General features: G+C 58.9%; 103 protein-coding genes (2 of these 103 running past the window's edge). 41 read left to right on the top strand and 62 right to left on the bottom strand.

Annotated features, from left to right (window positions below):
* The 7 genes from coaBC to argA all read left to right on the top strand — a co-directional run.
* On the top strand, window positions 1-1,130 hold the 3' portion of the coding sequence (gene coaBC, locus AAGD24_RS17980; protein ID WP_379865805.1) for a bifunctional phosphopantothenoylcysteine decarboxylase/phosphopantothenate--cysteine ligase CoaBC. The gene continues 85 nt to the left of window position 1, outside the view; only the last 1,130 of its 1,215 coding nucleotides appear in the window; the start codon falls outside the window, past its left edge; its stop codon occupies window positions 1,128-1,130.
* A gap of 12 nt (window positions 1,131-1,142) precedes the next feature.
* Window positions 1,143-1,604 carry a dUTP diphosphatase gene (dut, locus tag AAGD24_RS17975; protein WP_007153743.1) on the top strand — a complete coding sequence of 154 codons (462 nt, stop codon included), beginning with the start codon at window positions 1,143-1,145 and terminating at the stop codon, window positions 1,602-1,604.
* A gap of 84 nt (window positions 1,605-1,688) precedes the next feature.
* The gene (locus tag AAGD24_RS17970) at window positions 1,689-4,316 is read left to right on the top strand and encodes a phosphomannomutase/phosphoglucomutase (RefSeq protein ID WP_305936488.1); all 2,628 of its coding nucleotides are present in this window, start codon (window positions 1,689-1,691) and stop codon (window positions 4,314-4,316) included.
* Window positions 4,317-4,364: 48 nt separating this feature from the next.
* The gene (argB, locus tag AAGD24_RS17965; protein WP_007153745.1) at window positions 4,365-5,261 is read left to right on the top strand and encodes an acetylglutamate kinase; all 897 of its coding nucleotides are present in this window, start codon (window positions 4,365-4,367) and stop codon (window positions 5,259-5,261) included.
* Between the two features lie 67 nt (window positions 5,262-5,328).
* Window positions 5,329-6,567, top strand: a complete 1,239-nt coding sequence (locus AAGD24_RS17960) for an acetylornithine deacetylase (RefSeq protein WP_228210050.1) — start codon at window positions 5,329-5,331, stop codon at window positions 6,565-6,567.
* Window positions 6,568-6,593: 26 nt separating this feature from the next.
* The gene (gene argE, locus AAGD24_RS17955) at window positions 6,594-7,754 is read left to right on the top strand and encodes an acetylornithine deacetylase (protein ID WP_036210875.1); all 1,161 of its coding nucleotides are present in this window, start codon (window positions 6,594-6,596) and stop codon (window positions 7,752-7,754) included.
* Window positions 7,755-7,934: 180 nt separating this feature from the next.
* Window positions 7,935-9,245 carry an amino-acid N-acetyltransferase gene (argA, locus tag AAGD24_RS17950; RefSeq protein WP_036210878.1) on the top strand — a complete coding sequence of 437 codons (1,311 nt, stop codon included), beginning with the start codon at window positions 7,935-7,937 and terminating at the stop codon, window positions 9,243-9,245.
* On the opposite strand, the gene AAGD24_RS17945 is transcribed toward argA, so the two are convergent.
* Window positions 9,216-10,286, bottom strand: a complete 1,071-nt coding sequence (locus AAGD24_RS17945) for an aminopeptidase (RefSeq protein WP_379865803.1) — start codon at window positions 10,284-10,286, stop codon at window positions 9,216-9,218. The genes argA and AAGD24_RS17945 overlap by 30 nt on opposite strands.
* A 168-nt stretch (window positions 10,287-10,454) precedes the next feature.
* Between AAGD24_RS17945 and AAGD24_RS17940 the strand changes: the two genes are divergently transcribed.
* Complete coding sequence (locus AAGD24_RS17940; RefSeq protein WP_379865801.1) at window positions 10,455-14,204, top strand: DUF1631 family protein; 3,750 nt, start codon at window positions 10,455-10,457, stop codon at window positions 14,202-14,204.
* A 19-nt stretch (window positions 14,205-14,223) separates the two neighbouring features.
* Window positions 14,224-15,090 (top strand): phosphoribulokinase, encoded by an 867-nt coding sequence (locus tag AAGD24_RS17935; RefSeq protein ID WP_075194216.1) that lies wholly within the window; start codon window positions 14,224-14,226, stop codon window positions 15,088-15,090.
* 6 nt (window positions 15,091-15,096) lie between these two features.
* On the opposite strand, the gene AAGD24_RS17930 is transcribed toward AAGD24_RS17935, so the two are convergent.
* The 4 genes from AAGD24_RS17930 to AAGD24_RS17915 all read right to left on the bottom strand — a co-directional run bounded on the left by AAGD24_RS17930 (window position 15,097) and on the right by AAGD24_RS17915 (window position 18,220).
* On the bottom strand, window positions 15,097-15,954 hold the full coding sequence (locus AAGD24_RS17930) for a pirin family protein (RefSeq protein WP_228210052.1): 858 nt from the start codon (window positions 15,952-15,954) through the stop codon (window positions 15,097-15,099).
* A gap of 35 nt (window positions 15,955-15,989) precedes the next feature.
* A complete protein-coding gene (locus AAGD24_RS17925) occupies window positions 15,990-16,592 on the bottom strand; it encodes an FMN-dependent NADH-azoreductase (protein ID WP_036210893.1) in 603 nt (200 codons plus the stop codon).
* Between the two features lie 157 nt (window positions 16,593-16,749).
* The gene (speD, locus tag AAGD24_RS17920; RefSeq protein ID WP_036210896.1) at window positions 16,750-17,541 is read right to left on the bottom strand and encodes an adenosylmethionine decarboxylase; all 792 of its coding nucleotides are present in this window, start codon (window positions 17,539-17,541) and stop codon (window positions 16,750-16,752) included.
* A gap of 256 nt (window positions 17,542-17,797) precedes the next feature.
* On the bottom strand, window positions 17,798-18,220 hold the full coding sequence (locus AAGD24_RS17915; RefSeq protein ID WP_036210899.1) for an OsmC family protein: 423 nt from the start codon (window positions 18,218-18,220) through the stop codon (window positions 17,798-17,800).
* Window positions 18,221-18,456: 236 nt separating this feature from the next.
* Here AAGD24_RS17915 and crp point away from each other — a divergent pair, with 236 nt between their 5' ends.
* The gene (gene crp / locus AAGD24_RS17910) at window positions 18,457-19,098 is read left to right on the top strand and encodes a cAMP-activated global transcriptional regulator CRP (protein WP_007153756.1); all 642 of its coding nucleotides are present in this window, start codon (window positions 18,457-18,459) and stop codon (window positions 19,096-19,098) included.
* A gap of 66 nt (window positions 19,099-19,164) precedes the next feature.
* On the opposite strand, the gene AAGD24_RS17905 is transcribed toward crp, so the two are convergent.
* From AAGD24_RS17905 to AAGD24_RS17875, 7 genes are all read right to left on the bottom strand, one after another.
* Window positions 19,165-20,046 (bottom strand): alpha/beta fold hydrolase, encoded by an 882-nt coding sequence (locus AAGD24_RS17905; RefSeq protein WP_075194218.1) that lies wholly within the window; start codon window positions 20,044-20,046, stop codon window positions 19,165-19,167.
* A 96-nt stretch (window positions 20,047-20,142) separates the two neighbouring features.
* A complete protein-coding gene (modC, locus tag AAGD24_RS17900; RefSeq protein WP_085678748.1) occupies window positions 20,143-21,219 on the bottom strand; it encodes a molybdenum ABC transporter ATP-binding protein in 1,077 nt (358 codons plus the stop codon).
* Window positions 21,216-21,896 carry a molybdate ABC transporter permease subunit gene (gene modB, locus AAGD24_RS17895; protein ID WP_041332518.1) on the bottom strand — a complete coding sequence of 227 codons (681 nt, stop codon included), beginning with the start codon at window positions 21,894-21,896 and terminating at the stop codon, window positions 21,216-21,218. Before modB ends, modC begins: the two co-directional genes overlap by 4 nt.
* The gene (gene modA / locus AAGD24_RS17890; protein WP_051947070.1) at window positions 21,896-22,696 is read right to left on the bottom strand and encodes a molybdate ABC transporter substrate-binding protein; all 801 of its coding nucleotides are present in this window, start codon (window positions 22,694-22,696) and stop codon (window positions 21,896-21,898) included. The genes modB and modA overlap by 1 nt, the downstream gene beginning before the upstream one ends.
* A gap of 23 nt (window positions 22,697-22,719) precedes the next feature.
* Window positions 22,720-23,517 (bottom strand): SDR family oxidoreductase, encoded by a 798-nt coding sequence (locus tag AAGD24_RS17885; RefSeq protein WP_036210911.1) that lies wholly within the window; start codon window positions 23,515-23,517, stop codon window positions 22,720-22,722.
* Window positions 23,518-23,581: 64 nt separating this feature from the next.
* The gene (locus tag AAGD24_RS17880) at window positions 23,582-24,499 is read right to left on the bottom strand and encodes an alpha/beta fold hydrolase (RefSeq protein WP_075194221.1); all 918 of its coding nucleotides are present in this window, start codon (window positions 24,497-24,499) and stop codon (window positions 23,582-23,584) included.
* Window positions 24,500-24,597: 98 nt separating this feature from the next.
* Complete coding sequence (locus tag AAGD24_RS17875; protein WP_075194222.1) at window positions 24,598-25,521, bottom strand: sterol desaturase family protein; 924 nt, start codon at window positions 25,519-25,521, stop codon at window positions 24,598-24,600.
* 134 nt (window positions 25,522-25,655) lie between these two features.
* Here AAGD24_RS17875 and AAGD24_RS17870 point away from each other — a divergent pair, with 134 nt between their 5' ends.
* The gene (locus tag AAGD24_RS17870; RefSeq protein ID WP_228210055.1) at window positions 25,656-26,669 is read left to right on the top strand and encodes an AraC family transcriptional regulator; all 1,014 of its coding nucleotides are present in this window, start codon (window positions 25,656-25,658) and stop codon (window positions 26,667-26,669) included.
* Here the strand turns inward: AAGD24_RS17870 and AAGD24_RS17865 are convergent.
* A complete protein-coding gene (locus tag AAGD24_RS17865; protein WP_036210924.1) occupies window positions 26,659-27,396 on the bottom strand; it encodes a glutathione S-transferase family protein in 738 nt (245 codons plus the stop codon). The genes AAGD24_RS17870 and AAGD24_RS17865 overlap by 11 nt on opposite strands.
* A 139-nt stretch (window positions 27,397-27,535) precedes the next feature.
* On the opposite strand from AAGD24_RS17865, the gene AAGD24_RS17860 reads away from it, so the two are divergent.
* A complete protein-coding gene (locus AAGD24_RS17860) occupies window positions 27,536-28,498 on the top strand; it encodes an META domain-containing protein (protein ID WP_379865797.1) in 963 nt (320 codons plus the stop codon).
* Here AAGD24_RS17860 and AAGD24_RS17855 read toward each other — a convergent pair.
* From AAGD24_RS17855 to AAGD24_RS17840, 4 genes are all read right to left on the bottom strand, one after another.
* Window positions 28,473-29,339: a substrate-binding periplasmic protein gene (locus AAGD24_RS17855; protein WP_379865795.1), complete on the bottom strand. Its 867-nt coding sequence runs from the start codon at window positions 29,337-29,339 to the stop codon at window positions 28,473-28,475. The genes AAGD24_RS17860 and AAGD24_RS17855 overlap by 26 nt on opposite strands.
* A gap of 104 nt (window positions 29,340-29,443) precedes the next feature.
* Window positions 29,444-30,502 carry a betaine/proline/choline family ABC transporter ATP-binding protein gene (locus AAGD24_RS17850; protein WP_036210930.1) on the bottom strand — a complete coding sequence of 353 codons (1,059 nt, stop codon included), beginning with the start codon at window positions 30,500-30,502 and terminating at the stop codon, window positions 29,444-29,446.
* An 11-nt stretch (window positions 30,503-30,513) separates the two neighbouring features.
* Window positions 30,514-31,548 (bottom strand): proline/glycine betaine ABC transporter permease, encoded by a 1,035-nt coding sequence (locus AAGD24_RS17845; RefSeq protein ID WP_091642485.1) that lies wholly within the window; start codon window positions 31,546-31,548, stop codon window positions 30,514-30,516.
* A gap of 104 nt (window positions 31,549-31,652) precedes the next feature.
* Window positions 31,653-32,621, bottom strand: coding sequence for an ABC transporter substrate-binding protein (locus AAGD24_RS17840; protein ID WP_041332523.1), 969 nt, complete (start codon window positions 32,619-32,621; stop codon window positions 31,653-31,655).
* 297 nt (window positions 32,622-32,918) lie between these two features.
* On the opposite strand from AAGD24_RS17840, the gene AAGD24_RS17835 reads away from it, so the two are divergent.
* The 4 genes from AAGD24_RS17835 to AAGD24_RS17820 all read left to right on the top strand — a co-directional run bounded on the left by AAGD24_RS17835 (window position 32,919) and on the right by AAGD24_RS17820 (window position 36,083).
* Window positions 32,919-34,019, top strand: a complete 1,101-nt coding sequence (locus tag AAGD24_RS17835) for a M14 family zinc carboxypeptidase (RefSeq protein WP_085678757.1) — start codon at window positions 32,919-32,921, stop codon at window positions 34,017-34,019.
* Window positions 34,020-34,021: 2 nt separating this feature from the next.
* The gene (locus AAGD24_RS17830; protein WP_379865793.1) at window positions 34,022-34,756 is read left to right on the top strand and encodes an alpha/beta fold hydrolase; all 735 of its coding nucleotides are present in this window, start codon (window positions 34,022-34,024) and stop codon (window positions 34,754-34,756) included.
* 96 nt (window positions 34,757-34,852) lie between these two features.
* Window positions 34,853-35,470, top strand: coding sequence for a glutathione S-transferase family protein (locus AAGD24_RS17825; protein WP_036210943.1), 618 nt, complete (start codon window positions 34,853-34,855; stop codon window positions 35,468-35,470).
* Between the two features lie 4 nt (window positions 35,471-35,474).
* A complete protein-coding gene (locus AAGD24_RS17820; RefSeq protein WP_379865792.1) occupies window positions 35,475-36,083 on the top strand; it encodes a DUF4202 domain-containing protein in 609 nt (202 codons plus the stop codon).
* 51 nt (window positions 36,084-36,134) lie between these two features.
* Here the strand turns inward: AAGD24_RS17820 and trpC are convergent, their stop codons facing one another.
* From trpC to rpe, 6 genes are all read right to left on the bottom strand, one after another.
* On the bottom strand, window positions 36,135-36,947 hold the full coding sequence (trpC, locus tag AAGD24_RS17815) for an indole-3-glycerol phosphate synthase TrpC (RefSeq protein ID WP_379865790.1): 813 nt from the start codon (window positions 36,945-36,947) through the stop codon (window positions 36,135-36,137).
* A 13-nt stretch (window positions 36,948-36,960) separates the two neighbouring features.
* Window positions 36,961-37,989, bottom strand: a complete 1,029-nt coding sequence (gene trpD, locus AAGD24_RS17810) for an anthranilate phosphoribosyltransferase (RefSeq protein WP_379865789.1) — start codon at window positions 37,987-37,989, stop codon at window positions 36,961-36,963.
* Window positions 37,990-38,000: 11 nt separating this feature from the next.
* Window positions 38,001-38,582 (bottom strand): aminodeoxychorismate/anthranilate synthase component II, encoded by a 582-nt coding sequence (locus tag AAGD24_RS17805; protein ID WP_036210957.1) that lies wholly within the window; start codon window positions 38,580-38,582, stop codon window positions 38,001-38,003.
* 16 nt (window positions 38,583-38,598) lie between these two features.
* Window positions 38,599-40,086, bottom strand: a complete 1,488-nt coding sequence (gene trpE / locus AAGD24_RS17800) for an anthranilate synthase component I (RefSeq protein ID WP_041332532.1) — start codon at window positions 40,084-40,086, stop codon at window positions 38,599-38,601.
* A gap of 176 nt (window positions 40,087-40,262) precedes the next feature.
* Window positions 40,263-40,952 (bottom strand): phosphoglycolate phosphatase, encoded by a 690-nt coding sequence (locus tag AAGD24_RS17795; RefSeq protein ID WP_036210963.1) that lies wholly within the window; start codon window positions 40,950-40,952, stop codon window positions 40,263-40,265.
* Window positions 40,949-41,635, bottom strand: coding sequence for a ribulose-phosphate 3-epimerase (rpe, locus tag AAGD24_RS17790; RefSeq protein ID WP_036210966.1), 687 nt, complete (start codon window positions 41,633-41,635; stop codon window positions 40,949-40,951). The genes AAGD24_RS17795 and rpe overlap by 4 nt, the downstream gene beginning before the upstream one ends.
* A gap of 167 nt (window positions 41,636-41,802) precedes the next feature.
* On the opposite strand from rpe, the gene AAGD24_RS17785 reads away from it, so the two are divergent.
* Window positions 41,803-42,822 carry a DUF3530 family protein gene (locus tag AAGD24_RS17785; RefSeq protein ID WP_228210060.1) on the top strand — a complete coding sequence of 340 codons (1,020 nt, stop codon included), beginning with the start codon at window positions 41,803-41,805 and terminating at the stop codon, window positions 42,820-42,822.
* 7 nt (window positions 42,823-42,829) lie between these two features.
* Here the strand turns inward: AAGD24_RS17785 and AAGD24_RS17780 are convergent, their stop codons facing one another.
* From AAGD24_RS17780 to AAGD24_RS17765, 4 genes are all read right to left on the bottom strand, one after another.
* Window positions 42,830-43,117, bottom strand: a complete 288-nt coding sequence (locus AAGD24_RS17780; protein ID WP_007155253.1) for a type VI secretion system PAAR protein — start codon at window positions 43,115-43,117, stop codon at window positions 42,830-42,832.
* Window positions 43,118-43,255: 138 nt separating this feature from the next.
* On the bottom strand, window positions 43,256-44,011 hold the full coding sequence (locus AAGD24_RS17775) for a DnaJ domain-containing protein (RefSeq protein WP_228210061.1): 756 nt from the start codon (window positions 44,009-44,011) through the stop codon (window positions 43,256-43,258).
* 3 nt (window positions 44,012-44,014) lie between these two features.
* The gene (murU, locus tag AAGD24_RS17770; protein WP_228210062.1) at window positions 44,015-44,695 is read right to left on the bottom strand and encodes an N-acetylmuramate alpha-1-phosphate uridylyltransferase MurU; all 681 of its coding nucleotides are present in this window, start codon (window positions 44,693-44,695) and stop codon (window positions 44,015-44,017) included.
* Complete coding sequence (locus AAGD24_RS17765; RefSeq protein ID WP_379865785.1) at window positions 44,692-45,729, bottom strand: aminoglycoside phosphotransferase family protein; 1,038 nt, start codon at window positions 45,727-45,729, stop codon at window positions 44,692-44,694. Before AAGD24_RS17765 ends, murU begins: the two co-directional genes overlap by 4 nt.
* A 321-nt stretch (window positions 45,730-46,050) precedes the next feature.
* Here AAGD24_RS17765 and AAGD24_RS17760 point away from each other — a divergent pair, with 321 nt between their 5' ends.
* The 9 genes from AAGD24_RS17760 to slmA all read left to right on the top strand — a co-directional run bounded on the left by AAGD24_RS17760 (window position 46,051) and on the right by slmA (window position 54,602).
* Entirely contained in the window at window positions 46,051-48,351 is a 2,301-nt protein-coding gene (locus AAGD24_RS17760; RefSeq protein WP_379867368.1) for an LPS-assembly protein LptD, read from the top strand.
* A 64-nt stretch (window positions 48,352-48,415) separates the two neighbouring features.
* Entirely contained in the window at window positions 48,416-49,738 is a 1,323-nt protein-coding gene (locus AAGD24_RS17755) for a peptidylprolyl isomerase (RefSeq protein ID WP_228210063.1), read from the top strand.
* Window positions 49,735-50,736, top strand: a complete 1,002-nt coding sequence (gene pdxA, locus AAGD24_RS17750; protein ID WP_228210064.1) for a 4-hydroxythreonine-4-phosphate dehydrogenase PdxA — start codon at window positions 49,735-49,737, stop codon at window positions 50,734-50,736. The genes AAGD24_RS17755 and pdxA overlap by 4 nt, the downstream gene beginning before the upstream one ends.
* Window positions 50,733-51,563, top strand: coding sequence for a 16S rRNA (adenine(1518)-N(6)/adenine(1519)-N(6))-dimethyltransferase RsmA (gene rsmA / locus AAGD24_RS17745; protein WP_036210985.1), 831 nt, complete (start codon window positions 50,733-50,735; stop codon window positions 51,561-51,563). Before pdxA ends, rsmA begins: the two co-directional genes overlap by 4 nt.
* Entirely contained in the window at window positions 51,556-52,356 is an 801-nt protein-coding gene (locus AAGD24_RS17740) for a symmetrical bis(5'-nucleosyl)-tetraphosphatase (protein WP_036210987.1), read from the top strand. The genes rsmA and AAGD24_RS17740 overlap by 8 nt, the downstream gene beginning before the upstream one ends.
* 61 nt (window positions 52,357-52,417) lie before the next feature.
* Window positions 52,418-52,738 (top strand): DUF423 domain-containing protein, encoded by a 321-nt coding sequence (locus AAGD24_RS17735; protein WP_226910030.1) that lies wholly within the window; start codon window positions 52,418-52,420, stop codon window positions 52,736-52,738.
* 27 nt (window positions 52,739-52,765) lie between these two features.
* Window positions 52,766-52,966 (top strand): sulfur carrier protein ThiS, encoded by a 201-nt coding sequence (thiS, locus tag AAGD24_RS17730; RefSeq protein WP_075194233.1) that lies wholly within the window; start codon window positions 52,766-52,768, stop codon window positions 52,964-52,966.
* Window positions 52,967-53,021: 55 nt separating this feature from the next.
* A complete protein-coding gene (locus AAGD24_RS17725) occupies window positions 53,022-53,831 on the top strand; it encodes a thiazole synthase (RefSeq protein ID WP_036210990.1) in 810 nt (269 codons plus the stop codon).
* Window positions 53,832-54,005: 174 nt separating this feature from the next.
* Window positions 54,006-54,602, top strand: coding sequence for a nucleoid occlusion factor SlmA (gene slmA, locus AAGD24_RS17720; RefSeq protein WP_075194234.1), 597 nt, complete (start codon window positions 54,006-54,008; stop codon window positions 54,600-54,602).
* On the opposite strand, the gene AAGD24_RS17715 is transcribed toward slmA, so the two are convergent.
* The 3 genes from AAGD24_RS17715 to AAGD24_RS17705 form a co-directional block, all read right to left on the bottom strand.
* Window positions 54,593-55,417, bottom strand: coding sequence for an inositol monophosphatase family protein (locus AAGD24_RS17715; protein WP_041336399.1), 825 nt, complete (start codon window positions 55,415-55,417; stop codon window positions 54,593-54,595). The two genes, slmA and AAGD24_RS17715, sit on opposite strands and share 10 nt — an antisense overlap.
* A gap of 49 nt (window positions 55,418-55,466) precedes the next feature.
* The gene (locus tag AAGD24_RS17710; protein WP_036210999.1) at window positions 55,467-56,762 is read right to left on the bottom strand and encodes a pyridoxal phosphate-dependent aminotransferase; all 1,296 of its coding nucleotides are present in this window, start codon (window positions 56,760-56,762) and stop codon (window positions 55,467-55,469) included.
* A gap of 92 nt (window positions 56,763-56,854) precedes the next feature.
* Window positions 56,855-57,595, bottom strand: coding sequence for an ABC transporter substrate-binding protein (locus tag AAGD24_RS17705; RefSeq protein ID WP_036211002.1), 741 nt, complete (start codon window positions 57,593-57,595; stop codon window positions 56,855-56,857).
* A 186-nt stretch (window positions 57,596-57,781) separates the two neighbouring features.
* Here AAGD24_RS17705 and AAGD24_RS17700 point away from each other — a divergent pair, with 186 nt between their 5' ends.
* Entirely contained in the window at window positions 57,782-58,444 is a 663-nt protein-coding gene (locus AAGD24_RS17700) for a response regulator transcription factor (RefSeq protein WP_051947072.1), read from the top strand.
* A gap of 5 nt (window positions 58,445-58,449) precedes the next feature.
* Here AAGD24_RS17700 and AAGD24_RS17695 read toward each other — a convergent pair whose 3' ends face one another.
* The 6 genes from AAGD24_RS17695 to AAGD24_RS17670 all read right to left on the bottom strand — a co-directional run bounded on the left by AAGD24_RS17695 (window position 58,450) and on the right by AAGD24_RS17670 (window position 67,028).
* Complete coding sequence (locus tag AAGD24_RS17695) at window positions 58,450-60,192, bottom strand: hybrid sensor histidine kinase/response regulator (RefSeq protein WP_228210066.1); 1,743 nt, start codon at window positions 60,190-60,192, stop codon at window positions 58,450-58,452.
* Window positions 60,193-60,262: 70 nt separating this feature from the next.
* Complete coding sequence (locus AAGD24_RS17690) at window positions 60,263-61,357, bottom strand: lipase secretion chaperone (protein ID WP_228210067.1); 1,095 nt, start codon at window positions 61,355-61,357, stop codon at window positions 60,263-60,265.
* An 86-nt stretch (window positions 61,358-61,443) separates the two neighbouring features.
* Window positions 61,444-62,370, bottom strand: a complete 927-nt coding sequence (locus AAGD24_RS17685) for a triacylglycerol lipase (RefSeq protein ID WP_036211008.1) — start codon at window positions 62,368-62,370, stop codon at window positions 61,444-61,446.
* Window positions 62,371-62,524: 154 nt separating this feature from the next.
* Window positions 62,525-62,848, bottom strand: a complete 324-nt coding sequence (locus tag AAGD24_RS17680) for a DUF3301 domain-containing protein (protein WP_007155520.1) — start codon at window positions 62,846-62,848, stop codon at window positions 62,525-62,527.
* The gene (locus AAGD24_RS17675) at window positions 62,845-65,928 is read right to left on the bottom strand and encodes an efflux RND transporter permease subunit (RefSeq protein ID WP_075194238.1); all 3,084 of its coding nucleotides are present in this window, start codon (window positions 65,926-65,928) and stop codon (window positions 62,845-62,847) included. Before AAGD24_RS17675 ends, AAGD24_RS17680 begins: the two co-directional genes overlap by 4 nt.
* The gene (locus AAGD24_RS17670; RefSeq protein ID WP_036211014.1) at window positions 65,928-67,028 is read right to left on the bottom strand and encodes an efflux RND transporter periplasmic adaptor subunit; all 1,101 of its coding nucleotides are present in this window, start codon (window positions 67,026-67,028) and stop codon (window positions 65,928-65,930) included. Before AAGD24_RS17670 ends, AAGD24_RS17675 begins: the two co-directional genes overlap by 1 nt.
* 314 nt (window positions 67,029-67,342) lie before the next feature.
* Here AAGD24_RS17670 and AAGD24_RS17665 point away from each other — a divergent pair, with 314 nt between their 5' ends.
* Window positions 67,343-67,855 carry a DnaJ domain-containing protein gene (locus AAGD24_RS17665; protein ID WP_126811419.1) on the top strand — a complete coding sequence of 171 codons (513 nt, stop codon included), beginning with the start codon at window positions 67,343-67,345 and terminating at the stop codon, window positions 67,853-67,855.
* A gap of 6 nt (window positions 67,856-67,861) precedes the next feature.
* Here AAGD24_RS17665 and AAGD24_RS17660 read toward each other — a convergent pair whose 3' ends face one another.
* Entirely contained in the window at window positions 67,862-68,647 is a 786-nt protein-coding gene (locus tag AAGD24_RS17660; RefSeq protein ID WP_228210068.1) for a secretin N-terminal domain-containing protein, read from the bottom strand.
* A gap of 361 nt (window positions 68,648-69,008) precedes the next feature.
* Here AAGD24_RS17660 and AAGD24_RS17655 point away from each other — a divergent pair, with 361 nt between their 5' ends.
* Window positions 69,009-70,067: a 3-deoxy-7-phosphoheptulonate synthase gene (locus tag AAGD24_RS17655; RefSeq protein WP_379865781.1), complete on the top strand. Its 1,059-nt coding sequence runs from the start codon at window positions 69,009-69,011 to the stop codon at window positions 70,065-70,067.
* Window positions 70,068-70,240: 173 nt separating this feature from the next.
* On the opposite strand, the gene AAGD24_RS17650 is transcribed toward AAGD24_RS17655, so the two are convergent.
* Window positions 70,241-70,897, bottom strand: a complete 657-nt coding sequence (locus AAGD24_RS17650; RefSeq protein ID WP_228210069.1) for a LysE family translocator — start codon at window positions 70,895-70,897, stop codon at window positions 70,241-70,243.
* A gap of 174 nt (window positions 70,898-71,071) precedes the next feature.
* Between AAGD24_RS17650 and AAGD24_RS17645 the strand changes: the two genes are divergently transcribed.
* Window positions 71,072-72,514, top strand: coding sequence for a dihydrolipoyl dehydrogenase (locus AAGD24_RS17645; RefSeq protein ID WP_228210070.1), 1,443 nt, complete (start codon window positions 71,072-71,074; stop codon window positions 72,512-72,514).
* A 20-nt stretch (window positions 72,515-72,534) separates the two neighbouring features.
* Here the strand turns inward: AAGD24_RS17645 and AAGD24_RS17640 are convergent, their stop codons facing one another.
* Entirely contained in the window at window positions 72,535-72,810 is a 276-nt protein-coding gene (locus tag AAGD24_RS17640) for a DUF2061 domain-containing protein (protein WP_051947074.1), read from the bottom strand.
* Between the two features lie 227 nt (window positions 72,811-73,037).
* Here AAGD24_RS17640 and AAGD24_RS17635 point away from each other — a divergent pair, with 227 nt between their 5' ends.
* Window positions 73,038-73,511 carry a Dps family protein gene (locus tag AAGD24_RS17635; RefSeq protein WP_036211032.1) on the top strand — a complete coding sequence of 158 codons (474 nt, stop codon included), beginning with the start codon at window positions 73,038-73,040 and terminating at the stop codon, window positions 73,509-73,511.
* A 181-nt stretch (window positions 73,512-73,692) separates the two neighbouring features.
* A complete protein-coding gene (locus AAGD24_RS17630; protein WP_228210071.1) occupies window positions 73,693-75,396 on the top strand; it encodes a choice-of-anchor I family protein in 1,704 nt (567 codons plus the stop codon).
* Between the two features lie 60 nt (window positions 75,397-75,456).
* Here the strand turns inward: AAGD24_RS17630 and AAGD24_RS17625 are convergent, their stop codons facing one another.
* The 6 genes from AAGD24_RS17625 to AAGD24_RS17600 form a co-directional block, all read right to left on the bottom strand.
* Window positions 75,457-76,587, bottom strand: a complete 1,131-nt coding sequence (locus AAGD24_RS17625; protein WP_036211038.1) for an NAD(P)/FAD-dependent oxidoreductase — start codon at window positions 76,585-76,587, stop codon at window positions 75,457-75,459.
* A 2-nt stretch (window positions 76,588-76,589) separates the two neighbouring features.
* Window positions 76,590-77,909, bottom strand: a complete 1,320-nt coding sequence (locus AAGD24_RS17620; protein WP_228210072.1) for a cyclopropane-fatty-acyl-phospholipid synthase family protein — start codon at window positions 77,907-77,909, stop codon at window positions 76,590-76,592.
* 285 nt (window positions 77,910-78,194) lie between these two features.
* Window positions 78,195-79,490: a TRAP transporter large permease subunit gene (locus AAGD24_RS17615; RefSeq protein WP_036211044.1), complete on the bottom strand. Its 1,296-nt coding sequence runs from the start codon at window positions 79,488-79,490 to the stop codon at window positions 78,195-78,197.
* Complete coding sequence (locus tag AAGD24_RS17610) at window positions 79,487-80,032, bottom strand: TRAP transporter small permease subunit (RefSeq protein WP_036211047.1); 546 nt, start codon at window positions 80,030-80,032, stop codon at window positions 79,487-79,489. The genes AAGD24_RS17615 and AAGD24_RS17610 overlap by 4 nt, the downstream gene beginning before the upstream one ends.
* A gap of 100 nt (window positions 80,033-80,132) precedes the next feature.
* Complete coding sequence (locus AAGD24_RS17605) at window positions 80,133-81,209, bottom strand: TRAP transporter substrate-binding protein (RefSeq protein WP_036211050.1); 1,077 nt, start codon at window positions 81,207-81,209, stop codon at window positions 80,133-80,135.
* Between the two features lie 182 nt (window positions 81,210-81,391).
* Entirely contained in the window at window positions 81,392-82,453 is a 1,062-nt protein-coding gene (locus tag AAGD24_RS17600) for a PA0069 family radical SAM protein (RefSeq protein WP_085678834.1), read from the bottom strand.
* Between the two features lie 252 nt (window positions 82,454-82,705).
* On the opposite strand from AAGD24_RS17600, the gene AAGD24_RS17595 reads away from it, so the two are divergent.
* Window positions 82,706-83,239 (top strand): energy transducer TonB, encoded by a 534-nt coding sequence (locus tag AAGD24_RS17595; protein ID WP_228210073.1) that lies wholly within the window; start codon window positions 82,706-82,708, stop codon window positions 83,237-83,239.
* Window positions 83,240-83,349: 110 nt separating this feature from the next.
* Here the strand turns inward: AAGD24_RS17595 and AAGD24_RS17590 are convergent, their stop codons facing one another.
* On the bottom strand, window positions 83,350-83,814 hold the full coding sequence (locus AAGD24_RS17590; RefSeq protein ID WP_036210612.1) for a hypothetical protein: 465 nt from the start codon (window positions 83,812-83,814) through the stop codon (window positions 83,350-83,352).
* 192 nt (window positions 83,815-84,006) lie between these two features.
* Here AAGD24_RS17590 and AAGD24_RS17585 point away from each other — a divergent pair, with 192 nt between their 5' ends.
* Window positions 84,007-85,080, top strand: coding sequence for a beta-N-acetylglucosaminidase domain-containing protein (locus tag AAGD24_RS17585; protein WP_041332542.1), 1,074 nt, complete (start codon window positions 84,007-84,009; stop codon window positions 85,078-85,080).
* A gap of 14 nt (window positions 85,081-85,094) precedes the next feature.
* Here AAGD24_RS17585 and AAGD24_RS17580 read toward each other — a convergent pair whose 3' ends face one another.
* The 4 genes from AAGD24_RS17580 to ptsP all read right to left on the bottom strand — a co-directional run bounded on the left by AAGD24_RS17580 (window position 85,095) and on the right by ptsP (window position 91,423).
* A complete protein-coding gene (locus AAGD24_RS17580) occupies window positions 85,095-85,802 on the bottom strand; it encodes an SIMPL domain-containing protein (RefSeq protein ID WP_036210606.1) in 708 nt (235 codons plus the stop codon).
* Window positions 85,803-85,884: 82 nt separating this feature from the next.
* Window positions 85,885-87,624, bottom strand: coding sequence for a PTS fructose-like transporter subunit IIB (locus AAGD24_RS17575; protein WP_228210074.1), 1,740 nt, complete (start codon window positions 87,622-87,624; stop codon window positions 85,885-85,887).
* A gap of 32 nt (window positions 87,625-87,656) precedes the next feature.
* Window positions 87,657-88,595: a 1-phosphofructokinase gene (pfkB, locus tag AAGD24_RS17570; protein ID WP_228210075.1), complete on the bottom strand. Its 939-nt coding sequence runs from the start codon at window positions 88,593-88,595 to the stop codon at window positions 87,657-87,659.
* Window positions 88,595-91,423, bottom strand: a complete 2,829-nt coding sequence (ptsP, locus tag AAGD24_RS17565) for a phosphoenolpyruvate--protein phosphotransferase (protein WP_228210076.1) — start codon at window positions 91,421-91,423, stop codon at window positions 88,595-88,597. Before ptsP ends, pfkB begins: the two co-directional genes overlap by 1 nt.
* 134 nt (window positions 91,424-91,557) lie before the next feature.
* On the opposite strand from ptsP, the gene cra reads away from it, so the two are divergent.
* Together cra and AAGD24_RS17555 are read left to right on the top strand one after the other, a co-directional pair.
* Window positions 91,558-92,541 carry a catabolite repressor/activator gene (gene cra, locus AAGD24_RS17560; RefSeq protein ID WP_085678849.1) on the top strand — a complete coding sequence of 328 codons (984 nt, stop codon included), beginning with the start codon at window positions 91,558-91,560 and terminating at the stop codon, window positions 92,539-92,541.
* Between the two features lie 21 nt (window positions 92,542-92,562).
* The gene (locus tag AAGD24_RS17555) at window positions 92,563-93,114 is read left to right on the top strand and encodes a macro domain-containing protein (RefSeq protein ID WP_075194252.1); all 552 of its coding nucleotides are present in this window, start codon (window positions 92,563-92,565) and stop codon (window positions 93,112-93,114) included.
* On the opposite strand, the gene AAGD24_RS17550 is transcribed toward AAGD24_RS17555, so the two are convergent.
* Window positions 93,111-94,163 carry a ChaN family lipoprotein gene (locus AAGD24_RS17550; RefSeq protein ID WP_228210077.1) on the bottom strand — a complete coding sequence of 351 codons (1,053 nt, stop codon included), beginning with the start codon at window positions 94,161-94,163 and terminating at the stop codon, window positions 93,111-93,113. The two genes, AAGD24_RS17555 and AAGD24_RS17550, sit on opposite strands and share 4 nt — an antisense overlap.
* Window positions 94,164-94,295: 132 nt before the next feature.
* Between AAGD24_RS17550 and AAGD24_RS17545 the strand changes: the two genes are divergently transcribed.
* Both AAGD24_RS17545 and AAGD24_RS17540 read left to right on the top strand, forming a co-directional pair.
* Entirely contained in the window at window positions 94,296-96,242 is a 1,947-nt protein-coding gene (locus AAGD24_RS17545; RefSeq protein ID WP_036210587.1) for an ion channel DMI1, read from the top strand.
* A 190-nt stretch (window positions 96,243-96,432) separates the two neighbouring features.
* Window positions 96,433-98,022, top strand: a complete 1,590-nt coding sequence (locus AAGD24_RS17540; RefSeq protein WP_007154178.1) for an isocitrate lyase — start codon at window positions 96,433-96,435, stop codon at window positions 98,020-98,022.
* A 125-nt stretch (window positions 98,023-98,147) separates the two neighbouring features.
* Here AAGD24_RS17540 and AAGD24_RS17535 read toward each other — a convergent pair whose 3' ends face one another.
* The 3 genes from AAGD24_RS17535 to AAGD24_RS17525 are packed head-to-tail and all read right to left on the bottom strand — an operon-like array spanning window position 98,148 to window position 101,051.
* Complete coding sequence (locus tag AAGD24_RS17535) at window positions 98,148-98,642, bottom strand: acyl-CoA thioesterase (protein ID WP_036210582.1); 495 nt, start codon at window positions 98,640-98,642, stop codon at window positions 98,148-98,150.
* A gap of 41 nt (window positions 98,643-98,683) precedes the next feature.
* Window positions 98,684-99,754, bottom strand: a complete 1,071-nt coding sequence (locus AAGD24_RS17530) for a M48 family metallopeptidase (RefSeq protein ID WP_228210078.1) — start codon at window positions 99,752-99,754, stop codon at window positions 98,684-98,686.
* Window positions 99,732-101,051 (bottom strand): YjgN family protein, encoded by a 1,320-nt coding sequence (locus AAGD24_RS17525; protein ID WP_228210079.1) that lies wholly within the window; start codon window positions 101,049-101,051, stop codon window positions 99,732-99,734. The genes AAGD24_RS17530 and AAGD24_RS17525 overlap by 23 nt, the downstream gene beginning before the upstream one ends.
* Before the next feature lie 194 nt (window positions 101,052-101,245).
* On the opposite strand from AAGD24_RS17525, the gene AAGD24_RS17520 reads away from it, so the two are divergent.
* The 3 genes from AAGD24_RS17520 (at window position 101,246) to AAGD24_RS17510 (ending at window position 105,307) form a co-directional block, all read left to right on the top strand.
* Entirely contained in the window at window positions 101,246-103,054 is a 1,809-nt protein-coding gene (locus tag AAGD24_RS17520; protein ID WP_036210577.1) for an SLC13 family permease, read from the top strand.
* A 122-nt stretch (window positions 103,055-103,176) separates the two neighbouring features.
* The gene (senA, locus tag AAGD24_RS17515; RefSeq protein WP_126813121.1) at window positions 103,177-104,553 is read left to right on the top strand and encodes a selenoneine synthase SenA; all 1,377 of its coding nucleotides are present in this window, start codon (window positions 103,177-103,179) and stop codon (window positions 104,551-104,553) included.
* Window positions 104,554-104,563: 10 nt separating this feature from the next.
* Window positions 104,564-105,307 carry a putative 4-mercaptohistidine N1-methyltransferase gene (locus AAGD24_RS17510; RefSeq protein WP_036210573.1) on the top strand — a complete coding sequence of 248 codons (744 nt, stop codon included), beginning with the start codon at window positions 104,564-104,566 and terminating at the stop codon, window positions 105,305-105,307.
* Here AAGD24_RS17510 and AAGD24_RS17505 read toward each other — a convergent pair whose 3' ends face one another.
* The 8 genes from AAGD24_RS17505 to AAGD24_RS17470 all read right to left on the bottom strand — a co-directional run.
* A complete protein-coding gene (locus tag AAGD24_RS17505) occupies window positions 105,308-105,949 on the bottom strand; it encodes a methyltransferase domain-containing protein (protein ID WP_126811450.1) in 642 nt (213 codons plus the stop codon).
* Window positions 105,949-107,523: a cation:proton antiporter family protein gene (locus tag AAGD24_RS17500; RefSeq protein ID WP_036210567.1), complete on the bottom strand. Its 1,575-nt coding sequence runs from the start codon at window positions 107,521-107,523 to the stop codon at window positions 105,949-105,951. Before AAGD24_RS17500 ends, AAGD24_RS17505 begins: the two co-directional genes overlap by 1 nt.
* A gap of 105 nt (window positions 107,524-107,628) precedes the next feature.
* On the bottom strand, window positions 107,629-108,576 hold the full coding sequence (locus tag AAGD24_RS17495) for an alpha/beta fold hydrolase (protein WP_136634135.1): 948 nt from the start codon (window positions 108,574-108,576) through the stop codon (window positions 107,629-107,631).
* Between the two features lie 44 nt (window positions 108,577-108,620).
* A complete protein-coding gene (gene purD, locus AAGD24_RS17490; protein ID WP_126811454.1) occupies window positions 108,621-109,907 on the bottom strand; it encodes a phosphoribosylamine--glycine ligase in 1,287 nt (428 codons plus the stop codon).
* A gap of 21 nt (window positions 109,908-109,928) precedes the next feature.
* The gene (gene purH, locus AAGD24_RS17485) at window positions 109,929-111,509 is read right to left on the bottom strand and encodes a bifunctional phosphoribosylaminoimidazolecarboxamide formyltransferase/IMP cyclohydrolase (protein WP_036210557.1); all 1,581 of its coding nucleotides are present in this window, start codon (window positions 111,507-111,509) and stop codon (window positions 109,929-109,931) included.
* A gap of 85 nt (window positions 111,510-111,594) precedes the next feature.
* Window positions 111,595-111,912: a DNA-binding transcriptional regulator Fis gene (fis, locus tag AAGD24_RS17480; RefSeq protein ID WP_007154166.1), complete on the bottom strand. Its 318-nt coding sequence runs from the start codon at window positions 111,910-111,912 to the stop codon at window positions 111,595-111,597.
* A complete protein-coding gene (gene dusB, locus AAGD24_RS17475; RefSeq protein ID WP_174447645.1) occupies window positions 111,909-112,904 on the bottom strand; it encodes a tRNA dihydrouridine synthase DusB in 996 nt (331 codons plus the stop codon). The genes fis and dusB overlap by 4 nt, the downstream gene beginning before the upstream one ends.
* 219 nt (window positions 112,905-113,123) lie before the next feature.
* Window positions 113,124-114,102: the 3' portion of a DUF3426 domain-containing protein gene (locus AAGD24_RS17470; RefSeq protein ID WP_228210081.1), read on the bottom strand. Its footprint extends 278 nt past the window's final position; 979 of the gene's 1,257 nt are visible here — the last part of the coding sequence; the start codon falls outside the window, past its right edge — the gene reads right to left on this strand; the stop codon is at window positions 113,124-113,126.

The raw sequence follows: 114,102 nt of genomic DNA, 5'->3' as shown, positions 1-114,102 counted from the left end.
CCGGTCACGAGGTACGGGTTGTGATGACCCGTGGTGCCGAGGCCTTCGTGACACCACTGACGTTTCAGGCGCTTAGCGGTGAGCCGGTCAGAACCTCTTTGCTGGATCCGGAAGCAGAGTCCGGAATGGGGCATATCGAACTGGCAAAATGGGCCGATCAGGTAGTGATTGCGCCCGCCTCCGCGGATTTCATAGCCCGCCTGGCCCAGGGCATGGCTGACGATCTGCTGACCACGCTTTGTTGTGCCACAGAGGCCCCCATTGCAGTGGCTCCGGCGATGAATCAAGCCATGTGGGGTAATCGCCGAACCCAGAGAAACATTGAGCTGCTGGCGGCGGATGCCCAGGTGACCCTCCTGGGGCCCGACCAGGGCGCGCAGGCCTGCGGTGATGTCGGGCCGGGCCGAATGCTGGAGCCCACTGTGTTGCTTGACCTGATTTCCGGTGCCACCAAAGGCCCGCTGGCGGGCCGGCGTGTGGTTATAACCGCGGGCCCTACGCGGGAGCCGATTGACCCGGTGCGCTATATCAGCAATTACAGCTCTGGCAAAATGGGGTATGCGTTGGCCTCAGCCGCAAAAATGGCCGGTGCGGACGTCGTCCTTGTCAGTGGCCCGGTGTCCATCGAAGCGCCGGCGGGCGTTGAGGTTCGCGGTGTGACAACCGCGCAGGACATGCTGGAGTGTGCCAGTGGCGCTGTGGATGAAGGCTGCGACCTGTTTATTGCGACGGCGGCGGTGGCGGATTATCGCCCCGACAGCTGTGCCGGCGACAAGATCAAGAAAACGGATGAAGGCATGAGTCTGTCGCTGGTGCGTAATCCCGATACCCTTGCTGCCATAGCTGCGCGTGCCGATGCGCCCTTTACCGTGGGTTTTGCGGCAGAAACCCGGGACGTAGAGCATTATGCCCTCGACAAACTGACACGCAAAAAGCTGAATATGATTGTGGCCAACGACGTGTCTACGCCAGGGCTGGGTTTCAACAGTGACAGTAACGCAGTGATTGCTTTCTGGGCCCAGGGCCAGGAGGCGATCGGGCCTGACACCAAGGTGGCCATCGCTCAGCGACTGATGGCACTGATTGGCGAACACCTCAAATCAAAGGCTGGCGCAGCCGGCGCTCTGTAACAAGGAAACTCAATGACCCGCAAAACCTTTCAGGTACGCATTCTGGATGACCGGATCGGTCGTTCAGTCCCTTTTCCCGAGTATGCGACGGATGGCTCTGCAGGGTTGGACCTGCGCGCCTGTCTGGACGCACCGCTCACACTGAAGCCGGGGCAGACCGAACTGATAAAGACCGGGCTCTCGATTCACATCGCGGATACTTCGTTGGCCGCAATGATTCTTCCCCGCAGCGGTCTCGGCCACAAACATGGCATTGTGTTGGGCAATCTGGTGGGCCTGATCGATTCCGACTATCAGGGCGAGTTAATGGTTTCCTGCTGGAATCGGGGGCAAAGCGAGTTCACCATCGATGTGGGTGAGCGTATTGCGCAGCTGGTGCTGGTGCCAGTGGTACAGGCAGACTTCGAAGTGGTGTCTTCCTTTGACGCCAGCGTGCGAGGTGACGGCGGCTTTGGTTCCACGGGAACGCGATGAGGCGTCAGGCGCAGATCGCTGCTCAGGGTCTATACTTCCCTGATAATTGAAGAATTCGGGCGAATAACACCTGCAGGATGGACTATGAAGCTTGGTAAAAAGAAGAACTCTGAGGACGCTGCACCCGATGCCAAACCGGACGGGAAGCAGACAAAAAAACAGAGCAAGGAGAAAAAATCAGCCACCGGCCCACGGCATAAACGGCTGACGTCCGTTGCCGTTTCCCAGGCTGTCGTGGTGGTGCTTGCCGGCGTGGCTTCGGCAGCATTGCTGTATTTTCTGTTGGCGGTTCCGGCAGAGTCCCGTCGTTACGACAGTCAGGCTGCCCTGGAGGCAGACGCCGTGGCCGTGCGCGTCAATCAGCAGCTTGCCTTGCTGCAGTCCACGGTTGAGGGTGTCGCCGATCAGGATTATGTGCGCGCCGCCCTGAGAGGGGAGGCTTCTCTGAGTGCCGCCGCAGCAAATCTTGCCAAGGTGTTGCCGGATATTGAGGCCGTCTACCTTTTCCCCTACGGAGACATCCCCCGTACCTCCTCCGAACCCACACTGGGTTTTTCCGGCCTGGACCTTGCTCGTCGCGCCGAGACGGGGCAAAGGCTTTTCCCGGATGCGTTTCCGCGCAACGGCCAGTGGTATCTGCAGATGTCGACCCCGGTTCGCAACCCCCAGAGTCGAGCCGTCACTGGCAGTGTCCTGGTGGTGTTTGATGCTGCACGGCTGCAACCCCTGATGACCGGTGTTAACTCGGCATTGGGCGGAGAGTTTTCCCTGGTACAGTCGGTAAATGGTTCAACCCGCAACATCGTCAGCCGCGGTAGTGGCAATGGCCCGACGTACGAGCGGGATCTTATCAACCCTGACTGGAAGCTCCGATACAAACCTGCCACTGCCCCCGCGCCGCTTTTCAGTGGCACGATGGCTATTGTGTTTGCGCTGGTTCCGGCCCTGGTCGCCGCAATCATTGTCTGGGTCTTGCTCGGCAATGCCCAGAAAGGGCTGCGACAGGACGTAACGGCCGTTATCCAGTGGGCCCATAAGGTCTTTGGTGGTGAGCGGGTGAAGCCACCGACGTTGAAGTGGGACATGGTGGCGTCGACGGCTGAAGTGCTGCACCGGCTCGCCCAGATGGTGGAAAAACGGGTTGCCAAGGCCGGTGAATCGGCGCGGCCGAAACCGGGCAGTCGGCAGCCATCCCCATCAACCGCTGATGAGCCGTTGTTCCAGGACAAGGATGTACTGGACATTGATATGCTTGATGGCGATGACGATGTGCTGGGCTTCGGCGGGTCCGATGGCCTTGACGATACGCCAGACGTCGAAGAGGTCAGCCTGCCTGAGGCCGAGGTCTCAGACACCATATTCCGGGCCTACGACATTCGTGGCATTGTTGGCGATACCCTGACGGCGGATATTGTCACCGTCATCGGCCGTGCCATCGGCAGTGAGGCTATTGAGCGGGGAGTGGACAGTCTGTGCATCGGGTACGATGGCCGGCATTCCAGCCCCGACCTGGCCGATGCGCTGGCGCGGGGCGTCATGGCCACTGGATGCAACGTCATCCATGTGGGGGCCGTGCCCACCCCGGTACTCTACTTTGCGACCCACGAGCTGGATAACGGTTCCGGTGTTATGGTGACCGGCAGCCACAACCCGGCCAACTATAACGGTCTGAAGATCATGCTGGGTGGCGAAACCCTGTCCGGCGAGGCAATCCAGAAACTGCTGCAGCGAATCCGTACGGGTGACTTTGCCAGTGGCCATGGTGCCCAGTCTTCAGAGGACGTGCGCCGCGCTTATCTGGATCGTATCGTGGGTGACATTGCGGTTGCGGCGCCCTTGAAGGTGGTGCTGGATGCTGGAAATGGCATCGCCGGAGAGCTTGCACCGCTACTGATCGAAGAGTTGGGCTGCGAAGTGATACCGCTCTACTGTGAGGTGGATGGTAATTTCCCCAATCATCACCCCGATCCTGGCAAGCCGGAAAATCTGGCGGACCTTATCGAGCGCGTGAAGGCCGAAGGCGCCGATATCGGCCTGGCTTTCGATGGCGACGGCGATCGCCTGGGCGTTGTGACCAACACCGGGAAGATCATCTGGCCGGACCGCCTGCTGATGCTTTTTGCCCGGGATGTGGTGTCGCGCAACCCCGGTGCCGATGTTCTGTACGACGTAAAGTGCAGCCGTCGCCTTGCGGGTGTGATCTCCGAGGCTGGTGGCCGGCCAATCATGTGGAAAACCGGTCACTCGTTGATGAAGGCCAAGATGAAGGAATCCGGTGCCTTGCTGGCGGGTGAAATGAGCGGGCATATCTTCTTCGGCGAACGCTGGATGGGCTTTGATGACGGCTTGTACTCCGCTGCCAGATTGCTGGAAATCCTTGGCATCGAAGACCGGCACTGCGATGAGGTCTTTGAGGATTTCCCCGAAGATATCAGCACCCCGGAGCTGAACGTGGAGGTCTCCGACGAGACCAAGTTCCCATTGATGGAAAAGCTGGGCCGCGAAGGGGACTTCGGTGACGGAAACATCAGCACCATTGACGGTATCCGCGTTGAATTTACCGATGGCTGGGGCCTGTGCCGTGCTTCCAACACCACACCGGTGTTGGTACTCCGCTTCGAGGCTGAAACCGAAGAGGCGCTCGAGCGTATCAAGGCGGTGTTCCGTGAGCAGCTTCAAAAGGCGGCTCCGGACCTTGTCGCGGATTTCTGACAGCTCTGAAATAATGAACCGACTTTTCTGACTAACAAGGCAAGATGAATGGCTCTGGATCGTGAAACAGCAATGCAGGTGGCGGCCGTACTGAGTAAGGGGCTGCCCTATATCCAGCGGTTTACCGGAAAAACGGTAGTGATCAAATACGGCGGCAACGCCATGGAAAATGAGGAGCTGAAAAGCAGCTTCGCCCGTGATGTCGTTCTGATGAAGCTGGTGGGTATCAACCCCATTGTGGTCCACGGTGGCGGCCCCCAGATCGGTGAATTGCTCGAGCGCCTCAACATCAAATCCAATTTTGTGAACGGTATGCGCGTTACCGATAGCCAGACCATGGACGTGGTGGAAATGGTGCTGGGCGGCCAGGTTAACAAGCAGATTGTCTCGCTGATCAACTCCCATGGCGGTACAGCAGTTGGCCTGACCGGAAAGGACGCCAATCTGATCCGCGCCCGCAAGCTGGAAGTCATGAACCGTTCCGCGGAGCTGCAGCGTCCGGAAATCATTGATATCGGTCACGTGGGCGAAGTTGCCAGCGTGAACGTGGAAGTGATCGACATGCTCACCCGTAGCAATGTTATTCCGGTGATCGCTCCGATTGGTGTTGGTCCCGATGGTGCGTCCTACAACATCAACGCCGATCTGGTAGCGGGCAAGGTGGCGGAAGCCATGAAGGCAGAAAAGCTGATCCTGCTAACCAATGTGTCCGGCCTCAAGAGCAAGGAAGACAAAGTGCTGACCGGATTGACCGCAAAACAGGTCAACGAGCTGATAGACGATGGCACCATCCACGGCGGTATGCTGCCCAAGATCCGCTGCGCCCTGAGCGCTGTGGAGAATGGTGTTCGAACCTCCCACATCATTGATGGCCGCGTAGCCCATGCAACGCTGCTGGAAATCTTCACGGATGAAGGTGTCGGCACCCTGATCTCCCGTAACTGACCAATGCCGCCTGTTGCCTCGCAATGCGAGGTAACATCCTGGCGTCACGCCCCAAGAGGACCACATCATGAAGCGCCTGCTGACCTTTCTGGTTATCCTGGCCCTGATAGGCTACCTGTCGTTCAAAGGGGCGGTCTGGTGGCTGGCTGACCAGCGGCTGGCCGATGCCCAGCAGGCGATTGAGGAACTGGGCGTTATTGATCGGGGTAATATTCGCTCGGACCTCGTCGGCCGACTGGTGCTGGGTGATGGCAGCTACCAGGATTTCCGGCTTACCCGCCCGGTGGTGTTCGACCGGTTGATGTTCAATGCAGGCTCTCCGGTCGCCCTCGTGCGTGCGCTCCTGGACCCTGCGGACCTGCCCCCGCATTGGTCATTGGTGGCGGAGAACCTGAGCCTGGGTCTCGACACCAACATGTTCCGTAACTGGGTGACGGCAGCAGGCGACGCAACCCCGGCGTTGTTCTCACCGGTCTGCGGTCCTGATCATCGCCAGCAGTTGGGTAGCGGTGATCTGATGCGTCTTGGTGTCGATGGTGTGTCCGGGGAGGCTATGGTCATTCAGAGTGGCGATGGTCTCTACGCGGAGCTGACGACCGCCAACGCCGGCAGCGTGGAATTGGACTGGCCCGGCGCTCGCCTGAATCCCCTGTCATTGCCGGCCCTGCCGGAATCCACGCAGTCGCCGGTTACTGTGACATTGCGGGATGGTGGCCTGATGCGTCGTGTTGCGGCCTACTGTGCCAGGGAATCGGGTGTGGAAACCGGGGAATGGGCCGGTATCGTCATGGCAGCGTTTCGCGACTCGCTGGCGGCTCGTGGCTTTGGCGCCAGTGACCAGTTGCTGGCCCTCTACCGACAGTGGCTGACAGAAGGCGGAGAACTGACCCTGGAATTGAATCCTTCGGCACCGGTATGGGGCGTGCCTGTTCGCAGCGATGAATCCGCAGACGCCAGCCTGGCCGTCCACTACAACCGTTCGGTGGTGCCCGATGTCTATCTTGAGCGCGTCGAGCCCGCGGTGCCGGATGTGCCTCAGGAAGTGCTTGAACCGGTAGTGCCGGGAGAGGGTGCCCCGGTCGTCGATGGCTGGAACCTGGCCGACACGGAGAATGCTGAAACCTGGGTCGGGCGCACGGTGAGAGTTACGCTGGACAATGGTAATGTTGTGGAAGGCCGCCTGGTCAGCGTGGGTGACGAACGACTGGAAGTCGCACGGCTGATTGATGGCGGGGAAGTGGCGTATCCGATCGCCATCAGACTGATTGCAACGTTTGAGGTCTGGCGCCAAGGCCAGGCCCGCTAGCCCCACACCGGGGCGGAGAGTGTTCTATGTCCGGATCCATCCAACACCTGCCTGGCATTCGCGAGATGCTCACCAGGCTGATTTCACAGCCGTCGATCAGCAGTGCGTCTGCCGAGTGGGATCACAGCAACGAACCGGTGGTGCGTACCCTGGCCGAATGGCTGGAGCCCATGGGGTTCAAGGTCGAGATACTGGAAGTGCCCGGATTGCCCGGAAAGTACAACCTGATCGCGACACTGGGCAGCGGCCCTGGCGGTCTGGTGCTCTCGGGCCATACCGATACCGTCCCGTTTGACGACAAGCGCTGGCAAAGCGACCCGTTTACCCTGACCGAACGGGACGACCGCTGGTATGGCCTTGGCACCTGCGACATGAAAGGCTTTTTCCCGCTGGCCATTGAAGCGGCCAAAGCCTTTGTGGACCAGGACCTGAAGCAGCCACTGATCATTCTCGCCACCGCCGACGAGGAAAGCTCCATGGATGGTGCCCGGGCGCTGGCCGAGGCCGGTCGTCCCAAGGCCCGCTATGCGGTCATCGGTGAGCCTACCGGCTTGAAGCCTGTGCGCATGCACAAGGGCATCATGATGGAGCGCCTCGTGTTCGAGGGCCAGTCCGGCCATTCCTCTGACCCGTCCCTTGGCCGCAACGCGATGGAAGGCATGCACGAAGCGCTGGGTGAACTGCTCGCGCTGCGGTCGGGGTGGCAGGCGAAATACAGCAACCCCAATTTCAAGGTTCAGTTACCCACCATGAACCTGGGTTGCATCCACGGCGGTGATAATCCTAATCGCATTTGCGCCCGCTGCGAGTTGCATTTTGATCTGCGCCCCTTGCCCGGCATGGACATGAAGGCACTGCGCCAGGAGATACTCGACACCCTGCAGCCGGTCGCCAAAAGCCGTGAGTTGTCGCTGACATTTGAGCCGTTGTTCGATGGTGTGCCGCCATTTGAAACCCCGGCCGAAGCCGAACTGGTCCGCGCCTGTGAGAAACTGACAGGCCATACTGCGGAAGCGGTAGCCTTTGCCACGGAAGCACCGTGGTTGCAGAAATTGGGTATGGAAACCCTGGTTATGGGCCCCGGCTACATCGATCAGGCACACCAACCCGATGAATTCCTGGAGTTGTCGCAGTTGGACCCGGCGGTAAAAATCCTCAAAGGATTGATCACAAGGTTCTGCCTTTGATCGTTTGGAAGGTAGCTCAGAGGTATAACGAGGGTATTGGCGGGAGACTCTCCCAAAACCGTGGAGCGCCAGGGATGGCGCGACCGAGCCCTACAGGGACGTATTCACGGGCGTGTTTTGGGAGAGTCTCCCGCCAATACCCGGAACGCTCCATAAGCTGAAAACTCGCAGGAGAAGAGTTTGAAATCGAACGAATGGTTGCATGGATTCCGCCACTCATCGCCCTATATTAATGCACACCGTGGTCGCACTGTGGTGTTGACGATTGGGGGGGATGCGATTGCCCATGACAACCTGATCAACATCATTCATGACATTGCTTTGCTAAGCAGTTTGGGTATCCGGCTCGTGGTGGCCTTCGGTGCAAGGCCCCAGATTCAGTCGCGTCTGGACGCGGCAAACGAAGAATCCACTTTCCACCGAGGCTTGCGGGTAACGCCGGAACAACAATTGACGCCGGTGCTGGAAGCCATTGGTGGGCTGCGGGCGTATCTGGAAAGCCAGTTGTCCATGGGACTGGTGAACTCACCCATGCATAACGCACGAATCAGGGTAAGCAGCGGCAACTATGTCACCGCGAGGCCGGTAGGCGTTCTGGACGGCATCGATTTTGGCTATACCGGGCAGGTTCGTCGGGTAGACGTGGCCGGAATCGAGAAATTGCTGGAGTTGGGTCATATCGTACTGCTGCCGCCGCTTGGGTATTCGCCGACCGGAGATGCCTTTAACCTGTCTTATGAAGATGTGGGTAGCCAGGTGGCCGCTGCGCTACAGGCTGAGAAGCTCATCATGTTTGCCGAGAATCAGGGGTTGCTGGATGAAAATGCCGGACTGATCCGTGAACTGTCCGCTCGTCAGGCATCTGATCGTCTGGCGGCAGGTATGGTGCAGGGGCATGATGGCGATCTGCTGCGGGCAGCCTGTGACGCCTGCGTGAAAGGTGTGCGTCGGGCTCATATTATCAGTTACGTCGATGATGGCGCGTTGCTGGAAGAGCTGTTTACCCGTGACGGTGCGGGCACGCTGGTCAGTGGTGACAACTACGAGCAGATCCGCCAGGCCCGGGTGGAGGACATTGGCGGTATTCTCGGCTTGATCCAGCCGCTGGAAGAGCAGGGCATTCTGGTGCGCCGTTCCCGGGAAATGCTGGAAACCGAAATCAGTCGGTTCGTGGTGGCTGAGCGGGACGGCACGATTGTGGGATGCGCTGCGCTTTACCATTACCCCGATGAAGGTGCGGGCGAGCTTTCATGTTTCGCCGTGGACCAGGCCTATCGCCGTGCCGGTCGCGGTGATGACATCCTGGCGATGGTTGAAAAGCTGGCCCGGGGCCAGGGCATCCAACGGTTGTTCGTGCTGACCACCCAGACCGAACACTGGTTCCGGGAACGGGGGTTCCAACCTTCCACGGTGCGTGAATTGCCGGGGCCGAAGCTGGCGTCCTACAACACCCAGCGTAACTCAAAGGTCTTCGTGAAAGCGTTGTCCTAGATCGGATAGCCGGCGCTGTCGAATGTCTTGGGACTGATCTGCCAGGGTCTCCACCGCTTTATAGAAGTCGCTGAAGTCGCCAGCATGGTCCCGGAGTAACTGTCGGAAGGCGGGCACATGCTGGTTGTACTGGCTGAACAGGGCGAGGTTGGCGTTGTTCAGTCCGGTCGGATTTTCTCCAAACGGTCCTGGCTGCTCCCAGGTTGCTGACAGGGCCAGGTAATCGTCCTGGAGGGCCTGGAACAGCTGCGCTTTCTGATGTCGGAGTTCCGTCTTGGGCAGGGTGCCCTGTCGGGCGTAGAGTGCTTCAAGCTGCCGTGATACGTCCTCGACCAGGGCGAGGGTCTGGTTGCGTTGACGTAGACGCGCCAGCGCCCTCTGGAACCCCGAACCATCGCCCTCTGTCTCCAGCCACAGCCGGAGGCCCTCCAACTCCACGGCAGTTGCGAAGCTCTCATTAAAGGCCGTATCGTCGCTTATATAGACCACGCGATGCGCCAGTTCATGGAACATCAGCGCTACCATGCGGTTGTCTGGCAAGGACGTGAAGCCGGTGTGTAGAGGGTCGTCGAACCAGCCCAGGGTTGAATAGGCGGTGACACCACCAATGAACGTGTCGTAGTTGTCCGCCATGAATAATTGCCGCTCGTTCCGGGCGTTCTCCAGCTCGTAGTAGCCCCGGTAGGCCTGGCAGCCAACCACTGGATAGCACCACCGATGGGCCTGAAGGGAAAACTCCGGAACGGCCACCAGATTGACAACCACCCAGGACCGCCCGAGCTCAGCGTACTCTGCAAAGGCGTCTCCCACCGGCAGTGCCAGACGATGCGCGGCAAACTGACGGGCTTCGTTCGCCACCAGGAGTTTCTGCTTCAACGCCGGCGGTGTTGATGGTGCGTCGATCAGTCCGGACACGGATTGCGTGGACATCATCAGTGACAGGTGGCCACTGACCGCCTGGCTGTAATAACCTAAAGTCGTACACCCTGAAAGTGTCGTTATCAGTAGCATAACGAAGTAGATCTGACTAAGCTGTTTCATAGTCCAGGCTGTTATTTTGTGGCTGGCTGGCATAGCTGCCAGACGCTATATTACAGCCATGTTCCCCCAAGTAGCAGGTAGCTACCGCTGCCTTTCAGGGATACCGGCCGGTGACAGAAACAGTTTACCCTATCGGGTCACTCGGCTTTACCAGATATCAGGTAGTTCATGGATCCGAAAGAACGTCGTTCTAGTCCCCGCCAACCGATTAAACTCGCTGCTCAGCTGGATGTTGGCAGTGGTGACAATCTACCGTGCCAGATCGCCGACTTTTGCGCGGAAGGCCTGTTTGTACGTTATTCCGGGGAAACGTCCAGAAAACTGGATCAGGTGCTCTCGCGGGGTGCCGAGGAACTGGTGGTACGCTTTCGCAGCCCTGATGGCCGTAAGCGCCATGAGCTTCATGTAAATATCAGGCGGCGGATAGAGGGCGCCATGGGCGTGAGTTTTACCCGCTCCAACCCGGAAGCCGTCAGCGCCATGCTGGAGCAATGTGGTGCCAACCGTCATCAGGACCGTGCGTCACTACGGGCACCCAGTGACAAGGTCCAGTTTGTTCTGCATCAATCCGCGAAGGCGGTGATTCAGTATATTGAGCCGTTGATGGATGCCTGCCTTGTGCAGATGACAACCGCCTTGCGGGATGCTGCCCAGAAGGCTGGCAATGACCAGCAGGCGAATGAGTACATGGATGCCTCTGGCCAGCTTCAGGCCCGTCAGCGGGTCATCTGGCATCAGATGGCGCGTAGCCTGGAATCGCCACTAAAGCCTGCTCCGAAGGGGTTTCCAGGGTCTGAATTGTCGGTTGTCGACAAGGGCGAGTTCGAAGACTGGCTGACGATTCGGGTGATGGTCACGAAGGCGGATACCCAATATCGGGGTGAATTGCTTCAGCTGAAGTTGCGGCTCGATAAACTGGGCATCGCCAATTCCACGGGGCATCATAATCCGTTAGGGCCTTCGCTGATCTGTGAGTCTTTCCATGTTGGCTTGAGCCAGCTCAAGGCGGATCGCGAGGTAGAAAAAGTCTGCCTGCGTGTCTTCGAAAAATCGGTGCTGATGCACCTTGGGCCGCTGTACCGGGAGTTGAACAGCATCCTGATCCGCCATGGTGTGCTGCCGGACCTGGATCTCAGCAAGTATCTCAGTGAGCAGGCGCCAAAGACATCCGAACAGAGCGAGAAAAAACCAGCTCCGCCGGCGGAAGCACGGCAACCGGACGACTCTGGAGCGGCGGTACAGCAGGCCCCGGCGGAAAAGAACAGCCAACAGTCATCCCGTAAGTCGGTGACCGAGTTTCGGGGCTATGCCAGCGCCGCCCAGAACGCTTTTGCCACGGTAAAAAACCTCCTCGGTACCCTGTCTGCCAGCCGCCTGGCAAGGGGCGACGTTGCTCCTGCTGATTTTTCCCCCGGTGCGAGGGAGCTGTCTGCCGGAGAGTTACAGAAGCAATTGCAGGAGCTCCAGGTACAGGCTGCGACGGTGGCTCCGGACCAGCCCTCCCTCCGCGAACGTGTCGTGGAAAGAGTGAAGGAAAGCGGTGAACATGCCCTGGGCGAAGAGCAACAGGGCACGCTGGACGTGGTGGACCGCTTCTTCAACAGTGTGGTGGAAAGCCCGAAACTCAGTGAATACGCCCAGTCGCGGATGCGCCAGCTGGAAGTGCCAGTGCTGAAAGTGGTGATGCGCGACCCGGAATTCTTCGACGACCAGGAAAGCCCGGTGCGCGGTGTGATGAATCGCCTGGCCCAGTTGGGTGTGAAAGGCGGCCGCATCAATCCGGTTGTTCAGCGGCGTATTGATGAGCTGATCCAGCGGATAGCCACCGATTTTGAACAGGATACCAGCGTGTTCGAGAACGCGGTGCAGGAGTTGGACTCGCTGATTGATCGCCAGAACCTGGTCTACCGCCGCAACGTGGAAAGGGTAACGGCAGCAGCGGAGGGCGCCCAGAAGGTTTCTGAATCCAAGAAGGCGGTTGCCCGGGTGCTGGAGCTTAAACTGGCCGGGAAAAAAGTGCCGAAAGCCGTGGTCAGTCTGCTGGATGGCGGCTGGCGAGACCTGCTGTCGCTGACCTGGATACGCCAGGGAGAGGACAGCCCTCTGTGGCAGGATTACCTCTCGGTGATCGATTCGCTGATGACCTTCGCGGAGGATCCGCAAAGCAATATCAATCTGCCCGAGCTGCTGCGGGTGATCCAGGATGGACTGGCGTCCATTTCCAGCAACCACATGCCGTCCTCCCAGATACGCGACGAGCTCAAGCAGTTTCTGGTGCGCAGCCCTGAAAACCCGCCCGAGATGGTGGAGATTCCACCGTCGAAAAGCGAGGACGACAAGCGTCAGGCAATGTCCGAGCGTGATCAGCGCAGCCTGCAGCGGTGGATCAACCGGGCACAGCAACTGCGTACCGGCGACTGGTTGCGGGATCAGGAAAAACCGGATGAGCCCCAGTATATCCGCCTGGTATGGGTAGCCCGAGGCTTCAGTCGATTTGTATTCGTCAATCATCAGGGTATGCGCGTGGTCGAGCTGGCGCTGGAGGCTTTGGCCCAACACATGCGCAAAGGCATTATCGTTCCGGACAACCAGTACGACCGGCCCCTGGTGGATGAGAGCATCGACCGGATGGTGCGTAAGGTCTATGACCAGTTGTCGTGGGCGTCCACCCATGACGAGCTGACCGGCTTGCTGGGGCGCCGCGAATTTGAACGTATGTTGGATCAGCAACTGGCCAGGCGCGAGGACCAGCGGGCTCTTGTGTTGCTGGACCTGCGGCAGTTCCGTCTGCTCAACGATACGGCCGGCTATCAGGCCGGTGATGAAGCATTGCGCAGGGTGGCTGATGTGCTTCGCAGCCATGTTGGTGATGGCATGCCGCTGGCCCGGTTCTCGGGGAACGAGTTCGCGTTTATGTTGCCGGCGGAAAACGCCCTGGACGCGTCTCGTGGGATAGTCTCAGCCATAGAAGCCATGGAATTTGTTTTCGACAGTGGCAGTTACCATCTCTCTGCCAGTGTTGGCCTGGCACCTGAGTTGCCGGCGCTGGCAAATGCCGAACGTTGGCTGAAGGCGGCGGAGGAAGCCATGAAGTCGGCCAAGAAACGCGGCCATGGCAAGGTGATGGAATACACCCTGGATGCGCATGACCATGCCCGTCAGGAGCAGATTGCAGCGAAGGTGGCCAACCTTGGGGATCTCAACGAGGAGCGTATGTTGCTGCGTTGCCAGAAGATCATCCCGCTGCACGCGCGTACGTCCATGGCAGCGCAGTATGAGGTTCTCATCAGTATGTATGGTGATGACGGCAACCTTATCACCGGCAAGGATTTTGTCCGCATGGCGGAGCGTTATGATCGCATGCAGGCGGTGGACCGCTGGGTGGTGGGGCATATGCTGGACTGGCTGCGCGACCACGCACCGGATCCGAAGCACATGGGGGGGATTTGCATCAACCTTTCTGGCCACTCGTTGAATGATCAGCAGTTGATGGAGTTTATTTACGACAAGCTGAGCCAGAAGGACGCACCCATTGAACGACTGTGGTTCGAAATAACCGAGGCCTCCGCGATCAACGACATTCAGGGCATTTCAGAATTCATTGAGGAAATGAAGGAGCTGGGATGCCGTTTCTGCCTGGGGGATTTTGGCAGTGGGCCAACGTCGTTCCAGTTCATGCGCAGCCTGCCGGTGGACATGATCAAGCTGGACAGCGCCTTCACCAGCCAACTGGACACCAGTGAAACCGATCAGGCCATGGTGAAGTCCATGGTGGATATGGCGCACTACATGAAACGGGAAGTGATTGCTTCACGGGTTGAAACCCGCGCGGTTCTCGATATGCTGACCAGTCTGGGTGTGGATTACGCTCAGGGTTTCACCATCGAAAAGCCGCGGCTGCTGACCAGCCTGGACTGACTTTCCGGACCTCCTGCTTATGTCTAAACGCCATCCGATCATCGCGGTTACCGGCTCCTCCGGCGCTGGAACCACCACTACGGGTGAGATATTCAGCCGCCTGTTTGCCAGCGAAGGGCTGCGGGCCGCCATGGTCAGTGGTGACAGCTTCCACCGCTACAACCGTGAGCAGATGGCCCGCCTCGCGGCGAAGGGACAGTTCGGTGAACGCAATCATTTTGCCCTGGCGGCGAACCATGTCGACAAGCTGGAAGCCCTGTTCTATGACTATGGGCACACCGGCAACGGCCAGTTCCGCCAGTATGTGCATGACGAAGACCGGCGGTTGATCGAGGCCGGCCACAAACCGGGTACCTTCACCCCCTGGGGACCGCTGGCGGCGGAAACCGATCTTCTGTTCTACGAGGGGCTGCATGGGGGCGTGGTCAGCGATGCCTACAACATTGCCCAGTACGTGGATCTGTTGGTGGGAGTGGTACCGATCGTCAACCTGGAATGGATCCAGAAAATTCACCGCGACACCAACAAGCGAGGGTACTCACAGGACGCCGTCGTTCAGACCATCGTCAACCGTATGGACGATTACGTGCACGATATTGTCCCTCAGTTTGCGCACACCCATGTGAACTTCCAACGCATTCCGCTGGTGGATACCTCCAATCCTTTTGTGGTCCGCGATGTGCCGACAGAAGACGAGAGCCTGATCGTCATCCGGTTCCGAGACCCATCGGAGGTGGATTTCCCCTATCTGTTGCAAATGATTGGCGGCAGCAGCCTGTCCCGGTACGACACGCTGGTCATCCCGGGAACCAAGCTATCGCTGGCCATGGATCTGACCATGCGCCCGCTGGTGCAGGAACTGATCGCCCATAAGCCCTTTGCCTGAAGGCCTTCAGGCCGTCAGGCGGCCGTCCCTGTAGTCCCGCAGAGTCTGCTCGATCTCTTCACGACTGTTCATCACGAACGGGCCATACTGCACCACAGGCTCGCCAATCGGTTTGCCGGCAATCAGCAGCACTCGGGCTCCGTTCTTACCGGCGCCAACGCGGACGCTGTCACCTTCGGAAAGAATGCTTGCCGCTGAGCGTTTCAGGGGCTGGGGGCCTGTCGCTGAATGCAGGGACGCTTCTCCGGCGTACAGATAGAGCAGGCCTTCCAGTTCCGGATCGATCGGCAGCAGGGTTTCCTGTCCCGGTTCCAGGTGGATATCCGCATACAAAGGCCGTGTGCTACCGCCGGTGACGGCGCCCTGGTGTATCTGGCCGTCAACGGTCAGCTCTCCAGCCACCAGCTTGATAACTCCACCATCGAAGGTAATGGCTGGTATTTCATCAGGCTGGATATCGCGGTAACCCGCCGGTTTCATTTTCTCCGCAGCCGGCAGATTGAGCCACAGCTGGAAACCGCGCATTTGCCCCGATTCCTGCTGGGGCATTTCAGAGTGGACAATGCCCCGCCCGGCGGTCATCCATTGCACGCCGCCATTCTTCAGGTTGCCCCGGTTACCGAGATGATCCTCGTGCAGCATGTGCCCTTCGATCATGTAGGTAACCGTTTCAAATCCGCGATGCGGATGTGACGGGAAGCCGGCCATGTAATCCTGCGGTTGGTCGGAACCGAATTCGTCCAGCATCAGGAAGGGATCGAGACGGACGTTCTGCTGCTGTCCGAGGGAGCGCTTGATACGAACGCCGGCGCCATCGGACGTTTCGGTACCGGGAATAACCTGTCTGAGGGTTCGTTCTGTCATGACGGATCTCCTTCCAATGCCAAAAATCGCCGGGTTCAGGCGGTCAGGGTTTCAATGGCTCGTCCGGCCTCTTGCAGGGAATTCTCTTTTTTATCATCCCCCATATTCAGGCCCTCGGCGTAGACAAAGTGAACGTCCTTGAGGCCGATAAAACCAAGGAAGGATCGAATGAACGGCGTCTGGGAGTCGTTCGGCGTGCCGGCGTATAGGCCGCCGCGCGCCGCCAGGATGTACACCGGCCGATCTTCCAGAAGGCCAACAGGGCCGCTCGCCGTGTATCGGAAAGTGATGCCGGCCCGGGCAATGTGGTCGAAATAGGCTTTCAGCACCGACGGTACACCGAAGTTGTACATCGGCACACCCATAACAATGACGTCTGCGTCGACAACTTCACTGATCAGCAAATCTGAATAATCGACGACGCCTTGCTGTGAGCCATCGCGGTCGTCCGCGTTGGTCAGGAAGGCACCGAACCGTTCGGCGTCCAGATGCGGTACCGGCTCTGCGGAGAGATCCCGATAGGTGGCCTGGATGTCGCCGTAGGTCTGCCGGAGCTGGTCCAGTGTCTGACTGACGAGTCTGGATGACTGGCCGTCCTGACCAAAAATGCTTGCGGTAATAATGAGAATATTCTTCATGTTCAGAGCCTCTTGGTTGATTAGAACGCTATGAGGCTATTGAACTGCGTGACGGGAGAAGATGAAATCGGAGAATCTTGGAATGGTTGTTCAGTTAAATTGAACAAGTTGGCCCGCGCCCCGGTAAGGCGCAGGCTCAATCTTTCTGTGCGTGTTACTACTCTACGTTGCGGGAGTAGAAAATCTCCAGCATTTCCCGGCGCAGACGATCCTCGATGGACTGTGCTTCCTGGGGGTCAAGATCGCTGGCATTGACTCCGAACACATAGTTATCCAGATCGAAATTCTTGAGCATCATCTTGGTGTGGAACAGGTTTTCCTGATACACGTTGACGTCAATCATCTGGTAGGCGTTCTGGGTGTCTTCGGTCAGGTAGTTCTGGATCGAGTTGATGTCGTGGTCGATGTAGTGCTTGGTGCCGTCCACGTCGCGGGTAAAGCCGCGCACACGATAGTCCACCGTGACCACATCGGAGTCGAAGCTGTGGATCAGGTAGTTCAGTACTTTCAACGGCGAGATCAAACCGCAGGTCGACACGTCGATATCCGCCCGGAAGGTGCTGATGCCTTCGTAGGGGTGGCTCTCCGGGTAGGTATGTACTGTTACGTGGCTTTTATCCAGGTGGGCCACGATGGCATCCGGCAGGGGGCCGGGTGACTCTTCGTTGTCCGGTTCACCGTTGCTGAGTTCGTGTTCGGCAATCAGCATGGTGACAGAGGCGCCGTGGGGCTCATAGTCCTGACGGGCAATATTGAGCACGTTGGCACCGATGATCTTGACCACGTCGGTGAGGATCTGGGTCAGGCGTTCGGCATTGTACATCTCATCGATGTAGTCAATGTAAGCTTCACGTTGCTCTTCGGTCTGCGCATAACAGATGTCGTAGATGTTGAAGCTCAGTGATTTGGTCAGGTTATTGAAACCATGTAACTGTAGTTTGGTTTCCATGTTCAGCCCCCCCAATTGTCTGGAGATGAATGTCAGTGGTCATGTCTGTCTGATGCATGCCACCAAGGCCGCCACCGATAACTGACCGGATTGTTTACCTTTTGCGCAGACCGGCGGAGAAGGGTGCGTATTATGCACATCGACCTTCAATTTGGGTAGAGTACGGGGCAACATTCTAGCATCCGTAATAACCGCCGGTTTGCCACAGACTGGCAGGCCGCTGTGACCGCGTTGTGGGAACCTGTTGTTTGCCGGTTCAGGCGGTGTCGCGTATCTCATGGCTGTGGGTGATGGCAACGCCCGCCTTTTCCAGCATGATAGACGCAGAGCAGTACTTCTCGGCCGACAGGCTGACGGCCCGCTTCACCAGGTTTTCCTTGAGGTTGTTTCCGGTGACCACGAAATGCAGATGGATGCGGGTGAACACTGCCGGAACGGCGTCGGCCCGCTCCGCTTCGAGTTCGGCATGGCAGGCGGTGACGTCCTGACGGCTTTTCTGCAGAATGCTCATGACGTCGAAGGACGAGCAGCCGCCCAGCCCCATCAGCATCATTTCCATGGGGCGTGGCCCCAGGTCCTTGCCGCCATGGTCGGGTGGCCCGTCCATTTGCACCGAGTGGCCGCTGCCGCTGGTTGCCCGGAAGCTGGCGTCGCCGGTCCAGTCAATGGTTGCTTTCATCTGATTTCGCGCTCCGAGTGGGATATAACGTACGATTGGCAGCGATGCTAGCACATCCCGTCAGCACCAGCAGCCCGCTGAAAAGCAGCCCCGCTGATGTGGTCTATAATGTTTCAGGTTGCCGAAACCGGGCCATCTTGTTATAAGTTGCGCTCATAATGAATAAACCCGCAGGGAAAGCAGGGTGAATAAAAACATTGGGATCCCGCCAGTACAAAGGAGGCATGACTCGCACTATGGCCACTATCGTCAAGCCGGTTGAGCAGAAAACCAAGCATCTGGACTATTTTCTTTCGCAATGCCATCGCCGGCGTTACCCTGCCAAGAGCACCATCATTTATGCAGGGGACAAAAGCGATTCCCTGTTTTACATCGTCAAGGGCTCCGTTACCGTCATTATTGAAGACGACGATGGCCGCGAGATGATCATGGCTTACCTGAACGCTGGGGATTTCTTCGGTGAAATGGGGCTGTTCGACAACATGGATTCGCGCAGCGCCTGGGTAAAGGCGAAGACGGAGTGCGAAGTTGCCGAGATCAGCTATACCAAGTTTCGTGAAATCGCCCAGCAGGACCCCAGGGTTCTGTACTTCATCGGCGAGCAGATGGCCTCACGTCTGCGCCAGACCACCCGCAAGGTGGGTGATTTGGCTTTCCTGGACGTGACTGGACGGGTTGCCCGCACCCTGCTGGACCTGTGCAAGGAACCGGACGCCATGACCCACCCTGATGGCATGCAGATCAAGATCACCCGCCAGGAGATCGGTCGGATCGTGGGTTGCTCCCGGGAGATGGTCGGGCGGGTTCTGAAAACCCTTGAAGACCAGGGCCTGGTGCGAGTCAAGGGCAAGACCATGGTGGTGTACGGTACCCGCTAAAACCGATTACCACCCTGTCCCGAAAGGCCGCTGGAACCAGCGGCCTTTTTCGTTGTATGGGGCAGCTCAGGGGTGTGCAGCCACGAATGTGCGGACGGCACGAGATACGGCTTCGGGTTCCGTCAGTGGCGCCCAATGGGTTGTATCCAGCGTTTGCAGGGTTAATTTTCCGGTCCAGCGAACCAGATGCTCGTTCAGTTGAGGGCGCACATATGCGTCCCTGGTCGGGATGATTACCTGGACCGGACAGCGCGCCACCCGGGTTCGTGGCCGCAGCAACCGGGTCAGGAAGTTCGCCCGGTAAAGCTTGACCCCATACAGCCCGTCGGACTTCTGGGAGGCGCTGAACCTGGCATCGGCAACCTGCTCATGATGCTTCAGGTACCCTGGCCAGAGCCTGTCGAGGCCGGCTTTCCAGATCATTTCCGGGATCACAGGCACTTGGAACAGGAACACGTACCAGGAGCTTGTGAGTTGCTGGAGTACCTTCGCTGCCCCTGCCAGCCCGGGTGTTTCCAGCTGTTTCCGGAGCCAGAAGCCGATGTGGTCCAGACAGGGGCCGGAAATGGAGGTGTAGGAGCGAATGCGATTCTGCAAGGGCTCTCCGGTGACGGACTCCCAACTCTGGATCGCCCCCCAGTCATGCGCGATCAGGTGGAACTCGCGTCCGGGGATCAGGGTGTCTACCACCGCTTGGAGGTCGTCGGCCAGCAGGGCCAGGCGATAATCCCGGGTTTTTCGGGGCTTGCCGGACTTGCCGGCACCACGGACATCGTAACGGATCACCAGATACTCCTGGCTCAAGGCGGCGCTGACCTTGTCCCAGACCTGAAGATTGTCCGGGTAGCCATGAACCAACACCAGCGGCGTCGAGTCCGGATGGCCTTCGGTAACGGCATGGATAGTGAGCCCGCCGCTGTGCACCCAGTGTGTTTGATGATTGCCCACAATCAATACCTGCCCTGTGTTTGAGAGTCAGGTCAGGGTAACCATCCTGGCGCCGACGCCGGATAGCAGGGCGGGCCAAACACCGGGCCAAAGGTGTCAGTCCACGAGAGCTACGGACTTTATTTGCATCCACACGGTCTTGCCGGGTTCAAGGCCGAGCTGGTCTACGGAGCGGGTGGTCAGCCTTGATAACAGCGGGGTTGGCCCCGCCAGAAGCCGGACAAGGCTAACGCCCGGCGCCACATCCGGATCGACCTGATCGATGATGGCCGGAACCAGGTTCTGGATGCTCTGGTCGGAATGCTCAGCCAGCGCGAGGCTGATATCCCGCGCCAGGACCTGCACACGAACCCTGTCTCCCGGTGTCAGCCGGTCGTCCTGGCGCAACCACAGTTGGCCCCCGTCGAACCTGAACAGGGCCAGATGCCAGCGTGGGTCCAGATGGTCGATCCGTCCTTCCAGCAGAACCCCGGCATCGTCTTCCAGTCGAAAGGGGTTGTTGGTGCGGGCGAGCGTTTCCTGCAGCGGGCCCTGGGCCACCACCCGGCCATCCTCCATCATCACGATGTGGTCGGCCAGGCGGGCGACCTCTGGCGTGGAGTGGGACACGTAGATGATGGGAATCGCGAGGGTGTCCCGGAGCCTCTCGAGGTAGGGCAGGATGTCCTGTTTACTGGCTCGGTCCAGAGCAGACAGCGGCTCATCCATCAGTAACAGCCTTGGACTGGTCAGCAGTGCCCGCGCAATCGCGACCCGCTGGCGCTCACCGCCGGAAAGTCCGGCCGGCATGCGCTCCAGGAGGGATTCCAGGCCAAGCCAGCGAACGGCGTCATCGAATCTGATCTGTCGTTCGCCGGCGGGAATACGGCGGTAACCGAACTCCAGGTTCCTGCGGACGTTCAGGTGGGGAAAAAGCTGGGTTTCCTGGAACACGTACGCCAGGGCGCGCTTGTGTACCGGCCGGACGAACTCTTCCGTCTGCCAGGGTTCGCCCAGAACGGTCATGGTTCCGGGCGCGTTCTGAAGGCCTGCCATGCACCGAAGCAGCGTGGTCTTGCCGCAACCGGAGTGCCCGAACAGGGCGGTAATGCCGGTACCCGGGAGGGTCAGGTCAACGTCCAGGTCGAACCCCGGAAAGGCACACCGGAAGCGGGCATGGATAGTGGCGGTCATCTGAGAGCTCCCGCGCGGGCTTTGCCGTTAAGCGCGTAGAGGGTCACCAGAACCACAAAGGAGAACACCACCATGCCGGCGGACAGCCAGTGGGCCTGGGCGTACTCAAGGGATTCCACGTGGTCGTAGATGGCCACCGACAACACCTTGGTTTCACCCGGGATGTTGCCACCGATCATCAGGATCACGCCGAACTCACCGATGGTGTGGGCGAAGGTGAGCACGGAGGCGGTCAGGAATCCGTTTCTTGCCAGGGGCACGGCGATAAACAGGAACCGCTCCCACGGGGCGGCACGAAGGGTTGCGGCGGCTTCCATGAACCCCTCGCCTACGGCTTCAAAGGCATTCTGCAGAGGTTGAACGGTGAATGGCAGGGAGTATATGACCGACGCCACCACCAGGCCCTCAAAGGTAAATGGCAACAGGCCGATCCCGAGGGACTGTGTTATCTGGCCAACCCAGCCGTCAGGCCCCATGACCAGCAACAGGTAGAAACCGAGCACTGTGGGTGGCAGCACCAGGGGCAGGGCGACGATCGCTGCAACCGGCTGGCGCAGCCAGCGCCGGGAGCGGGCCAGCCACCAGGCGATGGGCGTGCCAATGAGCAGCAGCAACAATGTGGTGGTCGTGGCCAGCCTGAGTGTCAGCCAGACCGGGTCCCAGTAGGTTTCAAGCATCAGTCAGCCGTGTCGTAAGCGGGGTCATAGCCATAGCCCCGGATCGTGGCGATGGCAGTGTTCGATTTCAGGAAGTCCATCCAGGCCAAGGCTGCCTCATTGCTGGTTCCCCGGTTCAAAAGGATAGCCTGTTGGTCAATGGGTTGGTAATAGTCCTGGGGCACGTTCCAAAGGGAGCCTTCCTTGTCGTCCCAGGATGTTACCTGAGACAGGGCTACAAAGCCGGCCTGGGCGTTGCGGCTGACCACAAACTGAAAGGTCTGGGCGATGGAATCGCCACGAACCAGCTTCGCCTGCAGTGCCTGCCAATGGCCTAAATGTTCCAGAACCTGTTGTGCTGCAAGGCCGTAGGGCGCGGTCTTCGGGTTTGCCATGGCCAGCCTTGCGAACGTTTGCTGGGCCAGGTAGCTCTCAGCGTCCCCGAAAGCGTCCGGGGTCGGGCTCCAAAGCACCAGCTTGCCCCGGGCATAGGTGAAGCGGGTATTGGGGGCGCCGGCCCGCGCCTTCTCAATAAGCGCCGGTCTGCGTGCATCGGCGGCCATGAACACGTCGAAGGGCGCACCGTTCCGGATCTGGGCGTACAGCTTGCCGGTGGACCCGAAGCTGGCTGAAACCGTGTGGCCAGTCTTGGCTTCAAACTGTTTGGCCAGTTCGCGGGTGGTGTCGGTGAAATTAGCAGCAACGCCGAGGCTGACTTCACCGGCCATGACCGGGAGGCTGGCTATTGAAAAAAACAGCAGCGTGGCAATGCGTAAGAAGCAGACTCTTGGTTGATGATCCGCTGACGTGGATTGGTACATAACCGTTTTCAGTGACTCCAGATTCAGTTCTGCTTGCGCGCCAACTTAAACATCATCTCGGGAGCGACACGCTTGACCCAAAGCGCTGCCATTTCCTTGCCCTTGCCGACGGGAATCTCGCGTTTTCCCTTGGCCAGCGCACTGACGATGACATCCGCGCACTCGCCGACGTCCATGCCACCGGCAATGTTCTCGTCTTCCTCGCCGAAGGCAGAGCCATCGGCCGCCAGGGCATTGCGGGAAATGTCCGTGCGGATAAATCCGGGGGTGATGGTGGAGACCAGAATGCCATCGTCTTCCACCTCGGCCCGCAGGGCGTCGAAGAAGCCCATCACCGCGTGCTTGGCGGCACAGTAGCCGGTGCGCAGGGGGACGCCGACTTTACCGGCCACGCTGGCGGTCACCGCCAGGTGTCCGGATTGGCGCTCCAGCATATGGGGGAGCACGGCCTTGGTCAGCGCAATCTGCCCCATCACATCCACATCCAGTAGCTTCTGGTACACCGACAGCTCGGTATCCTTGCACAGAGAGCGTTGGGAAAGGCCGGCGTTGTTGATCAGCAGGTCGATCTGGCCGAAGTGACTGATGACGTGGTCGGCAGCTACCGGAAGTGAGGGCAGGTCGGTAACGTCAAGAGGCAATACCAGCATGTTTTCCGGGGCGGCGCCGGCATCAATGCAGTGCTGGCGGACCCTCTCCAGCTCTGGCTGGCGTCGCGCCGAAAGAACAACTCTTGCATTTTCGCGCGCAAACCTGGCTGCCAGGGCCTCACCAATGCCGGACGAGGCGCCGGTGATCCACACGACTCTGTTGGTAAACATGGGCTTACTCCGATTAGTTGGGTGGCATTGATCTTAGCGCCCCGGGCCGGTCGGCGTCATGTTTTTACGCGCCGGAGTCTGTCCCGGTACGCAGGCAGTCGAGGATGTGGTGCCAGACCTCGTCAGCATTGGTTTCATTGACCAGTTCGTGACGGGCGCCGGGAAACAGACGGTCGGAGGCAACGAGCAGGCCGGCGCCACGAAGGTTGGCAACATGCCGGTTGAAACCGTGTCCCATCTCGCCAACCGGGTCGCTGTCACCGGCCAGCAGGTGTATCGGAAGGTCCTTGCGCCATGTTTTTGGATTGATGGTCAGCATGCCACCAATGAAGTCGGACCATAGGCCTGCCGTGCAGGGAAAGCCGCAGAGTGGGTCTCTCAGGTAGCGGTCCACCTGTTGCGGGTCGCGGCTGAGCCAGTCATGGCTGGTGCGATTGGGGGAGAACGCCTTGTTGAAGGCACCGAAGGTCATATTGTCGATCAGGCGGCTGTGGTGCCGTTTCCCGCGCAGTGCCCGGAGAGAGCGGACCAGTGCCAGGGAGGCCCGCAACTTCGGTTTGTCGATACGATTGGTCGCGCATAGGATCAGTCTGTCGATCTGGTCACCATACTGCTGGCTGAAGGCCTGGGCGATGAACGAACCCATGCTGTGGCCGAACAGCGTTAGCGGGAGGTCGGGGTGTTGCTTTCTGGCATGGACAACGACTTGCTGCAGGTCGTCCACTACTTTCTGCCAGCCCTTGTGGTCGGCGTAATGGCCAAGGTCAGTTTCGGGGCAATGCGGTCCGTGGCCTCGATGCTGGATCGCAATCACCGATACCCCCTGCTGGTTCAGCCAGAGCGCCAGCGGCTGGTAGCGGGCTGCATGCTCCGCCATGCCGTGGGCAATGACCAGCACGGCCGACGGGGCCTCCGCCGCCCACGACAGCAACGGAATTCGATGGTGATCGGGGCTGTTGATGAAACTTTCCTGCAGGTCCATGTTGGTCGATTCCGGGCGGGTTGTTGGCGTAAACGGGAGTCTAGCCGGAAATCGGGCCTTAATGTGAGACGGAGCCGGAAAATCCGGCTTTTGTGGCGCTAGTCCGCGTCCCGATCCCATTCGGGTGGCTTCCACAGGTGCTTCAGGCGGGCTTGCAGGCCGCCTGGTCGGGCCATGGCCCGGAACAGGTCCACGTACTCGTGGGTCCACAGCACTAGCAGGTTCCTGGAGTGTATCGGTCGGGTAATGCCGTAGTCCGGTGGTGCCTGTTCGTCTTCGGCGACAAAGGTGCCGAACAGTCGGTCCCAGACGATCAGAGTGCCACCGTAGTTGCGGTCGATATAGCCGGGGTTGCGGCCATGGTGAACCCGGTGATGGCTGGGGGTGTTGAGCACGGTTTCCACCCAGCCTGGCAGTTTGCCAACCAGCGTGGTGTGAATGAAAAACTGGTACACCAGTGAGAGGGCATAAGCCACGCCGATCCACACAGGATTGAAGCCGATCAACGCCAGGGGCACATAGAACAGCCACATGCCGTTAAAGATATTGGTGGCATTCTGGCGCATGGCGGTGGAGAAATTCATACGCTCGGAGGAATGGTGGACCACATGGGCGGCCCAGAACCAGCGTATGCGGTGGCTGGAACGGTGCATCCAGTAAAAACAGAAATCCACTCCAACAAACGTCAGAAGACCCGTTGCCCAGTTCAGTTCCAGATCCAGCAGGCGGTGATGGTAGAGGAATGCGTATACGGGAAAGGCGATCAGGCCCGCGAACAGCAACTCTGTCAGTTGGTAGCCGGCACCCAGGGCAAAATTCCGCAGGGCTTCCGGTACGTCCATGCGCGTGGGGTCGTGGCGAATCCGCAGGTACTCCCACAGGGTGACGGCAATAAACACCGGCGTAGCGACAACGAATATCAGTTGGCGTTCGTCCAGTGCCAGCCAGGGGGCGAGGGTGTTCCAGAGGGGCAGCAACCCGCTCTCCTCAAGAACCGCCCTCATCATGTCCATCAATGCCATGGTGAAACCGTATTGTGATTGTAGGTGTGACTGTATTCTGCGCCGATGGCGATGCCATAAATTGACAATAAACGCCACAAAATTGATGATTAGTGCCAACAATGAATGACGCAGCGCGTGGAGGACGGTGAACCATGGCCAAGGTAATGCGGGTAACCGGTGCCTGGACGGGACTGCTATCGGACTGGCTTGAACAGGAGGGACTGGAGAATGCCCCGGTCAGGATAGCGCTGGCGCGCTGGGCGTCGGAAGACAACGTACCGGTGCCGGTGTGGCGTGACCTGCTGGCGCAGGGACTGGCTCTGGCGCCTCAGTATGCCGCTCCCGAGCTAAAGGTGGGGGCCTGTGTGCGTCCTGCCCATGTGGGTGTGCTCGGCTATCTGGTGCTGGCGTCCGACACCCTCGGCGAGGCCATGTTGGCCTACCAGCGCTACGAAACCCTGTTTTATGGTGCCAGCCTGGCGGAAATCGAGGTCGTCGGCGATCAGGCGGAAATGCGCTGGCCGCCCTCGGAGAATGAGCTTGGCCAGCAGGCGGACGGCGCTGCAATTGCAGCATTGGTGACCTTTATGCGTCGCCAGATTGATCAGCCCCCTCCGCCCTCGCTAGTGAGTTTTCTGGGTAACGTCAGTGCTGAGGCGGCCAGGGAATACGAACGGTTTTTTGGCTGCTCGGTGACCTGGAACGACAGCCATGTGCGAGTCCGGTTTCCGCTGCATTACCTCAGCCTGCCCATGCCCCGGCGAGACCCGACACTTCGCGAGTTGCTGGACCGGCAGGCCCGTGCCCTGCTGCGGGCGTTGCCGGAGGCGTCACAGGCGGGCTCGGGCATTGATCGCCAGCTACAGCAGGTACTGCTGAAACTGTTGTCTGATGGCGAGCCCACCCTTGCGCGTGCATCCCATGCCATGCACATGTCACCGCGAACGCTGCAGCGACGCCTGGCCCGGTATCAGTTGAGCTGGCAGCAGTGGCTCGATCGGAACCGGGAACAGCTGGCGCGACAGTACCTGGACGACACCTCACTGACGCTGACCGACATTGCTCTGCTGTTGGGCTTTTCCGAGCAAAGTGCTTTTACCCGGGCCTACCGCCGCTGGACCGGCAATTCACCCGGCCGAGAGCGCCGTCAGTGGCTCAGCGATTAGCAGCATAGACCTTTTCCAGCGTGTGGATCTGTGGCTGCCATTGATCCAACCAGGCCTGGATGTCTTTGGGGATTTTCGCCGGTTTGGGCCAGGGCACCGGGTATTGGCCGGGCTGGAACATGGGTGCGAACAAGGATGCCGCGGCGAGGTCGGCGCGGGAGAAGCTATCTCCAGCCAGGTAGGGCTTCTCCTGGTAGGCATTCGCCAGTTCGGTCAGGTAGCGCTCCATGGTTTCCCGCGACTGCGCGGCGGTTTTCTCGTTGATCTTCATCCATTTGCGCATGACCTCGTCCACCCGGCTGAAGGCCAGTCTCAGTAGAATCCGATTGTAGAAGGGCGTGCCCGCAGCCAGCATGGGAACGACCACCTTGGGGCGTTGCAGGAAGTGGTGGTAGGAGTAACAGCGCACGCTGGGGCCGGCTTCGTCGTCCAGCCGCTGCTCCCAGGACAGCGCGGCCTCGCGGGCCTGCGGGTCGGTCGGCGTAAGCGGGTTCTCGGGAAACGTGTCGTCCAGATAGTCAATGATGGCTTTCGATCCCTGAACCCGGTGACCGTTATGGTCCAGTACCGGTACCGATGAATCAGCGCCCGTCAGTTTGCGGATGGTGTTGATGTGCTGGCCGGGCAGAAGGCTGATGGCTTCGTAGCTCAGACCTTTGTGATCCAGGGCCCAGCGAGCCTTTTCGCAGTAGTGTGAAATAGCAAACTGGTAGAGTTTTATCGCCATGACGTGGAATACTCCCGGGTGTTTTGATGGCCTAAGCGTAATGCTTTAAGGCAGGAAATGGTAACGGCTCTGCTTTAAAATCGGCAGCCATCATGGATAATCTGCAACTGTTACAACCACAGGGAATGAGGAATAAACAATGAAAGGAATCGCCGCCTCTTTGCCGGCCTTGGTCAGCGTCCTGCTGGTCGCGGGCTGTGCATCCACCGAGGATCAACGCGCCGGTGACGGCCTTGCCGTCAATACCATGGCATGCGGCCAGGCTGATATAGGCCTCGACTACCACGAGGACCGCAGTGGTCTGACGATAACGTTCGGCAGCGACAAAATGGTGTTGAAGCAAAAGGAAAGTGCCTCCGGTGCGCGCTTTGTGGACCCCGACAACGATGGCACCCAGTTCTGGAGCAAGGGTGACACTGCCACATTGACAATAGACGGGCAGGCGTTGCCGCTATGCCTGGTTCCGGGCGCTGTCGAGAAGCCGTTTATCGCCCGGGGGAACGAGCCGTTCTGGCGGGCAGTTCTTGAGCCGGGGCAACTGGTGGTGGAGCAAATGGGCAAGGAGCCGATTGCACTACGCTACGAGGTTGTCGAGAGCGCGACCACGGGACGTACTTTCGAGGCTGAAGGTGATGGCGTTCGGGTATCGCTGAAGACAGCAAGCCAACTGTGTCGCGATTCCATGACCGGCATGCCCTATCCTCGACAGGTGCGGCTGGCCGTAAACGGAGAAGAATCCCAGGGCTGCGGAGGGGATCCTGAGCGGTTGCTTCGGGGAACTGAGTGGGTTGTTGAAGACATTGGCGGCCGCGGGATTATTGACAGTTCCCGGGTGACACTGAACTTCCTGGCGGATCAGCGTGTGGCAGGGCGTGCGTCCTGCAATCAATTCAGCGGTGGATGGAATTTGACGGGTGAAGGGCTCGAGTTCACCCGGATGGCATCAACCAGAAAAGCCTGTGCGCCGGCATTGATGAACCAGGAAGACCGATTCCTGTCGCTGTTGGGTGAGGTTCGACGCTTCGACATTGGCCGGCACGGTGAGTTGCTGCTGGTGACCAGAGATGGACGTCTGATCAGGGCGTTTCAGTCCACAGACTGAGTCCGTACTGGTCCAGGATCTGCTGTACCCGGCCGCTGTCCATGAGTTGTCGGGTGCCTTCCGTTAAGAGTTTCGCAAGTTCTTTTGCGTCTTCCCGTACCGGGGAAAACGCGACGAAGGCATCGATTTCGTCGACCAACCCTGCTTGCCGTGGCGCGGGGACAGTGTCGTTGTTGTTCATTTCCCACCAGGCCATCACGTAGATATCTTCCGCAAAAATGTCAGTACGGTGTTGGTCCAGCAGGTAGATGGCCCGATCAAGGGGTGACGGCCCCGCGATCACCCAGATTCGTTCCGGGTTGGCCTGATGCTCCTCAATGTACCGGTCCAGCTCATCGGTATAGGAGTACCCATTGATGACCAGCAGCTTCTGGTTATGGAGCGATGCCAGCCCGTCGTATACCCAGCGGTTGTCAGGGTGGGTAAACAGCGCAATGGCTGAGCGCCCCTGGGGGGCGTCTGGAAACACGAAATCCGGGGCATCGGTTGTGAAGGCACCGACCACTGCGTCCAGTTGACCTTCACGCGTTAATTGCAGCGCCCGTGCCCAGCTAACGTTGACGTACTCCACGGTATAGCCGGCTTCGCCAAGGACCTCGCGGGCAATGTCCACCATGTAGCCCTCGCGATCGCTCCCCGCTTCGCAGTTATGGGGGCACCAGGGATCGGATGCGATAACGATCGTCCGGGGCCGGGGTGTCGTATTGGAAAGGGCAGCGGACAGGGCCTCATTGGTTGGCGTCTGCGTGTCGACGTCTGAAGAAGGGCTCTCTTCGTCAGGAGGAGGTGAGCAGCCGTGCAACAGGAGTACGGTTAGTAGAGCCACTGCCAGTCTGGGCATGATCGTTGTCTGGGGCACCGCGAAGCTACGGCGACCTATTTATAATAGCCCGTCTGTCACGCTGCTGTCATCCAGGAGCCCACCTCCACCGGGATGGCCCCCGATCAGTAACGGCTGCGATTGTCTCCTTCCGATGCATCGACCGGCACCAGTGCCTTGACCAGTTCTTTCATCTCGAGAATGCCTACCTGGTTGCCTTTTTTGACCACCCGATAGACAAGGTCGGTATCGCCGTCGGATCTTGCGATCACCGACTCCAGGTTGTCCCGATCGGAAATGTCGCCGGCACTGTCAGCGGGAGGTTCCGTGGTTTTTGCCATCACGGAACGCACTCTCAGAACCCGTGCACGATTGATGTCGCTGATGAAATCCGTAATGTACGGATCGTTGGGATGCATGAGAATTTCCTGGGGTTCGCCCTGCTGGACGATGTGTCCGTCCTTGAGGATAACCAGGTGGTCCGCCAGCTTTAGCGCCTCGTCCAGATCGTGGGTGATGAACACCACGGTTTTCTTCAGTTCCTCCTGCAACTCCAGCAGCAGGTCCTGCATGTCGGAGCGAATCAGCGGGTCCAGGGCGGAGAAGGCCTCGTCCATCAGCATCACGGGCGAGTTGGATGCGAGTGCCCGGGCAATGCCCACGCGCTGCTGCATACCGCCGGATAGCTGGTGCGGGTATTGGTTTTCGTTGCCTTCCAGCCCCACCCGGGCGAGCCATTTCTTGGCTTCGTCCTCGAAGTCCCGCACCGTATGGCCTCTTACCAGCAGCGCCATGCCGGCGTTCTCCAGCACGGTCTTGTGGGGAAGCAGGGCGAATTTCTGGAAAACCATCGACATTTGTTCACGCCGCAGCTTCCGCAATCCGTCCTCGTCGAAGGCGAGTACGTTTTTGCCATCCACCTTGATCTCACCGGCAGTGGGTTCGATCAGCCGGTTGAGATGGCGTATCAACGTGGACTTGCCTGAGCCCGACAGACCCATGATGACGGTGATCTCGCCTTCTCGCATATCCACGTTGATATCCTGGAGACCCAGTACGTGGTTGTGCTTTTCCAGCAGTTCGGCCTTTCCCATACCCCGGCGGACATACGCCAGGGCGACATCGGGAATGGGGCCGAAAATCTTGTAGAGGTTCCGGATGGAAATCTTGATATCCCGGTCCACGATTCGCTCCCTTACTGTTTCTGTGAGGCGTTGATGCGCGCCAGTGAGGCCTTGGTTACCCGGTCAAGGATCACCGCCAGAATCACGATGCCAAGGCCGGCAACCAGCCCGACACCCAGCTCCAGGTTGCGAATGCCCTGAAGCACCAGCACCCCGAGCCCCGGTGCCGACACCAGGGAAGCGATAACCACCATCGCCAGGCTCATCATAATGGTCTGGTTTACACCCGCCATAATGTTGGGCAGCGCCAGTGGAATCTGGACCTTGAAGAGTTTCTGCTGGCTGGTCATCCCGAAGGCGTCAGCGGCTTCGATTACATCCTTGTCCACCAGGCGGATACCCAGGTTGGTGAGACGGATGACCGGCACAATGGCGTACAGGATGATGGCAATGCCGTAGAGCTTGGACTCGGTCACGCTGAACAGGAAGATCAGCGGAATCAGGTACACAAAGGGCGGCAGTGTCTGCAGCATGTCGAGCACGGGAATGGTCAGGCGCTGCATCATGTCGCTGCGGGACATGGCAATGCCGATGGGCACGCCCAGCAGCACACAGAGGAACGCGCAGACAAAGATGATCGACAGCGTCTCCATCGCATACTGGTAGTAGTCAATAAAGGCCAGCAGAACCAGGCTGCCCGCCACAAATCCCACCAGTTTCCAGGATTTGGTGACGACAAACACCACGGCCAGCAGCGCCGGTATCACGATCCACCAGGGCGTGTTCAGCATGCCGTAGAGTGTCCCGTCCAGAAACCAGCTTAGTGGTTGGGTCAAAGGGTCCAGAACAACACTCAGACTGTCCTTGATGGACAGGAAGCCCTCTTCAAGACCTTTTGTCAGTTCCCTGGATTTGGGGAAGGCCGCACAGGACTCGTTAAGCGCGTCCATGGATGGAAAAGGCAGGTCCCATAGTGACTCTGCTTCGGCGTCCGTTCCTTTGGTTTTTTGCAGCAACGCCGCCATTGACATGGGGGCATCACTTTGGCCGTCAGAGCACCAGTCTTCCAGACCCAGTGATGAAAACACGAAATCGTAGGTCGCCATTTGCGGTCAGTCCCCAGAAGCGTTCAGATGAAAATGGGTAATGTGAGTTCGCCTGTTCGGTTTGACAGGGCCGGGAGACGGCCCTGTCAGGGTAGGTGGAGAGATTACTCTCCCAGCACCGAAGCCAGGCGTTTCTTGGCCGAATCGTTCAGCCAGCTTGACCACTCGTCGCTGTTGTTGCTCAGGAAATACACGGCCGCTTCTTCTGCCGACGCGTTGTTGGAATCCATCCACGCCAACAGGGCACTCATGGTGTCGGTTTTGAATGTCAGCTTGCTGAGCATTTCTGCGACTTCCGGCTCACGATCCTTGAAGTCCGTGGTCACGGATGTCAGTACGGTGGCGGCAGGAAATTCAGACACGCCAGGGTTGTCCGCTTCCTGGGTCTGATTACGGGTATGAACCTCCGGCTTGTAATCACCCAGTTCGACGCGGGTCATGTCGAACTTGCCGAGCGGGACAGTGGGGCCCCAGTAATAGCCAAACCAGGGCTCTTCAGACTGCACGGCGGAAGCCATTGACGAGGCCAGGGTTTCACCGGAACCGTGGTTGAACACCTCAATGCCAGAGCTTTCCAGGTCGAGCGCCCTAACCAGGTTGTCACTGACCACACGACAACCCCAGCCACTTGGGCAATTGTTGAAGCGGTTGTCCACCAGTTCCGGATTAGCCATGACACCTTCGATGGTGGTCAATTCGGGGTGCTTCTCGGCCAGGTAGGTTGGAATCCACCAGCCTTCAACGCCACCGGGCTCCAATACTTTGGTCAGACGCTCGATCTTGCCCTGTTCTTCCAGTTCCAGGTAGGCCTCACCTGCGGAGTTGAGCCACAGTTCGGTAACGATGTCCGGTTCACCATTTTCGGCGACTGAGGTAACAGCGGGGACGGTGTCGGAGGGAACCACGGTGACATCACAGCCGTACCCCTGCTCCATGATGAATTTGGCGACGCTGGTGACAACTGTGTTGGATGCCCAGCCCATTTCGGTGATGGAAACTTCACCGCAATCGGCCTGAGCAAGTGCAGGCACGGACATCGCGCAAAGCAGCGCGACTGGCGTTAGCTTTCGCATGATTGGTTCTCCTTATGGATTTTGAAAATACGCGGAAACAGATCCGCTGGAGCGGTTCTGAAGACCGCTCTAGAGGTGAAGACGCCGTATTGATACTGCGTTTTCAGAGGGCAAGACAAATGTTGTGACCTCGGTTACTACGTATCTTTAGAGTAACGCCCTGAGCGTGAGTTACAAGCCATTCATGTAAAATGTCGCCAGAAAATGCACATGCTTTCCGGTGTTTTGAGCCCCAGTGTCAACGAATTGAAGCAATTCAGCAGTAGTTTGAAGGGTTGTCTGAAACGGGAGAGCCCCATGACCGAGTTGCGCAAACTGACCCCCCATTCTGCTATTCCTGCCGAACAGGCCCGTCGGGATAGCCGCCAACGCCATCTGCTGAGAACCTTTCTGCCGGAGATGATTCGTCTTGAGCGTGTGCTGGCGGAAGCGCCGGGACAGGTTACTGTGAAGACGCTCTCTCGGGTTGCGCTGAAACACATTGACCTGCCGATCTATCGGGTTGACCTCGGCAGCGAAGCACCCGATGCGCCAGTGGTGATGCTGGTGGGTGGCGTTCACGGTCTTGAACGCATCGGCAGCGAAGTCGTCATGGCCTGGTTGCGCAATCTGCTGGCAAGGATGTCCTGGGACGGGCATCTCCAGGCCCTGCTGAAAAAAGTGCGGGTTACCCTGCTGCCCATCCTCAACCCTGGCGGCATGTACCTGAATCAGCGCAGCAATCCCAACGGGGTCGACCTGATGCGCAACGCACCGATCACCGCCCAGGACCGCAGCGCGTTCCTGTTGGGCGGGCAGCGCTTCTCTCCGCGCCTGCCGTGGTTCATTGGTGATCCCGAGCAGGGTATGGAAGCGGAGAACCAGGCCCTTGAGTCGGTGATCTCGGAGCTCCTGCCAGGCCGTCCTTTCAGTGTCGCGCTGGACTGTCATTCCGGTTTCGGCTGGCAGGACCAGATCTGGTTCCCCTATGCCTACCGTCGTCGCCCCATGCGACGGATCGAATCGGTGATGGCGTTGAAGCTGATCTGGGAGCAGGCCTGGCCGGAACACAACTATCGCTTCGAGCCCCAGTCCCGTCATTACCTGACCCACGGTGATCTGTGGGACTATTTCTACAAGAAGATCAACCGCAGCGGTGAGGGCGCCTTTATTCCCCTTACCCTGGAACTGGGCTCCTGGCGATGGATCAAGAAGCGCCCACGACAGTTGCTGCGACTGGACGGCTTTTTCAATCCGCTGGTACCCCATCGCCATCGGCGCGTACTGCGAAGTCACCTGACCTTTATCGATTTCCTGGTCAGCGCCGCCGCCCATCACGAAAACTGGTTGCCGCACTCGGATGAGGCGTCCATGCTAAGGGAGGCCGCCATCGCCCACTGGTACAGGGATCATCACTGACAATGCACTGGATTCTGTTGCGCGGACTGACCCGGGAGCAGTCACACTGGGGCTCTTTTCCCCACAGGCTTGAGGAAGCCTTTCCCGGTCATCAGTTCCATCTGGTTGATCTTCCGGGCACGGGCGTGCACTTCAAGGATCCCAGCCCTGACCGTATCGCGGAGATCCGGGAGAAGGTTCGCCGCAGTGTTGGTCACATTCCAGCGCCATACAATCTCATCGCTTTGTCCATGGGCGGGATGGTCGCCCTGGACTGGGCTCAGCATGTCACCGAGGGTGAAATTCAGAACCTGGTGCTGATCAACACGAGTTCCGGATTCAGCCTGCCCTGGCGACGGATGCGTCCGGGGGCCTGGCCTCTTATCGTTCGCCTCCTGACGCGCCGGGAACTGTTCGATCGTGAGGTGGATATTCTGCGGTTGACGAGCAATCGACCGGTCGACCTCGATGTCATGAAACACTGGTACAGCATCCAGCGCCAGCGGCCAGTCAGCTATGCCAACGCCTATGCCCAGATGAAAGCAGCGATGGCCTACAAACCCCTGCCTCAACGCCCTCTGCCGGACGCACTTGTACTTGCCAGCAAGGGTGACCGTATTGTCCATTGGAGCTGCAGCAAGGTGTTTGAGCAGCGTTGGCAATGGACGCTGAAAGTCCATTCGTCCGCCGGCCATGACCTGCCAATGGACGACCCTGAATGGGCCATCCAACAGATAAAAAACTGGCTGCCCAAATGATTACGGTTGCTTGACGCAACCGGTGTTCCGCGTCAGTCTTCTACACAATTCCTCAGATTCACCCCGAGATACTTATTTGGATTGGAGTCGATAACAATGAAAATCTTTGAGACCAAGACAGCGCCCAACCCACGCCGGGTAAGGATGTTCATGTCTGAAAAGGGACTGTTGGACAAGGCTGAGTTTGTTGAGATCGATCTGCAGAAGGGTGAGAACCTGACGCCGGAGTACGCGGCCAGGAACCCGATGAAGAAAGTACCCGTGATGGAACTGGACGACGGCACCTGCATCGCCGAAACCATGGCGATTTGCCGCTATTTCGAAGAAAGCTATCCGGATGCGCCAACCCTGCTCGGGGACACAGCGTTGGAGAAAGCGCAGGTGGAACAGTGGCTGCGGTGGATCGAGTTCTCCTTTTTCCTGCCCACCGGTATGTGTTTTCAGCACACCAGCGGCTATTTCAAGGACCGCATGAACCCGATCAAGGAATGGGGTGAAGAGTGCCGCACCTCGGTGGAAAAATTCATGCACTTCCTGAACAAGCATCTGGATGGCAGGGAATACATCTGTTGCGACCGGTTCACGGCCGCGGATATCAATGCCTTTACCACCGTGGCCTTCGCCCGTGTGGTGGATATTCGCATCAAGCCGGAGCAGGCCAACCTCCAGGCCTGGTATGATCGCATCAAGCAACGTCCTTCCGCCCAGGTATGACCCGATGACCCAACAGACCCTACTGGCCTGTGCTCTTGAAAGAATCGATACCGTCAACCGTGCAGACCCCAACATCGAGCAGGTTGGCGGAATACCCTTGCCCAAGGAATACGCCTACAGCCAGCACATGACACGCTGGCTGTTTGAGCTTGAGCCGCAGCCCTCCGAACGCATGCAGATTGCCTGCCGCGCCCAGCACATCGAGCGCTGGACTATCCCCCGTAGCGATTTCCCGGAAGGTCGCAAGGCCTATTACGAATGGCGCCAGGCCTGTGGCCGCATGCATGGCCGCCGGGCCGCCGAAATCATGGAGGAATGTGGCTACCCACAGGAAGAATGCCAGAAGGTGGAAACCATCCTGACCAAGCGGGAGTTGCGCAAGGACGCAGACACACAGCTGCTGGAAGACGTTGCCTGCATGGTATTCCTGGAACGCTATTTCGCGGATTTTTATGAGGAAAAAGCCGATTACGACCGGGAGAAATGGCTGCGCATTGTCCGCCGTACCTGGGGCAAGATGTCTCCGCGTGGGCATGAAGCCGCGCTGAAACTCGCCGAAGGGATGCCGGCGCATTTGCTGGCGTTGCTGCAGGAGGCGTTGGCTGAGGATTAGTCCGTGCTCAACCCATGCCCGCTGACTTGTTCGAGCTTTGCGTAAGCCCTCCTAAAAAAACAGCTCCTGCAGTTTCTTGCCAGGTTCTTCGGCCCGCATGAAGGACTCGCCCACCAGGAAGCCGTAGATACCCCGGTTGGTCATGGTCTCCACATCGGCCCGGGTCATGATGCCACTTTCGGTGATCGTCAGGCGGTCGGCCGAAATCCGTTCATGCAGGTCGAAGGTGGTATCCAGCGAGACCTCAAAGGTGTGCAGGTTGCGGTTGTTGATGCCCACCAGCGGTGTTTTCAGGGTGAGGGCATCGTCCATTTCCTCGCCGTCGTGAACCTCGACCAGCACGTCCAGGCCAATTTCATGGGCGATGCCTTCCAGTTCCTGCATCTGGTCCCTGGTCAGGCAGGCGGCGATCAGCAGGATGCAGTCGGCGCCAATAGCCCGGCTCTCGTAGACCTGATACGGCGCCACCATGAAGTCCTTGCGGATGACCGGCAGGCTGCAGGCGGCGCGGGCGGCTTGGAGGTAGTCTTCATGGCCCTGGAAGAAATCCTTGTCAGTGAGTACTGACAAGCAGGCGGCACCGCCTTTTTCATAGCTTTCGGCGATGGCCTCGGGAACAAACGGATCGCGGAGAATGCCTTTGCTGGGGGAGGCTTTTTTGATCTCGGCAATGACCGCAGGCGTTTGCTGTTCGATGCGTCGGCGAAGGGCGCTCGCAAAGCCCCGCGCTGGCGGTTGATCGCCAGCCATGGCCTTCCGATCGCCAATAGAAACCCTGCGCGTACGCTCATCAATTTCCTCCCACTTCCGATCAACGATCTTTCGCAGGATGGTAGGCGTCTTGTCCAGATGTCTGTCAGTCATTGTCAGGCTCGTATTAGAAACACTGCGAAAAGTCAGCAAGCTCGGACATCTTGCCGGCTGCCAAGCCTGAGCCCATGGCGTCCAGCGCCATCTCCACGCCTTCCGCCGTCGTCTTCGCCAGGCCTGCCACATAAATTGCTGCGCCGGCGTTCAGGGCGATAAGATCCCGCGCTTTCTCAGCCATTTCATCATGACCACGACCGAACGCGGCACGGATCAGTTTCAGGGAGTCCTCGGCGGTATTCACCGTGAGACCGACCAGCGCCTGGCTCTTGATGCCCAGGTCTTCCGGGGTGATGTCGTACTCAGTGACTTCGCCGTTTTTCAGCTCCGCCACATGGGTGGCGCTGGCCAGGCTGATTTCGTCCAGGCCATCCTTCGAGTGCACCACCATAATGTGTTCGGCACCCAGGCGGTGCAGAACCTCCGCCATGGGGCGACACAGCTCTTTCGTGAACACACCGATCAACTGGCGCTTGACGCTGGCCGGGTTGGTCATGGGGCCAAGGATATTGAATATGGTACGGCAACCCAGTTCCTTGCGAGGGCCAATGGCGTGTTTCATGGCGCCATGATGGACCGGGGCGAACATGAAGCCAACGCCGATCTCCTCCACGCAGCGTGCAACCTCCTCAGGCGCCATCTGCAGGTTGATACCCAGCTTTTCCAGCAGGTCCGCGCTGCCGCTCTTGGAGGACACGGCACGGTTGCCATGCTTGGCCACAAAGCCACCGGCTGCGGCGACCACAAAAGACGCCGCGGTGGATACGTTGAACAAGTTGGCACCGTCACCGCCGGTGCCCACGATATCCACCAGTGGGTCGGCGTTGACCGTCACGCGGGTGGCCAGTTCCCGCATGACTTCGGTGGCGCCGGTGATTTCGTCGATGGTTTCGCTCTTGATGCGCAGCCCCATGAGAAAGGCCCCAATCTGCGCATCGGTGGCTTCACCCTTCATGACGATGCGCATAACGTCCTTCATCTCCTCCGTGGACAGGTCCAGGTTGGAGGCGATGCGGTTCAGTGCTTCTTTCATGTCCATGTGGTGGCCTCTTATCGTGTCTTCAGAAAGTTGCGCAGCAGCTCATGGCCCTGTTCCGTCATAATAGACTCTGGATGGAACTGTACACCTTCGATGGGCAGTGTTTTGTGCCGAACGCCCATGATTTCTTCCACCGAGCCATCGTCATTACGGGTCCAGGCGGTGACTTCCAGGCAATCGGGAAGGGTGTCTTTGTCGATCACCAGGCTGTGATAGCGGGTCGCCTTCAGCGGGTTGCTCAAGCCACGGAAAATGCCCTGGTCCTTATGGTAGACCGCAGATACCTTGCCGTGCATCACCTGCCCGGCGCGAATAACCTTCCCGCCGTATACCTGCCCGATGGCCTGGTGGCCGAGGCAAACGCCCAGAATCGGCAACTTGCCGGCAAAGTGGCGAATGGTGGCCATGGAAATGCCTGCCTCGTTGGGCGTGCAGGGGCCGGGAGAGACAACGAGGCGCTCCGGTTTCAGGGCTTCGATGCCCTCCACGGTGATCTCGTCGTTGCGGTAGACATGAACATCTTCGCCCAACTCGGCCAGGTACTGCACCACGTTGTAGGTGAAGGAGTCGTAGTTATCGATCATCAGCAACATAATCTTATCCTCCGCCTCAGTGGTCGAAATCGTTGTAGGTCATGGCGACGGCGCGGAAAATCGCGCGGCCCTTGTTCATGGTTTCCTTCCACTCAAGGCGGGGCACCGAGTCGGCCACCACGCCGGCCCCTGCCTGAATATGCAGGGTGTTGTCTTTGATTACCGCCGTGCGGATGGCAATGGCGGTATCCATGTTGCCGTTGAACGACAGGTAACCCACGGCGCCGCCATAGACACCGCGCTTCACCGGCTCCAGTTCGTCGATGATTTCCATGGCGCGAATTTTGGGGGCACCGCTCAGGGTGCCGGCAGGTAGGGTGGCGCGCAGCACGTCCAGGCAACTGGTGTTGTCCTTCAGGCGGCCGGTGACGTTAGAGACGATGTGCATCACATGGGAATAGCGCTCCACAATCATCTTGTCCGTCAGCTTTACCGTGCCGGTTTCAGACACCCGGCCAGCGTCGTTGCGGCCCAGATCGATCAGCATCAGATGCTCGGCGATCTCCTTGGGGTCGGCCAGCAGTTCCGCTTCCATGGCCCGGTCTTCGGCATCGGTGGCGCCACGCTTTCGGGTGCCGGCGATGGGGCGCACGGTGACTTCATCATCTTCCACCCGCGCCAGGATTTCCGGCGATGAGCCGACGATCTGGAAGTCTCCCAGATCCAGGAAATACATGTAGGGGGACGGGTTCAGCACCCTCAGCGAGCGATACAGGTTCAGCGGTGGTGCCTCGAATGGAATCGACATGCGTTGCGAGATCACCGTCTGCATCACGTCGCCGTCCAGCACGTATTCCTTGATGTGGCCCACGGCCGCTTCGAATTTTTCCTGGTTGAACCCGGAGATGAAGTCGCTCTCATCCACGGTTTTACCGCGCAGATGTTCCGGTGTGCGGGGCGCGTTGGCCGTCTGCCGGTGCAAGCGGGACTCCAGGTCGTCAATTCGCTGCAGTGCCTGTTCGTAAGCGCCCTCCTGATTTGGGTCGGCATGGACAATCAGGTGCAGTTTGCCGCGCAGATTGTCGAACACCACCACGTCGTCGGACACCATCAAAAGGATGTCGGGCGTGCCGATCTTGTCCGGCGGGCAGGTGTTGCGCAGGCGCTTCTCGATGTAGCGCACGGTGTCATAACCGAAATAGCCAACCAGGCCACCATTGAAGCGGGGCAATTCCTCCAGGTCCGGCGCGTTGAAGCGGGCCTGATAGTCTTCCACGAAGGCCAATGGATCGTCGACCGTGGTTTCTTCGATCACCTCGTCGTCGCGGGTAATGGTGACGGTGTGATCATGGACCTTTAGAACTTCCCGGCTTGGCAGACCAATAATGGAATAGCGGCCCCACTTTTCACCGCCCTGGACAGATTCAAACAGGTAGGAATAGGGGCCGCTGGCCAGCTTGAAATAGGTGCTCAGGGGCGTGTCCAGGTCGGCAAGGACTTCGCGGTATACGGGGATACGATTAAAGCCGGCCTTGGCGAGCTCGGCGAATTGCTCGGGTGTCATGATAACGGTTCCTGAATCTGATCTGTATGGAGGACGTTCGGGCGGCATTCAGCCGGTGCGCCATCGCCACCATCGTGTTGCGCGGGTTGTCAGTATGCCCTGCGCTGTTATCAGACTCAGTCCCTGCACGGCAGGAATCTCCCGAATTGAAGGTTTCAAATCAATATCCTGTGAGATTACAAAAGCTGGGCCAGGGAATCAACAACGGCATCTGCACCGAGCGAATCCACGGGCGCCCCATAATTGTAGCCGTAGCGAACCGCCACCGAAGGAATACCCGCCGCCAGGGCCGCGCTGATGTCGGTGACCGAATCGCCCACCATCACCGTGGTGCCCCGGGTGCCGCCGAGTTCGGTCATGGCATGGATCAACGGTTGCGGGTCTGGTTTGCGCACCGGCAGGGTGTCTCCACCGATGCTGATATCGAACCAGTGTTCAATGCCCATCTGCTCGAGCAACGGTGCCACAAACTGTTCCGGCTTGTTGGTAACGATGCCCATGCGGCAGCCGTGGTCGGCAAGACGGGTCAGACATTCCTCCACGCCGTCGTAGAGCACGGCATGCTGGCCGTTAAGGTTTTCGTAGGCATGGTAGAACATCGCCAGGGCGTCATTGAACAGTGCGTCGTCCTTCGGGGTTGCCGGTTCCCAGTCCGCTTGCCCGGCAAGGGCACGCCGCACCAGCACGCTGGCGCCATTGCCCACCCATTGGCGAACATTGTCAGCGCCGGCTTTGCGGCGACCCAGCTGTTCCAGCATAGCGTCAATGGCCGCTGCCAGGTCGGGGGCGCTGTCAACCAGGGTGCCGTCCAGGTCGAACAGGGCCACTCCCGGCCAGCGTTGGCTGAACAACCCCGCCAGGCTCATCGGTTCGAACTCTGCTTGGCCAGTTCCAGCTCTGCCCGCATTTTGTCGATGGTGGCTTTGTAGTCGTCAGTGTTGAAGATGGCGGAGCCAGCGACAAAGGTGTCGGCGCCGGCTTCGGCGATCTCGCGGATGTTGTCGGTTTTCACGCCGCCGTCGATTTCCAGGCGAATGTTGCGACCGCTGGTATCGATGCGCTTGCGGGCTTCGCGCAGTTTGTCGAGAGTGCCTGGAATAAACTTCTGGCCGCCGAAACCAGGGTTTACGGACATCAGCAGGATCATGTCCAGCTTATCCATCACGTGATCGATGTAGTGCAGTGGCGTGGCTGGATTGAACACCAGGCCCGCCTTGCACCCGCCTTCACGAATCAACTGCAGGGAACGGTCAATGTGATTGGAGGCTTCCGGGTGGAAGGTGATGTAGCTGGCGCCGGCATCGATGAACATCCGGATCAGGTCGTCTACCGGTGATACCATCAGGTGCACGTCGATTGGAGCGGTAACCCCGTGTTTACGCAATGCTTCGCAGACCATGGGGCCGATGGTCAGGTTGGGTACGTAGTGGTTGTCCATGACATCGAAGTGGACAATGTCGGCGCCGGCGGCCAGTACGTTATCGACTTCCTCGCCCAGTCGGGCAAAATCGGCTGACAGGATGGACGGGGCAATCTGGAAAGGGTTCATGACGGCTCTCTTGAACGGTTTGATAGTGATATCGACGATGGCGCGTACAGCGGTTTTCTCTGTAAAAGCCTGCAAAAGGCTGCAAGAGTCTGCAAAGGCTGCTGGGCCGCAAAGCTGCTAGTCTACCAGTTTGATGGTGATTTTTCGCACGGAATGAGTGACAGCCTGTGAGCAAATGGATTAAAAAACCGGTTGTGCAATGTCGGGTCATCCTGGCCTGCCTTGTTGCTTTCTGGGCCTCGTCAGCGTTGGCGCAGGCACCGAAAGAGGCGCAGAAAGGCGCGCAGAACCCGACCGGGCAGGAAGCCGGAAAACCCTCCGGGGCGGCTGTTGAAAGGCCGTTGATATCGACGGGGCTCGATTCGGATGCAATCGCCCGGACCTGGCCGGACTCGTCTGTATGGCTGGAGCCACCAGAAGAAGAACCGGTGCTGGCCCTGTTTGAGCCGGAAGCCGAGACGCCTGCGAAGGGCGCAGTGGTGATTCTGGCCGATGAGGGGCAATCACCCGCTTCCGGATTGGCCGCTGCCCTGCGACAGCCGATGGCACGTGCCGGTTGGGCGGTGATGGTGGTTGGGCTCGAGATACCGCCATACGAGGTACAGGAAGCGCGTCGACAACGGGGCTTAGAGGCGTCTGAAGAGGCGGGCGCGCCGGATACGGACGCCGCCGATGAAACGGGCGATAAACCTGGCGAGTCGGTGATGATCGATGTGATGGCCAGTGACGATGTCGAGGCCTTGGCAAACCAATACCAGACACGCATTCAGAAGACCCTGGTCGCGGCGGCTGGCAACCTGGTTGGTCGTGGTTACAGCCGGGTGGCCATGGTGGGAGTCGGCCGGGCGGCTGGTCACGTCACCCGCGCGGCCACTGCCAGCGGGGGGCAGGATGTGTCGGCGCTGGTCTGGATTGCGCCAGCGTTTAGTCAGAGCGATTCGATAGCCCTGACGGAGTCGCTTGGTGAGTCTGGTGCGCCCAAAGTCCTGGAGCTCCACAGTGCCCGCAGTTCATTGGGCGCTGGAGGTATGGCTCAAAGGTCACCAAAGCAACGGGAGGCCGCATTCAGGCGGGCGGGGATTGCAGGTTACTCCCGGCAACCTGTCGCAATGACTGAACAGCCACAACCCAGAGAGGCGCAAGCGCTTACCAACCGCATTTCAGCCTGGCTTGACTCCGAACGCTAGAAAACAATCAGCCACCCACGGCGGTGGATGAGCCGATGACAACGCCACCACAGCTGACGGCATCGCCGGTCAGGGCGGCAGGTTTGCCTTCGATCATCACCGTCGGGCTGCCAGCTGCAATGGCGCGGGGATGTGGTGGATGCTTGGGCTTGGAGTGCATGGCAAGCTGGTCGCCCAGCCGCGCAACGGGCTTGCCGTCGATCAGTACAGTAGCGCTGCCGGTAATGACTGGGGTCGGGGGAAAGCCTTGGTGATCGGTTCCGATGTCGCCGAGCAGGACGAGTTTTTTACCCATGGGAATGCTCCTTTTCAGTGGGTCTGCAGGCCGCTGGTCCGTGGGCCTTTCTTTTGCACTTTTGTGCTTTTGCACTTCTGTGGTGTGGTTCTGATCTCGGAGTTTAGCAAGCTTGGCGCTGAACTCAAAACGCCGGATTCAAACCGACAGGCGCTGGCTGATCAGTTCCCAGGCTTGCTGGTAGCGTAAAAGGCGGTCCTTTGCCCTGGTCAGTTCCGCCGGGCTCAGCTTCTGCTGTGCCAGTTTGTCCGGGTGGCATTCCGACACTTTTTTTCGGTAGGCCCGTTTGATCACCTCGCGGCTGTCACGGCGGGTAACGCCGAGAACCTGGCAGGCCTGCTCGAAGGTGGAGGGTCGGGGCTGGCTCTCCGGTTCGGTGATCCAGACCTTGCTGGCGTAACTGCCGAGAATGTCATCGCTGACCCTGATCGGCAGCCCCATCTGGTCAATGGCGTCCTCGCAACGATAGCGGCGGGGCTTCTCCGGGGGTCCCTGCAACTGCGCTGCGTGGCAAAGGCAGATGGCAACACGCAATGAGGGAGAGGGCCAGATTCTGTGGGTCAGGCGCAGGCCCAGAGCTTTCAGGGCAGGGATGCGCTCTGCAGTCTTACCCTTGCGGAAATGGCCAATGGCCTTGCGCCGCTGGCGGCCGGAGAGCTTCAGTGCTTTCATCAGGGTTTCGGCGAAACCGATGTCTTTCTCCGTTACCCGCCCTTCCGATTTGGCGATGTAGCCCAGGAAAAAGAACAGGCTCCGGCGACACCAGCGCGGCAGTCGGGTTCTGACCAGCAATTCGGTGGCCTGGTGGCCGCAGGCGGTCAACTCTCCAAGGAGCTCACTGAACTCTGCTTCCATTCGTGCGGGCAGGTTATTGTCTCTGGTCTCAGAGGTCATGGCTCAGCCCCCGCCTTCCTTAAGCATCCGGTCCAGCTCCCGTAGCCGTTCCGGGGTACCGATATCCATCCAGTGTCCGCTGTGGCGAATGCCTTGCACCCGCCCCCGGGTCATAGCATCCCGCAGGATGGGCGCCAGTTTTCGGGCGCCCGGTGTCAGCCCCGAAAACAGGCGACGGTTTAGCAGGCTGATGCCGGTAAACGTCAGTGTTTCAGGGCCGCTCTCAATCACCGTGCCATCCGCCCGCAGGCAGAAGTCGCCCGCCGGGTTGTGGTCAGGGTTGCCTGTCATGACCAGTAATGCGTCGGCATGTTCGGGTGGCGTCAAATGGGACAGATCAAAATCACACCAGATGTCGCCGTTGATCACAACGAACCAATCGTCGTCGCTGCTGGTCAACAGGGGCAGTGCCTGAATAATCCCGCCAGCAGTCTCCAGGGGATCGTTTTCCCGCGAGTATTCAATGACCAGCCCGCCGTTACTGCCATTACCCAGCTCCGCCTCGATCTGCGAGCCCAGCCAGGCGTGATTGATCACGATCTCCCGGAAACCAGCGGCTTTCAGCCGTTCCAGATGGTGCACGATCAGCGGCTTGCCGCCGGCAGGCAGGAGCGGCTTCGGGGTGGTCAGGGTCAGCGGCCGCATGCGCTCGCCTTTGCCGGCTGCGAGAATCATCGCTTTCACTGGCCGAATGTCTCCACTGGGCCGATCTGCTGCTCAATGGGCGGTACCACGGTGTCTGTGAGCCATTCGTGGAAGTGGCGCAGGGCGGCCTGACGGCTGCTGGCCTCCACCAGATAGCCCACGGTGCGGGGAACATCCTTCAGGAAACCGGTCTTGCCGTCACGTATGGCCAGCCGGGCAAAGATGCCCGCGGCTTTCAGATGGCGCTGCATGCCCATGAGCTCCAGCCACTGGCGGAAGGTGTCCCTGTCAGCCTTGTGGAGGCCGGCCTCGGCACTGAGCACGCGGAAATGGTCTGTCCACTGGTCGATGCGTTCTTCCGGCCAGCGGATATAGCAATCTTTCAGCAGCGATACCAGGTCGTAAGTGACCGGGCCGCGCACGGCGTCCTGAAAGTCGATCACGCCGGGCCTCGTGGTGCCTGCGCGGACCAGCAGATTGCGGGAATGGTAGTCGCGGTGCACCGCCACATTCGGCTGGGCCAGGGCGCTCTCCCGCAGGAAGGCGAAAGTGGTGTCCAGTAGCGCGCGTTCTCCGTTTGAGAGCGTCAGTCCCAATTGTTGTGTCAGCAACCAGTCCGGAAACAGAGCCATTTCCCGGTCCAGCAAGGCGATGTCGTAAGCCGGAAGTGGGTAGTCGGGAGCATCGTCGGCCTGCTGTATGCGGACCAGCTCGTCCATTGCAGCGCCATAAAGCTGGTCGGCGTTGGTGTGGTTTAAGGCGCCGAACATCAGGGCGTCACCGAAGTCTTCCAGCAGCAGGAAGCCCCGGGTCAGGTCTTCGTGGACGATGTCCGGCACAGCGATATCAAGGCTGCGCCAGTGATGGGCGATCGCCACGAAGGGGTGGCAGTCCTCATGCTCGGGCGGCGCATCCATCACAATATACGGCTGGGCCCCGGTGCCATGTGGGTTGCCGCTGACGCGGAAGTAGCGGCGGAAACTCGCGTCGCCGGATACTGGCTCGGGTGTCGCCTGGTCAAAACCGGGAAGGTCTCTGACCCACTGGGTGAGCATTGTCAGGCGGGTATCCATGGAATTGGCTGTTATCCTGGCTCAGAAGTTATCGGTGACCTGGCCGCAACGAACCTGCGGGCTCATGGCCGAAAGTTAGCAGATCAGTATAGAGGCGGTAAAACGGTTTTGCAGCAATGGTCGGTTTCCGTTAACAAGGCAAAGGGCGCCGTGTAAACTAGGCCGCTGTTAAGTGTCTCCGACAGCCGCGAATCCATTCTGGACAGGAACCCGCTCACCGTGCCAGCCCCAACAAGGAAGCTGCGAATGCCAACGCCCCGCATGCGGCACCGTCTCGGGTTGCTGTTCGCGTCCGCTACGGGTTGCACAATGTTGGCACCAATGCCGGTGGTTTATGCCCAGGAAGCCGCCCCTTCGGCTGCCGAGATTGACTGGCGGCCGAAGTCTGACTTGCCGGAGGATGTCCGTCGTTCCCTGCCGGACTTCTGCGAGGGCGGCTATTTGCCTTCCGCAGTGCCGGGGACGGTTAAAGGCGGCGCTGGAGAGCCAGCAGCGAAACATGGCCAGGCGCCCCTACAGGCCAGTGGGCTCAATGCGCGGTATGAACTCGACAACGAACTGTTTCTGCGGGGAGACGTTCGTCTGCAGCAGCCGGGATTCCAGGTGACGGGCTCCGAGGCCCGCTACAACCAGGCAACCGGTGCGGTGGCCATAGAGGGGCCGCTGACCAGCCGCGGTGACGGCTTCGTGCTGACCGGAGAACGTGCGGACTACGACGTCAACAGCGGCCGGGTGGACATCAATACCGCGACCTTTCTCCTGCATGGCCCGGAAATGCGGGGTTCGGCCACTCAGCTCTCCCGCACGGCGGAAGACCAGGTACGAATTCGTGGCGGCTCTCTGACCACCTGCGCCCCGGACAACAACGATTGGTCCATCGTGGCGTCCGACATCCACCTGGACCAGGGCGAAGGTGTGGGCACCGCAAAGCACGTACGCCTTGAGATCAGTGATATCCCGGTGTTCTACTGGCCCTATGCCAGTTTCCCCATTGACGATCGCCGCAAGACAGGCTTTCTCTATCCGTCTTTTGGTACCTCCAACGCGGGTAGCGGCGCTTTCCTGTCGGTTCCCTACTACCTCAACCTGGCGCCACACTACGACGCGACGCTGACGCCTCAGTACATACATGGGCGTGGGTTGTTTACCGAGGCGGAGGGGCGTTACCTCAGCAGTCTTGGGGAATCGGTGCTTCAGCTAGGCTACGCGGGTAACGACACCGAGTACGAGGAGGAGTTTCCCTCGCAAGGGGGTGAACGCTGGGGGCTTGATTTCAGTACCCAGGCGAGATTCGGATACGGCTGGACCGGCTACGGGGATTATTCCGTGGTTAGCGACGACGACTACCTCAGTGATCTCAACCGCAACCTGGAGATCAATCGCGCAACCCATCTGCGTCGCCGGGGTGGTATCCGCTATCGGGATTCCTCCCAGTATTTCGAAACCTATCTCAACGGCTACCAGACCCTCAGCGATTTCATTGCCGACGAGAACATTCCCTACTCGCAGTTACCAGAAGTATTGTACGGCGCCACCGTGGATGCGGGGCCGGCGGAACTGAATCTGGAAAGCCAGTACACGTATTTCTACCGCGATAATGATGACCTGACGGGGCTCGACCGGGCCAACGGCCAGCGCTTTCGCGCCATACCCGAGCTGGCATTGCCCATGCGGGCGCTCTGGGGCTATGCCAGACCTTCCGTCAGTGTCGATTACACACGCTATGAGCTGGAGGACTACACCACACAGGACCCTGGCTTTGATCGTACCGTTCCGGTCGCGGAGTGGGATTCCGGCCTGTATTTTGATCGCCAGTCCAGCCTGTTCGATATTCCCTATAACCAGAGCCTGGAGCCCCGGCTTTACTACGCCTGGGCTGATGCCGATGCGGACCAATCGTTCATTCCGGATTTCGACACCGCCATTCGCTCATTCAGCTTCGACCAGTTGTTCCAACGCAATCGTTTCAGCGGCGGTGATCGGGTAGGTGATAGCAATCAATTGACCGTGGCACTAACCAGCCGCTTCAATGATCTGCTCACCGGCGCTGAACGTGCCCGCTTCAGCATTGGCCAGGTTCACTATTACGATGACCGGGAAGTGACGCTCGATGGGGAGGGGGCCTCTGACGCCAGTGACTCCCCGCTGGCCGGTGAAATGGTTTTGCGACCGGTGGACGGCCTGGAAATTCGAACCTCCGGCCTGTGGGAGCCGGACACGAGCAAGACGCAGGAAGGTCGCAGTCAGCTGATTTTCCACTCCGATGATTACCGTTATCTGGCCAGCCTGGGGCACAGTTACCGGCGAGACGAATTCGAGCAGTCGGATATCGGGGGCGTTTTTCCTGTCACAGACCGTGTTAGTCTGATCGGCCGCTGGGTCTACGATTCCGAGCTTGATCGTACGGTCGGTTCACTGGCCGGGCTGGAATACAATAACTGTTGCTGGAGTGTGCAGCTGGTGCACCAGAATTACCTGACGGACGACGAACAGCTTGAGAGTCGCATGCTGTTTCAGATCCAGCTCAAGGGACTGGGCGGGAGCGGCGGATCGTCCAGCCAGATTTCCGAAGCCATCTATGGCTTTGACGAAAGGGAACGTCGCCGTTTCGGTGATCGCTGATGCCTGACAGTCAGGCTCGGGATGCCGGGGTGACAGGCAGTATTCTTCCATACTAGAGGTGACTATGAAGGCGAACCTTCGCCATTGCGCACAAATGATGCTGGCACTGATGGTTGTGATGGTATCCGCAACCGTACAGGCGGACCGTAAACTGCTTGATCAGGTGGTGGCAGTCGTCAACGACGACGTTATTCTTCAGTCCGAGCTCGAGGCACGGATCAACACCATCACCGGGCGGCTGCGCGCTCAGGGCACCGGATTGCCCCCAAGGGATATTCTGGAAGAACGGGTTCTGGAGCAGTTGATCAGCGAGTCCATCCAGTTACAGATGGCGGACAGGGCCGGAATGCGCATCAGCGACAACGAACTCAATGAAACCCTGGCATCCATCGCCCAGCGCAACAATATGACGCTGGCCCAGTTCGAGCAACAACTGGTCCAGGAAGGCGTCACCTATCGCGAGGCCCGTGAGCAGATTCGCAACGAGATGATTACCAGCCGGGTACAGCAGCGCCAGGTTGGCAATCGCGTGCGGGTTACGGATCGGGAAGTTGAGAACTATCTTGCGGCAATGGAGGGTCAGGGCCGTAGCAATGCAGAGTATGAGCTTGCCCATATTCTCATTGAGGTGAACGATTTCAATGACGAGGACGAGGTCAGCGTTGCTCGCGAAAAGGTGGAGCAACTGCGTGAAGAAATTGCCGAGGGGCGGGACTTCCGCTCTGTTGCCGTTGCTGAATCCGATGCCAGCAATGCCCTCGACGGTGGCAACATGGGATGGCGTGCCGAGAACCAACTGCCGTCACTGGTGGCCGATGTGGTCCCGGATCTTGAAACCGGAACCGTCTCCCCGGTACTCAGGAACAGCAGTGGCTTCCACTTGGTGATGGTGATGGATCGCCGCGGCGGTGATAAAGCACAGTTCATCGAGCAGTCGAAAGTCCGTCACATCCTGGTACGCACCTCGGAAACCGTGTCGGAAGCCCAGGCGGAAGCAACCATTCGAGATCTCTATCAGCAAATCGATAATGGCGCCGATTTCGCCGTCATCGCCCGGGAGCACTCTGATGACCCGGTTTCCGGCTCTGACGGTGGTAACCTCGGATGGGTCAGCCCCGGACAGATGGTGCCGGAGTTCGAACAGGCGATGATGGAAGCGGATGTGGGCGAGCTCAAGGGTCCGTTCCGCTCCCAGTTTGGCTGGCACATTCTGCAGGTGCAGGACCGTCGTCAGCAGGACATCAGCAGTGATGTACGGGAATCCGAGGCGCGGCAGGCCATCTACCGCCGCAAGTTTGATACCGAACTGCAGAACTGGCTGCGGGAGATCCGCGACGAGGCGTTTATTGAGTTCAAGAGCGGCTACGGAGCTGACAGCGAATCATGACACAGCCGGTCATCCTCGCACTGACAGCGGGCGAACCTGCGGGCATTGGCCCGGAGCTTTGCTTGCAACTGGCCCTGGAAAAACGCGGGCCCGGCATTGTGGTGGTGGCCAGCAAACCTCTGCTGGAGGCGAGGGCCCGACTGCTTGGGTTGAATGTAGAGCTGGAAGACTGGGCGCCGGGAGCACCAGCCACTGCTGAACCGGGCCGGCTCTCCGTGCTTTCCGTTGATGGATTGGCGTCCACTACGGCCGGCCAGCTGGATCCGGCGAATAGCGCCTATGTTCTGGAAACCCTGCGAGTAGCCGCCCAGGGCTGCCTTGATGGTACGTTCGACGGGATGGTGACGGCACCGGTTCACAAGGGCGTTATCAACAACGCCGGCATCGCCTTTAGTGGCCACACGGAGTTTCTGCAGGAGCTCTGTGGTGTTGAGCGTGTGGTGATGATGCTGGCCACGGACGAGTTAAGAGTGGCACTGGTGACCACCCATTTGCCCCTGAAGGACGTCTCTGCGGCGATTACGGCCGAGCGCCTGACCCAGGTCACCCGTATTCTGGACAATGACCTGCGCAAGTTCTTCGGCCTTCAGCATCCCAGAATCCTGGTTGCAGGGCTTAACCCCCACGCAGGTGAAGGCGGACATCTGGGGCGGGAAGAAATCGACGTCATCGAACCGACCCTGGACAAGCTGCGCCGGGAAGGCATCGACCTGACGGGCCCATTGCCGGCGGACACCCTCTTCACCCCTCATTGGCTCGATAACGCCGACGCAGTGCTGGCCATGTACCATGACCAGGGCTTGCCGGTTCTCAAATTCCAGGGCTTCGGCCGGGCGGTCAATATCACCCTGGGCCTGCCCATTGTGCGGACCTCCGTCGACCACGGCACCGCCCTTGATCTGGCCGGCACGGGCAGGGCAGATGCCGGCAGCCTGGAAACGGCAATCCGGGTGGGCGAACGAATGGCAACTTCAGCGAAAAGAGATCCTATCGAGTGAGTAGCAAACACGGCCATCAGGCCCGGAAACGCTTCGGTCAGAACTTTCTTCACGACCCCGGCGTGATTGAACGCATTATTCGCGCTATCCATCCCAAGCCGGACGATGCCCTTGTGGAAATCGGGCCTGGCCTGGGCGCTCTCACCGAGGAAATGCTTGCCGTTAACTCGAACCTCCAGGTGGTGGAGCTGGATCGGGACCTGATTCCTGTGCTCAGGACCAAATTCTTCAATTACCCCAACTTCCGCATTCATGAAGCGGATGCGTTGAAGTTTGATTTCGGCGAACTGGTTGCCGACAAGCCCCTGAGGATCATCGGCAACCTGCCGTACAATATTTCCACGCCATTGATTTTCCACTTGCTGGGGCATTCCGGCGTGGTGCAGGACATGCATTTCATGCTGCAGAAGGAAGTGGTTCAAAGGATGGCGGCGGTGCCCGGAGACAACAACTACGGCCGGTTGGGGATCATGACCCAGTATTTCTGCCGGGTGCAGCCGTTGTTTGAAGTCGGCCCAGGCGCTTTCCGGCCGGCGCCGAAAGTGGATTCCGCCATCGTTCGGCTGGTGCCCCATAAGACGCTGCCGCATCCGGCAAAGGATTATAAGCTGTTGCAGGCGGTGGTGCGCACGGCCTTCAGTGCCCGGCGAAAAACCCTCCGAAAGGCGCTGGCCGGCATGGTTTCCGTGGATCAACTCAACAGCGTTGGCATCAACGATGGCCTGCGCCCGGAAAACCTTGGCCTGGCAGAGTATGTTGCGATTGCCGATTTGTTGGCCGACAGTAAACCTGAAAATTTCGGTGCTGATGAGGTAAGTCATGACTGATTACGCCATCGGCGATATCCAGGGCTGCTATGAACGTCTCCTGGATGTGCTCGCCAAGGTGGATTTCTCACCGTCGCGGGATCGGCTCTGGGTGGCCGGCGACCTGATCAACCGCGGCCCGTCTTCGCTGGAAACCCTGCGCTACGTTGAAAGCCTGGGTAGCTCTGCAGTGGTGGTGTTGGGCAATCACGACCTGCACCTGCTGGCGGTGGCCATGGGTGGCCACGCTCTGAGGAACAAGGACACGCTCGCCGATATACTCGAAGCGCCGGATCACCAACGGCTTTTCGATTGGCTCCGACAGCAGAATCTTTGTGTTCATGATGAAGACCGCAATCTGGTGATGGTCCATGCCGGGCTGCCACACATCTGGTCTGTGGAAGAAGCGGTCGGCTACAGCCGGGAAGTGGAAGCGGTGATTCGCGGGCCCGAGGCCGAAAGCTACTTTGCAGATATGTACGGGAACTGGCCTGAACGCTGGCACCCGGACCTCAGTGGTATGGATCGGTGGCGGGTCATTACCAACTATTTCACCCGTATGCGGTTTATTGCCGAGGATGGCACCCTGGAACTCGCCGCCAAAGAGTCGGCCGCGTCGGCGCCGGATGGCTATGCACCCTGGTTTCGCTTCCCTCGCCAGGATGATGTGCGTGTGGTGTTCGGACATTGGGCGGCACTGGAAGGCCAGACTGAAAGCACCCGTTATTTCGGGCTGGATACCGGTTGTGTCTGGGGTGGAAAGCTTACCCTGATGAATCTTGATACCGGGGAAAAGATCCACTGTGACTGCTAGACAGATAGAACCCCTTCGCCCGGCACTGGTATTGGGCGCGCTGTTTGCCCTGTTAGCGGTGATGGCAGGAGCCTTTGGTGCACACGGGTTGCGTGGTGTAATTGACGAGCGGGGGCTTGAAGTTTTCCAGACTGCCGTCACATATCAGATATACCACTCATTGGCGTTAATTCTTGTCGCGATACTCCCGGTTGCGGGTCTGTCGCGGCGTTTGCTCGGCGTTGCGGCCGGCTTTTTTGTTGCTGGAATCCTGTTGTTCAGTGGCAGCCTGTACCTCCTGGTGCTAACGGACCTTCGCTGGATGGGGCCGGTTACGCCGGTTGGAGGAATCGGCTTTATGGTGGGCTGGATATTGGTTCTGATGGCGGGATTCAGGCGTTAGAGACAGATGTTTAAGGCAGGTAACGTTATGCAGGTACAGGTCAACGGTGACGCCATGGAGCTTCCCGAAGAAGTCACTGTCGCGGTATTGATAGAGCGGATGGCATTGGTTGGCAAGCGATTCGCTGTGGAAGTCAACGAAGATATTGTTCCCCGCAGCCAGCACGCCACCTTCAGCCTCAGCGATGGCGACAGGGTAGAGGTGGTTCACGCTATTGGCGGCGGTTAATAACCGCCTTGCCATTCCTTTTCCACGATTCTTTTAATGAGTTCAGGTGTAAAGCATGAGTGACAGTTCTGAAAGACCGCTTCCCGAAGACAAGCCGCTTGAAATCGCAGGTCGGGTATACCAGTCCCGGTTGCTGGTAGGCACCGGTAAGTATCGGGACATGGCTGAAACCGGCCATGCGATTGAAGCCAGCGGTGCGGAGATTGTCACCTTTGCCGTGCGCCGTACCAATCTGGGCCAGAACCCGGATGAACCGAGTTTGTTGGACGTGGTATCCCCTGAGCGCTACACCATGCTGCCTAACACCGCTGGCTGTTACACCGCAAAAGATGCCGTGCGTACCTGCAAGCTCGCACGGGAACTACTGGATGGTCATGACCTGGTCAAGCTGGAAGTGCTGGGTGAGGAAAAAACCCTGTACCCGAACATGACCGAAACCCTGGTGGCCGCAGAGGAACTGATCCGCGATGGCTTCAAGGTGATGGTGTATTGCTCGGACGACCCGTTGCTGGCCAAGCGTCTTGAGGAAATGGGCTGTATCGCCATCATGCCGCTGGGCGCACCCATTGGTTCCGGCCTGGGTATCCAGAACCGCTACAACATCCGCCTGATCGTCGAGAACGCCAATGTACCGGTGTTGGTGGATGCCGGTGTAGGTACTGCTTCTGATGCAACCCTGGCAATGGAGTTGGGTTGCGATGGCGTGCTGATGAACACCGCCATCGCCCAGGCCCAGGACCCGATCCGCATGGCCAAGGCAATGCGCCTGGCTATTGAATCTGGCCGCGATGCCTATCTGGCGGGGCGTATGCCGAAGAAGCTTTATGCCAGCGCATCGTCGCCCCTTGATGGTACTTTCTTCTGATCAGGTCCAGAATTTCAACTGATGGTGCCAGTACAGGCGGGCGCATCCATTCGGGACACGCCGTGAATACGTCCCTGTAGGCTCGTAAAAAACATCCCTGTTTTTTACGGTCCCGAATGGATGCGCCCGCCTGCACCCAAATTCCGTAGATAAACAGAGCGCTGTAGTCCTGTTATGACAGAACAAAAAATCAGTCGCCGTGAAGCGATTCTTCATGCCCTCGTGGAGCTTCTGGAGAAAGATCCGGGAGCACGAATTACCACTGCTGGCCTGGCCAAGTCGGTGGGTGTCACCGAGGCGGCCTTGTATCGCCATTTCCCCAGTAAACGGAAAATGTTCGAGGCGCTGATCGAGTTTGCCGAGGAGGCGGTGTTTTCCCGTTGCCAGGTCATCCTGCAGGAACAGGAGGATGTTCGGGTTCGGCTACAGCAACTCGTGCATCTGGTGCTGGTGTTTGCCGAGCGCAATCCGGGGCTTTGCACGGTGCTGACCGGTGATGCCCTGATGGGGGAGAACGAAGCCCTGCGCAAGCGAGCGTCGCAGTTCTTCGAGCGCCTGGAAACCCAGGTACGCCAGGCACTCAAAGAAGGCGAGATTCGCCAGGGTTTGCGCCCGAGAACCAGTTCAGCTCGAGGCGCGGACTTTGTACTGGTGTTTATGGAGGGCCGGGTTCAGCGCTATGTCCGTTCCTCCTTTTCCCGATTACCCTCCAACGACTTTGAAGAGGCCTGGGGCCTGGTTTCAGAAGCGGTCTGGGGCGTTCAATCGTAGCCCGATGCCTTGCGCAGGATGTCACGAACCGACTCCCAGACCGCCGGGGCTGATATCAGGATATCCCGCCCCCACAGGTCCGCCGGATAACCCTCCGGCACCTCACTGAAATGTCCCGCCGTCGCACCCGCCTCCAGCGCAATCAACCGTGCAGCGGCAAAGTCCCATGGGCTGACGTTCTCGTAGTAGATGTCCAACCGCCCGCAGGCCACCCAGCAGATGTCCAGCGCCGCAGAACCGATACGGCGTAGATCCCGGCATTGATGAATCATCGCTTCCAACCGACTTATCAGGGGTTCAAGGCTGTCCTTGGTGTAGGGGAAGCCGGTCGCGAACAATGATTCCCTTGGCCGTGTCGCCCCACTGTGTTTGATGGGGTTGCCATTCAGGGTGGCACCGATGCCCCGCTTGGCACGGAAGGTTTCACCAGAAAACGGAGCGTGTACCACGCCTGCCTGCACCCGCCCCTTTTCCGCATAGGCGATGGAGACTGCCACCTGGGGGTGGCCGTAGGCGTAATTCACAGTGCCGTCGATGGGGTCGATGATCCACAGCGGAGTGTCCAGGTGTTCGGCCTGGCTCAAGTCCGGCATGGTTTCTTCGGAGAGGATGCGATGGTCGGGGAAGCGCTCGCGAATGGCGCCGGTGATCATCTCGTCGGCCATTACGTCGGCGTGGGTGACCAGCTCCGACTGCTGTTTGTAATCGGTACGAAGGGTGTTCTGTTCCCGTTCGTGCTTGATCAACTCACCGGCCTTCAGGGCCAGCTCTTCGGCGAATTCCGCAATGGCGGTAATGGCTTCCGGGTTAGACATGATGGCGCCCTCCGATCTGAAATGAGGGCGCCAGTCTATCATGACCCTGTTACAGGCCGGTGAGCCACTGCTCCATCTTGTCCATGGCTGTCACCAGTCGCGGACAGGCCTGTTTGACGAAATCGTCACTCAGTTCCTGTTCACCGTACTCTTTTCCGGCCAGCGCCAGAGCCTCAGCACCGTCAAAGTCCACAAACGCGAGACGTGCGGCAAGGTGGTCCGGGACAAAGCCGAAATCACTGGCCGGCAGGATGGCCACACCGGTATTTTCCAGTAGCGACTGACACAGAGCCTGACTGGTTTTGATGTCGCGACGGGCCAGTGCTTCGCGGAAGTTGGAAAAGTCCGGGAACAGGTAGAACGCACCCTCGGGCTTTTGCACCACGGCCCCCATATCCGTCAGGCGGCGATGGAGGTATTCGCCTACTACCTTGAGCACCCGGCGTGACTGCTTCAGGTACTCATCCAGGTCTTCGCCACCATTAAACGCAGCAATGGCCGCATGTTGGATCGGAGCGCTGGTTGCGGTGTAGGTTTCGCTGGCGATGATCGCCATGGCGTCCTGCAAAGGGCGCAGCTCGGGCGGAAAAATAAACGTGCCGAGGCGCCAGCCACCCGCGCCAGCCCACTTGCTCAGGCCAGTGCTGATAATGGTGCCTTCCGGGTAATAGCGGGCGATGGACTTGTGCCGTCCCTCAAAGTGCACTTCGCCGTATATTTCGTCCGACAGCAGGATCAGTTTGTACTTGCGAGCGACGTTGGCGATAGCCAGCAACTGGTCGTCTGTGTAGGTACAGCCCGTTGGGTTGGACGGATAGTTCATGATCAGGATACGTGGTCGTGACGGGTCGTCGCGGCAGATGATGTCCAACTCTTCCGCGGTCAGCTGCCAGTTGTTTTCCGCGTGTGTTGGCAACCAGTGTACTGAGCGGCCGATAATGCGTGCCTGCGGCGCGTAGGATACCCAGCTTGGGCGCGGGATCAGCAAGTCGCCATAGTAGGCGAGCTGCAGCATGAACAGCAGCTCCTTGGAGCCGGGGCCAATCAGTACGTCTTCCCAGGTGCAGCGCATGCGCTCACTGCGGTTGATGTAGCCCGAAATCGATTCCCGCAGGGCCTTAAGGCCCTTCACCGGAAGGTAGTCCTTTTCATGGGCATGCTCGCGCAGGGCATCGACCACACGGTCGGGCACCGGAAATGGCGACTGGCCGAGCCCCAGCTTGATAATGTCCCGGCCTTCGGCGCGAAGCTGGTTACTGAGTTCGTTGATTCGGAGGGTGGCGGAGGGCTGAATGCCTCTGACGTTCAGGTTGATGGCGTAGCGGTGATCAGTCTGGATGTCCATGGTCCCGGTCTGTTGGTTGAGGGGTACAACCCGCAGTATAGGAAACCTTTTTGCGCCTGTGTGGTTTCGGAGATAGGTGATTGCCGCAGACGCTAGTTGGAATTGCTGGTTCTCAGCTCGGCCAGCACCTTGTTGAATTCGTCGCGGAGCGCCTCCCCCTTCGGATGCTGGCGGGAGAATGCCGCCCGAAACCCCCGCACTTCGCCAACGGTCCGTGGCATTGCGGACACATTTGCCAGCTCCGGATGGTCGGCGATGTGTTTGTCGATCAGATACCGACAGACGGTTTCCTCGCAGATGAACAGGTCGATACGGCCAAAGGCAATCATTTTCAGCCCCGTGAGTTCCGGGGATTCCTGGCTGATCTGAACAACCCGGGCGTTGCCGGCGGCCAGCCATTCCATGAACTCGGGGGCATAACTGTAGGACGCGGATAGCCCAATCCTCAGGCCGGCGAGATCATCCAGCTCCTGCCACTGAAGGCCCCGGTCGGAAAGGCTGAAAAACACATCCCGGGCCTCGCTGATGGGGTTGGTGAAGTAGTAGTGGCGGGCGCGGCTTGGCGAGTATGTCAGGGAGTAGATCAGGTCGGCGGTTCCAGCACGAGCGCTCGCTTCCGCCCGGGCCCAGGGTACAAGCCGGAAAACGGGGTCATAGCCCATCCTCGTCAGGACCTGGCGAAGGGTTTCCGTGTGGGTACCCTTCACCTCACCGTTATCCAGGTATTGGTAAGGCGGATAGATCGACGTGACAACCGTCATTGTGGGGCGGTCGGCATGGGCAATAACGGGAATGAGCACAGCGAGTAGAAGTGCCAGAAAACGTCCAGACATCAGTGCCTTGATCCAAGCAGGTGAGAAAGTGTCGTGGCGCCAGTATAGCGATTACACCCCGCACCTGCACAGGTGGTGGAAGGGGCATGCATCAAAACTGTTAAACAGCGAACGGTCGACTCCGGTTTTCATCCGTATAGTATTCCGCACCGCAGTAACAATAACAGCCATTTTGCGGAGAAACCCATGGACACCAGAACGGCTGATAACGCCGACTGTGCGCTACTGTCATCCGGAGACTGCCTTCCCCTGGCCCGCGTGCTGATCGTGGATGATCATCCATTTTTCCTGTTTGGAATTACGGCGATTCTTGAGCAGGAGCAACTCGCCCGGGAGGTTGCAACGGTAGCCTCGGTCGCGGACGCGGTGGACGATCTCCGTTCGCGGCCGGAAACCTCTCTTGTCCTGCTGGACCTGACATTGCAAGGGGAGGCCGGCCTGTCGTTGTTTTCCGAGCTTGAACAGATCGGGCTGCCGATTTCCGTGGTGGTCATCTCCAGCCGCGAGGACGAGGCCTCAGTACGAGCGGCACGCTCTGCGGGCGCCGTGGGGTTTCTGCCCAAGTCTGCTGGCCGCCGCTCGCTGCTTCGGATGGTCCAGCGGGTCAGCAACGGCCAGTTGTTCTATCCGTCATTGCCGTTTCCTTCCCTGAGCCCGGAGCACCTGACCCCACGCCAACTGGAGGTTCTTACACTCTTGGCGGATGGGCTTCCCAACAAGCGGATTTGCCAGGCCCTCGATCTCACTGAGCACACGGTGAAGACTCACCTGAAAGCGATTTTCACCCATCTGGGTGTCCACAACCGGACCGAATGTGTCGCCGAGGCAAGAGCGCTGGGACTGCTCTGACGCGGTCAGTCAGCAAGACGATCCAGTTGGGTAATCGCGGCTCGCAGTCTCATGGGTATCAGCGGTTTGTGCAGTACCCAGAGTCGGCGTTCAGAGTCGTAGCCCTGGGGAATCGTTGTATCAGCCGTCATCAGGATGCCACCGCGGACCGACTTGCGAGCGAAAAGCCGATCGTAGAGGGCATCGCCAGACATTTCCGGGAGGTGGACGTCACTGACCAGAATAGCGTTGGACGATGCGCCCCAACGGGTGATTGCCTGTTCCGCGCTGGCAACGCCTCTCACGCTGTAGCCCCAGGACGCCAGGGTTTCGCAGGTCCAGTGACGAGCCTCATCGTGATCCTCCACAACCACCAGTGAGGGTGAGTGAGCGGAAGGTGGAACAGCCGCTCCGGAAACGGACTCTGTTGTCTGTGGTGCGGGCGTTGCCGGCAGGAAAACCCGGAAACAGGCGCCTTGCCCTGGCGATGAACTGACGTTGCAATGTCCCTCCATCATGCCCGTCAGCTCATGAACAATGGCCAGTCCGAGCCCCAGGCCGGGGCAACTACGCTGGCGCTGACTGTTGCGAAAAAAGGGAGTGAAGATCTGCTCGAGGCTGCCGTCATCAATGCCCCGGCCATCATCCTGTACCTCGAAGCACAGCTTTCCGTTGTCCTGATGGGCTCGAAGATCAATGCGGGTGGCGTCGCTATGTTCCAGGGCATTCGTTACCAGGTTCTGGAGCACGCGGTGCAGCAACTGCGGGTCTGCAAACACCCCACTGCCGGTGGCGGGTTTATGGATGACTAGCTGCGCGCCCGGGCGTTGTACCTGCTCGCTAAACGTTTCAGATACCTGCCGTATGACCTGCCACGTACAAAGCCTGGTGGGCTCAGGGGAGATCATGCCCTCCTGGATGCGGGAGATATCCAGAACCGAGGCCAGCAGGTTGTTGAAATGGGTGACCGAGGATTTCAGTCGCGACACCAGCGACTGCTGTTCACCTGGCAGACCGTCAGCGGTGAGGTTTTCCAGAATCAGGCTGATGACATTCAGGGGTTGACGAAGGTCGTGGCTGGCGACAGTAATAAGTCGGGTCTTGCGGTGATTCTCCTGTTCGGCCTGTTGTTTGGAGGCGTTGAGCATCTGGCGATCCAAAAAGTGGGCTCTCTGACGGTGTTCACTGAGCCAGGACCCTACCATCCCGATGATGTTGGCAGTGCCGATGAAAAAACCGTTAATCATGAGTTGGTGAGCCCCCGAACTGGTGGCGTGCTCCACCCAAAGATAGGCAACGATAACCAGCAGGGAGGCTCCGGAAACCGTGCGAAACGGGATGCCCATCACGAAGTAGCCAAACATCAGCATCAGCAGGATGCCTTCATAGGGCAGTGGGTGGTTCTCCAGGCGTGCAAGCCCAATAATGCCCACCACACTGAGGCCGCCGACCAGATAGGCGAGTGCATAGATCTTAACGAAATGATCGTTGCGAATGTCTCGATAGGACAGCCACCACACGCCGATGATGACCGGGCAGGTGACCATAAGCCGTACAGCGATGGTATCCCGTGCGATGGCCGGGGGCAGCATCAGGGAATCCAGCAGGGTATATACCAGGAACAGCGTCAGCGCACTGGCGGAGACCAGTCGTGCGCGTGATCGTATGCCTTCGTCCCTGACTCTGCGATAGTGGGCTTCCAGCGCAGGCTCAAACCGCAGCCGTCGAAATCCGTTGGCCCGTTGATCCCGAAGCTGGGAAAAATTCATCGAGGACTGTCCGGTTGTCGTTTCCTCCAGTTTACGCCGACCAGACAGTCAGGAATGGCATTGGAGCACACTATGGTGATTGTGACCCCAATGCTCGCAGTCGGGCCCAGGTGCGGGTCTGTTCGGTATCAAAGTGCTGTTTCAGTAACCGGTTCTCCTGGGTTGTCCTGTCCTCTTCCGCCAACCCTGAGTTGTCCAGGCTCGCCAGTGCCTGCTGGAACTGCTGGTATTGGCTGTCGAACTGCTCCCGTTCCTCCATGTAGGCGACCACTTCTCTGGCCTGGGCATCATCAACGCCCAGTTCCCGGAGTCTGCGTCCGGCCTCGGACGGTGAGTCGGCGTCGGATAACGCCTGTTGTCTTGCCCGGTGGTCCCCGCTTTCCTCAATCATGCGGGTTTCGGTGCGTCGGATGACCTCAGGAAGCTGCTGTCGATGCCATTCAGCCAGTGTGTTTTTTGCTTCGGCGGACAGGTCGGTGCGCTGCTGGATATCAAGGGTGGCGAGGGTATAGTCGCCGTAGGCTTCCTCCAGCCTGAAAAAGGCCTCGTGAGTGTCGGCGGAGAACATGCGCCGGCGTAGCTGTTTCATGTCGACCAATGCACCCTTGAGCATTTCCAACTGGTAGGCGGGGTCGTGCTGCCGGGCGGGGTCAAGGCCCTGGTTGCCAAGTGCCAGTGAGGCATCCTTGTACGCCAGGTACCGGTTGAGCAGGGCCATGGCTTCGCGGGCGGCGCTTTCCGGCAGACTCTGTTGGGCCAGGGTTCTGATCTGGTCCAGTGCCTGCTCGGCTGATACCTCACCAATGGTGTTCAGGAAGTAGTCGAAGAAGTCGCGGGTTTCCAGATCAACGATCAATTCGCCGTTGGCGTCGGCCCGTAAGTTGCCGTCGATATTGGTACCCGCGAGGGAGCTGGCAAACGGTTGGTCTCCCAGGCTATCGGGTGTCTGGTAGGGGATGGGCGTATCCTCGCCAACGGCAAGTGGCGCCTCGGTAATACCGGGTTCTGGTTGTTCTGAGGTCGTGGCGGGAGTGCTCGCCGCCTTTGTTATTGCTTCACCGCGTGGCTCGTCCGCCAGCAGGAACCACACACAGGCAAACACCACCGGAACGGTCATGATCAGGGGAAGTAAAGCCTTCTTGTTCAGTCTGTCGCTATTGTTCATACCCATTATCCTGCCTTGGCAACTGTCGTCGCCGGGCACGCATCAGCGGGGCGCCCGGCGACGGTTCAGACTCGAAAGCGCGAGGGTTACAGCCCGCGATTTTTCAGGCGGTTGGCATGGCTGCGATAGAGCGAGACCGGATTGGTCCGCCACGAACGAGCGCCGAACAGGTGATTGATGGCGTCTACGTGGTTCATGTCGTAGTGGGTGCCGATGACGTTGCCCATCTTGGTGGAACATTCGCCGACCAGGCCATCATTGGGCTCGTTGCCGAAAGCCAGCGAGGTAACACCCAGGAACGGGTCGGTGATGTCGGTCCAGTTGGTCCAGACCGATGTGCCGGTCCAGGAGAAGAACTTGATCCGGTTGCCGTTGATCCACACGTCTTCATTGGTGCCCGCGCATGACCACCGGTTCACCCCTTTCCAGCCGAGGGCGTTGTTCAACTGCGTGGTGCCCGGTGTGGTCAGAGTTTCCAGAGCGGCAATACCATCCTGTGGGTTGTTGGAGCCAGACAGTGCGTTGACCAAATCGCCAAGCGCGTTGGCAATGGCGCCGGCTCCACCTTCGACATAGCTGCCGGGTGGAATGATTCCCCGCGCGACGTCCGCGACTTTTGAGCCTTTGTTGACGCCATTGATAGATGTTACCGAGGCAACTTTGTGGGGAATAAGCGAGGCGGTCACGCGGGAGGTGGGCGCGCCCTGGCTGTGGGCCATGATGTTGACCTTCGAATGCCCAAGCCCGTTGATGTAGTTGGCGAGTTGCTGGCCACGCTGCTCGCTGCTGTTCACAAAGGACACACTGGCGGAATATACCCGGGCGCCGCTCCGCTCAAGGTTCCAGGGAACGTTGTGGAAGTAATTGATCAAGCCACCGATGGTGTTGAAACCGGTCACACCGTGGACCAGAACGATGGGATGCTTTGTTTTGGTATAGCTGGCATGGCTGAGTGTGGGTGCTGCAAGCACGGCACAGCTCATGATCACCGCGAAAGTGATGAGTTTACGCATGGTTGACTCCTGTTGTTTTTGTGAGAAAGCACACCCTGTGAGGGCCGCTTTTTGTCGCCAATGCGTGGAGGATTATTTGCGATTGGGGCGGGAGTAAGAATCGCCCATTTGGGGGAGGTGATCTGTCGCGTCTACGGGGGGATGTGTCCGGAGGTTAGAGGTCCGGGCCGAACCGGTGGGGGTCCAGCTCCATATGGATGATGCGAGGGCCGAGCATGATGATTCTGCCGAGGTAGCGTTCCTCTCCGGTTGATGTGAATTCAAACAGGAAGCGGCGCCACACCCGGGTACGGCCGTTGTCGTCACGCTTGAACCATACGCCACGCAGGTACACGGCGTCGTCCAGCAGCATCACATCCATTTTCTTGCAGTAGTTCCTGGCTGCCTGAAGCACAAAGTCCTTGATGGCCTTGGCCCGCCACCAGTACCAGGTGGCGAAGCCGGCTACAAACAGCCAGAAGAGCGTTCCGAGGGTCACTGGGCGTGAGCCGTGTTCCCAGTGCTGCCATTTGCGTCATCATCCGCCGTGGAGCCGTGGTGGTCACGGCCCAGGAGGATGTAGAACGCGGGCAACACGAAAATGGTGAACAGCGTACCGATGCCCAGGCCTGCACTGATGGTCAGGCCGATGGCGAACCGGCTTTCCGCGCCCGGGCCTACTGCAATCAACAGTGGAACCATGGCGAAGATCAGCGCCAGGGAGGTCATGACGATCGGGCGCAGACGGATGGCCGCCGCTTCCACGACTGCCTCGCGCTTGTTCAGGCCCTTGTCCACCTGCAGCTGGTTGGCAAACTCCACGATCAGTATCCCGTTCTTGGACACGACACCGATGAGGGTGATCAGGCCCACCTGCGTGTAGATGTTCATGGTGGCAAAGCCGAGCACAATGAAGGCCATGGCCCCAGCCACCGACATCGGTACTGATACAAGGATGATGAACGGGTCGCGCCAGCTTTCGAACTGGGCTGCCAGCACCAGGTAGATCACCAGCAATGACAGGAAGAAGGTAACCACCAATGCGCTACCCTGATTCGCGAACTGACGCGATTCCCCGGTGTAGTCGAACGAGAAACCCTGCGGGAAACTGTCTGCGGCGGCATTCTCCATGAAGGCCATGGCATCGCCCACTGTCACGCCCGGCGTCACAACGCCCTGCAGGGTCAATGAGTTCAACTGGTTGAACTGGGTGCGTTGTGACGGCTCCACGTCTTTCTGGAAGCTGATGACGCTTGATAGCGGAACCAGGCTGCCGCTGTCGGCACGAATGTAATAGTCATTGAGCGCCTGCTCGTCCAGGCGGAAATCCTGGTCGACCTGGGGAATGACCTGATAGGAGCGGCCCTGCATGTTGAAGCGGTTGATGTAGCCACCGCCCAGCATGCTGGACATGGCACGGCCAACGTCCTGCATCGACAGCCCAAGATCCGCCACCCGGTCACGGTCGACGTTGATGCGGGTAACCGGGCGGTCAAAGTCGATGGATTTCTGCAGGAACATGAAGTTGCCGCTTTGCATGGCCTGTCCGAGCAGGTCATTGGCAACGTCATTCAGGCGCTCGTAGTCCTCGCCCGTGGTGATCACAAACTGGAATGGCAGGCCGCCACCGGAACCCGGAAGGGAAGGTCTGGGGAAAACGGCAGTCTGCAGGCCGGTGACGTTTTTCAGTTCCTGGTCAAGCTGTGGCTGAACCTCGAACTGGCTGATGTCACGCTCGGACCAGGGCTTCATCTTGAAGCCGCCGAACACGGCGTTGGGCCCGGTAATGCCGAGAATCATGAAATCCTCATGGTAGCCGGGTACCGTCGACATACGCTCCTGCACCTCATCTCCGTGTTCCTGGAGATAGTCGAGGGTGGACGTCTGGGGACCAAGCCCCTGATAGAACAGGATGCCCTGGTCTTCAGTGGGTGCCAGCTCGTTCTGGCTCATGGCCACCATGAAATAAATCGATCCCAGCACCACGATGGCGAAGAAAATCACCACGGACTTGGTGTCCATCAATGACGCAAGAGCACGTTTGTACCCATTGGCCAGGCCGCCGAAGGAGCGCTCCACGACCTGCTCGAACCGCCCTGGATTGCCGTGGGGCTTGAGGATCTTGCCGGACAGCATTGGCGACAGGGTCAGTGCCACGATGCCGGAAATAACGACGGTGCCGGCCAGGGTAAATGCGAACTCGGTGAACAGTGAGCCAACCAGTCCGCCCATGAAGCCGATTGGGGCATAGACCGCCACCAGGGTTGTGGTCATGGCGATGATCGGCGTTGCCATTTCGCGGGCACCGTTCAGGGCCGCGTTGAAGCGGGACTCGCCCTCTTCAATGTGGCGGTGGACGTTTTCCACCATGATGATCGCGTCGTCCACGACAAGACCGATGGCGAGAACCATCGACAGCAGTGTCAGCAGGTTCAGTGAGAAGCCCATCATCAGCATGAAAAAGGCGCCGCCAACCAGAGACAGAGGCACCGCCACGGACGGAACCACGGCTGCCCTGACTGAGCCCAGGCAGATGAAGACCACCACCAGAACGATAACCAGCGCCTCCAGAAGTGTCTGGATAACCTCTTTAATCGAACTGTCGATAAAGTCGGACGCATCGTAGGCCAGGCGGACATTCATGCCGGAAGGCAGTTGGCTTTCAATCCCCGGAAGTTCATCTTTGACCAGCTTTGCAACCGTCAACGGGTTAGCGCCGGGTGACAGTTCAATGGCTACGTAGGTTGCTGGCTGGCCCTTGTACAGGGCCAACTGATCGTAGGTCTCGGAGCCCAGTTCAACGCGGGCAATGTCCCGCAGGCGGATCAGTGAGCCGTCGGATTCCTTGACCACCAGATCCTTGAACTGCTCCGGATCACCGACGTCGGTGTCGCTGGTCATGCTGATCTTGGTGTATTTGCCCTTGGTGTTACCTACCGCCGCCTGATAGTTGTTGCGCAGCAGTACATCCACCACTTCCTGAGGAGTCATATCGACAGCGGACAGACGCTCTGGGTCCAGCCAGACCCGTAAGGCGAACTGGCGACCCAACAGGTCGGCCTTGCCCACGCCGGACAACGCCTGCAGCTTGGGCTGCACCACCCGCGTCAGGTAGTCCGTGATCTGGGGTACCTCCAGCTCATCGCTGTAAAAGGCGATGTACATCAGCGCGGTGGAATCGCCGGTTGTGGAGGTTATTACCGGGTCCTGCGCATCGGCGGGCAGCACGTTGCGCTGACTGGCCACTTTTGCCTGAATCTCGGCCAGCGCTGCGTTGGCGTCGTAGTTCAGCACCATCTTGGCTTCAATGGTGGATTGCCCCTGGGAACTTGTGGACGTGAGGTAGTCGATGCCACTGGCTTCAGCGATGGCCTGCTGCAATGGTGTGGTGATGAACCCTTTTACCAGCTCAGAGCCAGCGCCGGGGTAGGCGGTTGTCACCGTGACGGTGGTGCTTTCAAGTTCCGGGTACTGACGGATTTCCATCTCCATCGCTGCCCGGGCCCCGAGCAGCAGGATCAGCAGGCTGACCACCGTCGCCAGGACGGGGCGCTGTATGAATATGTCGGTGAAACGCATTACTTGGACGCCTCCGCCGGCTGCTCATCTTCCTGGACTTCAACGCGCTGGCCAGCCCTCAATCTCAGCAGGCCCTTGGCGACGACCTGCTCACCTTCTTTCAGGCCTTCGAGCACCGCAACGCGACTGTTCCGGGTGTTGCCGGTCTGGACGGTGCGACGATTGACGACCAATTCACCGTCATCATTCTCTTCGACAACAAACACGAAATCGCCGTAGGTATTGTAGGAAATGGCGGTTCTCGGCACGGTGACAACCTCCTGATCCTGGGGTTGCCTGGTTGCGACCGTGGCGAACATGCCCGGGCGAAGCTGGTTCTCCTCGTTGCCAAGCGTGGCACGAATCCGGACGGTACGGGTTTGCGGATTAACCGACGTGTTGATGGCGCTGACCTGGCCGGCAAAATCACTGTCGGGGATCGCCGCAACGGTCGCCACTACGTCGTAGCCCTGTTGCACCATGGGCAGGTCTTTTTCCGAGAGGGTGTAATCCACGTAGATCGGATCGAGCATGTTGATTTCGACGATCGGCGTACCGGTACCAATGTATTCGCCCTGATCCACCAGACGGAGGCCAAGCTTGCCGTCAAAAGGCGCGCGGATGATCTTCTTGCTCAACTGGGCTTCGGCTTCATTGACCCTTGCCCGTGCTGCGTCGAAATTGGCCTTGGCTTCATCGTACTGGGATTGCGACACGGCGCGCTTGGGAAGCAGGTCGGACACCCGCTTGAACTCCTGCTCCGCGAGCTGTGCCTCGGCACGGCGTGTGCGCAATGCGGCTTCATCAATGGCGGCGTCCAGGCGGATCAGGATGTCGCCTTTTTTCACCGTATCACCTGACTCGAACGCGATGTTCTCAACCACACCGGGAACTTCGTTCGCCACTTCAATACCATTGATGGCTTCAACGCTGCCAACGGCTTTGATCTCAGGTGTCCACATCTCGGTGCTGGCCATGGTCGCGGAAATTTTCGCCGGCGGCTGTGGCTGGGAAAATTGTTCCTGCATCTGGCCGAACTGGTAGAACTTGTAACCAAAAATGCCGCCGAGCACGACACCGAGGAAGATGAGTACAATCAGGAAGCGGGAGGCAGTGCGCATAATTCAGGTCCTGGGTCGTATGTCCGTTACAGGTAATCGTGTTAGCTTTGCAGGCTCCTGATCCCGTAGGGATGGAGTTGCCCGGCTCGTCGGGGGCTGTGTTGGCAAGGACTCGTCAACAAACCGTAAAGAATAGCATCCTATACAAGCGAGAGGGTTGCTGTCACTGATTTGTCAGTGAAAATGCGTACAATTACTGTGCTCCAGGCGCCTTCGCCGGCCTTGCCCAGGTGGGACCGGGAGCTCATCCCGTTCATTAGGTTGCCAAACAAGAATGACAGATTTACGACTTGGTCATCTATAAGGATTGGCGGATGCAATGGATTCTTGGTATTGCACTGGCGGCAGCCGTATTTATTGTGCTGAAGCAGTGGGGCGCGCTATCACCGGAAAAGAAAAAGGCCGCTACCTGGAAAATCGTGTTGGTGGCGGGGGGCGCTCTGCTGTTGTTCATGGTGCTGACCGGGCGGGTGCATGTACTGACCGCTGCGGTGGCCGCCCTTTTACCGCTACTGAGAAAGCTGCCAGCCTTACTGAAGTTTGCCCCGACGATCAGCCGCCTGTTCGGGCAGAACCAGCAGAATGGGTCTGATAATGACGACACTGCCACCCACCACGAGCACAGGCAAAAAAGCGCCAGTTCCGGCAATATGTCGATCAGCGAAGCCTGTGAGGTTCTTGGGGTTGCGCCAGACTGTACAGATGACGAGGTCGTGCAGGCGCATCGACGTTTGATCCAGAAACTCCACCCCGATCGAGGCGGCAACGATTACCTGGCCGCAAAGATCAACGAAGCCAAGAGTGTCTTGCTGAAACGCCGTATCTGACCGGCCTTAAAGAACCTCAACCTTTAACTCGAAGGTCTGGTTCTGACGGCGACTGTTCCCAGTTTGGTAGGTGATGCCGGACTGCTCACCTGCTCGCTGTTGGCGCGTGCTGCCGAGTTCCACCCATTCACCGGGTTCTACCCGGCGTATGGTCATCACCGCCTCGGTGTCGTAGCCGGGCGGGTTGCCCTTCGGGTCTTCCTCAAAAGAAACGATGTTCAGTTCGACCGCCTGATCTGAAATCACCTGCGGACTGACCAGGAAGCCGCTTCGGGTTTCGACCTGTCCCAGAAACGCCGCTGGATTACGGCCCCCGCGGATGGCGACCGGTACGGTGCGGATCTGGCCGGAGGAAATATGAGCGGATTGCCCATCCTGAACGATCAGCGTGCGTTCCTGATTCCGCCGTGTCGTGGTGACCTTGCGTTCGGCCTGCACGCTGATCTGGTTGTTGTTGATGGAAAACCCGCCGCCACCGGTTTTGGCATCCACGTTGTGTCGGGAACGAACCGTAATGCGCATCTGTGAGGGGGCAACGTCCATGGTCTCCACCAGCCTGCCAATTTCATCCAGCACCTCTGGTTCACCACGAACCACCATTTGCTGTCCGCGAGCGGTGATCGACACCTGGCCATCCGGATAAAGTTCGCGGATCTGTTGTGCCACACCCTCTGCGGAGCGCTGTGCCATCTGGTAAGTACGGGCCTCAGGCGCCGCTGCTATAGCGCCTGAAAAAAGCAGCAGGATCAGCAACAAAGAAAGCGTGGGCCGACAATTCATCGCTGTGTTCATGAGTGACTCCGGGACTGGTAGGGCCGCAATACCTGCAAAAAACCGAATTTACGGGTTGCAAAGCCGGAAACCGGGGATATATATTGGAAAGCATGAAGACGACACACGCGACCTGTCAATTGAATGTTCTGCAAGCTTTCGGTGAAAAATCGATCGCTGCGGTCGCTGCTGTGTTTTTTTGGTGGTTTGGTTATGGCTATTTTAGCCAGAGCCCGGGCCGCCCATAAGATCTTCATCGACCGAATAACGAGGAAGGCAGCCCGGCAGAAACCCAGGCTGCCACCGGACTCAAAAAGCCCCGACTGGTAGCCACCAGCCGGGGCTTTTTTGATTCTGACACAGGGAAACGGGAACACTGACCATGAACATGTCGCTGAACATCGAGACACTGAACGAGACCCAGCAGCCATCAGAGGCTGAGCCGGGAACCCGGGAAGTGCTGCTGCCGACACCAGCCGAACTGCGAACCAGCCTGCCGGTTCCTGCTCACATGCAGGCGCGGATTCGCCAGCACCGGGATGCTATTCGCCGGATACTCAACGGCGAGGACCCGAGAACGCTGGTGGTCGTTGGCCCCTGCTCCATCCACGACGAAGTGGCGGCATTGGAGTATGGCGAGAAGCTCAAAGCGCTGGCGGATGATGTCAGCGACCGTTTCCTGATTGTGATGCGTGCCTACCTCGAAAAACCCCGAACCACCGTTGGCTGGAAAGGCCTGCTCTATGACCCGGAGCGCACTGGCAGCGGAAACCTCAACGAAGGCCTGCTGCGTTCCCGGCGCCTGCTGTTGAACCTGTCAGACATGGGCCTGCCATTGGCCACGGAAGCCCTGAGCCCGTTCGCCATGGATTACCTTGGTGACCTCGTCAGTTGGACCGCCATCGGTGCCCGCACCACTGAGTCCCAGGTTCACCGTGAAATGGTCAGCGGTCTGCCGATGCCGACCGGTTTCAAGAACGGCACCGACGGCAGCATTGGCGTTGCCATCAACGCCATGAAATCGGCGGCCCATCCCCATCACCGGTTCGGCATAGGCAGTCATGGCGCACCCGCGATGATTACCACCGAGGGCAACCCTGATACACACTTGGTATTAAGGGGCGGGCGAGGTATTACAAACTACGATGCTGAGAGTATTCGTGAAGCAACAGAGTCGCTGGCGAGTGCGGGAATATCCGCTTCTATCATGGTGGATTGCAGTCATGATAACGCTCAGAAGCAATCATCGCGGCAACTGGAGATAGCGAAGGAAGTCATGTTTCAGAAGCGGGCGGGTAACCGAAATATTGTTGGTTTGATGCTGGAAAGTTTTCTTGAAGAGGGGCGTCAAAATGACAGCGACGATTTAATTTACGGATGCTCCCTGACGGACCCCTGCATTGGCTGGAAGCAAACGGAAGAGCTGTTGCGTAGCCTGTGAACAACGCTCTGGTGCATGCGCCGGTCTGTAGGCCTCTCCCAGAACACGCCCGTAAATACGTCCCTGTAGGGCTCGGTCGCGCCATCCCTGGCGCTCCACGGTTCTGGGAGAGGCCTACAAACCGGCGCCCCGTCTTGTTTGGTTTGCCTGAAACCGGGGCGGGGCTGCTCTGGTTATTCTTTTTCCGGAAGGCTTCCGTCCCCAGACACTGTTGAAAACAGTAACTGCCCCGCCAGTAACAACAGAACGCCCCCCATCAGCCGGTCCAGCCAATAGCCGAAACGGTTAAATCCCCTGCGGATCTGCGGCAGGGTGAAGAATACCGCCACGGCCATGAACCACAGGCCGGTGGCCACTGCCATATAGACGCCATAAGCCGTTTGAATCGCAATCGGCGTACCCGGGCTGATGATCACGGAAAAGAGTGATACGAAGAACAGCGTGGCTTTCGGGTTCAGGGTATTGGTCAGAAAACCCAGCCGATAGGCCGCGAAACCGCTTTGCCGACCACCGTTTGCCGTTTCGACATGAATGCCGCCGGCTTTCGAGCGCAGACACTGTATCGCGATCCAGGTGAGATAGAGGGCGCCAACTACTTTGAGAATGCTGAACAGCACCAGCGACTGCTGGATGATCAGGCCAATGCCCAGCAGGGAATACCCCACGTGAATCAGAATTCCCGTACCAATGCCGAAGGCCGTCAGCAGGGCGTTGCGACGGCTTTGGCACAGCGCCTGGCGAAGCATCACGGCAAAGTCTGGCCCTGGGCTGGCGACGGCCAGGAAATGAACGAGGGCGACGGTGATGAATTCCGGCCAGTAGTTGTGCATACCTTTTATCTCCAGGAAAGCTCCGTTACAGGGCGCCAGTCTAGAAGGCGCGGTTGAAAAAGTCCCGCGTCGAATGCTGCGATGTCTTTGGTTGGCAACTGAACGGTTTCCCGTATTCACTCCTATACTGAGGCAGAACCATGAATTTTGTAGGCGGTGAGGGGAGTTGTAGACGTGGAAAAACGCAAAGTGGATGTCGCTGTTATTGGCGCGGGTACCGCTGGCATGAGCGCCTATCGCGCTGCCCGAAAGCATACGGATAGTATCGTTTTGATTGAAGGGGGTGCCTACGGTACCACCTGTGCCAGTGTCGGCTGTATGCCCAGCAAGCTGTTGATTGCGGCGGCCGACAGTGCCCATCAGTTGCACAAGGCACCTACGTTTGGTGTTCATCCCGGTGACATCCGAATTGATGGCAAGGAGGTGATGGCGCGTGTCCGCAGGGAGCGGGACCGGTTCGTCAGCTTTGTGGTGGAGGCCGTAGAGGGGTTTCCCGAGGCTCACCGGCTTCGCGGCCAGGCCCGGTTCCTGTCGCCTCACCGAATTGTTGTCGGCGAGAAAGTGGAGGTGGAGGCCGCCCGTGTGGTCATTGCCACCGGTTCCCGGCCGAACATCCCCGGCTTTCTCAAGGACGCCAAGGACCGACTGGTGGTGAATGATGACATTTTCGAGTGGGACGACCTGCCTGGGTCCGTCGCTGTGTTCGGTCCCGGCATAATTGGCCTGGAGCTGGGGCAGGCGCTCAGTCGGCTGGGGGTTCGGGTGCGGATGTTTGGTGTCAGCGGAAGTCTTGGGCCGCTTCAGGAGGAAGCGATCCGCAACTACGCGCTGAAAACATTCAATGAAGAATTTCCGTTGGATACCCGCGCCAAGGTCCGGTCGGTTGAGCGAACGGACGACGGCGTGCGTATTCGCTTTTCGGGAGCGGATCGCAGTGAAACCACGGAAACTTTCGACTATCTATTGGCAGCCACCGGGCGTCGCCCCAATGTCGACAGTATGGATATACAGAACGCGGATATTGCCGAGGATGATCATGGCTCACCGCTGTTCGATCGTTACACGCTTCAGTGCGGTGACAGTCATATCTTTATCGCTGGAGATGCCAACAATGAAGTGCCACTGCTCCATGAGGCGGCTGATGAGGGGCGAATAGCCGGCGATAACGCGGCTCGGTATCCGGATGTGCGGGCCGGACTGCGCCGGGTGTCATTGGGCATCGTGTTCACCGATCCACAGATTGCCACGGTGGGTATGACCCTCAACGAAGTCGATGAGCGTTGTAAGGGTGGTTATGCCGTTGGTGAGGTTTCTTTCGAAGGACAGGGGCGCAGCCGCGTTATTGGCGCTAATAAGGGCTTGTTGCATGTCTACGGTGAGCGGGGCAGTGGGTTATTTTTGGGCGCGGAGATGTTTGGCCCCGCAGCCGAACACATCGGACACTTGCTGGCCTGGGCTCTGCAGAAGCGCATGACGGTGAGCGAGATGCTGACCATGCCGTTCTACCACCCGGTAATTGAGGAAGGAGTTCGTACGGCATTGCGTGACCTCAACCGCAAGCTGGATATTGGGCCACAACCGATTGAGCATTGCCTGGATTGCGGCCCGGGTGGTTAGAGTCTGGGAAATGGCCCTGATCAGAAACTCCGGGCAACCGGGATTGCCTCCGCACCAGAGACGCCCCTTGCAATCTGCTGCTTCCGCGCCCATATCTTTTCATGAAAGAAATAGGCCACCGTGTTAATCGCTGGTTCTACCATGGCAATCAGGCTGCCAATCAGTATGTCGCCGGTCAGCAGGTAAGCAACGGTAAAGGCCACGGTGAAGTGGGTAATGGCGAATGTGATGGTTTTCAGCAACGAGTTGTCACCCTTTGAACCATGGTCATGGAAAAACATCTTCAGGGCACTCATAGTCAGTCAGCTCCGCAAGTGCGATGGATATGGGTCCATTCAACAGCAATTGAGAATCGTTGTTAAATAAATAATACGCAGATTTTTGATAGTCCTTAGCTATTACTTGGTCTTGCCAAAGATTAGTAAGAGCTATCAAGAAGATTGGATAACTAAACTTTATCTATTCACGATTCCTGGTTAGATTAGCCACCAGTACATTCCGGTAACTGTCAAGGAGACACGTTATGAGCAAGAACTTTATTGGTCTGGACACTGAAAAGACCCAGAGCCTGGCGAACGCACTGAACGATCTGCTGTCCAACTACCAGATCTTCTACATGAACGTTCGTGGCTATCACTGGAACATCAAAGGTGACAACTTTTTCGAACTGCATGCCAAGTTTGAAGAGCTTTATGACGACCTGCTGTTGAAGATTGACGAGATAGCCGAGCGGGTGCTGACCCTCGGGCACAGGCCTGCACACGCCTACAGCACCTACATCGAAAAATCCGAGGTGCCTGAGCGAAAGGATGTGGCCGATGGTAAGGATGCTGTTGAAAACATCGTGGAGAGCTTCGCCAAGCTGATTGGTAAGCAGCGGGAGTTGCTTCACCTGGCTGGCGATGCGGACGACGAGGGCACCGTTGCGTTGATGAGCGACTACATCTCTCAGCAGGAAAAGACGGTATGGATGTACCGTAGCTACCTCGGCCAATAAAGCCCTTGAAGCTCTCAATCACTTGAGCAAGTGTTGATAATGGCGACCGCACGGTCGCCATTTTTTTGCTGATACCACCTTTCCTGAGCAGTTCTGACTTAAAAGTGACGCATTTCTGTCACCTCTTCTCCATAAAGTGTCGTGTACAACCACACGTGTATCGACAGAAGAAGAGGCAAACATGACATTCCAGAACTCACTCCTTACGGCAGCCATCCTCGCATCCACCCTGGGCCTGGCGGCCTGCGACGGTGATGACGGCGACGATGGCAGCGCGGGTTCGCCCGGCACCAGCCAGACCCTGATTGAGCTGAATACCCTCGGCACCTATGCAAGTGGTGCTTTCGATGAAGGCGCAGCGGAAATCGTGGCTCACGATCCGGCCAACCAGCGTCTGTTTGTCATCAATGCCAACGATTCAACCGTGGACGTGCTGGACATCCAGGACCCGGAGATGCCGGTCAAGCTCAGCACCATTGATGCCACCGCCGAAGGTGCTTCCGCGAACAGCGTGGCGGTCTACGGCGATCTCGTGGCCGTCGCCATTGAAGCCAACGTCAAGCAGGACAACGGCAAGGTGGTGTTCTATAACAGCACCGACCTGAACAAGGTGGGTGAAGTAGAGGCGGGCGCCCTGCCGGATATGCTGACGTTTACCCGCGATGGCCAGAAGCTCCTGGTGGCCAACGAGGGCGAACCCAGTGATGACTACAGTGTTGACCCGGAGGGTTCCGTTAGCATTGTTGACCTGTCCAACGGCGTGGCTGCGGCGACGGTCACCACGGCCGGGTTCGCCAGCTTCAACGGTCAGCTGGCCGAACTTATGGAACAGGGCCTGAGAGTGTTCGGGCCGGGCGCCACTCTGGCACAGGATCTGGAGCCGGAATACATTGCGATCTCTATCGACGGTGAAAAAGCCTGGGTCGCGATGCAGGAGGCAAATGCCGTTGCCGAACTGGACATCGCGGCCGGGGAGATTACTGCCATTATTCCGTTGGGTTTCAAGGATCACAGCATCATCGGCAACGAATTGGATGCCAGCAACGACGACAGCGGCATCAACATTCGCAACTGGCCGGTGAAAGGCATTTACCATCCGGATGCCATGACCAGCTACGGTTTTAACGGAAAAACCTATTACATCACCGCCAACGAGGGTGATTCCCGGGATTACGACGGCTTCAGTGAGGAATTCCGCGTCGCCGACCTGACGCTGGATGCCATGGCCTTCCCGAACGCTGCCGAGTTGCAGGAAGACGCTAACCTGGGACGCCTGAACGTCACATCCACCCTGGGTTTTGGCAATTCCTGCGCGCCCAGCGATCCTGCCAACGTCATTCTCGTGGGCGGTGAGTATGACCGGGGCTATGTGGAGAATAACTGTGTCTACAGTGAGCTCTACGCCTACGGTGCGCGTTCGTTTTCAATCTGGTCGGAAACCGGCGAGCGGGTCTTCGACAGCGGCAGTGAATTCGAGCGCATTACCGCGAGCCTGATCCCGGACAATTTCAACAGCAATAATGACGAAAATGCGTTCGACAACCGCTCCGACGATAAGGGACCAGAGCCTGAGGCGGTCACCGTGGGTACCATTAATGGCCAGACCTTTGCCTTTATCGGCCTTGAACGGGTTGGGGGCATCATGGTCTATAACGTGACCAATCCGCAGAACCCGGAATTCGTCCAGTACCTCAATAACCGCGACTTCTCTGCCTCCCAGACCGATCTTGAGAGTGGAATGGCGGGTGATCTTGGGCCCGAGGGGCTTGCCTTTATCGCTGCTGGGGACAGCCCCAATGGCAAGCCAATGTTAGCGGTAGGCAACGAGGTGAGTGGCACGACCACTCTGTATGGTATCGATGTGATTGAACTGGCCGCTGACTGACCGTCGGCGTGATAAGGAGAACCGGACCGGGTACTGCCCGATCCGGTTCTATACGTTCTCTCAACCCTGGGAGACCGTCGCCAGTGGTGGCACCTGCTGATGCAGGAACCATTTTTCGGTGACCACCTTGCGGGTAAACCAGTGAGACCGCATCAGGGTACTGGCCAATGGCATTTTGACCCAGTCCGGCACTTGCCAGCCCTCATCCTGAGGCATGGCGCGATTACCAAAACGGCTGGCAATAGCTTCGCCGTAGGCCTGCAGTGCCTGGGCGGAATAATCCTCCTGGTCGCGAATAATGTCCGCCGCCATCAACGCAGACTCGATGGCAGGGCGAATACCCTCGCCGCTCTGGGTGTAGGCCAAGCCGGCGGAATCCCCGATCAACAGCAGGCCGTCATCGGCCAGTTGTCTCTCCGCGTGGGCGTATAGCAGGTAGGCATGACCTTTGAACTTGCCCGGTAAATCGGCCGGTATGCGTCCTTCGGATTTCATTTCCTCCACGAAGGCGTTGAGGTGCTCGGTCAGTTTGTGATTGTCTTCCCGGCCAAGGCCGATATTGAGGAAATTACCTTTTCGGAACACCCAGGCATAGCCCTTCAGGTCGCGGCAGAACCAGAGCTCGGGGGTGTCGCCACGAGCTTCGCACACCTCGGCCTGTTGAGGCGTCATCTCGAATTCCACCTCTTTGGCCGCCACTACGACTTCGTGGCTGCCGGGGCCGTCTCCCATCAGCTTCGCCACCGGGCAGAAATGGCCCCCGGCACCTACGATCAGGGGCGCCTCCCAGGTATCGTTGATCACCCAGTTGCCATCGCGACGAACAATGGACTTGACCGGTGTGTTCAGTTGCTTCGGCACGGCTGTCCTGTCCAGAAGAAACGCATCGAACTCGCAGCGTCGTATGCCGTAGCTGACAATCTCACCGTGGTCATTTTCCACCGCCGATTGCCCCATCATGCCTATACGGAACCGCCGGATGGGCTGAAGGGTTCGTCCGGTGCCGTAGTGGTTGATGTCGATATCGAGACTGTCCATCACCGCAGGAGTAACCCAGCCGGCGCAGGTCTTGTCCCGAGGAAAGTCCTGCTTATCGATTACCAGAATGCGTTTGCCGCTGTCCTGCAGTGCGTGGGCGAGGGTGGAGCCGGCAGGCCCGGCACCTACGATAATCAGGTCGTAGTAGTCCATGATTATGCCTCCGGAGCTGCGGGGGACGAATAGATGTCCTGGCGGTTTTGTGGCAGCTGGTTGTTCCCGCCATGGGTGAAGACCACCTGGAACAGTTGCAGTGACCCGGCGCGGAAGGCGGCTATGGAGCCGGCGAGGTACATTTCCCAGGCCCGGGCAAAGTGCCCGTCGTACATTTCTGTGACCTTGTCCATGTTGCTTCTGAACCGTTCCATCCAGTGGGTCAGCGTCTGTGCGTAGTGCAGTCTGAGATTTTCGACATCCAGCACCGAAAAGTCGCTGTGTTCGCAGATACCCATGAACTCAGAGATACTCGGTGGGTAAGCACCCGGAAAGATGCGTTTCTCGATCCAGGCGTTCATCAACATGGGCCGGTTGCGACCGATGCTGTGCAGTAACGCCAGGCCGTCCGGCTTCAGGGAACGACTGATAAGCTCCGACAGCGCCAGGTAATTGTCCTTGCCGACATGCTCCAGCATGCCGATGGACACAAAGGCGTCATATTGGCCGCTGATGTTGCGGTAGTCATCTTCAACGTATTCAATCAGGTGGTCCAGCTGCTGACGCCTGGCTTCTTCCCGGGCGTACGTCAGCTGTTCTTTCGAGATGTTGTAGGAATGCACCTTCACGCCGTAATTCCGGGCCATATAACGCGCCAGACCACCCCAGCCACAGCCGGCTTCCACAACCGTCATGCCGGGTTTCAGCCGTAACTTGCGGCAAACGTGCTCCAGCTTGGCCAATTGGGCCTGTTCCAGGGTCAACTCCGGCGTTTCGTAATAGGCGCAGGTGTACTGCATTTCGGCATGATCCAGCCAGAGCCGGTAAAACTCGTTGCCCAGATCGTAATGGTGGTGAATGTTCTCCCGGGCTTCAGAAACGCCAGTAGAGCGGGGGTTGTGGTTGCGCCACAGGGCTTCCAGCCATTTGGGCCATTTCTGCCTTGCGTTGTGAATCGAGCGGTAAAGTGTCTCCATCAGCTCCGAAAGGTCGCCATCTACCTGCAGTCTGCCTGCACTGTATAGATCTCCAAACGCCAGGTTGGGGTTGGTAACCAGCGTAAACAGCGCCTTGGGGTCTGTCAGTTTGAGCGTAAAGCGGGCATGGCCTTCTTCAGGGTCAATGAATTCGTTGTTCCACAACTGGAACCGTAGCGGCGGTGACCCGGCCATGCGCATCAGCTTGGCGATCAGCCAGCGTTCATAACTGTGAGGCTCACGGTCCGCCTGCTGCTCTTCCAGGGGCAACGTCAGGACGTGAGGCCTGTCCTCCGGTCGGTCGTTGGTGGACGCTGGGGGCTTCCGGGCGGTGCTTTGGCTCATGGATACATATCTCCCTTTTCCAGCTGGTTAATCACGGACTGAAGTCGGCGGGCTTGGCCGACAGTGATTCAGCATCAGGGCGTGTCCCGATATCACAACTGAGAATCGCCTGCTTCGTCTTTAGTATAGAAAACAAGCGTGTTTTGTCATATCCCCCCACACACCAAAGAATGGAGGGTTGCTATTGGGGCAATAGGTAAAAGGGGTAAAAGCGGGAATGGCGGGCGAAAAAAACCGGGGCTGCACGGCCCCGGCTTGTTGGTGTGCTGTCGACTGGCGCCGACGTCAGTAGGTCGAACTCATGCCAAACCATTCCGGGAAAATCACGATCATCGCCAGCACCAGTACCTGCATCAGGATAAACGGTAGTACCCCTTTGTAGATATCGGTGGTCTGTACACCGGGTGGTGATACGCCTTTGAGATAGAACAGACTGAACCCGAACGGGGGCGTCAGGAAACTGGTTTGCAGGTTCATGGCAATCAGAATCGCGAACCACAGCATGTTGATGCCCATGGCTTCCGCCACCGGTGCCAGGATCGGCACGATGATGAACGAGATTTCCACGAAGTCGATGAAGAAGCCCAGCACCAGGATGACCAGCATGGCCAGGATGATGAAGCCCCATTTTTCGCCGGGAAGCTGCAGTAGCCATTCTTCCAGCAGGTAATCACCACCGGTGTAGCTGAACACCATCGAGAATGCGGTTGCACCGACGAGGATGGCGAACACCATGGCAGTGACCTTCACCGTGTCCTTTGAGGCATCCCACACCATCTTGAAGGAGAACTGGCGGTAAATGATGGCCAGCACCACGGCGCCGACACCACCGAGCGCCGAAGATTCCGTGGGGGTGGCAATACCGGCAAAGATGGAGCCCAGTACGACGATGATCAACGCCAGCGGCGGGATAATCGCCAGCAGCGCTGCACGGATTTCCTTGCCCCGTGACAGTCCGCTGTCATCCGGCATGGCGGGGCCGGTTTCAGGCTTGAAGCGGGTGAGAACAAGGATGTAGATGATGTACAGACCGACCAGCACCACACCTGGGATAACGGCTGCCCTGAAGAGGTCGCCAACCGGGAGCCCGAGCACGTCGCCAAGGATAATCAGGATAATCGAAGGCGGTACGATCTGGCCCAGTGTGCCGGACGCACAGATAGTGCCCGTTGCAAGCCGCTTGTCGTAGTTATGGGCCAGCATCACGGGGAGAGAGATCAGACCCATGGCTACCACACTGGCACCGACGACGCCCGTTGATGCGGCGAGCAGGGCACCTACCAGGATGGTGGAAATGGCCAGGCCCCCTGGCAATCCACCGAACAGGCGGCCCATGGAGGTCAGCAATTGCTCGGCCAGCCGCGTGCGTTGCAGGACCACACCCATGAAGATGAACAATGGCACCGCCATCAGCACCGTGTTCTGCATGACGCTCATGATGCGATAGGGCATGAAAGCGAACAGATCCATGCCTTCGGCATAGATCCCGAAAAACAGGGCAACGCCGCCAAAGGTAAAGGCAACCGGGAAACCCAGCATCAGCAGGAGGAGGGCGGCTCCGAACATAATCATACCGATCATGCGAGACCCTCCGCGCCGTGCTTGGGCTCATAGGTCTTGTCGCCGGAGATAACCCGTATTGCGAAGGTCACCATGTTGAACCCGGCGATGCCGGTAAACACCGCGGAAATCGGGATCACGCTCTTGATCACCCAGCGATGGGGTAGCCCACCCGGGTCGCCGCTGCCTTCGCCCATGCTGTAGGACTCAACGGCAAAATCGTAACCGTAGTTCCAGATCAGGTAGGCAAAGGGGATGACAAAGATAACAGCACCAACGATGTTGACCCAGGCCTTGGTCTTGTCACGCCAGCGGGTGTAGAAAACGTCTACGCGAACATGGCCGTCCGTGCGCAATGCGTAGGGGATGCCCAGCAGGAACACCACGGAATAGAGATGCCACTCCATTTCCTGCATACCGATCGAAACTTCATTGAAAGCGTAGCGGGCTACTACGTCGTAGAAGACGTTACCGGCCATCAGAATCATTGCGGCACAGGCCACCCAGCCGCAAAAAATGGACAGGGTGGCCAGGCCCTCGTCCAGCTTGATAATCCAACGCATTGATTGTCCTCCGCCAGCGAGCCGGCGATTTTTCAATTGCTATAAACGACAAAACCGGGATCACTGCTAGAGCGATCCCGGCTCAGTTACTGCCGATATGTTACTCGACTTCTGCCATCGTGTTTAGGTAGGCCCGCTCGGAAATGTCCGTGTAGGCCCGGCTCTTCTCAAGATATTCCTGTTGGGATTTTACAATCTTTGCGGCTTGCTCATTGTTCGCTGCCGCTTCTTTCAGGAGTTTCTCGTTGGCCTCGTGCATGGCCTGGAAGATTTCCTCAGGGAATTTCTTGATCTGTACGTTCGGGTACTCTTCCTTGATGTTGGCCCAGGCTTCTGCGTTTGCGTGCTGAGAGTGAACCAGCATGTCGTAGGAGGCTGTGCGCATGGCGACGCGCATGATTTCACGAAGGTCGGCTGGCAGTTCTTCCCATACCTTCTTGTTCACCAGGAACTGCAGCTCCGTGGCGGGCTCGTGCCAGCCAGTGTAGTAATAGTCCGCAATTTGCTGGAAACCGAGACGCAGATCCAGGGAAGGACCAACCCACTCAACCGCGTCAATGGTGTTGCGTTCCAGGGCTGTGTAAAGCTCGCCCGGTGGGATGTTGGTCGGATTAACGCCTACTTCTGCAAACACCTCACCGGCGAAGCCAGGAATACGCATCTTCAGGCCCTGCAGGTCTTCGAGAGTGTTGATTTCCTTGCGAAACCAGCCGCCCATCTGAACGCCGGTGTTGCCACCCGGGAACGACAGCATGTTGTGGGGTTCGTAAACCTCCTGCATCAGTTCCATACCACCGCCGTGGTAGAACCAGGCGTATTGTTCCATCGCGTTCATGCCGAAAGGCATGCTTGTGAAGAACAGGGTGTTGGGTACTTTGCCTTTCCAGTAGTAGGACGCGGAATGACCCATGTCGTACTGGCCGGCCTTGACCATATCAAAGACACCGAAGGGCGCTTTGTGCTTGTTTGACGAGTCGATGCGGACCTTCAGGCGGCCGTCGGACATTTTTTCGACAGTTTCAGCGAACCGTTTGGTGGTGTCACCGAAAATCGGGAAGTTGGGCCCCCAGGTCTCGGCCAGGCGCAGGGTAAACGTGTCTTGAGCGAGGGCTTGTGTGGAAGCAAAGGTAGTTGCTACAGCCAGCACAGCCGCGGATAGAACAGAACGGATCTTCATTGCTCTTCTAGCCTCTTTTGTCGTTGTTGTGTTGAGAGCCTCTCCCTCTGTCTGGGAAAGTAACTCCTAATTCTAGTTCAAGTTATCAACAAACGTTAAGAAACGGAACGAAAAACCCGCCTCTGTACGACCTAGGTCTTACGACTTTCTCCCGCTGGTCAGCATGAGGTAATGTTCCCGGTCTAGAACAATCCGATCTGCTCACCCGCAGGACGCCTGAAGAGGTCGCTTCTAAGGGGCTCTGCCTGATGAAGGTTCAGGCCCAGTTGCCTTGCGCGCTTTGCGAAGCGCTGGCGGACAAGATCTGCGTAGGGGCCCGTTCCTGTCATTCTGCGCCCGAACTGGGCATCGTAACTTTTGCCACCCCGCAAATCGCGCATGCGATTCATCACATGACTCGCCCGGTCCGGAAAGTGCCGCTGCAACCAGTCCTGGAACAGTTCATCCAGTTCCAGCGGCAGGCGAAGCATGATCCAGCTTGCCCGTTCCGCACCTGCCTCTGCTGCGGCCCCCAGAATGCTCTCAATTTCATGATCGTTGATGAACGGGATAACCGGCCCCAGGATGATGCCCGTTGGTACGCCGGCAGCGGCCAGCTCACGGATGACTTTCAGGCGTGTCGCCGGCGCTGCAGTGCGAGGTTCCATCTGGCGCTTCAGGGTATTGTCCAGGGTGGTCAAGCTGACCCGAACGGAACACAGGCCCTGATGTGCCAGTTCTGACAGCAGGTCCAGATCCCGCAGAATCAGTGCCCCCTTGGTGATAATGGACACCGGATGGCGATACTCGACCAACACCTTGAGGACGTCGCGGGTAATTTCCCGATGCTTCTCAACCGGCTGATAGGCATCGGTGTTCACGCCAAGGGCAATTGGCGACACACGGTAGCCGGGTTTATCGAGCTCCCTTCGAAGCTGTTCCGCAGCATTGGGTTTGGCGATCAGCCGGGTTTCGAAGTCCAGCCCCGGCGACATGTCCCAGTACGCATGGGTAGGCCGGGCAAAGCAGTATATGCACGCATGCTCGCAACCTCGGTACGGATTTATGGACTGGTCGAACGGCACATCCGGCGACTGGTTCCGGCTGATAATCGTACGCACCTGTTCATCCACCACTTCGGTTGCCAGTGAGTCCGGGCAGGTATCGTCAGCGGGGTCCTGATACCAGCCATCATCGTATTGGCGGTCCGTCACTATGGGCTGGAAACGATTCTGTGGATTGAGCGGCGTCGCGCGCGTTTTCATCATCGGGTCCCATAATGCTGTATGTATGTACAGTTTAAGTCGGTAGGGTGAGAGCTGGCAACAGGAAGCAGGTAACGTTGTTTTAAGAAGGGTAGAAGCACACGTCAACGTCTGAGTTTCCGTTCTGGACCGATCTTAGTACGTTTTCGGGGTATTGGTTGTGAAAGGGGGTGTGCGGAGAAGTCGACTTTTTTCGCTAACAAGTTGTGGCATCATCGCCATGCTTTAATGTAAGTGGTATGGAGCATTAGGTTGAAAAATAATAAAAATTTTCTTATCTGGGTTCTGGTTTTCTTCTTGGTCGGATGTACTAGGAATCAAATTTTTCCAAATGATTGCATCGACTTGGAGCGATTAGGGACCAAAGGAGAGGAGGTTGTAGTAAGGCACCTTCATACTCGAATCCTCGCCGTTAGCAATGAGTACTATATATACCCTGTCGAGGCCAGAGATAACGGTATCGAAGGCACGGTAGAGCTCCTCGTAAGTGTCAGTAAGCAAGGTAAAATTGACGATGTTTCGATCCATGACAGTTCTGGGCACAAGGCCTTGGATGAAGCGGCTATGTTGCTAGGGAGCAAGCTCAAGTCTCATTTCCAGGAACGACCTCTGCTTAAAGAAGGTCGATGTTTCTCAAAAAAAAGCCAATTTGTGCAGCCTGTTAGGTATGCACTGTCTGAGAGACTCATTGGCGATGGCGATGCGCCAAAGGTCGAAAAGCCGGACGAGGCAAGAAGATTAATAGAGGTTGATGACGATACGTATAATTCAAGATTCACTTATTAGGTCCAAATGTGACCTGGGTGCCCGTCTCGGGTATACCCCGAGGGTCAGAATTGACAGGTACCCCATGTATGTCTGATCTCTAACTCTCCTGACGCGAGTCCTTGGGTTCATCAAACATCATCCATCATGCCAATCTGCCTCGCCAGCCGCATGGCTTCGTTCTCCTCCATGGCGCGTAGGGATTCGGCGAGTTCTTTCGCTTCCGGAATCTCGGCCTTGCCGGCCAGGCTGTCATACAGGTCGATCAGCTGATCATGGAAGTCGAACACCTCACGAACAATGCTGTCGAAGTCGAGACTGGCGTAATGATCATCGCAGGTGCGGTGGGTTTTGATGGCCTTGTGTTCGTCGTTCAGGTAGTCGTAGAGTCTTGTTTTCAGAGCCTTTGAATCGGCCTGTTTCTCGAACTCTGCCGTGATGCGCTCGAGTTCGGCCTCATGGTCCGACAGATACGTCAGCAGTGCCCGGGCTCGCTCCTCCTTGTTCTTTGTTGAGCACTCCGACAAACATCGGGACAGGTGGGCGTGGAGCTCGCGAGCCCACTCAATCAGGTCTTCAAAGCTTTTAATGTCCATTTGCCAGGCTCCTTATCCACATGGGTAATCGGAGAGCGGATGTGAATCGTCACTGCTCATTACTACTCATCACTACATCATCAGTACGAGAAGTCTAGCCGACATTGCTAAACTTGTCCGGTGACCCCCACGGCCTGATGAGATACCCTCTGGACGGTAAACCATCTGTGTACTCGCGAAATGGAAACGCCCATGGCAGAGCAACCCCCACTGGGAATCATTGAAGGCTTCTATGGCCCTTTGTGGAGCTGGGAAGAGCGTCGGCAGCTGGTTGCGGCACTGGCTCCCCATGGTTATCGGAACTATTGGTACGCACCCAAGGCGGATGCTTTTCTCAGGCGCCGGTGGAACGAGCCGCATCCGCAAGCGGAGGCCGATGAGCTGGCTGATTTCGCCCGGTTTTGTGGCAGTCACGGAGTCCGGTTCGGCATTGGCCTGAGCCCGTTCGAGGTGTTCAACAATTTCGATGACTCGGCGAAAACCGCGCTGACGCAAAAGCTGGCAGCGTTTGATCAGTTGGGTATCACCGATCTGGCGATCCTGTTTGATGACATGAAAAGCGATACACCGGAACTGGCGGCCAGACAGGCGGAGATCATTCACTGGGTGGCAGAACGCAGTACAGCGGACCAACTGACCGTCTGCCCCAGCTACTACTCCGATGATCCGGTGCTGGACCGGGTGTTTGGTCCTCGTCCCGAGCATTACCTGGAAGATCTAGGCAAGGCACTGGACCCGTCAGTGCAGGTGTTCTGGACGGGCGAGGAGGTGTGTTCGCGGGAGATATCGCCGGGCCACCTGCAGCGTGTTTCAGAAGCGCTGGGGCGCAAGCCGGTGCTGTGGGATAACTACCCGGTGAACGACGGTGATCGTATGTCCCGGCATCTTCACCTGCGGGCATTCACCGGCCGGCCGGCGGCCAACGGCCCGTACCTCTCGGGCCACGCCATTAATCCCGCGTTACAGCCAACGCTCACTGCGATTCCGGCCATCACCCTGGCCCGTAGCTATGAACAGGGGCCCGGCTACCAGTATGGCAAGGCCTTCCAACTGGCCGCCGAGGAAGTGTTGGGCAAAGAGTTGGCGCAGCAGGTACAGGCCGATCTGCTCCTGTTGCAGGATGCCGGCTTGCACAGGCTCAGTACCGAACGCCATCAGGCGCTGACGGAATGTTATGGCCACTTTGATCACCCGGCCGCCAGGGAAATCCTGCATTGGCTGGCTGGCCGCTATCAGGTTACCGATGAAATGGTGCAGACCCAGTAACTGGCGGCAGTCGCCTAATTTAGATAATACTCAACCGTAGTCACTACCCTAACGGTTTTTATCGGCTGCTGGCCCTCGCTGACGCCGGGGGCCTGGTCGCGGGCCAGGATCTGGAACACGCCCTGATTGGCGCGGCGCAGGTTCCCCAATTCAGTTTTTGCATCCCTGGCAAACTGTGCGGCGGCCTCGCGGGCGGCGGCGGTGGCCTCGGCAATCATCTCGGGTTTGATGTCGTTCAACCGGTTAAACAGGTAAGTCGGCCCGCCTGGGCCATAATCGGATGACAGAATGACGCCGGAATCCACCAGTTCACTGACAGACTGCGCGGCCTGGCGAATGCGATCGATGTCGTCGCTGCGAACCATCAGGGTCTGGTTGATGATGAACTTCTGGCCGTTGCTTTCCTGGTAGGGATTGGCGCGGGTGTCCGTAACGTCCAGGCGTTGCAGTTCCACTGCGTCTGTGTCGATGGCTTGCAGCTTGAGGAAGGCCATAATGGCTTCGCGGCTGCTGCGGGCCTTCTCGCGGGCTTCGTCCAGGCTGTTGCCGGTAGCGACGAAACGCAGGGGCCAGAGTGCGAGGTCCGCCTGCACCTCCCGTTCCGCAACGCCCTTGACGGTGACGAACCGGTCTCCGGTGCGTAGCCCGGTCAGGCCGTTGGCGATGAGTGACGCGGAAACAATGGCGGCAATCGCCAGGATCAGGGTAGACAGAATTTTCATCACGGCGTCCTTGTGTGTGGATCTGGCGGATACCATCGCCGCAAATACCGGGGGCGTCAAGCGCCCCCGGAGGGGAGGTCTGCTAAGAGGAGGCGGTTGCCACCTCGGCCTTGCCGGTCTTGATCATGGCGTAGCCAAACCCGATTACCAGCGAACCGATGGCAATGGCGGCCACATAGGGCAGTACTGTGCTTACCGCGTTGGGAATGGCGAGCACGAACAGACCGCCATGGGGTGCCATGAGCTTGACAGTGAACAGCATGGACAGGGCGCCCGTGATGGCGCCCCCCACCATGCACACCGGAATCACGCGCAGTGGGTCTTTGGCCATGAAGGGGATCGCACCTTCGGAGATAAAGCACAGCCCCAGTACGAAGGAGGCCCGCCCGGCCTGCCGTTCGGCCTCTGCAAACTTGGCGCGGGCAATAAAGCTCGCCACACCCATGCCGATGGCGGGCACCATGCCCGCGGCCATGATCGCCGCCATGGGGGCCGAACCACCGCTGCCTTCCGAGAGTAAACCGACACCGAAGGTATAGGCGGCCTTGTTCACCGGCCCACCCAGGTCAAAGCACATCATGGCTCCGAGAATACCGCCCAGCAGGATGGCGTTGGTGGTGCCCATGCCTTCCAGGAAGTTGGTCAGCCCATCCATCAGGGCGGCGGCGGGTTCGCCGATCACGTAGATCATGGCCAGGCCGGTGACCAGGCTGGCCAGCAGCGGAATGATCAGGATGGGTTTGAGGGATTCGATGCTCTCGGGCATTGGCAGCTTCTGGCTGATGAAACGGGCGACGTAGCCCGCCAGGAAGCCCGCGATGATGCCGCCCAGGAAGCCTGCGCCAAGGGTGCTGGCCAGGTAGCCGCCAATCATTCCCGGCGCCAGGCCCGGCCGGTCGGCGATGGACCAGGCGATATAGCCGGCCAACAGGGGAATCATCAACTGGAAGGCGGTGCCGCCGCCGATCTGCATCAACGCGGCTGCCAGGGTGCCCTCCTCTTCAAACGCGTCAATGCCGAACACGAATGACAGGGCGATCAGCAGGCCGCCGGCTACCACCATGGGCAGCATGAAGGATACGCCCGTCAGCAAATGCTTGTAGGGGCCGCGTTTCTCGCCACCACCTCCTGAGGTCGCTTTTTTCTGGCCTTCCTCGACAGAGGCATTGGTCATGGCGTCATCAATGGTGGGCCCCGGTTTTTTCAGGGCGCTGCTGGTGGACGTGCGCCAAAGCCGCTTGCCGGCAAAACGGCTGGGGTCGACTTCGATATCACAGGCCAGGATCACCAGATCCGCCGCCTCGATTTCCTCGGCGGTCAGCGGATCCTGGGCACCCACGGAGCCCTGGGTTTCCACGCGGATCTGATGGCCAGCCGCGGTCGCGGCGGCGGTCAGGGCTTCTGCCGCCATAAACGTGTGGGCGACACCGGTGGGGCAGGCGGTGACGGCGACAATGCGTTTGCCTGCGCTACCTGAGGTGGCAGGCTCGGGCTGTGAAGCCTCTGTTGGTTGATAGGGCTCGGCCTGCTTTTCGGCCTGGTCCAGAATCGACGCGGGATCGGGCAGGGCGGCCGTTACCGGGACCTGATAGAGGCGTTTGCCGGCGTAGGCGTTCAGGTCCGTTGGTGTTCCTGTTGCGGCAACGACCAGGTCCGCCGAGGCGATGACATCCTCGGGCAGGGACGACAGTGGTTGCTGCGGGCTGCGAATGTCTGTTCTGGCTTCCCAGCCCTTTTGCTGCGCGGCCCTTTCCAGGGCCCGGGCCGCCAGGAAGCTGGTGGCCACGCCCTGAGGGCAGGCGGTTACAATGATCAGTTTCATGATGGCATCTCCCCATTGTTGTTGTGCCCGGGTCAGGGGGTAAAGAGATTGACGCGGGTTTGCTGAATCAGTTGGATAAAGTCGTCGGCCATTGGATCGCCAACGCCAATGTGTCGAACGCACTCGGCCGACAGCGCGGTGGCGGTTGACAGCACCTGTTCCGGGTGATGACGTTCGAGCAAGCCGTGAATCATTCCGGCCAGCAAAGTGTCGCCGGCGCAGACCGTGCTCGTGGCGGTCACGGGCGGTGGCAACGCCTGCCAGTTGCCCTTCGGCGACAGCCAGAGCACGCCTTTCTCGCCCATGGAAATCACCACATTGGCGATGCCGGTGGCCTGAAGTGAGCGGCCTGCCTCGGCGATGGCGTCCAGGCTCTCCAAAGGGTGCCCGGCCCATTCGGCCAGCTCTTCCGTATTGGGCTTGATGCCGTCTGGCAGCGCCTTAAGCCCGGCTGTGAGGCCTGCGCCGCTGGTATCCAGCCACACCGGGATGTCTGCTTCGCGAGCCAGGGTGACCAGTTCCGCCAGTGCCTCGGGCGGAAAGCCGCCGGGCAGGCTGCCAGCAATGGCAACGGCATCGAACCTGTTCTTCAAGTTACCCAGGCGTGCCTTTAATCGGTCCAGGGCATCCGCGGGTACGTCAAATCCGGGCCCGTTCAGATCGGTCACACGACCATCGCCCTCGGCAATTTTCACGTTGATGCGATTCTGCCCGGGGATGCGGACAAAGTGGTCTGCCAGGATGTCAGACGAGAACAGGCGGTCGAAGGGCGCGGCGTTGATGTCTCCCAGCAGTCCGGACACGGTCACGGTATGGCCGAGGCGTGACAGCACACGGCCCAGGTTAATGCCTTTGCCGGCAGCCTCCAGACGTGTGGACCGAGAGCGGTTCACGTTACCCAGCCGGATTGAGTCGGTCTCGGCATTTAGGTCCAGCGCCGGGTTCAGGGTGATGGTGAGTACCCGGGCCATTACAGTGTCTCCAGGGCGTCGCGCACTTCGGCTGCGGTGGCCTTGCCCAGCGCCAGTTTCGCCTGTTCACGGGCGTGTTCGCGGCTAAGCCCGCGGATACAGGCTTTGACCAGTGGCACTCGCCGGCTGGTCACCGACAGCTCGTCCACATCCAGGCCCAGCAGTACCGGAATAGCCTGTGGGTCGGAGGCCAGCTCGCCACAGATACCCACCCAGCGTTGGTGAGCATGGGCGGCTTCGACGGTCATGCGGATCAGTTGCAGTACCGAGGGGTGCAACCCGTCGGACTCGGCCGAAAGCTGGCCGTGGCCACGGTCGATAGCCAGGGTGTACTGGGTGAGGTCATTGGTGCCTACCGAGAAGAAATCCACTTCCGGTGCCAGGGTGTGGGCCAACAGGGCACAGGAGGGCACTTCAATCATCACGCCCACCTGCAGGCCCTGGCAGGGAATCTCGGCGCGGACCCGTTCGACGATGGCCTTGGCCGCGCGAAACTCTTCCAGGTCCTTGACCATGGGAAACATGATTCGCAGTGGGCGGTTGTCGGCAGCCGTCAGCAGCGCGCGCACCTGGGTTTCGAGGATTTCCGGTCGGGTCAGCGACAGGCGAATACCGCGCAGCCCAAGGAAGGGGTTGTCCTCGTGGGGAAGGGGCCAGTAATCCAGGGGCTTGTCACCACCCACATCGAGGGTGCGTGCGACCAGTGGCAGGCCGTTGAGGGCGTCGAAGGCATGGCGATATTCCTTCACCTGGGTGTCCAGGTCAGGCGCGTCCGGATGCTCCATGAAAATGAATTCGGTACGCAGCAGGCCAATGCCATCGGCGCCCCGGTCGACAGCATCCGGGGTGTGGGCGGTGTTGCCAAGGTTGGCGCATACGTCGATGGTGTGGCCATCGGTGGTGGTGGCTGGCTCGTTCCGGCACTCGTGGGCGTCCGCCTGCAGGCGGGTGAGTTGGTCCAGGCGACGGTCAATGCGGTCGCGGCGCTCGGCGCTGGGATTGGGCACCAGGCAGCCGCGTTCGCCGTCGACCACCAGGTTCGTTCCGTTGCTGATGGTCAGGATACGGTCACCAGCCCCGACCACGGCTGGGAGCCCCAGCGCCCGAGCCAAGATGGCGCTGTGGGATGTGGCGCCACCACGGGCCGTGATCAGGCCGCGAACGCGTTGGGTGTCCAGCCTTGCCACATCGGAAGGGCCCAGGTCGTCCGCCACCAGTACATAGGGTTCGTCCGGCGGTGTCGGCATGGCCACCCCGCAGAGGTTGGCCAGCACGCGCCGGCCAACATCCCGCAAATCTGCCGCCCGTTCGGCCAGAAGCCGGTCTGCCAGTGCTTCCTGGGCACGCGCGGCGGTATCAATGGCGAGCCACCAGCCGGCTTCGGCGGACGCGCCTTCGTTGATGGCTTCCAGGGCGGCCTGGTAGAGATCGTCATCCTGGAGCATTTCCACATGCACCGACAGAATCGGTGCTGCCTCACCGCCTTCGGCCTGGCGAATCAGCGTGCGCAGTTGTCCGTCGGCCTCGTCGATGGCCCGGCCCAGTCGGCTGGTCTGTTCACCGGCATCGCTGGCGGTGGCGGGGTAGTCCAATGTCGGCTGGCGCATGACGAAGGCGGGTGCCAGAGCCAGGCCCGGTGAGGCGGCGACCGCTTTCAGCGGTTCGTCATCGGCCAGAGGTTCGGGTTCCGGCTCGGCAGGCGCCGGCTGGCTCTGTTGTTGTCGAAGCGGGGAGACGGTTTCTCCGAGCCCGTCATTGATGGCCTGGCAAACGGCTTCTACCGCCTGTTCCGCATCGTCGCCGGTTGCGGATATGATCAGGGTTTGCCCCCTGCGGGCACCGAGGCCGATGATCCGGGTGAGACTGGTCGCCGATACCGAATTGCCATCGCCGTCCTTCAGGCGGATGCGAATGTCTGCCTTGTGCTGACGGGCTTCCTGTACCAGTTGTTTGGCGGGCCGGGCGTGTAGGCCATGGGTATTCAGCAGGCGCACCCGGTCGCTGACCGCATTGGCCTGCTCACCGGAAAGCCGGGAAAGTACAGCATCCACGGACTGGCTTTCCAGGGGGATGTTCTGGGCCAGGAAATTATCGATACGTTCCAGCAATTCGCGGCAGTCGTCGCCAGGGCCCGCCAGGCAGAAAACGCCAGCGAGGTCGTCACGGGGTTCTTTGGGTGTTGCCAGTGCCAGCGCAGGTCGGATACTGCCAACGCTGTGGTGAACCAGCCAAAACCCCTGGCCCAGACCGACGGGTGGCTGGCTGACAATTTCCTTCATAAAGCTGGCGTCGACACAGCCCAGCCCCTGCAGCCTGGCCGCAGCGCTGATGGCCAGTTCGCTGGTGGCCCGGGTGTTAACGCCCAGGCACAGGGTCTGAGCGTCGCATTTTGGCACCACTGGCTCCTTCGACAATAGGGATACCAGCGCCTCGGTGTCATCGGCCTCGGCCAGTTTCCGTGACAGGCCGGGTTTGTCCAGTACGCGGGTCAGGTGGCGCAGGATATCCAGATGCTCATCCGACTGGGCCGCAATGGCGACCAACACATACACAGTGGCGTTGTCATGCCAGGTAACGCCGCCAGGAAACTGCAGCACGCGGATGCCGGTGCTGGTGACCGCCTCGCGGCTTTCCGGTGTGCCGTGGGGGATGGCAATGCCGTTGCCAAGGACGGTGGAGGACTGTTGCTCCCTGGCCAGCATGCCCGCGTGGTAGTCGGGAGTGGTCCGGCCTGCATCCTGCAGTTCCTGGCTGGCCTGGTTCAGGGCATCCTGCCAGTCGGTTGCAGTGCAGCCCAGGCGGATATCATTGGCTGTTAGCGTCAGCATGTGGGGAGCCTCGCCTTGTTGTTGTGAATACCATTAAAATCTGGGTTGCTGAATCGTGTCAGCAAACATAGAATGAATCATGAAACAGATATGATCAGAAATCAAGCAATCTGTGCCCAGGAGGACTCGGCCCCATGACCCTTGCAGAACTTGCCCGCCTGGCGGGGGTGTCCCGCACCACCGCCAGCTACGTGATCAATGGCCAGGGGCCGGCCCGCCGGATCAAGCCGGCGACTATCGAAAAGGTGATGGCGGTTGCGCGGGACAACCACTTCCAGATAGACCCGCAAGCCGCGTCGCTGCGTGGTGGGGCCAGCCGCACCCTGGGGTTTATCCTGCCGGACCTGGAGAACGCCAGTTACGCCCGCCTGGCCAAATTGCTGGAGCAGGGTGCCCGTGCCCGGGGCTATCAATTGCTGATTGCCGGCTCCGGAGATGACCCGGATACCGAGCGCGAGCTGGCACGTTCTCTCAAGGCAAGGCGATGCGATGCCCTGATCGTTGCGAGTGCCCTGCCACCGAATGACCCCTTCTACCAAGAGTTGCAGGAGGAAGACCTGCCGGTGATCGCGGTGGACCGATCGCAATCACCGGGTGTGATCAGTTGCGTGGTCAGCGACAATCGCAAGGGCGCAGCCACACTGGCCCGTTCAGTGCTGGAGCCGGGCACCGGGTCGGTGGTCTGGCTTGATGCGGTGCCGGCGCTGGCGATGACACGGGAGCGCCGCGAGGGCTTTGAGGCGGTGGCTCGGAGTCGCAGTGGACAATGGGCGGTCTACAGTGGTGAACACTATGACCGAGCCTCCGGCGCCCGACTGATGCAGCAGGTGCTGGCGGATCAGGGGCTTCCGGATGCGTTGATTACCGCCTCGTACACCCTCTTGCAAGGGGTGCTCGACGTGCTGCTGGAGCAGCCGGGAGGCTTGCCGCAGTCCCTCAGAATGGCTACCTTCGGAGATGACCGGCTGCTGGATTTCCTGCCGGTCAAGGTTCACTCGTTACCCCAAAAACACGAAGCCATTGCCGAGGCAACGCTGGACCGGGCGCTGGCTGCCATCGCAGGTCACGGCGAGCCGGAAACCGTTATTATCAACCGCTCGCTGAAGCGGCGACGCTGAGGCAATGGCCGGGAGGTTTCCATGGCACAGGTTGAACTGAACGGAAAAACTGTGGAATGCGTTCGTGGCGACATCACCCGCCAGGATGATCTGGAAGCAGTCGTTAATGCCGCCAATGCCCAATTGATGTCCGGGGGCGGTGTCGCAGGCGCGCTCCATGCTGCGGCAGGGCCAGGGCTGGCTGAAGAGTGCCGGCCCATGGCGCCGATCCGCCCGGGTGAGGCGGTGATTTCAGGGGCGCATAACCTGCCAAACCAGTACGTCGTCCACTGCCTGGGGCCCGTTTACGGTGTGGATGAACCTTCCGATCACTGGCTGGCGGAATGCTATCGCAATGCCCTTGAGTTGGCAGACAGTAAAGCAATTGAATCCATAGCGTTTCCCGCCATTTCGGCAGGGGCTTTCGGTTACCCGGTGGAAGGGGCTGCAGAGGTTGCCATGGCGACGGTCAGGCAGGTATTGCCGCGTCTGGGAAGGGTTAGGTATGTGCGCTTCGTGCTTTTCAGCGCAGCGGACGAGGCGGTTTTTTCCCGCGCCATGGGGGCGGCTTTCGCCAAGGCTGGTGAGGCTTAGTCGCAGGTTGTTTCTGGCACCTTCCGGAATGCATCCATCATCGATTCGTGTCCCCGTGCTTCGTCCCGGTACTCCGGGGGCAGCGGTAGCAGGAAGTAGAGATAGTCGCCCTTGTTTTGGTTACCGGTGAGCGGTAGTTCGTCGCCGTCGGGCTGTGCTTCCATAAAAACCGGGCTTATAACCGCTACAGACAGCTCGGGGTTTCGCTGCAAAAGGGCCTCTACCGTGCCCAGGCGCTCCTCGCTGTGAAAGGTGCCCGTCAGGTGAATGACCTGGTGCTCGGGGTGGCGTTCCCTTGCGGCCAGTATCCGGCTTGCCATGGTGTTGTCCCGCAGCAACTGGGCGTGATAAGTGTTCTGCAGTCGCTCATTGTCGGCGGTGCCATGCCGGCCGCCCATGGTGCCAAAGAATTTTTCCCGGTAGGCCGCGCTGCCTGCGAAGGGCGCGTCTGGGATGTGGCGCTTCCGAGCTGCGTTCAGGTCCGCCAGATACTCGGGCCCCTCGCGCCCCACGCAGCGAGCGATATCGCCCGGTGCGTTTGCGGCGATGACCGGCAGGCCCTGGCGCCGGGCAAATTCCACCAGCGGTCTGTAGGCGTATTGGTAGATAGGCCAGGCGCCGGCATCCTCGACCAGTTCCATTTCGCCAATGTCGCCGGCCAGGTAGCGGTCCAGCACCGGCTGCCGGTCCACCTCGAACTGTTCCATGGATAACACCTGTTCAGGGCGATGCTGGTACAGATGAGCCTGCAGGCGGGATTGGAGCAGGTGAGCGCCCTGGTGGCCGTGATATTCGCCAATCATGACCACATCCTGTTCCGCAAGCCGCTCGGCCAGTTGCGGTATGGAAACCGCCGTGCCGGATACGGCCTCGACCACGGGGGCATGATAGTGGGTTTGTGGTGGCGCCGGTTCCGGTGTTGGTGCCAGCAGGTAGCAGCCCGTCATTAGCGGGATGACAGCAAGTGACAATGTGATCGGCGCATGGGACATGAAAAACCGGCCAGTCTTGCAGCCGCTCAGGGCCGCGTTGGAGAACTTGATAGACATCTATACGATGCTGCGGATTGCGTAGCCAGTCAATTGTTCATGAACGAGCGTGCTATAAGGCACCGCTCCGGTTTTATTCCATACGTTCTGCGCTATGCTACCGACATTCCCCATCTTGCCAGAAGGACGATCATGATCCCCTTTCGTTTTGTTGACCGCGTGAAGTTCATCGTTGAGCGCCAACTCGTAAAAGGTGCGGGCTTTCAGTTGTTAGTGGTGGGTGTCTTTATAGGCATCATTTCGCTTGTTGGCGGGCTGCTGGTGATCCCCCTCGGAACGCCTTTTGAAGATGTCGGCGATGCCATCTGGTGGGCTTTTTTGCGGCTGACGGACCCGGGCTATCTCGGAGACGATGTGGGTAACTGGCAGCGGTTTGTGTCCACCATTCTCACCGTCAGCGGTTATGTGGTTTTCATGGGCACGCTGGTGGCGATCCTGACGCGCTGGTTGATCGCCAAGATGACCGACCTGGAGCGGGGGCTGACCCCGGTTACCCTGCGAAACCACATCGTAGTTCTGGGCTGGACCAGCCAGACCTTACCGCTGCTGGGCGAGTTGTTGGGGTCATCAGGGCGCATGCGCCGTTTCCTGGAAAAACGTGAAACCAACCGCTTACGCCTGGTGGTGCTTTCCGAGCATGCCTCGGCGGCCCAGGTGCATGAGTTGCGCGACGAGCCCGGTATCGGGCGCAAGTCTCGCCAGATCATCCTCCGTGCCGGCGCTGCCATTCAGCCGGATGCCTTGCAGAGGGTAGCCTGCCTGGATGCCGCGGCTGTCATAGTGCCCAGTGCCTCCCATCAGGCGGGCAGCCTGGTGACATCGGACGTGGAGACCGTGAAGGCGTTGCTGTCCATTGCTGCTCAGGCACGACACCTGGGGGCATCACTGCCCTTTGTCATTGCCGAGATACAGGATGTGCGCAAGCTCCCGGTGATTGAGCGCGCCTATCCCGGAGAGGTGGAGGTGGTTGCCGGCGATGCCACCATAAGCCGGCTAATGGTGCAGAACATCCTCCATCCGGGGTTGTCGGAAATTTACAACGAACTTCTGACCGCCGGTGAGGGTTGCGAAATCTACATCCGGGGTGGCGATGCCCTGGCGGGACTGTCCCTCGGAGAATTGGCCTCTCTGCGGCCCCAGGCAATTGTGCTGGGTATTCTGAAGCGGTCGGGCAAGGCCTGGATGGTGAGGATGCCGGCGTCGTCAGACACGGTGATTGAGGCCGGGGACCGGGTTGTCATGATGGCCAGGGACTACACCGAAACCGAGTCGGATTCGAAGGTGCCGCCGCTGCCGGTTATCACTCGAGGTGAACCCGCAAGCCGGGCTGTCTCGCTTTCAGGCGGGGTTCACCGGATTCTTGTGCTGGGATGGAATCGCCGGGTGCCAAGCCTGATCGATGAGTTTTCCAGCTACAGCCAACGGCGGTTCGAGGTGGATCTCGTTTCGGTAGTGCCTGCCAAGGAGCGGGAACAGGAAATTGACCGTTACCTGGGGGGGCAGCGGGACGTGATCTGCCGCCATATCGAAGCGGATTACATGGTGGAAGGCGAGTTGAGGCGGGTTGGGCCGCTCAACTATGACTCCATTATGTTGTTGAGCAGTGATCGTCTGGCGTCCGGCGAGGAAGCTGACGCCCGTGCCATGGTGGGTTACCTGCAACTGGAAGACCTGTTGAGTGAGGGTGATAGGCGCCCGCAACTGATCATGGAACTGAGCGACCCGGACAATCGAAATCTGTTAATGGGCCACCAGAGTGAAATGCTGATCAGCCCAATGATCATCAGTCACGTGCTTGCTCAGGTCGCCCTGCGGCGGGAGCTGAGGGTGGTGCTGGATGAGCTGTTTACGGTGGGCGGTGCTGAGGTGCAGTTCCGGGATCCCCAGGACTATCCTTTGCCTGCCAGCGCGGATTTTCAGGTACTGGAGAAAACGGTCGCTGCGGAAGGAGAAGTGGCGCTGGGCATATGGCGCGCGCAGCCCGACTCGTTGGGGCGGCATCTGGCGCTGAGCCCGCCACGGGACGAGTATCTTGACCTGAATAGCGCTGATCGGCTCGTTGTTCTTTGCAATGCGTGAGGGAAGATGTCTTCATTCATACAAAAAATGCCGAATATAGATAATATAAATTTCAATTATAAAATCAAAGCCACTAAAGTAACCCTCAATGTCAGCGGTCTGGTTATTTTTTGAACGGACGCTGGCTCGCTGAAGTCGCTTTTATGCTTCATAAAAGAGCACCTCAAACCTTAGAAACAGGACTGAGACCATGCCATACGCAAAAGACGTTGACGCCATCGCTTCCCTGCTGAAGCAAAACCCGACCTGGAACGCCATCAAGCCCGAGCACGCGGCCCGCATGCGCGCCCAGAACAAATTCAAGACTGGTCTGGACATCGCCAAGTTCACCGCGAAAATCATGCGCGAAGACATGGCGAACTACGACAAGGACACGGCTCAGTACACCCAGTCCCTGGGTTGCTGGCATGGCTTCATCGGTCAGCAGAAGCTGCTGTCCATCAAGAAGCACTTCGGTACCACCAAGCGTCGTTACCTGTACCTGTCTGGCTGGATGGTTGCGGCCCTGCGCTCCGAGTTTGGCCCGCTGCCTGACCAGTCCATGCACGAGAAGACCGCTGTATCTGGTCTGATCGAAGAACTGTACACCTTCCTGCGTCAGGCGGATGCCTGGGAACTGAACCACCTGTTCCGCGCCCTGGAAGAAGCTCAGAACGCTGGCGACAACGCCAAGGCTGACGAGCTGATCAAGCAGATCGACAATCACGAAACTCACGTTGTGCCGATCATCGCCGACATCGACGCTGGTTTCGGTAACGCCGAAGCAACGTACCTGCTGGCCAAGCAGATGATCGAAGCAGGCGCTTGCTGTATCCAGATCGAGAACCAGGTGTCCGACGAGAAGCAGTGTGGCCACCAGGACGGCAAAGTGACCGTTCCTCACGCCGACTTCCTGTCCAAGATCAACGCTGTACGTCTGGCTTTCCTTGAGCTGGGTGTGGACGACGGTGTGATCGTTGCCCGTACTGACTCCCTGGGCGCTGGCCTGACCCAGAAGATCGCTGTGACTGAAGAGCCGGGCGACCTGGGCGACCAGTACAACAGCTTCATCGACGGTGAAGTGATCGAGAAGGCTGAAGACATCAACAACGGCGACGTTGTGATCAAGCAGAAAGGTCAGCTGGTTCGTCCCAAGCGTCTGGCATCTGGCCTGTTCCAGTTCAAGCCTGGCACTGGCGAAGACCGTGTGGTTCTGGACTGTATCACCAGCCTGCAGAACGGTGCTGACCTGCTGTGGATCGAAACCGAGAAGCCCCACGTTGGCCAGATCGCTGCCATGGTTAACCGCATCAAGGAAGTGGTTCCCGATGCCAAGCTGGTTTACAACAACAGCCCGTCCTTCAACTGGACCCTGAACTTCCGTCAGCAGGTATTCGACGCGTGGAAAGAAGAAGGCAAGGACGTATCTGCCTACGAGCGCGCCGACCTGATGAATGCCAAGTACGACGAAACCGACCTTGGCAAGCTGGCCGACGAGTGGACTGCCAACTTCCAGCGTGACGGGTCACGTGAAGCCGGCATCTTCCACCACCTGATCACTCTGCCGACTTACCACACGGCTGCTCTGTCTACCGACAACCTGGCCAAGGGCTACTTCGGTGACGAAGGCATGCTGGCCTACGTTGCAGGCGTACAGCGTAAGGAAATCCGTCAGGGTATCGCGACTGTGAAGCACCAGGACATGGCCGGTTCCAACATCGGTGATGACCACAAAGAGTTCTTCGCGGGTGACGCAGCTCTGAAGGCTGGCGGTAAAGACAACACCATGAACCAGTTCTAAATAACGGTTCGGTTGTTGTTCCCGGGCTTGCCCGGGACCTGCCACAAAAAAAGCCCTGCCGGGATTCCGGCAGGGCTTTTGTCGTTTAAGGGGGTAAGGGCCATGGGGATAGGGAGTGGAATTCCTTAGTGGCGTTCACTCAGCTTCTTGCGGGTTTCCAGGCGACCTTCCCGACGGATTTCGGCGTTGTTGAAGCGGCGTTTCTCGTCGTCGGTTTCCGGCTCTACCGCAGGCACGTCCACGGGATTGTCGTTCTCGTCCAGCGCAACGAAAGTGAAAAATGCGGAAAGGATATGTCGGGATTCTCCGGTGTAGCTGTTTTCCGCTTCCACCCGAGCTCCGATTTCCATGGATGACCCCCAGCTGCGGTTCAGGGCAAGGCTGAACAGCAGGGTATCGTTGCCCTTGGCGGGCGCGCGGAAGTGAATGGAGTCCACCGCTGCCGTGACGCAGACATGGCCGGAGTGTCGTTCCGCCACCACCAGGGCCAGACGGTCGCACTTGGCCATAATCATGCCCCCGAACACCGTCTGATGTGCGTTCATGTCATTGGGAAAAACCTTGTAGACATGTTTGTCGATGGCAGAGGCCGCAACCGGCCTGGTGGGTCTGGATGGCATCGTGTGTGCTCCCTGTGATGAACGTATCGCTACTATACCGATCAGGGCGTCTGTTTAAAGCGTTCGATGCGCTCGCCCGTTTCCGGGTGGCTCGACAGCATGTCGCGAAGGCTGTCCCACCGGCTAGTGCCTTCCTCGGCCTCTGAGGAACGGTCCTCGCCATGAGCAGCCATCAGGCGCTCCATGATGGTAACGAAGTGGGTCGGGTCCAGGTCGTGGTCCGTCATTGCTTTCAGGGCATAGGCGTCGGCCTCCCGTTCCATGTCACGGGAGTAGGACAGGCTCATCATGACCGCCGGAACCACTACGGTTGCGTCGGAAAACGCAGACAGGTCACCGGTCATCATCACGATCAGCCAGAAAGTCAGTGACGATTGCACCATGCCTTTCATGCCATGGTTATGGGCGACATGGCCGATTTCATGGGCGAGGATAGCGGTCAGTTCGTTATCACCTTCGGCGAGGTTCACCAGATCGTCCGTGAAGATCATCGTGCCGTCCGGCAATGCCATGGCGTTGGCGCCGATGGCGGGAGACGAGCGGAAAATCACTCTCAGGTCTTTGCCCGCCACTGGCGTCAGGAAAGGCTCGAAGTGGGCCTGCAACGCCTGTTGGCGTTCCTCCGACAGCTCAGAAGGTTCAAGCCAGGTGCTGTCCAGCGTCGTGAGTGTGGAGTCGCCAACCTGCTCCGCTATGCTGTCCGGGAGCGCATTGGCCACGGCCTGGGCCGCCCAGGGCACGCCCCAGACAAACGCAGCGCCGGTGGTCGCAATCGTGACGACGACCGCAACCAGAATCAGCCCCAGGTGATTCTCCAGCGCGTGCAGCAGCCGATTGCCACGCCCCCGCCGGGATTGCCGGCTAAGCTGATCCACCGCGGCGTTGTCTTCGGTTTCAAAGACCCCATCGTCAGGCAGGTGGAGGTAGCGGGGGGTGTTGCCAATCCGTGGCGATATGGTCACATCGTCGTGCGCGAGGCGCAGTCGGGTGTCTCCCGCATCAACGATGATCACGCCAGCGGCGGAGCGCAATACTGCGCCCCGCCGGCTGGAGTCATTACCTGAATAGAACTGACCTTCGATCGTGACTTCAGATGGCGGCGAAGTCGACATCGAAGGCATCTCCCAGTTCCTGTCCCAACGCGCTGGTGCGGTTCTGTTCGGCCGCAACGAAGTGGTTCAGGTCACCGCTGACCATCATGGCCGTGCAGGAAGCCCGATACCTTGCCATGCGCACCTTGGCCCAGGGGGTGAAAAGGCCAAGGGTGAGGACTACGAAGAAACTGTTGGACAGGTAAATCCACACCATTTTCAGCGGTTGCAGGCGGGATTCAAAGCCGTGACGGTCGAGGTGGACGGCATTGAGGAAGAGGTTTGAAATGCCCGCCATGAAATAGCCGAACAGTGTCAGGTAGCCAGCACCGGCAATGATCGACCCGACGGTAAAGCCGACATAGCGCATGGCGAGGAACGCCGCAACACCGAAGGCAATGGCGATCAGCAGGCCTTTTCCGAAGAAACGGTAGTAGGATCCGGTATCGGCTTTGAGCGCGAACTCGGTGGTGCCGTATCGGCTGCCGTTAGCGATGAATTCGTGGGTTTTCTTCATCACCAGTGGGGTAAGCAGCAACAGGGTCAGCATGTTCAGCAATGGCCACACAAACGCCACCATGAAAGCCTGGCCATAGCGGCCCTGAAAGTCGAAGCGGATGTTGCGGTAGGCACTGTTGACGGCATTGAACCGCAGCGAGCGCACCATGATCCAGGGTACGAGGGGGATAAATGCGATGGCAAAGACCACGGCAGCTTCAACATACATCTCGGAAAGCACCACGTAGACAACCAGGACAGCCAGGGCAATCAATCGACCTTTGAGGATAGTGATCGGGCTGGCCAGGTACTGGAAACTGGCGCCATCGAGTTTGGTGTTGCCGTAGAAGTATTGATTGTTACGCACTGTGGCCCAGGCCGAATAAATGCCAAGGGTGACAATGGTCAGCAGGATGTTGACGATCCAGATTCCGAAATACTCGCGGCCGTTGCCGGTGAACTCCAGCGGTGTCTCCCGTTGTGGACCGGTCGGGGTGGCCGTTGCTGGCTCGTCGTCTGACGATGCTGGCGGTTGGGCGCCGGCGGTTTCCAATTTGGGGTTTACTGCAGCGGCGGGCTGTTTCGCAATTTGCACTTCGGCACCAGCTTTTGTCAGTCGCTCCTGGTAAACCAGGGCGTCCGCGCGACTGAGACCGGACTTGAGTGTCTTGGTGGCACCGCTGAAAAGGCTTGCAGTACGTTCGTCGGAGATCCGAAACAGGGCTTGTACATTTTCCCTGACTTCTGCGTCGTCGAATCCTTCGAGAATCCGCCCGGCAAACGTTATCTGATAGAGTTCGTTGTGGAGTTCCTTGGTCATGACGTCCCTTGTACCTGTTGTTCCCTGATGGGGTGTTCATGTCACCCGTTGTAATCGAAAGATGGTGCTGCGCTCGTAAAAGACCGCTACGGGAAGAAAGTTACCAGAAATTCATGCGGCATGCGCGATATCAGGCACAAATAATCCATGTTAAACCGACGATAAACCGTCGGATGTAAAATTAAGGGGTAGGCGTGACCACAGAGCAGGGAATTGTCTTCGCAGTGTTGGGGGCCACGCTGGCTCTGTTCATCTGGAACCGGCTGCGGTTCGATGTGGTGGCGATGCTGGCGTTGTTGGCGATTGCCATTGCCGGGCTGGTGCCCACTGACGAACTGTTTGCCGGCTTTGGTCACCCTGCCGTGGTGACCGTTGCGGCGGTTCTGGTGATCAGTCAGGGCCTGGTGAATGGCGGTGTGGTGGATAACATAGCCCGGTTCCTGGGGAAGGTAGGGCACCGCCCCACCATACAGGTGCTTACCCTGACGGCGGTCGTTGCGCTCTGTTCCGGTTTTATCAACAACGTGGGTGCGTTGGCGCTGTTGATGCCGGTAGCGGTGTGGATGTCCAGGGAGGCAGGGCGTTCGCCCTCATTGCTGCTGATGCCACTGGCGTTTGGTTCGCTGCTTGGAGGCACCATGACCCTGATCGGGACGCCTCCGAATATTATCATTGCCAGCTATCGGGAAGGCAGCGAAGCGTTCGGTCTGTTCGATTTTGCGCCGGTGGGCGCTGCGATCACCTTTGCCGGTGTCGCTTTCATCGCCCTGGTGGGGTGGCGATTGACGCCCAGAAGGGGCGACGAAAGTGGGGATGACGACAAGCTTTTCAGCGTTGGCGACTACCTGACCGAACTGAAGATCCCCGAAGGTTCTCCCCATGCCGGCGCGACACTCCACAACCTGCTGGCGGAAAGCGGGGAAGACCGGGACGTGGTGGTGCTGGCGCTGATTCGCGACGACAAACGCCAGCTTGCGCCATCAACCTACAAGGTACTGCAAGAGAATGACCTGCTTCTGGTGGAATCGGACACCGAGAGCCTGCAGGCGTTCCTCGACAACACCGGCCTGGAACTCGGTAGCCAGGATGACTCCGAATCCGAAGAGGACAAAACGGCACGGAAAAGCCGTAAAAAGGAACTGAATGAAGGTGAGGTGCAGCTGACCGAAGCGGTGATCACCCCTGAATCTTCCCTGGTGGGGCAGACGGCCAATCGCCTCAATTTGCGCGAGCGCAACGGCCTCAATATTGTTGCCGTTGCCCGGCAGGGGCATCGGCTGAAGCGCCGGCTGGGGGATATTCGCTTCAATGCCGGTGATATTCTGCTGGTGCAGGGCTTCGAAGACACCCTGACCGGTACGCTGTCCAACCTCGGTTGCCTGCCGCTGGCCGAACGTGGGTTGCGCTTGGGCTCTTCCCGCAAGACCCTGCTGGCATCCGGCATCTTTATCATCAGTATCGTTGCCATTGTCAGCGGTTGGCTGTCAGCCCCGGTGGCGTTGGTGTCCGGCGCTGTGGCCATGGTTTTGACCAAGCTGATTGACGCCCCCGGTGCCTACCGGGCCATCGACTGGTCCGTGATTGTGCTGCTGGCGGCGATGATCCCGGTGGGACAGGCGCTGGAAACCACGGGTGGCGCAGAGTTGATCGCCGGCCAGATGCTGGCAATTGGTGACGGACTGGCCCCATCGGCCGTGCTGGTCATGGTTCTGGTGGGAACCATGCTGTTATCGAACGTGGTCAATAACGCGGCGGCGGCCATTCTGGTGGCGCCTATTGCACTGAGCCTGTCCGCTGAACTTGGCATGGCTTCCGATGCGGTGCTGATGGCGGTTGCAGTTGGCGCCTCCTGCGCCTTCCTGACGCCCATCGGTCACCAGTCGAATGCGCTGGTGATGGAGCCCGGAGGCTATCAGTTTGGCGACTACTGGCGTTTGGGCTTGCCGCTGTCGATCCTGGTCACCGCTGTTGCCGTACCGATGATCCTGCTGGTTTGGGGGTGACGAAGAGTGATGAAGAGTGATGAAGAGTGATGAAGGGTGATGAGCGCGAGCATCGAGAGCGTTCCCTGTACCAAGCTCTCTGTTATGCTGAAGGCGAGAAACGGGTAATCGACGGAGCCGACATGACGCAGAGCGAACAGGCGCAGAAAACAGAACTGCTGGCCGAGTTGGAGGCGACCCGCCAACGGACCTTTGAACTGGTTGACTCCCTCAGTGATGAGCAGCTTGAGGTGCCCTACCACCCGGGCGTGAACCCGCCACTTTGGGAAATGGGGCACGCGAGCTTTTTCTACGAAGTGTTCGTTTTTAACCTTCTGGATGGAACCCCGAGCTACGATCCGTCCATGGATGACCTGTGGGATTCGTTTCACATTGATCATGGAGACCGTTGGAGTCGCAAACTCTTCCCCGGCCGTGAGCAAACCCTTCAGTATTTCAACACCATCTACGATCGTGTTGCGTCGCGCATCGCACAGCAACCACTGACCGATGAGGCCCTGTACCTCTATCGCTACGCCATTTATCACCAGCACATGCACATTGAGTCGATGACGTGGTGTCGGCAGACGGTTGCCCTGCCTGCTCCCCCCGGCATTGTTGGCGCCTTGCCAGAACGTGTGGAGCCTCTGCCCGGCGATGCACTCATCCCCGGCGGTCGCTACCAGGTTGGAATGCCGGGCGAGTCTGACTGCTACGCCACCACCGACTTTGCCTTTGATGGGGAAAAGCCGCGTTTCGAAACCACGGTGGAGCCGTTTGCAATTTCCCGCCACCTTGTTTCCAACCGCGATTTCCTGGCGTTCGTTGAGGATGATGGCTACCGGCGACCTGAACTCTGGTCTTTCGGAGGACGCAAGTGGTTGAGTACCGAGACCGATACTGCCCTGGTGCATGGCAGCTCCCAGCCAATGTTGCGGGAGCCCAGGCATCCACTTTACTGGCGCTGGCACGAGGGCGAATGGCAGGAGCGTGTGTTTGACCGCTGGCAGGCCCTGAATCTGGATGCGCCTGTCGTCCACGTCAGCTATTGGGAGGCCGAGGCCTATTGCCAGTGGGCCGGCCGCCGCTTGCCAACAGAAGTGGAGTGGGAGGCTGCGGCACTGGGTAACCGGATTGGCGAGGATTTTCGTCGTTTTCCCTGGGGGAATGAACGGCCAACACCCGACCATGCGGATCTCGACGCCACCCACATGGCGCAACAGCCGGTGTGGGATTATCCGGCGGGTGATAGCCGCTCCGGCTGTCGCCAGATGATCGGCAGTGTCTGGGAATGGACCAGCAGTCAGTTTCTTCCCTATGACGGATTCAGGGTCGATATGTACCCCTTTATGTCTACCTTGCAGTTCGGTGATCACAAGGTGACCCGGGGTGGTGGGTGTGCGACATCTTCATGCCTGATCCGGGGCACTTACAGGCAAGCCTATCTGCCCCTTCGCAACGACGTGTACACCGGGTTTCGCACCTGTGCGCTGTCGGATTCGGCTTCTGGTACACGCTGAGGATCTTGATATGAATGTCTATGAAACCGACGAACTACTCGGGCAGTACCTGGGGTTCCATTTTGGTGAAAGCCATTTCGGAGTGGGAAATTATCCCGCCCGCTGCGCCGGTATCTGCCAGGAGTTGATGGCAGGCCGGGATAAACGACGAGCGCTTGATCTTGGGTGCGCGGTGGGCCGCACCGCCTTTGAGCTTGGCCGGGTCTTTGACCATGTGGTGGGAGTGGACCTTTCCCGCCGGTTTATCGATGCGGCGACTACCCTGCAGAAGACCGGAGAGATCGATTACTTCCGCCGCGACGAAGGGGAGCTTGGCGAACGCATAACAGTGAGCCTGAATGCCCTGGGGCTCGACCGGGCGACTGAAAAAGTATCGTTTGCCACCGGCGACGCCAGCAACCTGGGGCCGGAACATGTGGATTATGACCTGGTCTTCGCGGGCAACCTGATTGACCGTCTTCAGGATCCGGGCGCCTTCCTGGAAAGCATCCATAGACGCCTGGCTCTGGGCGGCACCCTGGTGATCAGCTCGCCCTATACCTTGATGGATGAATTCACCCCGATTGCCAACTGGATTGGCGGATACGAACGCAATGGCCAACCCTATACGGTCTATCAGGGTATGAAAGAGATACTCTCGCACCATTTTGAAGAGATACAGCCGCCCAGGGATGTGCCGTTTGTCATCCGGGAAACCCGCCGTAAATTTCAGCACACCATTGCGGAGCTCAGTGCCTGGCGTCGAACCCGGTGATCAGTCCCGGCGGGTAAAAAATGCTGTCTGGGTAGGGTGCCCAACGTCGGGTACGTAGTCTCCAATGCCTCCAAATCGCACGTCATAGCCGTTGCGCTCGGCCACACCACGGGCCCAGCGCTGGAACTTGGGCCTGTCCCATTCGAATTTGTGGTCTTCCTCGCGGAATTCACCCGGCGCCAGGTCGAACAGGGGGTTGTACTCCCGATTTGGCGTGGTCATGAACAGATACCCTGGCCGGTATTCCCCGAACACCGCGCGTTCCACCCTCGACAGCTGCTCTGGCCGGACATGTTCAATGGTTTCCACCATGGCGGCCGCATCGTAGCCGGTCAGGGCAGGATTGCTCTCGGCGTAGGAACCGCGGACCAGCCGGATCCTCGGAGTTTCTTCGGACAGGTATTCAGCGAGCACGGCACGGGCCTGCTGAAGAGACACGCCGGAATCTTCCAGGCCGGTTATGCTCTCGAAGTGGTCGTCCGCCAGCATTCGGTAGAGCAGGGAGCCGGAACCGCAACCCAGGTCGAGTACGCGCCTTGCCCCAGTCGACTTCAGGGTACGCAATACGAAATCCAGACGCTCCTCGTGGAGGGAGGTCATCTGGGTCATCATGCTGTTATCCGGAGCCTTGAGTTCGTGCATCAGGCCTTTGCGTTCTCCGTTGGTGATGGTGCCTGGCCGTCGCGATGTAACACCTGGCTTGCCAGGGCGACGCCGGTTTCACTCATGGTCAGGTAAGCCTCGTCCGCACCCGCTTCGCGAATTCGCTCTGCTTCGTCGGCGTACAGGGTATGCGCCACAATATAGCCGGTGAAGCCCTTTTTCCGAAGGTTTCTGGCGGCGATCAGTTTGCCTTCGATGTCGCCCATGGCAAGGATGACGGCTTCAACCGCCGGCATGTGCAGCCCTTGCCAGAAAGAGATGTCCTCCGCATCTCCGAAGACCACATTTCGTCCTTCCTTCTGGTGTTTTTCCACCTTTGCCGGGTCGGAGTCAAGCGCCTTGATCAGTGGCTCCTCACGAGCAAGCTGGTCATAGGCGGCTGAGCCGGTACGGCCCATACCCATCACCAGTAATCTGGTGTTGCCCAGGGAGATCGGTTGTTCGTCGGGGTGGCGCCGCTGGCTCTCAAAGGGAGCCAGACGGGCACTGAAGCGCTCATAGACCGTGTGGGAAAGCCGGTTCACGGGGGCAGACACCACGAAGGACAGTGCCACGGTGATGGCCAGGGGGACCAGCCACTCCGGCAGGGCGACACTGGCCACGATAAGGCCAAATTCACTATAGTTGGTCAGTGACAGGGCGCTCAGGAAACTGCTGCGAGAGCGCAGGCGGAAGGCCAGCAACAGGAAGAAAAACAGCACCCCTTTCAGGGGCACTACCAGCAGCGCTACGGCTGCAAACAGCAATGCCTCACCATCCGGCAGGCCGCCGATGCCAATCTGCAGGAAAAAGCCCACCAGGAACATTTCCTTTACGCTCCATAGCGATTTGGCCAGTTCCTGGGCACGTGGGTGGTTGGCCAGCATGGCGCCAAGCACCAGGGCGCCAAGCTCCGAGCTCAGCCCCACTGCTTCAAAACCGAGCCCGCCAAGAACCAGAGCCAGTAGGAGCCCGAGCAGAACCAGCAACTCATCGTGACCACTGGCATCCAGCAGTTTGAACAGCAGTGGTCTGAGCAGGGGCAGGCCAAAGATAATCAGCGCCCACTGGGAGGGCGTCTGGCCGGCGGCCAGACTCATCACCACGAGGGCAATCAGATCCTGCATGATCAGGATTCCGATGGCGACACGCCCATGGAAGGCTCTCAGTTCACGCTTTGTTTCCAGCACCTTGGCGGCCAGCACGGTACTGGAAAAGGAGAGTGCGATGGCGAGCAGAAATGCAGTCTGCCACGTGAGTTCCATCAGCAGGTAGAGGCCGGGGGTAAACACCGCACAGGTGATGCCAAAGTGAAGCAGGCTGCCGCCGATGACTTCAGGGCTGATGATGGAACGTAGCTTCAGCTTCAGGCCAACGGTAAACAGCAGCAACAGGACGCCCAGGTGGGCGATGTGTTCAAGAACATCGGTAGCTTCAATGGCCAGGTCAGTGGCGGCGGAGAGACCGCTCAGCACAAACCCTGCTGCCAGGTATCCCACCAGGGGCGGCAGGCCAATGGCTTTGACCGTCAGGCCGAGGACAAAGGCAAAGGATATCCATAGTGCTTCGGGCATGGGTCACTTCACGGTTTAGAAACAAGGCTCTGGCAAGGCTACCGTGTTTCCGTCGGGCCGTGTAGTCAAAACTGACTTGTCGTGCCAGTTATCACGCGTTGGCGATCACTTTCCCTGGCCGGTGGCGGTTGCGACGAACTCGCGGAACAAGCCTGCGGATTCTTCTGGCACCTCGACCATGGGGGCGTGGCCGACGCCTTCCAGAAGCACTTTACGGGCATCTGGGATTCGCTCGACGAACACATCAGCGTTGCGATAATTGATCACCCGGTCTTCCATACCCCAGACCACCAGAACCGGTGCCTGGATGCGGGTGATGGCATTGCGGAAGTCATCCTCGTAACCGGTATCCCGGATGGCATCGAAAATCACTTCGTTGACGTCGCGGTTGGCAATGGCCTTCTCTTCCATGACGTCGTAAATGGGCCAGGGCACGAAGGGTTTCTTCTCCAGCGCAAAATCAACCAGGCGTTCAAAGTCGCCCTCCTGGGAGGGGATCAGCGGATTGTCACCGCCCATGACCAGGCTGACCAACTCGCTGTCGTACTCAAAAATTCCCGCCGGATCAAAGAGGGTGGCGGTGCGGATCTGGTCCGGGTAGGTCGCTGCATAGAGAGCGGTGATGGCGCCCCCCATGGAGTTGCCCATCATGTGCGCTCTCTGGACGCCCAGAGCATCAAGAATCCTCGACAGGTGCCTGACCTGATCCTCGAATCGATATCCCAGGTCCAGCTCCTTGCTGCTGTCACCATGGCCGGGCAGGTCGATGGCATAGACGTTGAACTCATCCGTCAACTGCCGCGCCAGTCGGGTCCAGTTGTCCTTGTTGGCGCCAAAGCCATGGACGAGCACGATGGTGTCGCCGTCCACCGGCTCTGCATTGCTCAGGTAGGCAATGGTCATCTCACCAACGGTGATACTGGATTCCTCCAGCCCGGCACTGGAGCGTTCCCAGCCAATGGCGTTGTCATACAGAGCCTGGCGGGAACAGGCACTGATCATCAAGGTGATGATCAGTATTGAGAGGGTCGACAGGACAGATCGTTGAGCCATCAGAGCGTTCCTTGCGAAGAGTGGGCAGATTCGGGCCTGCGCTATCAGGTGTTTTCCCTGGCAATCGCGCGATAGGCAATGTCCTTGCGATAGAAGGCACCGTCCCATGAAATGCGCGCAGCTACCTCGTAGGCGCGCTTCTGTGCCTCTGTGACGGTATTGCCCAGGGCCGTGGCGCACAGCACTCGTCCACCGTTGGTAGCCACCTGTTCCCCGTTCAAACGGGTACCGGCGTGGAAGACCTTCTCGCCCTCGGTTTCCGATTCTGGCAGCCCGGATATGACGTCGCCCTTGTTGTAGCTGCCAGGATAGCCGCCCGCAGCCAGCACGATGCCCACGGAAGCGCGCTCGTCCCAGTCTGAACGGCACTGGTCAAGCTTGCCGTCAATGGCAGCCCCGCAGAGTTCCACCAGATCCGATTTCATCCGCAGCATGATGGGCTGGGTTTCCGGATCGCCAAAGCGGCAGTTGAATTCAATGACCTTGGGGGTACCTTCGCCATCGATCATCAGGCCGGCGTACAGGAAACCTTTGTAGGGGTGGCCTTCCGCGGCCATGCCGCGCACGGTGGGATAGATTACCTCGTCCATGATTCGCGTGTGGACATCCGGTGTGACCACCGGAGCCGGGGAGTAGGCGCCCATGCCACCGGTATTCGGGCCGGTGTCACCGTCGCCCACCCGCTTGTGGTCCTGGGAGGTGGCCATTGGCAGTACGTGCTCGCCATCCACCATCACGATAAAACTGGCTTCTTCGCCATCCAGAAATTCCTCAACCACCACGCGGTTGCCTGCATCACCAAAGGCATTGCCGGCCAGCATATCGCGGATGGCGTCTTCCGCTTCTTTCAGCGTCATGGCAACAATCACGCCTTTGCCCGCAGCCAGGCCATCGGCTTTTACGACGATGGGCGCGCCCTGCTTGCGCACATAATCCAGTGCCTGGTCCACGTCGGTGAAATTGGCGTAGGCAGCGGTGGGGATGTTCTGACGATCCAGGAAATCCTTGGTGAAGGCTTTGGAGCCTTCCAACTGCGCGGCACCGGCGCTGGGGCCGAATACTCGCAGGCTGCGCTCTTCGAACAGGTCCACAATGCCATCAACCAGCGGCGCCTCGGGGCCGACAATAGTCAGGCCCACATGGTTGGCCGCGGCAAAGTCCGCCAGGCCCTTGAGGTCCATCACGTCAATGTTGATGTTTTCCAGGCCGGGTTCGCGGGCGGTGCCGGCGTTACCCGGCGCGACGAATACCCGATCCGCGTCCGGTGATTGGGCGGCTTTCCAGGCCAGTGCGTGTTCGCGTCCGCCGGAGCCTATAACAAGAATATTCATGATCGGTTCCTGTGTGTCGGATTAGTGCCGGAAATGGCGCATGCCGGTAAACACCATGGCAATGCCGTGCTGGTTGGCTGCGTCGATCACTTCCTGGTCACGCATGGAGCCGCCCGGCTGGATCACGGCGGTAATGCCGGCTTCTGCGGCGGCGTCGATACCATCCCGGAAGGGGAAGAACGCATCGGACGCCATCACCGAGCCTTTTACCTCGAGGCCTTCATCGGCGGCTTTGATGCCGGCAATCTTGGCGCTGTAAACGCGGCTCATCTGGCCGGCGCCCACGCCGATGGTGCGGCCCGCCTTGGCGTAGACAATGGCGTTGGACTTGACGTACTTGGCCACTTCCCAGGCGAAAAGCAGGTCGTTCAGCTCCTGTTCGGATGGTTCACGCTCGCTGACCACCTTGACGTCTTCCATCGCTACCATGCCCAGATCGCGGTCCTGAACCAGCAGGCCACCGGTGACGCGTTTGTAGTCCATGGATTTGGCGCGTTCGCCATCGAACTCACCACAGGCAAGCAGGCGTACGTTCTTCTTGGCGGCGACCAGCTCCACCGCTTCTCGTGCAATGGTCGGGGCAATGATCACTTCCACGAACTGACGGTCGATGATGGCCTTGGCAGTTTCCGCGTCCAGTTCGCGGTTAAAGGCAATGATGCCGCCAAACGCAGAGGTGGGGTCGGTGGCGAAGGCCAGATCATAGGCCTGTAGGATGTCAGCACCGATGGCCACACCGCAGGGGTTGGCGTGCTTGACGATCACGCAGGCGGGATCGGCAAAGGGCTTGACGCATTCCAGCGCGGCGTCGGTGTCGGCGACGTTGTTGTAGGACAGTTCCTTACCCTGAAGCTGTTTGGCGGTGGCTATGCAGGCTTCCCTTGGGTTGCGCTCGGTGTAGAAGGCAGCCCGCTGGTGGGGATTTTCTCCGTAGCGCATGTCCTGAACCTTCAGGAACTGAGTGTTGAAGGTGCGAGGGAAATCGGCGTTGTCGTTGTCGGCGGTGCGGCCGCCGAGATAGTTGGCGATAGCACCGTCATAGCCGGCGGTGTGCTCGAAGGCCTTCACGGCCAGGTCAAAGCGCGTGGTGTAGCTCAGCTCGCCGTCGTTGGCTTCCAGCTCTTTCAGAACACGGCTGTAATCAGAGGCGTTCACCACAATGGCCACGTCGTTGTGGTTCTTGGCAGCCGCGCGAACCATGGTAGGGCCGCCAATGTCGATGTTCTCAATGGCGGTGGCAAGGTCGCAGTCCGGTTTGGCGATGGCATTCTCAAATGGGTAGAGGTTTACAATCACCATGTCGATGGGGTTGATGCTGTGCTCTGCCATCACCGCGTCGTCGACGCTGCGACGACCAAGGATACCGCCGTGGATTTTCGGGTGCAGGGTTTTGACCCGGCCATCCATCATTTCCGGAAAGCCGGTGTAGTCACTGACTTCGGTGACGGGTACCTGGTTTTCCTGCAGGAGGCGAAAGGTGCCACCGGTAGAAAGCAGTTCGATGCCGCGATCGGTCAGTGCACGGCCGAATTCAACGATACCGGTTTTATCGGACACGCTGATCAGCGCACGACGGACGGGGGTATTAGCCTGATTTGCCATGAGTCACTTATTTCTGCTGGGTATGAACGAATGAAGGCCTCGCGAATGGTGTCCGGGAGGCCCTCGTTTCAATCGGGTAGCTGGATTATAGCAGACCGTACTGTTTGAGCTTCTTGCGCAGGGTGCCGCGGTTCAGGCCAAGCATGGTCGATGCCTTGGTCTGGTTATTGCGGGTGTACTTCATCACCTGCTCGAGCAGCGGGGCCTCTACTTCCGATAACACCAGTTGGTAGACCTCGGTCACCGGGGCGCCATCGAGTTGGGCAAAATAGTTTTTAAGGGCAACTTCCACGCTGTCGCGCAGGGTAACCGTGTTGCCGCTGCTGTTCACCGTTTGCAACTGATGAATATCATCGTTGGCAGGTGGGGTCAGGTTGTCTTTAGCCAAAGTCTCAGCGGTCATGCTGCGAATACCTCTCCATTTCGTAAGCCTGCAAAGTACTGTTGAATACTGTCTTTCTGCGCCATCGCGTCGTCAATGGCGTTGAAGCGTTTTCTGAACTGTTTGTCTTCGTCGTGGGACTGGAGGTACCAGCCCACGTGTTTCCTGGCAATTCGTACGCCCATGGTCTCGCCGTAAAAGCGGTGCAGGGCGTCCAGGTGTTCGCTTAATACCTGTTCCACCTCATCCACAGGCGGCTCCGCAAGGTGTTTTCCGGTTTCCAGGAAATGCAGGATTTCCCGGAAAATCCAGGGTCGTCCCTGTGCTCCACGGCCAATAAGCAGCCCGTCAGCACCGGTGAACTTCAGTACATGCTGTGCCTGTTCCGGCGAGTTTATGTCGCCGTTGGCAAATACTGGAATGCTCACCCGGGACTTTACGTCGGCGATCGTGTCGTACTCGGCCTCGCCTTTATAGGCATCGGCGCGGGTACGACCATGAATGGCCAGGGCCTGGATGCCAGCGTCTTCTGCCATGCGGGCGATCAGTGGCGCATTCCGATGTTCCCTGTCCCAGCCTGTGCGCATCTTCAGTGTCACCGGGATGTCCACGGCAGCCACGACCGCTTCCAGGATATCCCGTACCAGCGCCTCATCTTTCATCAGTGCTGAGCCGGCGGCCTTGTTACACACCTTCTTGGCCGGGCATCCCATGTTGATGTCGATGATCTGGGCACCGAACTCGGCATTCAGCCTGGCGGCGTTGGCCAGCATCTCAGGGTCGCCGCCGGCGATCTGCACAGAGCGGGGCTCGGGTTCACCTTCATGGTTCATGCGCGTTTGTGACTTGCGCGTATGCCACAGTTTGCTGTCCGCAATGACCATCTCGGATACAGCCAGCCCAGCGCCCATTCGCCGGCAGAGCAGGCGAAAAGGCCGGTCTGTTACACCGGCCATAGGTGCAACAATCAACGGATTGGGCAGGGTGTACGGCCCGATTTTTGCCGTTGGCAGCATGATCTGAATCCGTGTAACAGCGGGTTAAGCGAACGTCGGATGTGATCGGCTGCTCAATAAGTAACCGATCCTGATCCGAAGGGCGGTAATGATACCGCTGGCAGAGATCCTATTGAAGGGGCGAAGCCATGAAAAAATTGATTATTTTTCGTCCTCTCTGGTTGACTTTCAGTCTATTCGGTGGCCGCCCCCGCTTTCTGTCGAGTGAGGACTTGCTTACTCCTGATAGGCGCGGAAGGCGATATTGTAGTTCACGGCGTCCTTTCCAGGGTCGCGGATGTTGATGACGATCCTGACGGGGGTATCGGTCGGCATCGCCTCAAGATCACGGCCGTCTCCCGCCAGGTACTCGTCCGGTGTGAACACACTCTGGGCGACCACATCACCATTCAGGTTGGAGAACGTCAGGGCGATGGCGGGGAATGGCTGTTCAAAAGCGGCCCGGTTGATGATGACGGCATCAACCACCAGTTGGCTGCGGTTTTCCGGATTGGTTCGGACCACCAGTTTGCGGCTCTGGATGGCATCCACATTGATCAGTGGTTTCAGTTCGCACCCGGCGATTTCGCAGCCCTGTTCATAGAACGGGCGCAGTTCCGGTATGGAAGACAGGCGGTCGAACTGGAACCAGGTGACTTGCGCCACCAGGACGCCGATCAGTGCCAGGATAATCAGGGTCCATAGGACCGTTCTCACGCGGCCCCTGCCATTGCCTGCCACAGAGACCGGCTCCCTGCGCAGGTTGCTGTAGGGGGAGCCGGCGATAAGAGGTTCGTTGTCGGTTACCGGCCCGGCATCATAGTCGAAGGACGACGATTGGGGTTCATCGACGTAGAAGCCATCGGCGTTGTCCACCGGTTCCAGGCTCAGGTCTTCGGGTTCCCGTGGTGTTGCTTCGGGCTCACCCCAGACCTGTTCATCAAATGGCTCGTTCTCGAGTGGTTCTGATTCCGGTTGCTCGAATTTCGCAGGTTCTTCTTCTGGCGGCTCGGGTTCAACAGGGGCAGGCTTGGTCTTGCGCCTGGTGTCGTCTTCTTCGGACAACATCGCCTCGGCCCAGCTTTCATCGATTTTTTCGTGGGTTACGTCGTCGCTGTCGGTCTCGAACGTGCCACCGCTGCGCTCGTCGACAGTGCGAAAGCTGTCGCTCAACTCGTCGTCGGAGAAGGTCAGCCGGGTACCAGCGTATGGGCCC

Source organism: Marinobacter sp. M5B (assembly GCF_042604615.1).
Lineage (GTDB): Bacteria > Pseudomonadota > Gammaproteobacteria > Pseudomonadales > Oleiphilaceae > Marinobacter > Marinobacter salarius.
The sequence above is the reverse complement of the archived record's forward strand: the minus strand, read 5'-3'. Positions and strand labels throughout refer to the sequence as shown.

Bases quoted from the DNA above. Each gene is read 5' to 3' on its own strand.
- AAGD24_RS17545 (WP_036210587.1), top strand. From the start codon at position 94,296: ATGATCCCCTTTCGTTTTGTTGACCGCGTGAAGTTCATCGTTGAGCGC.
- AAGD24_RS17700 (WP_051947072.1), top strand. From the start codon at position 57,782: ATGGACACCAGAACGGCTGATAACGCCGACTGTGCGCTACTGTCATCC.
- AAGD24_RS17925 (WP_036210893.1), bottom strand. From the start codon at position 16,592: ATGAAGAATATTCTCATTATTACCGCAAGCATTTTTGGTCAGGACGGC.
- AAGD24_RS17665 (WP_126811419.1), top strand. From the start codon at position 67,343: ATGCAATGGATTCTTGGTATTGCACTGGCGGCAGCCGTATTTATTGTG.
- AAGD24_RS17590 (WP_036210612.1), bottom strand. From the start codon at position 83,814: ATGGACATTAAAAGCTTTGAAGACCTGATTGAGTGGGCTCGCGAGCTC.
- rpe (WP_036210966.1), bottom strand. From the start codon at position 41,635: ATGAACCCTTTCCAGATTGCCCCGTCCATCCTGTCAGCCGATTTTGCC.
- AAGD24_RS17575 (WP_228210074.1), bottom strand. From the start codon at position 87,624: ATGAAACTGATCATTGTAACCGCCTGCCCTCAGGGCGTGGCCACCAGC.
- slmA (WP_075194234.1), top strand. From the start codon at position 54,006: ATGACAGAACAAAAAATCAGTCGCCGTGAAGCGATTCTTCATGCCCTC.
- AAGD24_RS17835 (WP_085678757.1), top strand. From the start codon at position 32,919: ATGACCGAGTTGCGCAAACTGACCCCCCATTCTGCTATTCCTGCCGAA.
- AAGD24_RS17780 (WP_007155253.1), bottom strand. From the start codon at position 43,117: ATGGGTAAAAAACTCGTCCTGCTCGGCGACATCGGAACCGATCACCAA.
- AAGD24_RS17670 (WP_036211014.1), bottom strand. From the start codon at position 67,028: ATGCGCACTGCCTCCCGCTTCCTGATTGTACTCATCTTCCTCGGTGTC.
- AAGD24_RS17775 (WP_228210061.1), bottom strand. From the start codon at position 44,011: ATGACCTCTGAGACCAGAGACAATAACCTGCCCGCACGAATGGAAGCA.
- trpC (WP_379865790.1), bottom strand. From the start codon at position 36,947: ATGACTGACAGACATCTGGACAAGACGCCTACCATCCTGCGAAAGATC.
- speD (WP_036210896.1), bottom strand. From the start codon at position 17,541: ATGGAAACCAAACTACAGTTACATGGTTTCAATAACCTGACCAAATCA.
- AAGD24_RS17725 (WP_036210990.1), top strand. From the start codon at position 53,022: ATGAGTGACAGTTCTGAAAGACCGCTTCCCGAAGACAAGCCGCTTGAA.
- AAGD24_RS17555 (WP_075194252.1), top strand. From the start codon at position 92,563: ATGGCACAGGTTGAACTGAACGGAAAAACTGTGGAATGCGTTCGTGGC.
- AAGD24_RS17690 (WP_228210067.1), bottom strand. From the start codon at position 61,357: ATGAACAATAGCGACAGACTGAACAAGAAGGCTTTACTTCCCCTGATC.
- modB (WP_041332518.1), bottom strand. From the start codon at position 21,896: ATGCTTGAAACCTACTGGGACCCGGTCTGGCTGACACTCAGGCTGGCC.
- AAGD24_RS17960 (WP_228210050.1), top strand. From the start codon at position 5,329: ATGAAGCGCCTGCTGACCTTTCTGGTTATCCTGGCCCTGATAGGCTAC.
- AAGD24_RS17765 (WP_379865785.1), bottom strand. From the start codon at position 45,729: ATGGATACCCGCCTGACAATGCTCACCCAGTGGGTCAGAGACCTTCCC.
- AAGD24_RS17675 (WP_075194238.1), bottom strand. From the start codon at position 65,928: ATGCGTTTCACCGACATATTCATACAGCGCCCCGTCCTGGCGACGGTG.
- AAGD24_RS17650 (WP_228210069.1), bottom strand. From the start codon at position 70,897: ATGCACAACTACTGGCCGGAATTCATCACCGTCGCCCTCGTTCATTTC.
- AAGD24_RS17755 (WP_228210063.1), top strand. From the start codon at position 48,416: ATGAAGGCGAACCTTCGCCATTGCGCACAAATGATGCTGGCACTGATG.
- AAGD24_RS17735 (WP_226910030.1), top strand. From the start codon at position 52,418: ATGGCAGGAGCCTTTGGTGCACACGGGTTGCGTGGTGTAATTGACGAG.
- crp (WP_007153756.1), top strand. From the start codon at position 18,457: ATGGCCACTATCGTCAAGCCGGTTGAGCAGAAAACCAAGCATCTGGAC.
- AAGD24_RS17500 (WP_036210567.1), bottom strand. From the start codon at position 107,523: ATGCCCGAAGCACTATGGATATCCTTTGCCTTTGTCCTCGGCCTGACG.
- AAGD24_RS17535 (WP_036210582.1), bottom strand. From the start codon at position 98,642: ATGCCATCCAGACCCACCAGGCCGGTTGCGGCCTCTGCCATCGACAAA.
- purH (WP_036210557.1), bottom strand. From the start codon at position 111,509: ATGGCAAATCAGGCTAATACCCCCGTCCGTCGTGCGCTGATCAGCGTG.
- ptsP (WP_228210076.1), bottom strand. From the start codon at position 91,423: ATGCTGACGCTAACAGCCAATGATATCCGCCTGGGCTGCACTGCAACC.
- AAGD24_RS17580 (WP_036210606.1), bottom strand. From the start codon at position 85,802: ATGAAAATTCTGTCTACCCTGATCCTGGCGATTGCCGCCATTGTTTCC.
- AAGD24_RS17875 (WP_075194222.1), bottom strand. From the start codon at position 25,521: ATGGCATTGATGGACATGATGAGGGCGGTTCTTGAGGAGAGCGGGTTG.
- AAGD24_RS17525 (WP_228210079.1), bottom strand. From the start codon at position 101,051: ATGACCAAGGAACTCCACAACGAACTCTATCAGATAACGTTTGCCGGG.
- AAGD24_RS17630 (WP_228210071.1), top strand. From the start codon at position 73,693: ATGACATTCCAGAACTCACTCCTTACGGCAGCCATCCTCGCATCCACC.
- argE (WP_036210875.1), top strand. From the start codon at position 6,594: ATGTCCGGATCCATCCAACACCTGCCTGGCATTCGCGAGATGCTCACC.
- AAGD24_RS17695 (WP_228210066.1), bottom strand. From the start codon at position 60,192: ATGAATTTTTCCCAGCTTCGGGATCAACGGGCCAACGGATTTCGACGG.
- AAGD24_RS17840 (WP_041332523.1), bottom strand. From the start codon at position 32,621: ATGCGAAAGCTAACGCCAGTCGCGCTGCTTTGCGCGATGTCCGTGCCT.
- AAGD24_RS17945 (WP_379865803.1), bottom strand. From the start codon at position 10,286: ATGAAACAGCTTAGTCAGATCTACTTCGTTATGCTACTGATAACGACA.
- AAGD24_RS17615 (WP_036211044.1), bottom strand. From the start codon at position 79,490: ATGATCGGTATGATTATGTTCGGAGCCGCCCTCCTCCTGCTGATGCTG.
- AAGD24_RS17620 (WP_228210072.1), bottom strand. From the start codon at position 77,909: ATGAGCCAAAGCACCGCCCGGAAGCCCCCAGCGTCCACCAACGACCGA.
- trpD (WP_379865789.1), bottom strand. From the start codon at position 37,989: ATGGACATGAAAGAAGCACTGAACCGCATCGCCTCCAACCTGGACCTG.
- AAGD24_RS17495 (WP_136634135.1), bottom strand. From the start codon at position 108,576: ATGGCTCAACGATCTGTCCTGTCGACCCTCTCAATACTGATCATCACC.
- AAGD24_RS17870 (WP_228210055.1), top strand. From the start codon at position 25,656: ATGGCCAAGGTAATGCGGGTAACCGGTGCCTGGACGGGACTGCTATCG.
- AAGD24_RS17740 (WP_036210987.1), top strand. From the start codon at position 51,556: ATGACTGATTACGCCATCGGCGATATCCAGGGCTGCTATGAACGTCTC.
- fis (WP_007154166.1), bottom strand. From the start codon at position 111,912: ATGACCGCTGAGACTTTGGCTAAAGACAACCTGACCCCACCTGCCAAC.
- AAGD24_RS17940 (WP_379865801.1), top strand. From the start codon at position 10,455: ATGGATCCGAAAGAACGTCGTTCTAGTCCCCGCCAACCGATTAAACTC.
- AAGD24_RS17860 (WP_379865797.1), top strand. From the start codon at position 27,536: ATGAAAGGAATCGCCGCCTCTTTGCCGGCCTTGGTCAGCGTCCTGCTG.
- AAGD24_RS17845 (WP_091642485.1), bottom strand. From the start codon at position 31,548: ATGGCGACCTACGATTTCGTGTTTTCATCACTGGGTCTGGAAGACTGG.
- AAGD24_RS17550 (WP_228210077.1), bottom strand. From the start codon at position 94,163: ATGTCTATCAAGTTCTCCAACGCGGCCCTGAGCGGCTGCAAGACTGGC.
- AAGD24_RS17505 (WP_126811450.1), bottom strand. From the start codon at position 105,949: ATGCACGAACTCAAGGCTCCGGATAACAGCATGATGACCCAGATGACC.
- thiS (WP_075194233.1), top strand. From the start codon at position 52,766: ATGCAGGTACAGGTCAACGGTGACGCCATGGAGCTTCCCGAAGAAGTC.
- dut (WP_007153743.1), top strand. From the start codon at position 1,143: ATGACCCGCAAAACCTTTCAGGTACGCATTCTGGATGACCGGATCGGT.
- purD (WP_126811454.1), bottom strand. From the start codon at position 109,907: ATGAATATTCTTGTTATAGGCTCCGGCGGACGCGAACACGCACTGGCC.
- pfkB (WP_228210075.1), bottom strand. From the start codon at position 88,595: ATGGCCCGGGTACTCACCATCACCCTGAACCCGGCGCTGGACCTAAAT.
- AAGD24_RS17600 (WP_085678834.1), bottom strand. From the start codon at position 82,453: ATGAAAACGCGCGCGACGCCGCTCAATCCACAGAATCGTTTCCAGCCC.
- AAGD24_RS17825 (WP_036210943.1), top strand. From the start codon at position 34,853: ATGAAAATCTTTGAGACCAAGACAGCGCCCAACCCACGCCGGGTAAGG.
- AAGD24_RS17880 (WP_075194221.1), bottom strand. From the start codon at position 24,499: ATGGACCTGCAGGAAAGTTTCATCAACAGCCCCGATCACCATCGAATT.
- cra (WP_085678849.1), top strand. From the start codon at position 91,558: ATGACCCTTGCAGAACTTGCCCGCCTGGCGGGGGTGTCCCGCACCACC.
- AAGD24_RS17510 (WP_036210573.1), top strand. From the start codon at position 104,564: ATGAATGTCTATGAAACCGACGAACTACTCGGGCAGTACCTGGGGTTC.
- AAGD24_RS17820 (WP_379865792.1), top strand. From the start codon at position 35,475: ATGACCCAACAGACCCTACTGGCCTGTGCTCTTGAAAGAATCGATACC.
- AAGD24_RS17930 (WP_228210052.1), bottom strand. From the start codon at position 15,954: ATGACAGAACGAACCCTCAGACAGGTTATTCCCGGTACCGAAACGTCC.
- modA (WP_051947070.1), bottom strand. From the start codon at position 22,696: ATGTACCAATCCACGTCAGCGGATCATCAACCAAGAGTCTGCTTCTTA.
- AAGD24_RS17715 (WP_041336399.1), bottom strand. From the start codon at position 55,417: ATGTCTAACCCGGAAGCCATTACCGCCATTGCGGAATTCGCCGAAGAG.
- AAGD24_RS17710 (WP_036210999.1), bottom strand. From the start codon at position 56,762: ATGGACATCCAGACTGATCACCGCTACGCCATCAACCTGAACGTCAGA.
- modC (WP_085678748.1), bottom strand. From the start codon at position 21,219: ATGACCGCCACTATCCATGCCCGCTTCCGGTGTGCCTTTCCGGGGTTC.
- AAGD24_RS17855 (WP_379865795.1), bottom strand. From the start codon at position 29,339: ATGCCCAGACTGGCAGTGGCTCTACTAACCGTACTCCTGTTGCACGGC.
- AAGD24_RS17865 (WP_036210924.1), bottom strand. From the start codon at position 27,396: ATGGCGATAAAACTCTACCAGTTTGCTATTTCACACTACTGCGAAAAG.
- AAGD24_RS17685 (WP_036211008.1), bottom strand. From the start codon at position 62,370: ATGCGTAAACTCATCACTTTCGCGGTGATCATGAGCTGTGCCGTGCTT.
- AAGD24_RS17970 (WP_305936488.1), top strand. From the start codon at position 1,689: ATGAAGCTTGGTAAAAAGAAGAACTCTGAGGACGCTGCACCCGATGCC.
- AAGD24_RS17540 (WP_007154178.1), top strand. From the start codon at position 96,433: ATGCCATACGCAAAAGACGTTGACGCCATCGCTTCCCTGCTGAAGCAA.
- AAGD24_RS17660 (WP_228210068.1), bottom strand. From the start codon at position 68,647: ATGAACACAGCGATGAATTGTCGGCCCACGCTTTCTTTGTTGCTGATC.
- senA (WP_126813121.1), top strand. From the start codon at position 103,177: ATGACGCAGAGCGAACAGGCGCAGAAAACAGAACTGCTGGCCGAGTTG.
- argB (WP_007153745.1), top strand. From the start codon at position 4,365: ATGGCTCTGGATCGTGAAACAGCAATGCAGGTGGCGGCCGTACTGAGT.
- AAGD24_RS17705 (WP_036211002.1), bottom strand. From the start codon at position 57,595: ATGTCTGGACGTTTTCTGGCACTTCTACTCGCTGTGCTCATTCCCGTT.
- AAGD24_RS17805 (WP_036210957.1), bottom strand. From the start codon at position 38,582: ATGTTGCTGATGATCGATAACTACGACTCCTTCACCTACAACGTGGTG.
- AAGD24_RS17610 (WP_036211047.1), bottom strand. From the start codon at position 80,032: ATGCGTTGGATTATCAAGCTGGACGAGGGCCTGGCCACCCTGTCCATT.
- AAGD24_RS17795 (WP_036210963.1), bottom strand. From the start codon at position 40,952: ATGAGCCTGGCGGGGTTGTTCAGCCAACGCTGGCCGGGAGTGGCCCTG.
- AAGD24_RS17655 (WP_379865781.1), top strand. From the start codon at position 69,009: ATGAACATGTCGCTGAACATCGAGACACTGAACGAGACCCAGCAGCCA.
- AAGD24_RS17635 (WP_036211032.1), top strand. From the start codon at position 73,038: ATGAGCAAGAACTTTATTGGTCTGGACACTGAAAAGACCCAGAGCCTG.
- trpE (WP_041332532.1), bottom strand. From the start codon at position 40,086: ATGACACCCGAGCAATTCGCCGAGCTCGCCAAGGCCGGCTTTAATCGT.
- AAGD24_RS17760 (WP_379867368.1), top strand. From the start codon at position 46,051: ATGCCGGTGGTTTATGCCCAGGAAGCCGCCCCTTCGGCTGCCGAGATT.
- AAGD24_RS17935 (WP_075194216.1), top strand. From the start codon at position 14,224: ATGTCTAAACGCCATCCGATCATCGCGGTTACCGGCTCCTCCGGCGCT.
- AAGD24_RS17585 (WP_041332542.1), top strand. From the start codon at position 84,007: ATGGCAGAGCAACCCCCACTGGGAATCATTGAAGGCTTCTATGGCCCT.
- AAGD24_RS17625 (WP_036211038.1), bottom strand. From the start codon at position 76,587: ATGGACTACTACGACCTGATTATCGTAGGTGCCGGGCCTGCCGGCTCC.
- AAGD24_RS17830 (WP_379865793.1), top strand. From the start codon at position 34,022: ATGCACTGGATTCTGTTGCGCGGACTGACCCGGGAGCAGTCACACTGG.
- AAGD24_RS17885 (WP_036210911.1), bottom strand. From the start codon at position 23,517: ATGTTTACCAACAGAGTCGTGTGGATCACCGGCGCCTCGTCCGGCATT.
- AAGD24_RS17915 (WP_036210899.1), bottom strand. From the start codon at position 18,220: ATGAAAGCAACCATTGACTGGACCGGCGACGCCAGCTTCCGGGCAACC.
- AAGD24_RS17640 (WP_051947074.1), bottom strand. From the start codon at position 72,810: ATGAGTGCCCTGAAGATGTTTTTCCATGACCATGGTTCAAAGGGTGAC.
- AAGD24_RS17605 (WP_036211050.1), bottom strand. From the start codon at position 81,209: ATGAAGATCCGTTCTGTTCTATCCGCGGCTGTGCTGGCTGTAGCAACT.
- pdxA (WP_228210064.1), top strand. From the start codon at position 49,735: ATGACACAGCCGGTCATCCTCGCACTGACAGCGGGCGAACCTGCGGGC.
- AAGD24_RS17530 (WP_228210078.1), bottom strand. From the start codon at position 99,754: ATGTCGACTTCGCCGCCATCTGAAGTCACGATCGAAGGTCAGTTCTAT.